The following is a 115,343-nucleotide window of genomic DNA, read 5'->3' on the forward strand; positions in this document are numbered from 1 at the left end:
ACCTTTCACCTTTCACCTTTCACCTTTCACCTTTCACCTTTCACCTTTCACCTTTCACCTTTCACCTTTCACCTTTCACCTTTCACCTTTCACCTTTACTCCACTCCCCAACTTTTGTTTGGTTTATCTCCCATGGTTAGCTCAAGCGTTCCGCCTGCGGCTATATCTTTGTAATCCAGGTAGCATTTGTTGTAAGTTTTACCGTTAAGCTTTGCGCTTTGGATATAAACATTTGCTGCAGAGTTATTTGCCGCTGTAATGGTAAATGCAGTTCCTTTGGCATATTTAGGATCCAGCCGCATAACTACTTTATTAAATACCGGACTGGTAATTTCCTGCCTTGTATCGCCGGGGCAAACCGGGTGGATCCCGCTGGCTGCCAGCACATACCAGGCCGACATCTGACCAACATCTTCATTACCCACCAGGCCCTCTACAGCATTAAAATAAGCACGACTGCAAATTGCCCTGCTCCATTCCTGGGTAAGCCAGGGCGCACCGGCACGATTAAACAAGAAGGGAACATGATGTACAGGCTCATTGGCGTGGTTGTAGTAATCGTTCCAGGTCATGTTTTTGGGTGTTTTTTCAAACAGGTTGCTGAGGTCGGCAATTACTTTGTCTTTACCGCCCATAACCTCAATCATCCCCTTAACATCCTGTGGTACAAACCATCCCTGTTGATAAGGGTTGCTTTCTATAGTACCGTACCACTGTTTGGTACGTGCCGAATCTGGCCAGGCCTGCCAGTTACCGTTATCATCCTTGGGTCTGAACCAGCCTTTTTCCGCATCAAATATATTTCTGTATGCCTGGCCGCGTTTGGTGTATTTATCCGCGTCGGCAGTTTTACCCAGCCATTTAGCCAATTGGCCTACGCACCAATCAGTATAAGCATACTCCAGGGTGTACGATATGCTTAGGCTGCCACCTGTAAAACCTTTGTCGCCGTTGCCAAATTTTTCAACAGAACCTACAGATAATGCATAAGCCTTGGATACATCAAAATTCCTGATTCCTTTGGCGTAGGCATCTGTTATTACAGATACCGCCGGATTACCGATCATACAACCGCTGTAGGCATTCATAAGTTCCCAGCGTTCCAGGTAATCTTTTTTCTTTTCGCCCGCCAGCGTAACCAGCGAGTTTACCATATCATTCACCAGTGAGGGGTTGATAATGGTTTGCAGCGGCATCTGGCTCCGGAATACATCCCAGCCGCTAAATATAGTGCGCTTATTAAAGCTGGTAGTTTGATGCGCCACACCATCACCGCCGGGATATTTGCCATCTACATCGCTGATGATGCGCGGATCAATCATGGTATGGTACAGGGCAGTGTAGAATACTGTATTTTGCTCTTTGCTGCCACCTTCAACGCTTATTTTAGACAGCGCCTTATTCCATGAAGCTACCGCCTTTTGGTGGATGCTGTCAAAATTCCAATCCTTAATTTCGGCATTGAGGTTACTTTTTGCTCCCGCGATGCTCACAAAAGAGATGCCTGTTTTAAGCAAAACCTGTTCATTGTGATGCGTGGCAAATTGGGTATAAAAACCAAGGTGTTTGCCTTGTTTCTCCTTAATGCCTTGCATTATTTCGGCACCGGCAATCTTATCCTGGTATTTGGCGCTTGCTACATCATCAAGTTTACGGCTCCAATCGGCAGGGATATCGGCGCTCCAAACGCCATAGTCTTTCAGGGGCTTGCTAAATTGCGCGTAAAAATAAACGGTATAATCGGCCTGGCCATCGCCGTTGCCCCATCCTCCCCCATCCGGAGTACATTTCATATAACCCTGGATGGTATAGTCGTCCACAACTTTTACATATTGCAGTGTTGATGTACCGCCAACCCGTCGGGCCAGATCTATCTGGATGCGTGATTGCGCATTTTGCTGGAAGGTAAACCGGAGTATGCCGCTGCGCTGGGTTGCCGTCATTTCGGCTTTGATGTTATTGTCTGTAAGCAAAACACTATAATAACCGGCCGATGCCTTTTCGCTCTTTTTGTCGTATTTAGACCGGTAACCATCAACCGAACCATCTGCCTTACCGGCAATTGTTTTCAGCTTACCAGCTGTAGGCATCACCAAAAAGTTACCCAGATCACCATACCAGCCTATACCGCTCATCTGCGTCATAGCGAAACCTTCAATACTGGTATGCTCATAGCTGTAACCAGAACCATTATCGCCGCCTGTTATAGTATTTGGACTAACCTGCACCATGCCGTAAGGCGTAGTTGCGCCCGGAAATGTTTTACCCAAGCCGTGATAAGCACCGGCTGCAACCTCATTACTGCTTGCACCTATAAGTGGATTTACGTAACTTGCGTAGCTTTGTGCCTTTACCAATAGCGTACCCGCAGATAACGCCATAGTTAACAACACGGTAAAACATTTTTTACCCGGTAAAGCCATAAAAGCAAGCTGTTTATTAATAGTCATTTTATAATACTGATGGTTATAGAAAGATCTGGTTTTGCAACTGGATTATTAACGTCCAAATTAGGTATTAAAATCGATTTAGCAAATTTTAGTTTAATTTTTTTAAGAGCGGTTTTCCGTCTGAATATGCTGCTTATTTCACGTTGCTGAGCCTTATGGTACGGATTCCAAACCGGGGAATAGCAATATTTACCGCGTTTTGTTTTGAAGAGGCTTTGTTTAGCTGTAATGCCTGCCTTTCCCTCCCATCCAATTCTATCAGCGTAGCCTTATCTGCATTGAAATTGAAAGCAACGTTGATACTTTTGGACGCACCCGCGTTAAACAGCCGCACTTGCATATCGTCACCTTCAAGCTGTACAGATGTAATCTCTACATTACTATCCGAAACTTTTATTAACGACCCGCCAGGTTTTGAGGCGACTTTGCCAGTGTTTACAATGAGCGGTTCATTCCATTTAGTACCCGCGGCCCAGATGCCGGCTTTATCCCATTTGCCGCTGTGCGGTATCAGGGCGTAGTGAATTTCGGTCGGCCCATCGATAGTATAATTTTTGCCCCATAAACCCATGCCAGAATACTGAATATCCAGTCCAAGCGGGTAATTTTCGCCGTGGGTATAACTGGTGGTATGGTCGGTAAATAAAGTCATGCCGTATTTATCGTTATCGCCGGTAACATCTACCCAAGTATGGATCACATTGTTTTTAATACTGTCCCAACGGGTAAAAAAGGTATTGCCGAGTTTACTTTCGGTTACATCAAAAGGAGCGTTCTTGTAAACTTTTTGATGTTTGAGATTTAGCGGGAACAGCGCCAACAGCTTATTACGATCGTCATAAAACGGTTTATGCGTAAGTTCCCATTTGTAGGTTCCGGGCTTGGTATCTTCCCCTATGCCGGGATTGCCTTTCCAATCGATATTCAATTTTATGTCGATACGGGGCTGGCCTTCATTTAGCGTAAGTGTTTGGGTATAATTATTTCCGCCAATCAATCCGCTAACAGCCACCTTAATACAAAGCGGACCATTTTCTATAATGTCGATTTTAGCAGGCTGATCTTTGCTCGATTTAAAACCGCCATCATTATAAAAGTTACCTCTTAATTCGTTAAAGCCCCGGGGATCATTTTTATCTACAAATTCCCTGTTGCCTATCGTTTTCGCTATCAGACTTTTAATTATACCACCATGTGCTGGGTCAATTATTACATTATACAGGTCTGTTTCGAGCCGGTAATTCCCATTGGGTAGTTTGCTGATATGCGCACCTTTAACCCTGGTTTGTTGTATTGTTTTAAGCTGATAAACCGAATATCCCATTGCCGGAACCGCTGCTTTGAAAGTTATTTGATTACTGTTAATTGCCTGTACGATAATCTGCTTTCCATTACTGTTAAAAACGCCGGTTGTGGCCGGATTGTATCTGGCTGGCAGATCGTAAACAACCGCCTCGGAACGGCTAACGCTTAGGGTATTGTACACGGTAATATAATCGTCGTTATTGCTTTTTGTTGCTACGCGGATAATGCTGTCGCTTTTATGATTTGTAAACGCCGTCCAGCTGTTAACTTTGTCGGCCCAGGTATCGCCGGGTTTACCGTTGTAGGGTACAATCCAGCAATCGTGGTGCTGCGATAGTAAAAGCGTACGCCATGCGGCATCAAAATCGGCCTGCGGGTAGGTTTTGTTATTGCAGACCTTAGCTATCGCGGCCATTTTCTCGGCGCTCACTATCTTATTTTCGGCCTCCCGTACCCTTTGCGCAATCCGCTGGGTAACTTGGGAACCCCATACCAAACTCACCTGGATATCCTCCTGTGATACTTTCCAATCCTGCCGGGCATCGCCTTTGGCTACATTGGCAAAGTAGTTGCGCCAGGTGGTATAAATGCTATGGATACCATCTTTATCGCCATTGCCAATAAATGGGCCACCTTTCCAGCCGGCATCCTGCAGCGTCATGCCTATGGGATGTTTAATGCCATCGGCATAGGCGGCTTTAATATAATCTGCAGAATTTTGCCAGGCTATGGTTTGCCATGTTGATTTGGGCGCCAGTTGCTCAACCGCGTAACGCGGCGAAGTAATGATTGCCGTTCCATCGGGCCCTATCCAGTTTACCAATTCGCCGCTATGCCCGCGGGTGTACCCACCAAAACAGGTATTAGGATTTTTTAGCGAGGCGTATTTAAAACCAAACGAGGTAAGTACCTGCGGCAAGGCACTGGTAAAACATGGCTCTTCAGACGAATAGGAGGTAAAAGCAGCCTCCGGAAAATGTTCTTTTATCTTTTTAATCCCATAACTAAACTGGCGAATGATACTCTCGCCCGAGATATTGTACATATAACTTTGGGCGTAAGCCGGGTTCACATATTCAATTCTTCCGTTAAGGGATTGATCAGCAAACAGAGCTTTCAGATCGGCATATGCGGTTGGGTCAACTACCTGGGCCCTGTCCCAGGTTTCGGGTTCCAGTTCGATGTTTATCTTCCAGTCGGGATGTTTTTTGAGCATATCTACCATAAAACGGGTATTCCAGTCAGGATAATGCCCCCAAATTCCGCCATGGTAACCATCAATATACCAGGCATTTTGTGCTTGGGTATTTAGCGTGCAAAACGTTAGCACTAAAACAGTCAGCAGGCAGTGGAAAACACGGATGCGGGTAAGAAGTGTCATTAATTTATTTGGATTGGGTTATTTCAATACGGTGCGTTACCGGCTTGTTTATGGCATAAAGCTGATTGGTGAGCAAAACAATTTCCTGAGCCCAGGCATCGCGCACGCTTTTGAACCGGGCTTTTTGATAGGTAGGAACGGTAACCGCTACAAAAAAATCTTTCCGCGCATATTTCTGTAACGAATCTACAGTTGCGTCGCCATCATTGAACAGCAAGCCTTTGGGTTTAAGGATGGAGTAATGAATCCAGTAATACTCGCGCAGTCGGCGCTCAATTTCCCAGCGCTCCTCATTAATGTGCATAATGGCCAGTGCCTGCTGATACTGCGGCGTGTTTTTCAACAGCGCCATATTAATACCGGCGGCATATTCATCTGCCGACCAGTTGCCTATTACTTTACCATCAATTTTCAATGTGTAATTGCCAGCAGTTAAGCCTTTAACAAGCAGCAGTTCCTGGTTAAACTCATCTGTAAAAGATATCAGCTTTAAAGCATCAGCCTGTGACCTGGCCGGCTTGCCGAAACCACCGGGTATCGTATCTGTAGGATAAGGCAATGAGTTGGCCAGGTAATTAAACTTCACTGCGTTTTTTGTAACGCTCAATAAGGATATTTTGCAATTATCTGCAATTAAGGGCTGCTTACTGTTTACCGCTAAAGCTACCTCGCTTACTTTTTTACCGGCCAAACCCTGTGCCTTTAAAAACAAGTAGGCCATTACCATTTGCCCATCGTTTGTGGGATGAATCCGGTCGTTACCCTCCATGGTAAAGGTAGAATCCTTTTGTTGCTGGCTTTGATTGATGGCCGTCATAGGGGTATTCAAATCAATGAAGTTCCAACCGTTGCTTATAGCCGTGCTTTTTTGTTCGACAACTATACGCAGCATGGCAGCATTTTTCCCCATCAGCGGAGTGGTTTTTATTTTGGACGTTTCATCATAAGGCGATGAACCTATCATGATTTTCCTAATTTCCGGATGCTGTTTCAGCTTCCCCGTTATCAAACCAAAACTTTTCAAAGCTTCGTTCACCTTAGCTTTATATGCCGAATCGGCCTGCGGGCCTTTGAGGTTTTGATAGCCGGTATCATTCATACCAAAGGTAAGCGTCATAACGGTGGGCTTTTTTGCAAATGCATCGCCATCAAGGCGTTCATACATTTGCCGGGCTATGTCGCCGCCAATGCCGGCGTTAAAAACCTCCATTCGCCGGTTGGGAAAGTGTGTGATATAATACAGCCAGATATAGGAATGGTAATGCCCGCCATCGGTAATGCTGTTACCCATAAATACTACCCTATCGCCCTGTTTAAACGGTTGGATGCTTTGCGCACCCGCATTGCAGGCAAATACACCACTCATGAGCAAAGCACAAAAAAACTTTTTCATTAAACCGGAAGTAAAAATTGAATTTACGCTAAATTGATTTAGCAAATAAATGCGAAATAAATTGTTTTAACAAATTATTGGAGATAAAAATTATTATAGCACTTTGGTTTGCTAAATCGATAATAGTTCCTGGCTATCAATTGCCCTGAAAGAGCGATATATATTTTTCCTGGTTTGCGGTCCGGCATTATCCAACCGGGCTTACAATGCATTTTTTTTATAATTTGCGTCAGTTTTAATTTATAGTTTGTATATCCAATTTTATTAATGAACAATAACGAACTGGCCACCAAGCCACACTATCCTATATTAGACGGTCTCCGCGGTGTTGCGGCCATAATTGTTGTAACCTTCCACCTGTGCGAGCCATTATCAACAAGTAATTTAGATAAACTCGTCAATCATGGTTACCTGGCTGTAGACTTTTTCTTTTTATTATCTGGCTTTGTGATTGGTTATGCGTATGACGACCGCTGGCAAAAAATGACCGTTGGCAATTTTTTTAAACGCCGTATCGAACGTCTTCAGCCAATGGTGGTTTTGGGGATGACCCTTGGTGCTATCGGATTCTATTTTACGGATTCTACGTTATGGCCCCTCATTCATACTGTTCCTGTTTGGAAGATGCTGCTGGTGATGCTGATCGGTTATACTATCCTGCCCGTTCCATTGTCGCTTGATATACGTGGCTGGGAAGAGATGCACCCCCTGAATAGTGTGGGATGGTCATTGTTTTTTGAATACATTGCCAATATTCTTTATGCCGTCTGGATCAGGAAATTTTCTAAAACGGCATTAGCTATACTGGTAGGTATAGCTGCTATCGCGCTGGCACACCTTGCAATCACAAACGGCGATGTTAGTGGCGGCTGGACACTTAATGTACAACAGGTACGCATTGGGTTTACCCGTACCATGTACCCTTTCTTTGCCGGCCTGTTACTCTCGCGTATAGCAAAACCAACCCAAATTAAAAATGCCTTTTTATGGTGTAGTCTTTTAGTAGCTATTGTACTTTACATGCCGCGCATTGGCGGCGCTGAGCATGTTTGGATGAACGGCATCTATGAGTCTGTTTGTATCATCATCGTTTTCCCACTTATAGTATATATTGGCGCCAGCGGCCTAATGAAAACTCAAAGAGAGAACAGGATATGCAAATTTTTAGGTGATATATCCTATCCGCTTTACCTGGTACATTACCCGCTGGTATATTTTTACGTTGCCTGGATCAGTAATAATAAAGGCGTAACCATTGTACAAGCCTGGCCCTATGCCTTGCTTATTTTAACAGGTGCCATAGTTTTGGCCTATGCCGCATTGAAATGGTACGATGAACCAGTTCGCAAATGGTTGCGGAAAAAGCTTGCGTAGTATCTCAAATCCTTTCGGACATCGAACCTTATTTTAACCAAGATAGGCAGTGATTTATAAGTTTTGGGAATGATAAACTTTTTATGGCCTTTTGCAGATAACAAAAAAGCCTTTCTGATATCTCAGAAAGGCTTCAATTATAGGTGATCCCATCTGGATTCGAACCAGAGACCTACAGATTAGAAATCTGTTGCTCTATCCAGCTGAGCTATAGGACCAACGCGTTTTTCGCGGTGCAAATATGCAAATTTATACCGAAATAATCAATCTAAAATTGTTATTTGATTATGGTTTAGCGCACAAATATTAAAATCATCGCCGTTTAGTTACTTAATCTTCCTCTTCAGCAACGCTTTCCAGGTATTTGGATGGGATGCTGTTGAATTCGGCTTTAAAGGTGCGTACAAAGTATTTCTGGCTTTTGAAGCCTACTTTGTGGCAAATTTGGGATATGGTAAGGTGTCCGGTTTCCAGCAGTTGCGCGGCCCGTTTAAGGCGCATGGAGCGCACCAGTTCATTCGGAGTTTTACCGGTCATCTGCAGTATTTTTTTGTAGAGGGTGTAGCGGCTCACATACATGTCGCTGCTTAGTTCTTCAACCGAAAAATTGGGGTTTGAGATATTGTTATCTATCAGCAGCAGCACCTTTTTAATAAACAGTTCCTCCGGCGAATCGATATGCTCGTCGGTTGGTTTCACATCAACCTGTTTTTGGTAGGTTTTGCGCATATCCTCCTGCTGGTTGAGGATATTTTTGATCTTTGATAGCAGGATCTCGAAATTAAATGGCTTGGTCATGTAATCCGTAGCGCCGGTTTCAAGGCCTTTAAGCTGTTGCTCTTCGCCGGTAAGTGCTGTTAACAATATCACTGGGATATGTGATGTACGAGAATCATTCCTGATCTTGAGGCATAGGTCTATCCCATTCATTTCTGGCATGCTTATATCGCTTACTATTAAATTGGGGTGTTGAGCCAATGCCTTCTGCCATCCTTTTTTACCATTCTCGGCCTCAATAATATTAAAGGCATCCTTCAGGTTATCCTTAATATAAAATCGAAAATCTTCATTATCCTCAACTAATAAAATGGTAGCTTTTTTGCCGTCGCGGTTTTCTTTAGGCTGATTGTTTTTTGCGGGTTCGGTATCGTTCAAAAACTCATCGTCATGATCTAACAGCAAAGGTGCATCGGTAAACAGTTCTGCTGTTAACTCCTGCAATGGCAGCAGCACGGTAAAACAGCTGCCCATGTCGGGCTCGCTTTCAAGGGTTATTTCACCATCATGCAAGCGCACAAACTCTTTGGTTATTGATAAACCTATGCCACTCCCCTGGTTAAGCATAGAGCCGGGAATATCGTGCTGAAAAAACGGTTCAAACACCTTGTCTTGCTTATCGGCAGGAATACCGATGCCACTATCCATCACCCTAATCTCCAAAAGCCTGCCGCCTGCACCGGCTTGGTTTTTAAGGCTCAGTAACACACTCACCTGCCCGCCCTCGTGCGTAAATTTATAGGCGTTGGAAAGCAGGTTGAACATGATGCGCTCAATTTTATCATGATCAAATGAGGTATTGAAATTTTTAACGTCGGTATCAAATACAAACCTGATGCCCTTTTGATCGGCCACATCGGTAAACGACATAGACAGGTCACGGATAAAATTGATGATATCGCCCGGACGTTTGTGCAACTTCAATTCCTGGTATTCCATTTTCCGAAAATCCATCAGTTGGTTTACCAGGTTGAGCAACCGGCGGGCATTGCGGTTGATCATGAGCATTTGCCGGCGCGAATCTGAATCGGTCATTTGTTTCAGGATCTTATCAACCGGTGCCAAAATAAGCGACAGCGGTGTACGGAACTCATGGCTTACATTGGTAAAGAATTTGATCTTCATCAAATCCAGATCATGCATGCGCTGGGCTTCTTCACGTTCTTTTTCAATAGAGAATTGAGCCCGTATCTTTTGAATACCACGGCGGCGGATGTAAAGCAACGCCCCTATAAAGACAACCGCGTACAGCAAATACGCCCATATCGTTTTCCAAAACGGCGGCAGGATAGTTACATGCAGCGTAATTTCCTTGCTGTTCCAAAACTCATTATTCAAGGGTCGTACTTTAAATGTGTAGTCGCCGGCATCAAGGTTAGTATAGGTGGCCTTGCGTATTTTATTATCGGCAGTTATCCAGCCTTTGTCAAAGCCCTGCATGGTGTATTGCAGTTTAATTTTATCGGGATTAAAATAGTTAAGCGCCGCAAACTCTATCGAAAACACGTTGTCATTATGCCTCAATTCTACCGCCTGCGTTTCTGTAATTGATTTCGGGAGAATCACCTTACCATTTACAGTATCACCTGCGCGAACACTTTGGTTAAACACTTCAAAATCGGTAAATACAAGCTTGGGCACCGTTTTGTTCGACCGGATATCTGCCGGTCTGAACATATTAAACCCATTACCGCCGCCAAAGATCAGCTGGCCCGAGCGGGTTTTGTACGACGAGTTTTCGGTAAACTCCCAGCCCTGTAAACCCTCTGTTTCGGTATAATTCACAAAGCCGAACTTTAAATTACCCGCCGCGCCCGATACGATGATGTTCGACAAACCATTCGGGGTGCTTACCCACATATTGTGCTGCTCATCCTCCTGGATGTCTATCACCGTATTATCGGGCAGGCCATCCTGTTTTACAATACTGCTAAACTTGCCGGTTGCCGGGTTAAAAATGCTGATACCATCGCGGGTGCTTACCCATATAAGCCCGCGGCTATCTTGTAGTATGTTGTTGGTGTTGTTATTTACAATACTTCTTGGATCTTTATCATTGTGTACATAATGTACAAAGCGATGAGTTTTGTACATCAGCACATCGATACCAAAGGAGGTTACTACCCAAAGGTTCTTATCCTTATCACACATGAGGGCGCTCACGTAGTTGGAGCGAACGGTATTCTCGGCATTATTACCGTTAGATTTATAATTGATGAACTGCTGGGTTTTGCGGTTAAACATATTTAGCCCGCCCGAGAGCGTGCCCACCCATAAATTATGATCAGCATCCTCGCGTATGGCGCAGATCCTGTCTTCGGAGATGCTCCCCGGCAGGGCATCATTATGGCGGTAATGGGTAAATGTTTTACCATCATAACAGTCCAGCCCGCCAAAATAGGTACCTATCCAAAGCTTTTGCTCATGGTCGATATACATACATACCACCACATTATTGGTAAGGCTGTTGGTGTTGGTAGTACTATGCAGGTATTGTTTAAACGTGCCGTTCTTTGGGTTAAACAGCACCAGCCCTCCCCCATTTGTACCCAGCCATATGTTACCGGCCTTGTCCTCGGCAAAATTATTTATATCGCTAAAAGGCAAACTCAACGGATCGGAAGCATGATGGGTATACAACGGAAACTTGATGATGCTTTCGTGGTAATAGCTTAAACCGCGTTTATAGGTACCTAACCATATAATCCCAGTATCGTCCTTATAAAGCACGGTAATGCTGTTTTGGCCTACGGTTTTAACATCGTCCTCACGGTTAAGCAGGTAGCGGATGGTGAAGTTTTGCTTGTTCAGCAGGTTGATGCCGCCATGGTCTGTTGCTATCCACATGCGGTTCTTATCGTCCTGTATCAGGCTGGCTACCACATTAGTATTCAAATGGGTGGTGCCATTTCCTTTATCGATATGATTTAAAACCTTTGTTTGGGCATTAAAATAGTACACACCCGATGAATACGACGGCACATAGCTCCAAACATCGTCCTGCTTATCAATATAAACCTTGTACGAGCTGTTTAAACCCAGGGGTAATTTTTCCAGCTGCAGATGGTAGTTAACTTTATTGGTTACCGGATTAAGCTGTTCCAACACCCCATTGCTATACACCAGCCAAATGTTTCCTTTGGAATCAACAGAAAGATCAGACACCTTGTTGCTGTAGATGGATGCGCTATCGGCATAAACACGAATCACATGCGTTGTTTTATGCTGTGCAGCATTGTATTTATACACCCCCTTTGTGGCATGCAGAAACCAAAAGTTGCCAAAACTATCTTTTTTTAATGCCGAGATCTTTGAACCGGGAATATCGATACTATTGAGATAACCGGTAATATTATGGCTGAATTTTTCGGTAGCGGGGTCGTAAATATTGAAGCCGTTGCGGGTTTCTACCCAAATTTTATTGCCGGGGCCTTCGGTAAGGTTAATGATATAATCGTCATTTAAAGTGGTGGTATCGTTAAAAGAATGTTTGTATACTTTAAACTTATAGCCGTCATATTTATTTAATCCCGAGAGTGTGCCAAACCACATAAACCCCTTGCTATCCTTCAATATAGCGTTTACCTGGTTATGCGAAAGCCCGTTGTTTATATCCAGGTGCGAAAATTGAAACTGATCGTTTTGTGCCCTTAAAATGAGGCTTGTAAAAAGCATCAAAAAGCAGGCTATCAAAATTTTACACTTCATTAACTATATATTTTGGGGCGCAATTGTGGTAAATAAATTATAACACTTAGGTTTGCACGCAATTGAGTTTTAAACTTTTAACCAAAACGGTCAAAAACTTTAAATTCAATAAACTGTTTGTTAACATCAGTGCTACGGAAGCGGGTATCTTTGTGGTTTAAATTGGTTGTATCAAATGTACCTGCAATACGAGGTAAGATATAATACTTTTTTGACTTTTTTTAATTTGATATTAACTAAAAAGCTATTAATCACTATAAAATCATAATAAAATAGTTAACGCTTATAATACTTTTATTTCAGCCAAAACAAATAGACGGCCTGCCCGAATAGGTAAGATTTATTAAGAACGGGTAAAAATAACGCTATAATATCTTCGCCGGCAAACAATCAACGCCGGGTTATTGTATTTAGCAGCATTACACACTATAACACAATACTATATCTGTTTAATGGATACAGCAGAAAACACAACCGTAGCTATACGCAAAAAAAATTCAAAGCTTAAACAAAGTGTGCTGGATTTTTTTGTATCGTTGTACAACATAAATCAGTTCATCCTCCGCTTTTTTAAGGAAGCCTTTGTGCCGCCTTTTGAACTTAAAGAAGTAATGCGCCAGTGCTACGAGGTAGGCGTACGTTCCTTCACGCTGATATCTGTAACGGGTTTTATTGTGGGGCTCATATTCACCAAGCAATCCCGGCCTTCCCTATCCCAGTTTGGTGCCGAATCTTGGTTGCCGTCATTGGTATCCATTGCTATTATGCGGGCTTTGGCCCCGTTGGTTACAGCGCTTATTGCATCGGGCAAGGTGGGTTCAAGTATTGGTGCCGAGCTGGGTTCCATGCGCGTAACTGAACAGATTGACGCTATGGAGGTATCGGGCACCAAACCCTTTAAATACCTGGTGTGCACACGGGTACTTGCAACCACCATCACTATACCCATTTTAGCAACTTATACCGGCTTTGTAGGCCTTGTTGGGGGATATTTAAATGTAAGTATGAACGAAGGCACCAGTTGGACGGCCTTTATGGAGCAGGTATTTGAGCCGCTGGCTTTTACAGATTTTGTGGCATCGCTTGTTAAATCAATAGTGTTTGGTTTTACTATAGGTATTGTGGGCTGCTACCAGGGCTATAACTCAAACAAAGGTACCGAGGGCGTGGGTAAAGCGGCTAACGGCGCAGTGGTTACCGCTATGTTCCTGGTGTTTATTGAAGAAATTATTATTGTGCAGATGACCGGCTGGTTCCGATAATCGAAGTATATGGAGAAGGCAAAAGTAAAGGTAGATCATACAAACCCGGTTATCAGCATCAGGGGTCTCGAAAAATCTTTTGAGGATTATGCCGTGCTACGCGGTATCGACCTTGATTTGTACCAGGGCGAAAACCTGGTAGTACTTGGTCGCTCGGGTACGGGTAAATCTGTACTGATCAAGATCATCTCGGGCCTGTTACGGCCGGATAAAGGTGAGATAACCGTACTGGGCAAAAACATAGCGCATATTACCGATAGGGAATTGCAGGAACTGCGCATCCGGATAGGATTTTCTTTTCAGAACAGTGCTTTGTATGATAGTATGACCGTACGTAAAAACCTTGAGTTTCCGCTGGTGCGCAACCGTAAGGGTATTACCCGTAAGGAGATTGATACCAATGTAGAAACTGTATTGGATGCTGTTGGCCTTTCGCAAACTATTAACCAGATGCCGTCTGAACTTTCGGGCGGGCAGCGCAAGCGTATCGGCATAGCACGTACCCTGATCCTTAACCCCGAAATTATGCTGTATGATGAACCCACTGCGGGCCTTGATCCGATAACCTGCATCGAGATCAATGACCTTATAAATGAGGTTCAGCAACGTTTTAATACCTCATCCATCATTATTACGCATGACCTTACCTGCGCCAAACAAACCGGCGACAGGATAGCCATGCTGCTGGAAGGGCAGTTTCAGCGCACCGGCACTTTCGACGAGGTGTTTGATACCAACGACAGCCGGGTTAAACCATTTTTTGATTATAATTTTATAAAATAAAAGACATTACACCATTATCATGGATACTTCAGAAAATAGAAAAGCAATCATAGTAGGGATATTTCTGGCGCTTGGCCTGGTAATATTTATACTGGGCGTATTCACGCTTGGCGGCCAGCAAAAAAGCTTTGTAAAAAACATCCACATCAGCTCGGTTTTTGACGATGTTGCCGGGTTAAAAAAGGGCAACAACGTTTGGTTCTCGGGCGTAAAGGTGGGCACCATCAGCAATGTAAAGTTCATTGGTTCATCGCAAGTACGGGTGTATATGAATATTGACGAGGCTACGCAGCAGTACATCCACCGCAATGCAGGTGCAAAGATCAGTTCTGACGGATTGATAGGAAACAAGATAATTGTAATTGATGGCGGTAGTCCGCAGGCACCCGTGGTACAGGATGGTGATGTTTTGCAGGCCGAAAAAATGCTATCAACAGATGATATGCTAAAAACCTTGCAGGCGAATAACAAAAACCTGCTATCTATCACCACTGATTTTAAGGAGTTAAGTCACCAGATTTTAGCGGGCAAAGGAACAGTAGGCGCATTAATGGCTGATAGTAACATGGCCCTGCAACTAAAAAGCGCGATGCGCAACCTGCAGGCCACCACCCAAAGTGCAGCCCGCATGGCCATACAGCTTGATAATTTTAGCAGTAAAATGAATACCAAAGGCGGCTTTGCCGATAAGCTGCTCACCGATACAACTAACTTTAACCGTATAAGCCAGGCAGTGGCGCAGCTGCAAAAAGCGGCCAGCAACGCGTCGACTTTAACAGACAATCTTAACAAGGCCAGCAACAAACTAAACACAACAGATAACGCTATCGGTGTTTTGCTAAACGACCCTAAAGGCGCGGTGCAGGTGCAAAGCACACTTAACCTGCTGCAGCAAAGTTCTGTTAAACTAAACGACGATTTAGAAGCCGTGCAACATAACTTTTTCCTCCGCGGATTTTTCAAGAAAAAGGAAAAAGCCAAGGCCGATAGTTTGAAAGGGAAACAATAAATAGTAGAGCGGGGCCTGTCACCCTGAGCTTGTCGAAGGGTTGCGCGGACAGGCCTTTGCCCACAATGCTTCGACAAGCTCAGCACGACATCTTTTTTTATAATTCGTTATATGCGGCTAAAGACTTACGAGATTTTTAAAACTTCGTAAGTCTGGAATCTAAACGGTTAAAACAAAAAAATGTCATTCTGAGCGATAGCGAAGAATCTATTATGCGGCTTGCATGTCGGCGATTAGATTCTTCGCTATCGCTCAGAATGACAAAGTTTATTTTTTCATTATGAATAACAACCTGCCTGCCCTATTTCCCCCACCATACCGAAGCCTGGTGCGTATCTCTTGAATTGGTGCCAATTTGTACAATAAAGCCGCCGGGTTCCCAATCGTATTTTAGCTGGGTGTTATAAAACTTCAAATCTTCTGTAGTTATAGCGAAGGATACTTCCTTTTGCTCACCGGGTTGCAGGCTGATCTTTTTAAAGTTTTTCAGCTCCTTAACCGAACGGCTAATGCTCGCCACCGGATCGCTGATATAAAGTTGTACCACCTCTTCGCCCGCATATTTACCGGTGTTGCTTACGGTAACCGTAGCAGTAAGGGTTTCGTTGCCTTTAAGTTTGGTTTTGCTCAATTTAACATCGCCATAACTAAAAGTAGTATAACTTAAACCATAGCCGAACGGATATAACGGATCATTTGAAATATCAAGATAGTTTGATTTAAACTTTGTTGGGCCACTGGTATATGGTCTGCCCGTGTTTTTGTGGTTGTAGTAGATGGGAATTTGCCCAACACTGCGCGGGAAGGTAGCCGTGATCTTTCCGGCCGGGTTATAATCGCCAAACAGTACATCGGCAATGGCGTTGCCCGCTTCGGTGCCGGGAGCCCAAACATCCAATATGGCGCTGGCATGTGCATCTTCCCAGGTAAGCGTAAGCGGCCTGCCGTTGAACAGTACAATAACCAGCGGTTTACCTAATTTGGCCAGCGCCTTCAGCATATTTTTCTGGCTTTCTGGAATATCGATATCCGAACGGCTTGACGACTCGCCCGACATACTTTGCGACTCACCTACAACAGCCACAATTACATCTGATTTTTTGGCGGCGTCTACCGCATCCTCAATCAGCTCGTCAACCGGTTTTTTATCAAGCGTAACCAATTGCTGGCCAAAGTAATTAAGGCGTTCCATAAAGGCTGCATCGTCGGTAATGTTTGCTCCTTTGGCGTAGTTTATCTTTACGTTATCGCCTACCAAATTTTTGATACCCTGCATTACGCTGATGGATTTTTGCCATTCGCCGGCAACTACCCAGGTACCCAGCATATCGCGCTGATTATCGGCCAGCGGACCAACCAATGCTATACTGCCCCCCTTTTTAAGCGGCAGGGTTTGCGCATCGTTCTTCAACAATACAAATGAATGCTTGCTGATATTACGTGCCGCAGTACGGTTTTCGGCAGATAAAACTTCTTTTGACTCTTTGGCTTCATCCATTGATTTATATGGATTATCAAACAAGCCTAATTTATATTTAGCCTCCAGTACCCTACGGCAGGCCAAGTCAATTTCGGCCCTGGTTACCTTTCCTTGCGCCAGTGATTTTTTAAGGGTAAGTAAAAAGCCCTCGCCAACCATATCCATATCCAACCCGGCCTTTAACGCCAATGCCGATACCGTTTGCAGATCGCCCAATCCGTGCGATTCCATTTCATTTACGGCTGTATAATCAGATACCACGAAGCCTTTAAAGCCCCATTGTTTGCGTAATACATCGGTCAGTAACCATTGGTTACCTGTTGCGGGGATGCCATCAACCGTATTAAACGAGCTCATAAAGCTGCCTGCACCGGCATCAACTGCAGCCTTGTAGGGTGGCAGGTAATCCTGGTACATTTTAATGCGGCTCATATCAACGGTATTGTACTCCCGGCCTGCTTCGGCACCACCGTATAGCGCAAAGTGTTTTACGCAGGCCATAACGGCATCATTGCTTTTCATGCTGCTGCCCTGGTAGCCGTGTATCATAGCCTTGGCAACCTGTCCGCCATACCAGGGATCTTCGCCCGATCCTTCAGAGATCCGGCCCCAGCGTGGGTCGCGGGCAATATCAACCATTGGCGAGTACACCCAGTTAAGTCCTTCGGCAGTGGCTTCCTTAGCGGCAATTTGTGCCGATTGCTTGATCAGCCCCAGATCCCAGGTTGCTGACATCCCCAGCGGAATAGGGAAAATAGTATGCTGACCATGGATCACATCCAATCCAAAAATAAGCGGGATGTGCAGCCTTGTATTTTTAACGGCAATATCCTGAATTTCGCGGGTATTTTTAACACCCCAAATGCCGAACACACCGCCAATGGCACCCTGTTTCATTTTTTCTTCAACTCCCTTATTTACTACCGAGCCGGTTGTTGCCGCGCCAATGGTTACCAGGTTAAGCTGCCCTATTTTTTCGTCAAGGGTCATCTTAACCATAAGGCCGCTAACAAAGGTGTTCATTTTGGCATCTTCGCTTTTGATTTGAGCCGATGCTTTTTCAAAGGGGACCAGCACTACGCAAAGCGCAACAGCCCCGGCAATAAACTGGATTGAAAAAAACTTGTTCATCTTTTTAATTTAGATTGAAGGAATAAAAATACTTTCAGGAATTTCCTGTTTAATAATTGGTTATCATGCGCCACAAAAAATCATGGTGTATAAAGTACACAATTGTAATTATTAAAATCAAATAATCAAAGCACTATTAAAAATAGTATCAGGAAGTGTCAAAAGCGTATTACCTATCGCTTTAAATTGAGGAAAGTTATTGGCGTTGTTTAAGGCGGGGGAAAGCGATTACTCGGCTTCGTATTCCAGTTTTACCTGTATATGCAGGTCTTCATTCATTTTGGCAAACTGGCGCGGGTTGCGGGTAAAATCGGGATCTGTATCCATATACATATTGGTTATCCTAACCACTTCGGGGTGTTTGTCGGTACCAATATTGTAGGTAAGGCCGCTGCCGCTTTCCAGGCTTTGTTTCAGTTCAAGGTATTGCTTGCCTGTAATCATGATCATTTTTTCTGCAGTCATCGCGTTATGTTATAATTGGTATACAATACAGGTTAAAGATGGTTTTACAGGGCGACAAAATATGTCAAAATCACCAATTGGCTATGCACATCTGGTTTTGCCTGCTGTTTATTATATTTACGTCAAATATAACTGATATAATTTCGCTTAATGAGCAACATTAAAAAATTACTGCCCCTGGTTTTACTGTTGGGCAGCATTATGGCATCGGCACAAACCACCTTACCCATAGCCGTAAACCTACAAAATACATACAAAAAAGGTACACGCAGCACCAGCGGCGCACCGGGCAAAAACTACTGGCAAAACACAGCCAATTACACCATAAAAATAAATTTCGACCCTAAAACACGTAACCTAACCGGTACTGTGGGTATCGATTATACCAATAACAGTCCGGATACGCTTAAGCAGATCCTCTTTAAGCTTTACCCCAATTTTTACCAAAAAGGAGCTATTCGCGATATGCCCGTTAAAGCGCAGGACCTTACCGACGGCGTAAATATCAAATCCATCAGCATGGATAACAAGTTGCAGGACACCACCAACCGCCGTATCGACAATACCAATATGAACCTTAAAGTTGAACCTGTTAACCCAAAACAAACGGTACATTTTGATATTGCCTATAATTACACGCTCAACAAAACATCACACGTACGCACGGGGCAGGTTGATTCGGGCGCATTCTTTATTGCCTACTTTTTTCCGCGGATAGCTGTTTATGATGATATTGACGGATGGAACCAGTTCCCTTATATTGGCTCGCAGGAGTTTTACAACGATTTTTGTCATTTTAATGCAGAGATCACCGTTCCCGGCGATTACCAGGTATGGGCAACCGGCAACCTTAAAAATGCCGATGCTGTTTACAATGATAAATACGTTAAGCTGATAAACCAGGCTGGCCAAAGTAACGAGGTAACGGATATTGTTAACGAAGCTGACTTAAAAGCCGGCGATATCACCAAAAAGAATGCCACCAACACCTGGAAATTTGAGGCCGACAGCGTTACCGACATTGCCCTGGCTACCAGCAATCATTATATATGGAAAGCATCCAGCCTGGTGGTTGATCCAAAAACCGGCCGACGTACGCGTGTTGACGCGGTGTTTAACCCGGCGCATAAAGATTATTTTTCGGTGATCAACTACGCCCGTAAAACGGTGGAGGCGATGAGCTACCAGTTTCCTAAATGGCCTTATCCTTATCCGCATGAAACGGTATTTGACGGACTGGACCAAATGGAATACCCAATGATGGTGAACGACAACCCGGTTGAAAGAGTAGAGGACGCTATTGAACTTACTGACCATGAGATCTTTCATACCATGTTTCCGTTTTATATGGGCATCAACGAAACCAAATATGCCTTTATGGACGAGGGCTGGGCAACCATTGGCGAATGGCTGATAAGCCCGATCATTGACCCAACTATTTTAGACCCCTATGGTGTCGACGCGGTTAACATCTCTGCCGGTACCGAGCAGGATGCTCCCATCATGACGCTCACACCCGGGCTTACCGGTATTGCAAAGTTTACGGATAACTACCCCAAACCGGGTCTGGGTTATCTTTACTTAAAAGACCTGCTGGGCGATGAACTGTTTACCAAAGCGCTGCATAACTACATTAGCCTATGGCATGGCAAACATCCTATGCCTTATGATTTTTTCAATTGTATAAACACTGGCGCGGGCATGAACCTTAATTGGTTTTGGAAAAGCTGGTTCTTTGATACCGGCATCCCCAATTTAGCGATAAGCAAAGTGGCCCATGTGCAGCAAAAATATACTGTTACTGTTACCATTACCAGCATCGGCAACAAACCGGTACCTGTTCACCTGAATGTATATTATACCGATGGCAGCAAACAACTGGTAAACCAAACCATGGCCTGCTGGGCAAAGGGCAACAAAACAACAACGGTAACATTCACCGCCAAAAAGCCCATCAAACAACTTGTCCTCGGTACTTTTTATGATGCCGATACCGACAAAACGGATAACGTTTGGAAGCCGTAAGTTTGGGGACTTTTAGAGCAAGGATATTGGGAGCAAGGACAAAGGAAAGGACTTTTAGAGCAAGGACATTGGGAGCAAGGACAAAGGACTTTTGGATAAAGGAACAATAAAAAGTTAACTTTTTATTGTTCCCTGGCGTTTATTCCTTAATTGTATACCACGTTTTTTTCTTTTTCAAAACCATTTTCCTACATTTATAAAATGATATTGTATGTACATAAGCACATAGCTATCAGTAACCAATTATAAATTTTCTTGAATATGGATTTTTTAAAAGAGCTGCTTAACCAGATCACCGGTTTTTTCAATTACGGCAATTTATTAAGCATCATAAAATCTGGCGATTACAGCAAACTGCTTACCTATGATGGTTTTGTAGCCCTATTGATACCGCTATTTCCGCTGTTCGTGGTAATAGAAATTATAAGGGCAGCTTTTTTCAGGCGTTTTAAGGTTATCCACTATAAACTCCCCTTCTTTTCTTATGTCCTTAACGCTGTTATCGGCAGGATGATCTCCTTTGCTATGATTGGCATTTGTATAGGTTTGTTTGAAAAACATGCTATTTTCCATACTACCTTTACCTGGTACTGGTTTATTTATGGTTATGTGGTTTGGGAGTTCGGACACTTTTTATACCATTACTGGGGGCATAAGGTAAGGCTGTTCTGGTGCCTGCACTCTACCCATCACGCGCCCGAAACCATGAACCTTTCCGTTAGCTACGCGCATTTCTTCTTGGAAGGCCCTTATGCAGATACCATCCGCACCACGGTTTGTATTTTGCTGGGTGTAAACCCGGCTATGCTATTCGTTATTATGTTTATTGATGGTTTCTGGGGAAGCTTTATCCATATTGGCGAAAACCTGATCAAGGATGCGCGACTGGGATTTTTAAACAATATACTGCTAACGCCATCGCACCATAGGGTACACCATGCCCGCAATCCCAATTACATGGATACCAATTTTTGTAACCTGCTGCCGATATGGGATAGGGCTTTCGGGACCTATTACGCCGAGGACCGCAGCATCCCGATTGAATACGGTATTAGTCGCCCGATGATAAAGAACAGCTTTCTGGATGCTTATTTTGGCGAAATTGTAGCCCTGGCTAAAGATGTTTACCGCGCACCCGGCATCGTCAACAAATTTATGTACGTGGTTATGCCTCCCGGCTGGAGCCATACCGGCGACCATAAAATGACCAGCGTTGTTAAAAAGAAATATTACGAAGACCTGGCCAGCAAAGAAAACCAGTTAACCAATACCGCGAAAGGTGCTAACGAAAACCAGGTATTAACCACATAAATTATCAATATATACCACCGGCTGTATTACTTTTGTTTTAATCAACTTTCAATACAGTATGAGCAAGCCAGTATTTAAACTTAACGGCCGGGTTTGGATAGAAACCAATAACGAAAAGATACTGGGTCACGGTCGTGTTGAACTGTTGGAACGCATCCAGGCTTCGGGTTCAATAAGGCAGGCTGCCTTACAAATGAAAATGTCATACAAGCAGGCCTGGGATCTGGTTAACCACATGAATGATATGTTTGAAACACCGGTAGTTACCTCCCAACGGGGCGGCAAAGGCGGCGGCAGCGCAGTGGTTACCGGGCATGGCGTAAAAGTTATTGAGCAATTTCATGCACTTCAAAAGAAATTACAGGAGTTTTTGGACGATAATCTCCACCTTATCCAGCTTTAGCAGCCGTTTCTAAGAAGCTGTCTAAATTTGATTTAAACTATTTGAGTATGCTATAAAATTCATTGCCGTTGACTAAAGTCAACGGAATAATGAGCAGAAAACGAGGGCTTTAGCCCAAATGTCGCTTGGATAATTGGGCTAAAGCCCATAATAATTCCTTTCAATACCGTTGACTAAAGTCAACGGCAATGAATAACTTTCGTTTTTAGACAGTCTCCAACATCTAAATAAATAATTAGTTGATTTTAAGTCTTTTTTACGCGTAAAAATTGCAGCTTTGCGTTATATAAATAAAAACATAACGAATTATTATATGAAGAAAACCTTACTTTCATTTATCGCGATTTCCACAACCTTAATTTTATCATCATCACTACTAAAAGCACAGGAAACCGATACCTCAAAACGTGTCTTTAAACTCGGACAGGTGAATATCCTGGGTACAAAGGATAGCTTGCGGGCAAATAAGCTTAATTCAGCTACCATAAACCGTTATAATCGCCTCACGGTTTCAAACGCGCTTAACTTACTGCCAGGCGTTTTTATGACAGCCGTTGGCCCCCGCAATGAGTCGGCGGTGAGTGTACGTGGTTTTGATGTACGCTCGGTTCCAATTTATTTGGATGGTGTGCCTTTATATGTGCCCTACGATGGCTATGTTGATCTGGCAAGATTCAACACCTTCAACCTGTCGGAAATTCAGGTGGCAAAAGGTTATTCCTCCGTATTGTACGGTCCGAATGCCGAGGGAGGTGCTATCAACCTCATTAGCCGCAAACCCGTAAAACCTTTTGAACTAAGCGCCGTTGCCGGTTATTTAAGCGGCGGTTACCGGCTCAATACCAATATAGGTTCAAACCTGGGTAAATTTTATTATGAGGTTTCGGCATCACAGTTAAAACGCAACTACTATCCCCTATCGTCAAAATTCACCCCAACAAAAAACGAAGATGGTGGGCACAGGGATAATTCCTACAACAACGATGTAGCAGTAAGCGGTAAAGTTGGCTTTACCCCAACAGCTTCACAAGAGTACGCCGTGGGGTATAGCTATCAGCATGGCACAAAAGGCACACCTGTTTACGCGGGCGACGATGCGGCAAACTCCCTGTTTAAAAGCCCCCGCTATTGGAAATGGCCAAACTGGGATACCCAAAGCATTTACCTGTTGAGCAACAACCGTATTAACAGCACCAACAGCATTAAAACCCGCTGGTATTATGATCAGTTTAAGAACAACCTGGCCAGCTATGATAATGCTTTGTACAATACCCAAACCAAGCCTTACGCCTTCACCAGCATTTATAACGATTACACTTTAGGCAGCAGCGTTATATTTGAAAACACATCAATAAAAGACAACAGCTTTAGCCTTGCCGGTCATTTTAAACAGGATGTACACCGCGAGCATAATGTTGGCGAACCTGTTCGCCGGGATGCTGACAACAACTTTACCGTTGGTGCCGAAGATACCTATCATTTCACTTCAGCATTTAAATTTAATGCCGGTTTAAGTTACATGAACAGGAAAAGTGTAGATGCTCAGCAATATACCAATGGCGCTATTACCAATTTGCCTGCAAACAGCAACAGCGCCTGGAACCTGCAGGGTTTGCTACAATATGATTTGGATAGCACCAATGCCGTTACCTTATCTGTAGCCCGTAAAACCAGGTTTGCAACTATTAAGGACAGATACTCTTACAAGTTTGGTACAGCTATCCCCAACCCTAACCTTAAAGCCGAGGATGCTTTGAATTATGATTTAAGCTACCATACATCTATAGCAGGCAAATTGTCATTACAGGCGTCTTTATTTTACAGCAAAATTAACAACAGTATCCAAACGGTTAACAATGTAGCTGTTGATCCTGTTACCCATGCCAACCAGGCCCAGGTACAAAACGTTGGCAAGGCCGAGTATTATGGTGCCGAATTTTCTGCGGGTTACGCCATTTTAGCGCAATTGCGGGTAGATGCCAATTACACCTATTTAAAACGCAAAAATATATCCAGTCCCAATATATTTTTAACAGATGTGCCGCAGAATAAAGTGTTTGGATCGGTACAATACAGCCCTATAAACAAATTGTACATTCTGGCATCTGAGGAGTATAATTCAAAAAGATACAGCACCAGCTACGGAACGGTATCGGGCGCATTTTATTTAAGCAATGTTAAGGCGCATTTAACCCTGGTTAAAGGTTTCGCTATTGAGGGCGGTGTAAATAACTTGTTCGACAGGAATTATACCCTTGTAGAGGGTTTCCCTGAAGAAGGCCGCAATTACTTTGCAAACGTAATTTTCAGCTACTAAAAAGCTGGCTATCCATGAATGGGTTACGAATTATAAAAGCTGTTGTCAAAGCAAATTCGTAACCCATTCTTCATGTGCAGCATTTTAAAACTCAATTTGCTATCCGGATAACAAATTGAGTTTTAACACATTTTATAAAATATCATTCTATTGATTAAATTTGTTGATGCTTAAGCGTACAAGGCAATATAAACCCCTAAAAAAATTACCTGTCGGCAAAGGTCGGATTGTGCTTGTACTGTTGTTTTTTGCTGTAGCCTTATCCGGCTGGGGCTACCTTAGCAACGGAGTTGAAACCGGCACCTACAATTTAGCTTATCCCGCTAACTTTGGTAATCGCATTAATATCCCGGCAGATAACCCAACCACAAAACAAGGGGTTTATTTAGGACGAATGTTGTTTTACGAACCTAAATTATCGGCCACAAATACCGTATCGTGCGCCAATTGCCACAAACAGGAAAAGGCTTTTACCGATGGTCTGCCGTTTAGTAAAGGCATTGATGAGGTGCTGACTACCCGCAGCTCCATGTCACTGGCCAACTTACTTTGGGCGCGCAAATTCTTTTGGGACGGGCGCGCCACCGGACTGGAGGTACAGGCAATGGTGCCACTCACCAATCCGCACGAGATGGGGCAATCGCTGGAAATTTCGGCCAAAAAGCTCAGTAAGGCACCGGGTTATCCAGCCCTTTTTAAATTAGTTTATGGCGATAAAAAAATTACTGGAGATAGGATAGTTAAGGCGATAAGCCAGTTTGAGCGTACGCTTATCTCATCCAATTCGCGCTATGATAAGTATTTAAACAATACCTATAAACCCACCGCCGAAGAAATGGACGGTATGCTTTTATTCAACAGCGATCCGCAGCCCGAGATTGGCATCCGCGGTGCTAATTGCGCGCATTGCCACGGCGGGGTTAAAAACTATATGGAGCTTTTTCATAACAACGGGCTCGATAGCATCCCTAAAGATGCAGGCATTGCCGAATTTACAGGTTTGGCTACAGATGAAGGTCGATTTAAAGTACCTACCCTGCGCAACATTGCTTTAACTGCCCCTTACATGCACGATGGCCGTTTTAAAACACTGGATGAGGTGCTGGATCATTACAGCGAACATATCCAGGAATCGGCAGGTTTGAGTACATTTTTGCGTAATGAATCAAATGAGCCCGGCGGCACATCCTTAAAACTTGAATATTACGAGAAAAAGGAGATCATCGCTTTCCTGAACATGCTTACCGACTCTACTTTTATAACTGACCCTGCCTTTGCCGATCCGCGTTTGCGACCTGCTCAGCATAGAAAAAGTTAATACCACCATCCCTATGAAAAAACAGTTTATCGTGGCTTTTATAGCCTTAATAAGTTTTACCACACCATTTATAACCCGGGCGCAAACTGCCGAAAAGCAGGCCACCATTAAAGTAAGCGGCGAGGTAACAACGCCCCTTACCATAGATGCTGCCTATCTTCAAAAATTTACCCCAACCACCGTTGTACGTAAAGACAGGGATGGTAACGACCATACTTACACCGGCGTAACCGTAGCCGAAATTTTAAAAAGCGCAGGCGTAACCCTTGGCCCCGAATTGAAAGGCGAAAACCTCACCAAATATCTTGCTGTTGAAGCCAGCGATGGCTACCAGGTGATTTTTGCCCTGGCCGAGTTAGATAAAGCTTTTACTGATCGTGCCATTATATTGGCCACAACGGTTGACGGTAAATCCTTAGCCCCCGGCGATGGCCCCTACCGCATAATAGTTCAGGATGAAAAGAAACCGGCACGCTGCATAAAACAGGTTACTGCCATGAGTGTACATTTTATAAAGTAACACTCATTTTCCATTGTTGATAGGCTTGTTTCATACAGTGGCCGCATGGACGATAGCCTGTTTCAAAAGCCTCGGTTTCTGATGCAAAAAATACCCTGTTTTCGGTTTTTAGCCTTTTGCCGGATGCGCAGCTTAAACGACCGCATATTTTTAGCTTAACGTTCCCGGCAAGTTGAATTTCGCCGGCATCAATCAATTGCTTTAGTTTTTTACTGCGCCCAAAAGCTGTATTGCCCAAGGCTGTATGCCTTATCATTTGGCATCATGAAAAATGATCCCCATGCTGCGGCGCCGGCCTTCTGTAATTTCGCTGATGCCATGTTTCATATTAACCCTATGGTGGCCTTTCCTGCCCTTGGCCGGCCTAAAACTGGTGGTAAACAACACCATATCGCCCTTGCCGGGCTTTAACACAATAGCGCGTGATTGTTCCCTTGGCTTTTGCTCCATCAGTATAAACTCACCGCCCTCATAGTCTGTACCCGGTTCATCTAAAATAAAAACCAGCTGTATGGGAAAAAACACTTCGCCGTACAGGTCCTGGTGCATGGAGTTGTAGCCACCTTTTGCGTATTGCAGTATCAGCGGTGTTGGCTTTAATTGTTCATGCTCATGGCAATGCTGCAGTAATTCGGTTAATGTGGCTGCAAAACGCGTTTCTTTATTCAGCAGTTCCATCCAGTTATTGGCAATGGGGGCCAGTTGCGGGTAAACGCTTTCGCGTAATTGCTGTACCAGCAGGGGCAGTGGATATTTTAAATATTTGTATTCGCCGCGACCATAATTATGGCGTTCCATTACAACGGTTTTACGATACAAGTCATCATTATCATATTGGGCAGTAAGCTGGTCACACTCACCGGCAGTTAAAACGTTTTTAACAAGTGCATAGCCTTTGCTGTCCATATCGGTTTTAATTGTGTCCCAATCCAAACCATTAATTCTTGCTGTGATCTCCATAAAATTATAATGAAACTGGTTGATTTAATAATGCCGCCTCCCAGCCAATCATGGCCGTTTTGCGGGTTGGCCCCCAATGGTATTGCCCAAATTCGCCGGTAGATTTTATCACTCTGTGACACGGGATCAAAAACGCAACCGGGTTAGCTCCTATAGCGCTGCCTACCGCCCTGCTTGCCTTGGGCAATGCTATCTTCTGCGAAATATCTGCATAGCTGCACAAGCCTCCCATTGGTATTTTAAGCAATGCCTCCCATACTTTTAACTGAAAGCTGCTGCCTTTAAGGTGTAGCTTTATGGCAGGCAGTTCTGTCCAGTCTTTTTTAAAGATGTGCAGGGCATCCTGCTGGACCATATCAACCACTTGGGTATAGGCCGCATTAGGGAACTGTTCTTTTAACTGACTTAAAGCGTCCTCCATGTCATCGGCGAAAGCCATATAACAAATTCCCTTGGGCGTTGATGCCACTATGATATTCCCAAACGGTGTTTCGGCAAAGCTATAGTTAATGCTTAATTCTCTGCCACCGTTCTTGTACTCGGCCGGGGTCATGCCTTCAATGTTAATGAACAGGTCATGCAGTCGTCCCGTGCCGGATAAGCCTGTTTCAAAGGCGGTATCAAATAAGGTAGCTTGTTTATCTTTGAGGATACCTTTGGCATATTCCAAGCTTAGGTACTGTAAAAACTTCTTAGGACTGATACCCGCCCAATCGGTAAATAAACGCTGAAAATGGAAAGGGCTCATATTCACCTTTTCGGCTACCTCATCTAAATTTGGCTGGCTTTTAAAATTGACTTTAATATAGTTTATAGCCTCGGCAATTCGTTCGTAATTGATAATTTCCTGTGTGCTCATGATCTTATTATTTATACAACAAATTTAAGCCGGTGTGCCACGCCGTAAAACCCGGAACTTGCTAAATATGCTATAGCCTACACATCGCCAAACTCCTGGTTTTTCCTTGCACCCTGCCTGCGGGTAACCAGTAAACCCAAACTTAATATAATACTGGTACCCAACACCACCACAAACAATAAACCGGTACCAACCTGCGGAATTTTTAAATTATCGGGCAGGTTATAATATAGTAAAACACTGATAAGCCCACGGGGGATAATCACCAGTTCGGGCATGAGGGCGGTTTTGGATACCAGTTTGATGTACAAAAACCGCACAAAATAAATAGAAAATAAGATAGCCCCGCCCGTTAACAGCAAAGTAGGATTTTGCAGTTGGTAAACATTCATGCTGTAGCCAAATACGATGAAAAAGAAGGTACGCATCAGGAAAGCACTCTCTGCCGAAAGCTGGAATAATTGCTTAATATCATGCTGAAAGGTTGGGTAGATAAACAATTTCCTGAACCATGGAAAGCTGATCTGGTTGGCATTATTTAAGAACAGCCCCAAAGCCAATACAATGATCAAGGCCGATAAATGATAGGACTGCCCTATCGAATAAACCAATATCAGCAGTGATATAATTAAAAACGACTTAATGTGGTGCTTTAGCCTGCCAATTAAATACAGCAACAGCAAACAGGATATAACGGCAACAAGTAGTATGCCTGTCAGTTCGCCGCCTAATTTGGCAAACGATACCACATCTATATGCGGGTTACGTACAATAAAATTAAACAGTACTACGGTAAGGATATCTGAAAAGGACGATTCATAAATGATAAATTCCTTTTTTGCCTTATGCAGATTAGATGCCGAAGGAATTGCCACTGCCGAACTTACCACACAATACGGTATGGCATTTACAAAACATAGGTAAAAGCTTTGCCCCGTTAAATAACGAATGATGAAAGTAATGACAACCGCACTTAACAGCAATATGCTAAGGGCCGAGAAGAAAGCTTTTTTTATGACAACATTTTTATCGCTGCTATACCTTAATTCAAGCGCACCTTCAAATACAATAAGTATCAGCCCCAATGTGCCCAGGGTAGGCAGGATAACCTTGAGGTTGAACATTGGTATGCCCCAATAATCAACAGCCTGCCTTATACCCATACCAAGCAGCAGCAACAGGATAACAGATGGAATTTTGGTTTTACCGGCAATAAGATCAAATAGATATGAAAAAATAACCAGTCCGCTGAGTATAATGAGAGTTGTATATGTAGTCAAATTAAGCGTAGTTTAAGTGGGCCATTGTAAGAGGCCTAACAATTTAAATTTAACCATTGTTTACTGTAAGGTAGCTAAAACCGCAATAGCATGCGCCATCACAGCGCTTGCTCTAAAAAAGACAACAGTATAGCCGGTTGCATATTGATAAATATCCACTGCAAAGCAAGTTTACAAAACAGTGAGGATACATCGGTTGTTACTGAGCATATTTGTACAAACAACAATAATAATATGCCACATCTGTTTTCGCCTCTGAAAATAAAAAATATCGAACTAAAAAACCGCATTGTGGTATCGCCAATGTGTGAGTACTCCAGTGTTGACGGTTTCGCTAACGACTGGCACCTGGTGCACCTGGGCAGCTTTGCTACCGGCGGCGCGGCCCTAATCATAACCGAAGCAGCGGCAGTATCGCCAGAAGGTCGCATTACTGATAATGATCTTGGAATTTATAAAGATGAACACATAGCCAGGCTAAAGCAGATAACTGATTTTATACATGCGCATGGTTCAATAGCAGGTATTCAACTGGCGCACGCAGGCCGTAAGGCAAGTCATCAGCAACCCTGGCTTGGCGGCAAGCAAATCCCTTCAGATCAAGAACATGGCTGGGTGGCGGTAGCTCCAAGCTCCATCGCTTTTACCGATGCGGAAGAAGCACCAATTGCTTTAGACAAGGCAGGCATAGCCAAAGTAATTGCTGATTTTAAAGCGGCTACTGTTAGGGCTATTGCCGCAGGCTTTAAAGTGATTGAATTACATGGCGCACATGGTTACCTTATTAACCAGTTCCTTTCGCCGGCAAGCAACAAACGTACCGACGAGTACGGCGGGGCATTTGACAACCGTGTACGTTTATTAATTGAGATAATTGAAGCGGTACAGGAAGTTTGGCCGAAAGAAAACCCGCTGTTCGTTCGCCTGTCAACCACTGAATGGACTGAGGGTGCGTGGACGGCTGATGATTCTGTAACGTTGGCCAAACTGCTAAAAGATCATGGTGTAGACCTCATAGACTGCTCAACCGGCGGCAACATTGCCGGTGTTAAGATTGCGTTAAAGCCAGGTTATCAAGTTGAATTTGCTGAAAAAATAAGGAAAGAAAGCGGTATACTTACAGGAGCAGTAGGCTTAATAACAAAACCACACCAGGCCGACGAAATTATACAGGAAGGTGAAGCCGATGTTGTATTTTTAGCCCGCGAAATGCTGCGCGACCCTCATTTTGCACTGCGTGCAGCACATGAGCTTGGTCATGAAACAGCCTGGCCGGTACAATACGAACGCGCGAAGTGGTAATGTTTGGTTCATGGTTCATAGTTAATAGATCATGGTATATTTTTATTGCGATCAACAACCTATCAACCATGAACAATGATCTATTAACTATGAACAATTAAAAAAACAAATAACCAAAAACTATGAAACGTACAGCAAACGCCCATTGGAATGGCACATTACAGGCAGGTCAGGGAGAAATTACTACCCAAAGCACCGTGCTTAACAAAACCCAGTATTCATTTAAAACCCGTTTTGCCGATGGAGTTGGCACCAACCCCGAAGAGTTAATAGCTGCCGCTCATGCAGGTTGCTTTACTATGGCTGTTGGTGCTGCATTGTCACAAGCAGGTATTACCCCTGGTGATCTTACTACCGATGCTATCCTTGATCTGGATATGCAGGCGCTAAGCATTACCGGTATACATTTAGAGCTTAAAGCATCTGTAATTGATGGTGTTGATGAAGCAAAATTCAAAGAAATTGCTGAAGGCGCAAAAGCCGGATGTATTGTATCAAAAGCACTAAATGTGCCGATAACGTTGAGCGTTACTTACGCTTAAGTTTTAGCATTTATACTTAAATAAGAAAGAGCAAGCCATGCGGCTTGCTCTTTCTTATTTAAATGGCCTGTCATTCTGAGCGGAGCGAAGAACTATTTCTTGAACGAAGTGAAAAATCTGTTCTGCGAAATACAAGCCGGCGAGCAGATCCTTCGCTACGCTCAGGATGACAATATTATTTTTTATCTACTTACTTTGCACCCACCTCAGCAAATCCTGCGGTGTTTGATAAACTGTTCCTTTGTAGCTGAGCATTTTTACGCCTACGCACACGGTATCTGTTTTATTATCGGTGTGGGTTATAAATATTTTGCCGCGCACATCGGGTTTGTAGCCTTGCTCAACACCCTGTAGGTCTTTTAAGGCAAGCATGAGGCTGTCAATTGCTTTTTTGTCGGTTACCTGTTTTTCTTTTACCTCCGGAAAAAAGCTGTCGAACTTATCGCAATCAATGCTCATAATGGTTTCGCGGCCAAGTTCGGTAAACTTAATAGCCACACTTTTAACGGCTTCGGAGGTATTGGGTTTGCTATTGTTGCAGGCTACAAATGCGCAAGCAACAAGTGATATAATCAACAGATTAAACTTTTTCATATTCGTTGGTACGTTATTAATAAGCTATTCAAAACACTTCCCCTTTAGGGGATGGAGGGTCTTCCTACTTCAACACATTCAGCACCCTGAACATTTTTTCCTTTATCCCTTTACTTGACCCATTGAAGTTGTTAACCATTATAGAGAAACAAAGCTCGCGGCCGTTGTGGGTTTGGTAGCCGGCATAGCAAAGCACACTGTTAATGCTGCCGCTTTTCATTTTCATATCGTTATAAACGGGCAGGCTTTCGTAAAAATCACTGAACCAGGTTTCCTTTTTTGCCGATTGCAGGATGCGGGCCAGCGTGCTGGTGGTTACCCTGTCGCCGGGCGAAAGACCGCTGCCATCGTAAGTATTGATGCTGTTTGGGTCGATGCCTTTTGCCTGCCAGAATTTTTGCACGGCCTCTACCCCATTTGTGGTGGTTGGCTTTTTGCCTTGTTTCCAGGCAATGGTTTTAAGCAACTGCTCGGCATAAAGGTTAATGCTTTTTTGATTGAGCCAGTAAACTATTTTACTCAGCGGCGGCGATTGTATAGTAGTTAAATTCTTGGCGATCTGCGGCAGCGGTAAACCTTTGACAGTTAACGTGGCCGCAGATTCGGGGTTATCAGATACAGCTATACCCAGTTTTTTAAGCGTATCGGCCAGCCGCAGGGCGGCATCGTATGCTGCATCGGGCAGCGCCGCCGATATGCTTTTCTTTTCCTGATCTATAGCATAGCTGCCGCGCAGGTACATCATAGTACCACCGACGGGCAAAAAGGCATAGGCATTATCGCCGCTCCCGGCCGCACCATTGAGTAGTTCGCTTTTAAAAGTAAGATATGGAATATTGGGCACCGTACGCAATACGCCAACCGCGTTGCCTACCACGCCGATACGCAGCTTAATATCAAACTGATTTTCGCGCCAGCAAAGGCCAGATGTACCGGCACCGTAATAGTTCCCTATATCCTGCCAGATCCACCCCTCGGGGATAGATTGTGCACCGAAGATGCTGTCATCGCCAATAACGCGACCGTTGATCTTTTTAATGCCTGCGGTTTTAAGCGCGTCGGCCATTAAGGCCAACACATGGGCCTCTTTGGTTTGCTCGTAGCGCCAGCTGCCCAGGGTTGGGTCGCCGGCACCTTTTATAATTACATCGCCGTTCAGGGTGCCATCGGCAGTAATTTCGCCGCTGTAACCCAATTGGGTCTGGTACCTGAAATCAGCACCAAGCACATTAAAGGCGGTAATGCTGGTAATGGTTTTTAAAGTAGACGCCGTAGCCAACCCCATATTTGGATTGGCCGCGAAAACCTGTTCGCCGGTTTTCGCATCCAGCACGGTTAACGATATAGATGCATAACTGCACTGGCTATCGGCCTGTAGTCGACCAAAAGCTGTTGCTATTTTTTGCTGCAGATCCTGGGCATAAACCTGCCCCGTAATTAAAAATAAACTAACTGTTAATAACCGCTTCATCATCCTCTTCTTCCCGGTTCATAATTTTACTTTGCGATATATAATAGATCGGCACACCTATCAACACGATTATTAATCCCGGCCAGGTAAATTGTGGCTTATATATGATAAGCAATACACAAAATGCCAAACCCATTATAATATAAACTATTGGCAATACAGGGTAGCCAAATGCTTTGTAAGGACGCTCGGCATTAGGGTGTTTTGCTCTCAAAATAAAGATGCCAACAATAGTCAGCACATAAAATATTACTACCACAAATGATATCATATCCAACAGATCGCCATAACGACCGCTTAAGCAAAGTACAGATGCTACCAGTGCCTGTATCCATAAACCAAATTGCGGCACGCCGTATTTATTTAATGTGCCGGTTTTCTTAAAAAACAAACCATCCTTAGCCATAGTGTAATACACCCTCGCACCGGATAATATCAATCCATTATTACAGCCAAAGGTTGATATCATGATCATCACCGCAATTACATAAGTACCCACGTTGCCAAATATCACATGCGAAGCAGCCACTGCTACCCTGTCCTTTTCGGCAGTGGCAATTTCATGTAATGGTAAAACCCCGGTGTAAACCACATTGGCCGATACATAAATTATAGTTACTATAAGCGTTCCGAAAGCCAGGCTCAAGGCCACATCGCGCTTCGGGTTTTTCATTTCGCCGGCAATAAAGGTTACGTTATTCCAGGCATCACTGCTGAATATAGAACCTACCATTGAGGCCGCAATAGCGCCCAATGCAGCAGCTAAAGTTAACCCGGTAACTGTACCATCAGGTTTAAGGTTGTGAATATCCCAGGCATTAGTCCAGTTGGCATGCCATATTTCGCCCTTAAATGCTAAAAAACCGAAGCCTATCAGTCCAAATAAACTCAATAGCTTGGTTAAAGTAAAGGTAGTTTGAATAAGCTTGCCGCCTTTTACACCACGGGTGTTGATATACGTAAGCAGAACAATAATAAGGATAGATACCACCTGCGCGGCACTGATCTTTATAAAACCTAAGTTTAAAAGGATATTATCTTCACTGAAAGCCGGTATAAGGTAAGCAGTAAATTTACTGAATGCCACGCCTACCGCAGCTATAGTTCCGGTTTGAATTACCGCGAAAAAACTCCATCCGTATAAAAAAGCGATGAGTTTGTTGTAAGCTTCTTTAAGATAAACGTACTGGCCGCCCGCTTTTGGGTACATGCCACTCAGCTCGCCATAACTTAAGGCTGCTGTTAGGGTCATGAAGCCTGTTATTACCCAAATTGCAATAAGCCAACCCGCCGAGCCCACATTACGTACAATATCTGCACTAACTATAAATATGCCCGAGCCTATCATGGAGCCTGCTACCAGCATGGTGCCATCAAGCAGGCCCAGCTCATGTTTCATTTTTGGTTGTCCGGAATCTTTTGCCATAAATTGTGTGAGGGTTTAAAGCTCTAAACTATTCAAAAAACTTTAATATTGACATTCTATTGTAAAGAAAATAAATTTACTATTTTGCATCCACCAATTATACCCTGTTACCGCTTGTACTAACAGAATTTACTTTTATAAACCAAATTTGTGACTATGGATTTTTTGAACACTTACTTAATCTATTTAATTCCGTTTTTCGGGCTCATCGGCATAGCCGTAATGGCGGTTAAAGCTGCCTGGGTCACCAAACAAGATGCCGGCGACGGCGACATGGCTCAACTATCTGGCTATATTGCAGATGGTGCTATGGCTTTTTTACGTGCCGAGTGGAAGGTACTGGGCTACTTTGTAGTAGTTGCAGGTTTATTGCTGGCATGGAGCGGTACTACGGTTGCTACCTCCAGTCCGGTTATTGCCATATCTTTTGTAGCCGGGGCATTTTTATCGGCATTTGCCGGTTTCCTGGGGATGCGTATCGCCACCAAGGCTAACGTGCGTACCACGCAGGCTGCACGTACCAGTTTGGCGCAGGCTTTAAAAGTATCATTCACCGGCGGCACCGTGATGGGCCTTGGCGTTGCTGGTTTAGCTATTATTGGCTTAGGATCGTTATTTATTGTGTTTTATACTATATACGTTAAAAATGTGGCCGGCAGCACTGTTAACGGCGAAGATATGGCTAAAGCGCTTGACGTTTTAGCAGGGTTTTCCCTTGGTGCCGAATCCATTGCACTGTTTGCACGTGTAGGCGGTGGTATTTACACCAAAGCTGCCGACGTAGGTGCCGACCTTGTGGGTAAGGTTGAAGCAGGTATCCCCGAAGATGATGTACGTAACCCTGCAACCATTGCCGATAACGTAGGTGATAACGTAGGCGACGTAGCGGGTATGGGTGCCGATCTGTTCGGATCATACGTAGCTACCATGCTGGCAACAATGGTGCTGGGAAGGGAGTTAGTTGGGCCGGACGGAAAAGCTTTACATGATAGCTTTGGCGGCATTGGGGCTGTTTTATTACCTATGGTAATTGCGGGTTTAGGATTAATATTTTCTATTATCGGTGCATCATTGGTAAAAATCAAAAACGAAACCGATAGTGTACAAAAAGCTTTAAATATAGGTAACTGGGCTTCAATAATCTTAACGGCTATTGCTACCTATTTTGTAGTACAATGGATGTTACCAGAAGGTGAGTTTCGCATGGTACGTGATCTTGACGCAAGCGGCGCGTTGAAAGCAGGAGCAATGGTTATTACCAAAAATGGTGTTTTCATGTCGATAGTAGTAGGCCTTATCGTGGGTACTTTAATGTCTATCATTACGGAATATTATACGGCTATGGGCAAACGCCCGGTACTGAGCATTATCCGCCAGTCGTCAACCGGGCATGCTACCAATATCATCGGTGGTTTATCGGTAGGTATGGAATCAACCGTATTACCTATCCTGGTTTTGGCATCGGGTATTTACGGCTCGTACCATTTTGCAGGTTTATACGGTGTGGCCATTGCCGCTGCCGGTATGATGGCAACCACGGCCATGCAGCTGGCAATTGATGCCTTCGGACCAATAGCTGATAACGCAGGTGGTATTGCTGAAATGAGCAGACTACCTGAGGAAGTACGTCACCGTACAGACAATTTAGATGCCGTAGGTAACACTACCGCAGCAACAGGTAAAGGTTTTGCCATTGCATCGGCAGCATTAACCTCACTGGCCTTATTCGCGGCCTTTGTGGGCGTGGCCGGTATCGAACATATTGATATTTACAAAGCCGATGTTTTGGCGGGCTTATTTGTGGGCGGGATGATCCCTTTCATCTTCTCGGCATTATGTATCTCGGCTGTTGGTCGTGCTGCTATGGCCATGGTTGAGGAAGTGCGCCGCCAGTTCCGCGAAATCCCGGGTATCATGACCTATGAAGCCAAGCCCGAGTATGAAAAATGCGTGGCCATATCAACTAAGGCCTCTATCCGCGAAATGGTTGCCCCAGGTTTAATAGCGCTCATTACGCCAATTATAATAGGCTTCGCATTCGGCCCAGAAGTTTTGGGCGGGTTATTGGCCGGTGTTACCGTATCGGGCGTATTGATGGGAATTTTCCAGAGCAACGCCGGTGGCGCATGGGATAATGCTAAAAAATCGTTCGAAAAAGGCTGTATGATCAATGGCGAAATGCACTACAAAAAATCAGAGCCACACAAGGCATCAGTAACAGGTGATACCGTTGGAGATCCGTTCAAGGATACCTCTGGCCCGTCAATGAATATCCTTATCAAGTTAATGTCTATCGTTTCATTGGTTATTGCACCGCATTTAAACGCTAATCACGCTGCAAAACCAATAGCAATGAAATGTGAAGTTAAAAAACAAGTTATTGTGCAAGCCTACAGCTCAGCCATAACTAAAATTGATAAAAAAGCTTAAAAACATTTATATTTGAGAAAAGCCGCCCTCACCGGGCGGCTTTCTGTTTTTATAAGTACCTCAAATAACGCAATGCAATTTTGCAAAAAAGCCCCCTGTTTATATGAACAACCTTGTGTGTAAATAGCACCCTGCCCCGTAACTATTTTGCTACCATATGAGCAGGCAGAATTACACGTTATTCAGCATTCCGTTATTACAAATGAGATAGTTATCCATCTTTAGCAATATTTTACCCTCTTTATAAATAACCGCCTTTTCAAACTATAATTTGGGCATTTTCTCTGCTCCCGTTGTTACATTCTGCCCTTTACGTTTTAAATAAATTTAAGTATGTTTGGGCAGACTGATTTTATTAAATATTTAATTAAAACTATGCGATTTAAGAAACCTCTTGATTTATTATTAAAAGAAGCTGCTCAAACCGGTGAAGGTACGCTAAAACGCACCTTAGGTCCGGGGAATCTGATTGCACTGGGCATAGGTGCTATAATTGGTGCAGGTTTGTTTGTAAGAACTGCCGCCGCCGCTGCCGATCATGCCGGACCATCTGTTACACTGGCATTTATACTTGCCGCTATAGGTTGCGGTTTGGCCGGTTTATGCTATGCGGAATTTGCATCAATGATACCTATTGCAGGTAGTGCTTACACCTATTCTTATGCCACCATGGGCGAAGTTGTTGCCTGGGTAATAGGATGGGATCTTGTACTTGAATACGCTGTAGGAGCAGCAACTGTATCAATAGCATGGTCTGAATATTTGAATAAACTCATAGAAAATTTCGGGGTATCCATTCCCTATGAATATTGCCACTCTCCGTTTCAATCATTAAACGGCGTTCATGGTATCATTAATTTACCTGCCCTGTTTATCATAGTAGTATTATCATTAGTTTTAATACGCGGTACGCAGGAGTCAGCAGCTTTAAACGGCATTATTGTTATTGTAAAAGTAGCTATTGTAGTACTTTTTATAGGTATTGGCTGGGGCTTTATGAAACCCATAAACCATACGCCTTACATACCTGTAAACGCAGGCGAAATGGACTTTTTTAAAGGCCATAAAAGCTTTCTGGATTACTTCACGCATGATTTCGGGCATTTCGGATGGTCAGGTATTGTGAGTGCTGCCGGTGTAGTTTTCTTTGCATTTATTGGTTTTGATGCGGTATCAACAGCAGCCCAGGAAGCTAAAAACCCGAAAAAAGATATGCCGATAGGTATATTGGTTTCACTTGCTATTTGTACAGTATTATACGTTTTATTTGGCCATGTATTAACAGGTGTAGCCAACTATAAAGAATTTGAAGCGGCCGGTAAAGAAGCCTCTGTTGCTTATACAATTGAAACCTATATGCATAGCTACCACTGGTTATCTTTACTGGTAACTGTTGCTATTTTGTTTGGATTTTCATCGGTAATATTGGTGATGCTGTTAGGACAATCAAGGGTATTTTTCTCCATGTCTAAAGATGGATTGGTTCCTCCTGTATTTTCGGCGGTACACCCTAAGTTTAAAACACCTTATAAATCAAACCTTGTTTTCCTTGGATTTGTGGGCGTTTTTGCGGCATTTGTGCCAGGGGATGTGGTTGGAGATATGACGAGTATTGGCACCTTATTTGCCTTTATGCTGGTTTGTATCGGTGTAATGATATTAAGAAAATCTGACCCTAACACACCACGTCCTTTCCGTACGCCATGGGTACCATTTGTACCTATTTTAGGCGCTTCTGTTTGTTTACTAATGATGCTTGGCCTTGGTAAAGACAACTGGTTACGTTTAATTATATGGATGGCTATTGGCTTTGTTGTTTATTTTGCCTACAGTAAAAAACACTCACTGATTCGCAAGGGTATCGTGAATGTTCCTAAAGATCCGTTGAACCCGCACTTATAGGGTTCTTAATTTATCATATTTAAAAAAGGTTCTGATTTTTCAGAACCTTTTTTGTTACCTTATCTTTTTAATACCCGAGTGGCAAGAGTTGTATGTTAAAAACCGATAAAAATCTTTGGGTATTAGTATTTGTTTGCGTTATCAATTCGCTGGGCTTCGGCATTATTGTGCCGGTGCTATACACCTACGGCAAAAAGTTTGGCGTAACCGGCGAAACCCTGGGAATCCTCACCGCATCATTTTCCATAGCGCAGTTTTTTGCCACCCCAATACTCGGTTCCCTATCTGACACATGGGGACGCAAACCTTTACTGGCCATAAGTCTTGCAGGTACCTGCCTTTCCTTCCTGCTATTTGCCTGGGCTGGCAATATCTTTATGCTTTTTGCCGCCCGTATTTTAGATGGGATAACCGGTGGCAATGTGTCTGTAGCGCAGGCCATGGTATCAGATACCGCCACGCCGCAGAACAGGGCAAAAAAGTTCGGCATCATTGGCTCGGCGTTTGGTTTTGGCTTTGTGATAGGGCCTGCAATTGGCGGTTTGCTCAACAGGTTTGGCCCACAGGTGCCTTTCTTTTTTGCTGCAGGAATTTCGCTGATCGGTACTTTATGTACAATTTTTATCCTCAAAGAAACCAATCCACCGGATGCAAAAAAGAAGAAGGACGTTAAAACCGATTTCAAGCTTTCGGCATTAATAACCACCTTAAAGCGACCGGTAATTGGCATAGCCGTATTTACGGGTTTTATGCTCACGATGGCGCAGTTCACCATGATCATCGGTTTTCAAACCTTTAGTGTAGATATCCTGAAACTTACCCCAACCCAAATAGGTTTATTATATGCCGGTTTTGGGATCAGCGGAATCATTATGCAGCTCTCCGTTCCCTTGCTTACCAAATGGCTTTCGTCCAAGTCAATGATCCTGCTGCTGTCTACCGCGCTTTGTATGGCCGCCATGTTTGTAACGGGCCTCACCAACGCATTTATAACCTTTATTACTTGTATATGTATCTACGGTTTATTCAACGGATTACGCAACCCAATGATCAACGCCATTATTGCCGACCATATTGATCACAATGAACAAGGCAAAATACTGGGTATAAATCAGTCATACGCTTCTATAGGGCAAACATTGGGCCCGGTAACCGCAGGATTTGCTGCTTTGATTTCGGTACATAGCGTTTTCTTTTTATCTTCATGTTATATTTTAATCGCACTTTTGTTGAGTTTTCGCCTAAAGCGTAGAGAGTAAAACCCTAAAGCCATGCATCAATTAGTTTTCCGGGAGATCCTGTCCGTTACCATGATCCTTTTTGCCATTATTGATATTTTGGGCGCCATCCCTGTAATTATACAGGTAAGGCAGCGCGTTGGGCATATCGAATCGGAAAAGGCAAGCATAGCGGTACTGATTTTAATGGTGGTTTTCTTGTTTGTAGGCGATGAACTGTTGGCCATTATTGGGCTTGATGTAGCTTCGTTTGCTATAGCCGGTTCGCTGGTTATATTTATTATAGCTATGGAAATGATCTTAGGCGTCGACTTTTTTAAGGAAGAAGTACCGCTCTCTGCATCCATTGTCCCCCTGGCTTTCCCGCTGATTGCAGGTGCTGGGACCATGACTACACTCCTCTCCCTGAAATCCCAATATCAAACCCAGAATATCCTGGTAGGTATAGTACTGAATACCATCGTTGTTTACTTTGTATTAAAGAATGTGAAGTGGATAGAAAAACTGCTGGGCCCTGTGGGGTTAAGTATCCTGCGTAAATCGTTCGGGATAATTTTGCTGGCGATAGCGATAAAGCTGTTCAGGAGTAATACGCATTTGTAGATTTAATTTGAAAATTTGGAGATTTGAAAATTTGAAAATCCATTTTTCATGACAAGAACGCCGCATTAATCCTTTGTCCTTGCTCCAATAATCCTTACTCCCAAACTCCTAATAAAAATTTAGAATAATCATTTTTTTATGATTACTTTGAAGGTTAAATTTTTGCAAGGATACAACACAATAAATGCAGCTTACCCGCTTAGAAATCAAGGGCTTTAAGAGTTTTGGCGATAAGATCACCATTAATTTTAATGAGGGTGTAACTGCTATTGTAGGCCCCAACGGCTGTGGAAAATCAAATGTGGTTGATGCTATACGCTGGGTGTTGGGCGAACAAAGCACCCGTATGCTTCGGTCGGAGAAAATGGATAACGTTATTTTTAACGGAACCAAGAGCCGTAAATCTGCCAACCTTGCCGAGGTTTCCCTTACTTTTGACAATACCAAAAACGTACTGCCTACTGATTACTCGCAGGTTACCCTTACCCGCAAGCTTTACCGCACCGGCGAAAGTGAGTACCGCCTTAACGATGTACAATGCCGCCTGAAAGATATTACTGATCTTTTCCTGGATACCGGCATCGGCTCCGACTCCTACTCTATCATCGAACTGCGGATGATCGACGAGATTATCACCAACAAAGAGGGCTCGCGCCGTAATTTGTTTGAGGAAGCGTCGGGCATATCAAAGTACAAGCTGCGTAAAAAGCAAACATTCAACAAGCTAAAAGATACCGAAGCCGACCTGGAACGCGTAGAGGATCTGCTTTTCGAGATAGAAAAGAACCTGAAAACGCTGGAAAACCAAGCCAAAAAAACAGAGCGTTACTATCGCATAAAAGAACAATACAAAACGCTCAGCATTATGCTGGCCTCGTTCCGCATAGTTTCGTTCAGTGAATCGCTTAAAAAAATTGAGGCCCAGGAACTACTTCAAAAGGCTGATAAAGGGGGCATTGTAGCCCTGATAGATACCCTGGAAGCAGCCCTGCAGCAGCAAAAACTGGATAGCATAACCAAAGAGAAAAATCTATCGGTACAGCAAAAAACAACTAACGAGTTTGTAGGGAAGATCCGCGCTTACGAAAGTGAGAAAAAGATCAAGAATGAGCAGCTGAAATTTCAACAGGATAAAGAGTCGAGGTTAACCGAAGAACTTGATAAAGATAAAAACCAGCTTAACCACGTATTTTATAATATCAAACGGCTAAGCGAAGAAAAAGCGCTGGAAGATGAAGCTTTGCAAACTATCCAAAGTCGCGTTGCTGAGCTTAAAGAAGCGGTAGACGAGCTGAGGTTACAGCAATCATCGGCCCGTAACGAACTTACGGAGATTACGGGCATCAACACCCGTTTGCAAAACCAGGCTTATAAAGCCGAAAAAGATTTGGATATCCTCCAAATTCAACAGCAGGCTTTGGAACAGGAAAGCCAGCGCAATATGGAAGATACCACCAATAAAGAAGTGGAACTTTCGCACTTTAACCAGGTGGTTGCCGAACTGGAAAGCCGTAAAGAATCATTGGACTATGATTACCAATCGGCACTTGAAGCGGAGAACAAGCTGAAGGAACAGATTGCCGAAACCGATACCGAACTTAACCTGGTTAAGGATACCGTTATTAAAGAAAGCCGCAAGCTGGACGCTAAGCAAAACGAATACAACCTTACCAAAAGTATGGTTGATAACCTGGAAGGCTTCCCGGAATCTATCCGCTTTTTAAAGAAAAATACCGACTGGGCCAAGAACGCGCCGCTGTTTAGCGACGTGCTGTTTTGTAAGGAAGAGTTTCGTGTAGCCATTGAAAACTACCTTGAACCACTAATGAACTATTATGTGGTTGAAAATTATGATGAGGCCATAAAAGCCATCCAGCTGCTGAGCAATTCGGCACGTGGAAGGGCACACTTTTTCATCCTGGAAAACTATGCGGAGATAAGCCCCGTTAACCCTGTTTTTGAAAATGCAGGTGCGGTTTCGGCATTGCAGGTTATTGAGGTTGATAAAAAATATACGCGGCTATGTAACCACCTGCTTAAAGATGTTTACCTGATAGACGATGACAAGGACCAGCAAATAAACAACGCCGCCCTACCAGATGGTGTTGTGCTGATAGGTAAAAGCGGTAAGTTCAATAAATCCCGCCATACCATGGCCGGTGGGTCGGTTGGGTTGTTTGAGGGTAAGCGGATCGGTCGGGCTAAAAACCTGGAGAACCTTGCACGGGAAATAAAGGTCATCGAGAACCTGGTTAATGCGCAAAAAAGCAAATCGGATGAATTGCAGAGCCGATTGACAGCGCTAAGATCATCCACCAAAAGCGCGGAGATCAACGAGCAACAGATGATCATTAACCGGCTAAACACCGAACTGATCACCGTTAAAACCCGGCAGGAGCAATATCAAACCTTTATTGAAAACAGCCTTAATCGTAAAGACGATATCGCCCGCAAAATAGCAGGCATTAAGGACGAAATGACGGTGCTGCACCCTCAATTGGCCGAACTGAAAACCCAAAAGGAAATTCAAAACGATTTGCTGATTGAAAAGCAGGCTGCCTTTAATGAGCTGAACGAGTACGTATCGGTACAGTCGAATGCGTTTAACCAGGAAAACATCCGTTTTCATCAGCAGCAAAATAAGGTTTCGGGACTGATTAAAGATCTGGATTACCGCGATACACAGCAGGAAAGCCTGGAAAGCCGCATTAAACAAAACAGCAGTGAGTTAGAGAAGGTAAAAATTGCCATACAGGATAACCTGAAACAAGCCGATAACTCCGACGATAGCCTGCTGGAGATGTACGAACAAAAGGAAAACCTGGAAAAAGCCACCCAACAGGCCGAACAGGAATATTACCAATGGCGCGGCATCATCACCGAAAACGAGAATGAAATAACTGCCCTGCGGCGTAAAAAGGATAACAGCGAACTTGTTGAAAATGAGCTGCGCGAGGAACGAAACAACCTTAAACTGGAATTGAACGCCCTGAAAGAACGGCTTTCTGTTGAGTTTAATGTTGATATTGAAGAACTGCCTGAAAATGAAACCCCGGTTGACGAAAGCGAACACGACTTGCGCGAAAAAGCCGAAAAACTAAAAAAACAACTGGATGATTTTGGCGCCATAAACCCAATGGCGGTTGAGGCTTATAACGAAATGAATGAGCGCTATACCTTTATCCAGGCGCAAAAGAAAGATCTGAGCGAAGCCAAAGCATCACTGCTGGCTACCATTCAGGAGATTGACGATACGGCTAAAGAAAAGTTCATGCACGCCTTTATCATGGTGCGCGAAAACTTTATCAAGGTGTTCCGTTCGTTGTTTAATGACGAAGACTCCTGCGATTTGATCCTGACAGACCCTGACCATCCGCTGGAATCGGATATTGATATCATAGCCAAGCCTAAAGGCAAACGCCCATTGTCTATCAATCAATTATCGGGCGGCGAAAAAACGTTAACGGCGACGGCCATTCTGTTTTCGCTGTACCTGCTTAAACCCGCACCATTTTGTATTTTTGACGAGGTTGACGCACCGTTGGATGACAGCAATATTGATAAATTCAATAACATCATCCGTACCTTCTCTAAAGATTCGCAGTTCATCATCGTATCGCACAACAAACGCACCATTGCAAGCACCGATGTAATTTATGGTGTAACTATGGTTGAGCAAGGTATCTCCCGCGTTGTGCCCGTGGATTTACGCGAACTGACCGATTAATTAGCTTATTTTATTACCCATAAAAAGATAATAACCCATGAAAAGGCAATGCCGTTAGTTTCGCCGCTGTTCTTCCCTCCTTGGGGAGGGGCGAGTAGGATTGTGTAGTGGCAGGGAGGGGTTTGTTCGCTTTGCTTATGCTGAAACCCCTCCCTCCACCCTCCCAAACGAGGGAATCGCACAAGCCCCTGCACTTCTATGCTTAATCTGTTTACTAATGGGCTACCCTGCATAAAAAAGGGCAAAAGATGATGAAATCTTTTGCCCTTTGCTTTATCGCAACAACGTTTTTATTTACGCGGAAGCTCTTTAAGTACTAAGTTCTTTTTACCCACCATGCCTTTAAACAGGTGTTCATCCAGTTTTAGGGTCATCTGTCTTTTTTGGTCTGCGGTCATAGTTGTCGACTTTGATAGGCTCTGCACTTTAGGACCTGCAACGTCATAAACACCGCGTTTAATATAGTTTATAGCGTGATTAAGCAATACTTCTGTTGTATCGCCAAAATCTTTGGTTACATCATCATCGTCAATTTTACCCGGGTAGTCTGTTGTTCCCGGAGTCATACCTGCATAATAGCCACCCACACCAGCCGAATTTTTAGTTTCGAACTCCGGAACGTATAATTGAAACTGACCAATGTCTATAGCAAAGAAACCTACCGGCTTACCATAACTTGTACTGCCAATATACCTAACATCCATATGCGGGCGCAGGTTATTGATGGTTAACTCACTTGCAGATGCTGTTGAACCAGTGATGATGAAAAATACACGACTGATATCCAAAGTACCAACTTTTGCAAAATTTGCACGGTTATTTGCCGGCGCAAAATCTCCTTTGTCAATTTTATACTTTTTGCTCAACATAGGATAGATATCGTTCTGCAGCTTATCGTTATAATATTCTGTAAACATTTCGGTACCGTTTTTTGCAGTCGGCACTATCAAATCATCAAGATATTGCGCAGTAGCTACCGAACCACCACCGTTGTAACGCAGATCTACAACAAGGTCGGTAATTTTATCCGTGGTGAATTGATTGAAGGCCTTAAGCAATTGAGGGCCTGCATTATCAGGAACAGTAAAAGTGTTAAACACAATATAGCCTACTTTTTTATCATTGCCCAGATCAATGGTTTTATAAGTTAAAACAGGGTTAATGGTATAGTTACCGGCATTCAAACTAACATCAAATGTAGTGTTATCTGGCCTGCGTAACGTTAAGTTAACAGCTTTACTGTTAAAGATGGCATTCACAACATAAGTTAAATTTGGCCCGTTGCTATTATCATAGTCGATATCTGTGCGGGAATTTATTTTAGTGATCTGATACCCCCTTTTTACACCTGCTTTATCAGCAGCCGAACCTGGATATACATATTTTATACGCAGGTCTGTTTTTTCCTGGTATAAAACCGAAAAACCATAATCACCATTTGTACCACCCAATTCGCCCGATACCGTGCCATCATCAATAAACGAATACTTGGCTGTACCCGGGTCGCTTGGATAATACTCATACGGCTTACTTGTAGCCGGGTTTATTTTATACTGCGATAGCGCGTCAACCTCGCTGGTAAGTTCACCAACATCTGTAGATGCTGCAAACGAATGCGGATTGAATGTAGCCATATCAGGTATGGCATCGTACCATAAATAGGCTTCTTTAGTGAATAGATAAACCGAATCTTTTATCCGGTTAAGCTCATCATGATTAATCCTTGTAGGCAATGTATCAACCGGCGTTTTGCTGCTTTTTTTACAGGCAGCTAAAAACCCTGCAGTTACTATTATAGTTAAGTAAAGAATTTTTTTCATTTGATATAAATTATAAATAAGATAACGATTTATAAATAAGTATGTTACACCAGATATTATAAAAACTTGTCAACACCTAAATAGTCAAGTCCAACGGCTTCGGCACATAAACTATCGGTTTCTGAATTTCCGATCATTAAAATATCGCGCCTTTGCAAATTATGCTCCTGCATTAATAGCGTTACAACATCAGGCTCGGGTTTGGCAGCGGTTTCCTCGGCAAAATAGCAGATAAGGTATTTTTCAAGGCCGTGCCATTCTACCTGTTTAATTTTATTCATTTGCTGCTGCACATTACCATTCGTCACAATAAATAATTTCTTACGGTCAACAACCACTTCCTGTAACAGGCTCAGCATATTCTGGTACAACAGCAGCTTTAACGGCAGCTTAGCAGTTATCAGCAAGTTATCAAAATTTTCACGGTATTTTGCCGCTACGGGAAACTTTTCTGCAACTTTATTAAAAACCTCGCCCGCTCCGTATTCCATATACGTAGCCGTCATTAAATTGGTTGTTTCTTTGGCATCAAGCTGGTCTACATATTCCAGCATATTGGCAAAAAGGTAATAGGCCTGGTATAGGTAATCCTTTTCGGGATAAAGCACGTTATCCAGCTCTAAAATAAAAGCGATTTTACGCTTATCAATATCTTTATATTTCATTTACCCCGGCCACAATTTTTATTTGGTACTCATTAAATAATATTTCAGATTGCTTTATCAACTCCATTTCCTGCGGGCGCAACAGGTATAAGGCCTCCACACCCAGATCCAGGCATAAAGTTAACATTTCATGCGTATAACTTACCGATTTAGGATCTGGAAGGCGTACCATTTTGCCGGGTTTCAACATAAAATCGGGCAGGTCCATATAATCGCCCATGATAATATTATTGTCGCTTAGTTGATTTTTGAGGCGATAGGCAGATGCAGAATTTGCCGCGGTTATCAGTATATTCAATATTATAGTTGCTATTTAAACTATTAAACCATCTTTCATTACCACGGTACGGTCAGACAGGTTGGCCAGATCTTCGTTGTGGGTCACAATTACAAATGTTTGGTTAAAATCTTTCCGCAACTTAATAAAAAGCTCGTGCAGTTCCAACGCGTTCACCGAATCGAGGTTACCCGATGGCTCATCGGCAAATATAAGTGAGGGGCTATTGATAAGAGCACGTGCCACGGCAACCCGCTGCTGCTCGCCGCCCGATAGTTCATTGGGTTTGTGGCTTATCCTGTCTTTTAATCCCAGTAAGTCAAGCAGTTCCTTTGCTTTCTTAGCAGCTTCGGAACGGGATACACCGGCAATAAAAGCGGGGATACAAACATTTTCAAGCGCGGTAAATTCGGCCAGCAAATGATGAAACTGGAAGATAAAACCAATTTTACGGTTCCTGAAATCGCTGAGGTGCTTATTGCTCAGCTTGCTCAATTCTATGTCATTAATAAACAGCTGACCGGAGTCGGGCCTGTCTAAAGTACCCATAATATTAAGCAGGGAGCTTTTACCCGCGCCGGATGCGCCAACAATGGTCACGATCTCGCCTTTTTGTACCTCAAGGTCAACACCTTTTAATATTTGCAGCTGCCCGTATGATTTATGGATAGATTTGGCTTTAAGCATACGCAAAGTTAGCTTTTTTTGGATTAAATGTTGGTGGTGATTTAGGTGCGGGGAGCGAGGTTCGAGGAGCGAGGAACAAGTTGCGCGGTTCGGGTTTCGAGGTTCGGGTGGTGGCAATTGCGATTTGGTATGAAGACGGAGTTTATAAACTAATTGAATATACTTTAAGAGCGTTAAAATATATTACGGAAACTCATCCCTCGATCCTCGCAACCCGAGCCTCGATCCATTACCCTCTCCACTGCCCCCCCGCTCCCCGCTCCTCGCACCTAATTGTAAAGACATTGTTAATTATTCTTGCTAAACCAAATAAAGTAGGCTGCGGTCCCTTACCTTTCAAACAAAATTGTAGATTTACCGCAAATTCTTCAAAAAGCATGAATATTCACGAATATCAGGGCAAAGCGATATTAAAGAGCTTTGGCGTAAGAGTACAGGAAGGCATAGTTGCAGATACACCCGAAGAGGCTGTTACAGCTGCCCAAAAATTGAAAGAAGACCTCGGATCGAGCTGGGTAGTTATAAAAGCACAGATCCACGCTGGTGGCCGTGGTAAAGGCGGTGGCGTAAAGCTGGCCAAAAACCACGATCAGGTTAAAGAGATTGCCGGTAACATTATTGGCATGCAACTGGTTACCCCACAAACCGGCCCAGAGGGTAAAAAGGTAAAGAAGGTTTTAGTAGCACAGGATGTTTACTATCCTGGCGAAAGCGAAACCAAAGAGTTTTACATGAGCGTTTTGCTTGACAGGGCAAAAGGCCGTAACATTATCATGTACAGCACCGAAGGTGGTATGGACATTGAAGAGGTTGCACACTCAACTCCCGAGCTCATATTTAAAGAAGAAATTGACCCTAAAGTTGGTTTACAAGGTTTCCAAACCCGTAAAATAGCTTTTAACCTTGGCCTGTCTGGCGAAGCGTTTAAGGATATGACCAAATTCATCGCCGCCTTATACAAGGCTTACGATGCTACAGATTCTTCGCAATTTGAAATTAACCCGGTATTAAAAACATCTGATAACAAAATTTTAGCTGTTGATGCCAAGGTTAATATTGATGATAACGCATTATACCGTCACCCGGATTACGCTGCAATGCGCGATACGGATGAAGAAGACCCAACCGAAGTTGAAGCAAGCAAATCAAACCTTAACTATGTAAAGCTCGACGGTAACGTGGGCTGTATGGTTAATGGTGCCGGTTTAGCTATGGCAACTATGGATATCATTAAAATTGCCGGTGGCGAACCTGCCAACTTCCTTGACGTTGGCGGTACTGCAAATGCCGAAACTGTTAAAGCCGGTTTCAACATCATCCTTTCAGACCCGAACGTGAAAGCTATCCTGATCAATATTTTTGGTGGTATAGTTCGTTGCGATCGTGTTGCCCAGGGTGTAATTGATGCCTACAAAGAGATCGGTAATATCCCGGTTCCAATTATCGTTCGTTTGCAGGGCACAAATGCTGCCGAAGCAAAAGCACTGATCGATAACTCAGGCTTAAAAGTTTACTCAGCTATATTATTAAAAGAAGCTGCTGAACGCGTAAAAGAAGTATTGGCTTTGTAAGCTGAAACTATATTTGATACTGAAAAAGGGGGGCTTGTGCCCCCTTTTTTGTTTCTATCGCAAAAATATTTGTCATGCTGAACGTAGTGAAGCATCTATTCGCCGGCAAGCAAAGTTTACGAATAGATTCTTCGTACCTCAGAATGACAAAATGGAGAATAATCAGCAAATAACTTGTGACAAGCTGGGTTAATACGAACTTATATTCGAATAATCAACCGTTGTTACCTTAGTATAATCGGGCACAAAGGTATTTTCGCTACTGATAGCCATATCCAGTTCAAAGTGCGACGGATAAGGTGTATTCAGTAAACTACCTTTAGGGATGTAGGGAAACAGTTCGCCATAAGTCTGGATCTGGCTATGGTTTATGCGGCGATAGATGAACAAGCGATGCAGATCGCAGGGTTTGGTAAGGCCAGCCGCCCCGATCATCTGAATGGCACTACCTACCGTGGCTTTGTGAAAGTTGGCTACACGAACTTTTTTATCATCAACCACCAGGCCACGCATCAGGTCTTTATCCTGGGTGGCTACGCCGGTTGGACAGGTATTCGTATTACACTCCAACGCCTGAATACAACCCAACGCGAACATCATTCCGCGGGCGCTGTTGCACATATCGGCACCCAAAGCAAAATTCTTCACCAGGTCGAAACCCGTAGCCACCTTGCCCGATGCTATCAGTTTTATTTTACGTTTGATATTGAAACCGGTTAAAGCATCATATACAAAGGCTAAAGCCTCACGTAACGGCATACCTACAGAATTGGAAAACTCCAGCGGGGCTGCGCCTGTGCCCCCTTCGCCGCCATCTACGGTAATAAAATCGGGGTAGATGTTGGTTTTCACCATTGCCTTGCAAATAGCCAGGAACTCGCTCTTGTGGCCCACGCAAAGCTTAAAACCAATTGGTTTACCGCCAGAAAGCTCACGTAGTTTTTTAATGAATGTGGTAAGCTCTATGGGGTTAGTGAACGCAGTATGGTATGGCGGCGATATTACATCTTCCCCCATATCTACAAGCCTTATCCTTGCAATCTCCGGCGTTACCTTAGCCGCCGGCAGAATACCTCCGTGGCCGGGCTTGGCGCCTTGGGATAGCTTTATCTCTATCATTTTTACCTGTGGTAATACAGCACGTTCAGCAAAAGCGTCAAAATCAATGGTGCCATCTTTTTTACGGCAGCTAAAGTAGCCCGTACCTATCTGCCATATAATATCGCCGCCCGGTTGCAGGTGATAATCGCTCAAGCCACCCTCACCGGTATTGTGGGCAAAATTGTCAAGCTTAGCACCACCATTGAGCGCCAGGATTGCGTTCTGACTAAGTGAGCCAAAGCTCATGGCCGAGATATTGAATACGCTGGCCATATAAGGTTGTGTACAATCCGGTCCGCCAACCTTTACCCGTGGCGACATATCCAGTTTATGATGATCTATAGCTGCTATGCTGTGGTTAAGCCATTCGTAGCCGTTTTCATAAACATCCAGCTCGGTACCAAACGGGCGCGTATCATCAACCATTTTGGCTCGCTGATAAACTACGCTACGGTTTTGCCTGTTAAATGGCGTGCCGTTGGTATCGCTCTCCACAAAATACTGATAGATCTTGGGTCTTAAATCTTCCATTAAAAAGCGCAGGTGACCAAAAACCGGAAAATTGCGAACGATGCTGTGCTTCTTTTGCACCAGGTCATAAAAACCAACGGCATATATAGGCACCAGGATAATGAACGACCATGCAGCTGGCTTCCAAATGATTGTCCACCCGGCTACTGCTGTAAAAAGAATAATGAACGATACTATGAAGAGCTTTCTCATAAGCTGTTAAATTTATATGAACTGGTTATTATTTTTTGCATAAAAATAGATTTATAATTAAACAATCAAGCAATTGTATGGTTAAACTCATACCTTCAATGTCTACCAAATGTAATTAATTAAAATTAGATGTTTAAACATCTAATTTGTTCTTATATTTGTATCAACAAATAAAAATAAACAAAATCATGGCAACAGAAACAGCAACAAAATGGGTTATCGACCCAATGCACTCAGAAGTACAATTTAAAGTAAAACACCTTGTTATTTCAACCGTTAGCGGCTTTTTCAAAAGCTTTGCTGGTGAATTATTAACAGATGGCGACGATTTTGAAAATGCAGAAATTGATTTCACACTTGATATCGACAGCATTGACACCAACCAAAGCCAACGCGATGAGCACTTAAAATCGGCAGAGTTTTTTGACGCAGCTACCTATCCAAAAATCAGCTTTAAATCTACCTCGTTTACCAAAACAGGTGATGATGAATTTGCTTTAAAAGGCGATTTAACTATTAAAGATGTAACTAAACCGGTAAGTCTTGACGTTGAATTTGGCGGTTCGGCAGCTGATTTTTATGGCAATACCAAAGCAGGTTTCGAGATCAGCGGCAAAATTAACCGTAAAGATTTTGGCTTAACCTGGGATGGCGTTACCGAAGCCGGCTCAATTGTAGTAGGCGAAGACATAAAACTGTTAATTAACGTACAGTTTGCTAAACAAGCTTAATTGTTTCTATGCTGTTGCTGTGTTTTGACAATTAAAATGCCGCTGTTGTTAAGTATACGTAACGGCACGGCATTATTGAAAACACAATAAAACAGACTGAAATATTACCCAAAAAAGGTGCTCCGAATACCGGAGCACCTTTTTTTATTTACTTTAATTATTTAAATCTAAGCCACCTCGTTATGCACACCCGAATAATATTTAAGTTCGATGAGGTCATGCGGGAGCGCTTTGGCGTTCCACGATTGGTGTATGGCAAGCGCTGTGCCCACCGCAGTAGCCTGCGCCATTGATGCGGCGTAAACTTCCAGCTGAGGGAATGCAAGCGCCAGCAGGTGCATAAACACACTGTTTTTACTAAAACCCCCATCAACAAAAATCCGTTGTACTTTGCAGCCTGCAAGTACGTAATTGGTTGATATGGTTTGCTGCTGCACAATATCAATCATTAGTTGGTGGTATGCTTCTACATCATCACTAAAATCATTCAGATCACGCTGCTCAAAAACCGATCGCTGTAGCTCTCCCTCCTGCTTGCTGCTTTTAAGGGACGATTGCTGGTTTAACACGGCAACTATTCCCGCATCATAATTTATAGTCCGGTACCTGATAACGTCTTGTTGAAAATGCGTGGCGATGCGTTTTATCTGCTGCTCATATTCGTACCCGGTAAAAAGGCGCGATGCTTTAACCGTACTACCTTTATATTGCAGATAATTAAGGCAATCGTTCTTCAATTCATCGGCAGTAAGCGGTGTTTGGTTAAACGGATTTAAACTGATAGACCACGTACCTGTAGAAATAAGCACAAAAGGCATATTAAAGCTCACCAGGTAAGGGATCAGCGCAGCCGAACTATCATGTAACCCAATACCCACCTTATACTCACCACCCGGAAACACCGGAGGTGATACCTCATCGGCCGGTTTCAGGGGCGCCATTTTAGGCAGGATATTTTCCTTTTGCAGCCAGTTATGATACGTGTTTTTTCCAAAATCCCACAAGGCGGTATGGCAGCCTATGCTGGTTAGGTCACTTACCATTTGCCCGGTGAGCAGGTAGCTCATATACTGAGGCAAATGCAGCGCGTATTTTAGCTTCTTGAAAACTTCGGGCTGCTGGTATTTAAGGCGATAAATCTGCAAGCCCGAATTTAAGTTACCCAAAACCGGCGATGCCGTTTCGCGGGCAAATGTGGCTTCATCGCCATAAGCCTCATAAAACTGCTTGCCTAAATCTTCGGGATAGGGTTTGAGATAATTGTATAGCGGGGTTAAGGGCACGCCCTCCTCATCAACATAAACAAAGCTTGCGCCGTAGGTTGAAAAGTTAACGGCTTTTAATTCAAATTCTTTATGTTTAAAAATCTCGCGCAGCGAATCAAATACCGATAAGCGCAGGCTATCCAGATTTTCGCAGGGGTCGCCATCTTCATCGTGGGTTTCGGTAAAGCGGGCCGTCCTTTCAAAAACTATTTTGTAGTTCTCATCAAAAAGGAACAGCTTCTTATTGGTTTTACCCACATCAAAAACAGCTATAACAGGTATTGGCGCCATATTATAATCCTGTTGAAACGGCCTTAGCCCCACGTTCTGCTATAAGTTGATTACGTACCGCCTGCTTCCTGTACAATGCCAGCGGGTCAAGCGCCCCTCCTGCCCTCAAACGTGCCTCGGCCAGTAACGGCCTCACATCTGTACGGTAGGCATGCTGTAAAATTTCCTGTGCCTGCACCACATCGTTATTTTGCTGTGCCTGCACCAACGCAGGTGTATCAACCAATAAAGCCTGCGCGTAGGCAATTTTAATAGCTTCTACAGATTGGATCAGGTCTTCAATAGGGTCTTTTACGTTGTGTGATGCATCTATCATCCAGCCGATGGCGGTAGCATGGTTCATGCCGCGGGCATCCATACCTTCAACCAGTTCATTAAATATCAGGAACAATTGGTATGGGTTGATACTGCCGACTGTTAAATCGTCATCGCCATATTTTGAATCATTAAAGTGGAAACCGGCCAATTTACCTTCCATTAGTAATAATGATACTATCTGCTCAATATTAGCACCCTGCAAATGGTGACCAAGATCAACCAGCGTTTGTGCTTTGTTACCTAATTTTGATGATAAAAGGTATGATTGTCCCCAATCGCCTATGGTGGTTGAGTAAAAGTTTGGCTCGTATGGTTTGTATTCAACCCAAACTTTCCAATCGGCAGGCAGGGCCTCGTAAATTTCCTGCAGACTTTCCAGCGTACGCTCAAATGCGCCGCGCATGTTTAGCTGACCAGGAAAGTTTGATCCATCTGATAACCAAACCGACAAAGCTTTTGAATCCAGCTCTACGCCGTATTTTATAACTTCGATATTATGGGCAACGGCCTGTTTGCGCACCGCCTTATCAACATGGTGAAGCGAACCGAATTTATAGCTCAGTTCCTGCGATGCCTGATCCTGGAAAGTATTTGAATTAACGGCATCAAAATGCAAGCCCAGTTGAGCAGCATGAGCTTTAACAGCCGCTGCATTTGAAGGGATATCCCATGGAATATGCAGTGATATAGAATTACTGCTCCTGTTTAAAGCATGAATTAAGCCTACATCTTCTATTTTCTCTTCTAAACTGCGTGGCTCACCTCCGCCAGAAAACCTGCCGAAACGTGTGCCACCTGTGCCTAATGCCCAGCTTGGTATAGCAATGTTAAAATCTTCTAATTTTTTCAGGATAGTATCTAATCCGTTGATGTCCTCAGCAACAAAATCAAACTTACGCTGGTGCGCTGCTTGCTGCTGATGATTGGTTTCTTCAATTATGCTCTTCTCTAATTGCATTATTTTCGGTTTATAATTTTCTATTCAATAAGTAAACAAAACCATGTCATTGCGAGGTACGAAGCAAACTCGTCATACAAGTTGGCAGCAAAGTGTGCTTCCTATCCTGTGAGATTGCCACGCTGCGCTCGCAATGACATATTTTATTTCCTGTCCTTTATCTTTATTCCTTTGTCCAAAAGTCCTAATGTCCAAAAGTCTAATGTCCAAGGGTCCCAAAGTCCCAACCCCTACCTCACAAACGCCATTGCCACTCCCCCATCAACATTCAACACGTTGCCGGTTGATTTGTTGAGCAGGCCGCCGGTGAAGGCAAAGCAGGCATCGGCAATATCGGCAGGTAAAATGATCTGGTTTAGTAAGGTACGTTTTGCGTAATAAGCAGGCAGTTCGGCTACAGTAACGCCATAAGCTTTGGCACGGCCTTCGGCCCATCCGCCGGCCCAAATGTTACTATCGCTGATAACCGCGTCCGGGTTAACTACGTTTACACGGATACTATCGGCACCAAGTTCGGCTGCATTCAAGCGGCTCAAGTGTAACTGAGCAGCTTTAGCCGAGCCATAACCCGCGTTGTTTGGACCACTAACCAGGGCATTTTTGCTTACAATGTTAATGATATCGCCACCAATCGCTTGTTTTTTCATGGTTGCTACGGCAGCCTGGGTAACAAAGAACTGGCCTTTCACCAATACATCATATAACAAATCCCAATCCTTTTCGGTATGGTCGCCAATGGATTTAGAGATGGATAGGCCTGCATTGTTCACCACAATATCTATCCCCCCGAACGCTAAAGCGGCGGTTTCTAATGCTGCATTTATTTGCTGTTCGTTGGTAACATCAAGTACTGCAGTGGTATATGAGTCTTTACCGTATTGTTTTTTAAACTCTTCGCCGGCGGCATCTAAGCGCTCGGTATTCATGTCGTTAAGGATCACTACGGCACCTTCGTCAACAAATTTTTTGGCGATGGCTTTGCCTATACCGCCGGCACTGCCGGTTATAAGTGCTATTTTACCAGATAATGCTTTTGGTTTTGGCATACGCTGCAGTTTTGCTTCTTCAAGTAACCAATACTCAATATCAAATGCTTCCTGGCGTGGTAATGAGGTATATTCAGATATTGCCTCGGCACCCTTCATTACATTGATGGCGTTGGTGTAAAACTCGGCAGCAACGCGGGCTGTTTGTTTATCTTTTGAAAAAGAGAACAGACCTACACCCGGGTACAAAATTATTACCGGGTTGGTATCACGTATTGCCGGGCTGTTGTCATGCTTGCAAGTGTTGTAATAGTCGGTATACATTTGGCGATAAGCCTCAAAAGCGGGCGCTAAACGTTCCTGCAGGGCTTTTACATCGCTCAGATCTTCACCGGGTTTTAGATCAAGCACCAGCGGACTTATTTTCGTCCTTAAAAAGTGATCCGGGCAACTGGTACCCAATGGTGCCAGGCGGTCAAGATCGTTAGAGTTGATGAACTCGAGTACACGCGCATCATCAGTAAAATGACCTATCATGTGGCGCTCGCTTGAGCAAAAACCACGCAATATAGGTGCAATAGCGGCAGCCTGTTTTTTACGACCGGCTTCGTCCAGGCTATCAATTTTTTGTCCGCCGAAAACAGAGCCCTTCTTGCCATAGTTTGCTTCCAGGTATTCGGCACATTTTTCAATTACCTCTAAGGTGTTTATGTAGCTTTCGTAAGCGGTATCGCCCCAGGTAAATAACCCGTGCGAACCTAACATGATACCACGGATGCCTGGGTTTTCATCCAAACATTGTTTTAGTTGCAAGCCTAACTCAAAGCCGGGTTTCTTCCATTCAACCCAGCCAATGGTTCCGTTAAACAGTTCCTGGGTTATTTTTTTGCCATCTTTTGCTGCCGCGATAGCAATAGCCGCATCGGGGTGCAAGTGGTCGATATGTTTGAAAGGTAAAAACCCGTGAAGCGGAGTATCAATTGACGGTGCTTTTGATGCCAGGTCATAAATGCAATGATTAAAAAGCTCAACCATTTCGTCCTCATACTGCACACCGCGGTAAACGTTTTTAAGGCTGCGTAAACGATCAACATAAAGTGCAGCAAGGCCGCTTTTTTTAAGTGTGCCGATGTCGCCGCCAGAGCCTTTGATCCACATTACTTCAACCTCGCTGCCTGTAAGCGGGTCTTTTGAAATTACTTTGCAAGAGGTATTTCCCCCGCCGTAATTGGTAAGCCGAAGATCGGCACCCAACAGGTTTGAACGGTATATTAACAATGCTACTTCGTCGCCGGCAAGCTCGGCAGCTTTTGCATCGTCCCACAGGTAGCTTACATGCTTAAATTGTGACATATTTTAATTATTGAATTACTGAATTATTGAGTTATTGAATTGTTTTAATTTTTGATTTACTGAATTATGTTTTTATTGAATAGGTATTTATGAATTACTGAGTTTTATAGATTAAAAGCCCAAATCAATAATTCATTAATTCAATAATTATTTTATTGAATTACCGTAGCCTACCACCAGTACCGACAGTATAATTACCGCAATACCCGCTATAACTGTGGCAAATGCTTTTTTACTTACACCTTTCCATTCCTTTAACACCAGGCCCCACATATTAGCTATCAGGATAATGAAGGCCATGTGTAAGATCCACGAGCTGGCGCCGTTGCCCATTTTGCTTTCGCCCATACCGTAAAAAAAGAACTGTAAAAACCAAGTTGTACCGGCCAACGCTGCAAACAGGTAGTTTTTGAGCAACGGTGTTTTTTTATCAGTATAATTACCAAAGGTTTTATTGCGGGCATTTAATATCATACACCATATAAAGTTGGTGGTTAGTCCACCCCACAGTATAATGATGTAGGTTACATTATTCGAGAACAGGAAATTACCCTGGCCCGGATGCGCGGCCTGCCAGATCTGGTTAGCCGTATCGGCCATTGATTTACCGGCTTCGATACCGAAATTGAAACAGGCACTTAATACACCCGATACAACAGCTACTAAAATCCCCAGCCCAAAGCGATAGTCTTTATTTTCCTGGGCTATGGTTTTATCGGCAGAGAGTTCTTTTTCCTTCATCATACCCGCTTTACCGCAAATAACTATACCTGCAACGCAAAGCAGTACGCCTAATAGTACCATTTGCCCCCAGGGGGTATGCAACAGCATACTGAACGTGTCTTTCCCCTCTTTGGGAACAAAATCATAATATACTGATGGGATCAACGCTCCAAAAACCGAGCATAATCCTAATATAATAGTACTGCCTAATGATACACCGAGGTATCGCACCCCGAGGCCATAAGTTAATCCGCCTATTCCCCATAACAGGCCCATAACGTATGTCCAAAATAAAACCGAACCACTGGTATGGCTTATAATATCGGCAAAACCCGGAATGGTTAAGTACGCGGCCACCGGCGGTACAATAAACCATGAAAAAATCCCCCCTACTATCCAGTAACTTTCCCAGGCCCACCCTTTAACTTTTTTGTAGGGGATGTAAAAACTCCCCGAGGCAAAGCCTCCGATAAAATGGAAGAAAACTCCAAAAATTATTTGCATACGCTTTATTGGTTTATATTGGTAGTGCTAATTTAGGTATTAATAATATGGAACTGTCATGTACTGTCATGGGTAGCCCCACCTAAATACCCTTAAAGGGGAGGATTTTGAGCTGTATATCTTTTACTTTCTCTACTTTGAAAGGTCGGGCTGCGGCCATATTATCAAAGCTTTTCCATATTTAATTACAATATTTGCTTATCATGAATTATACTGAACCGCAACTCAGAACCATTAATGTGATCAGGTATGTAACGCCCTTGCGCGAGGGCGGTTCTTTACCTGCCATTGCCGAGGGGGATGATGAGTTTTTATATGTGCTAAAATTTCGCGGTGCCGGGCAGGGCGTAAAGGCCCTTATTGCCGAGCTTATTGGCGGGGAAATTGCCCGTTTACTTGGCTTAAAGGTTCCGGAGTTGGTGTTTGCCAACCTCGATGCAGCATTTGGCCGCTCGGAGGCTGATGAGGAAATACAGGACCTGCTTAAATTTAGTGTGGGCTTAAACCTGGCATTACATTACCTTTCGGGCGCTATTACTTTTGATCCGGCTGTTACGGCACTTGATGCTAAGCTGGCCTCTCAAATTGTATGGCTGGATTGTTTGCTAACCAATGTCGACCGTACACCGCGAAATACCAATATGCTTATGTGGCATAAAGAACTATGGCTTATAGATCATGGCGCGGCATTATACTTCCACCACTCCTGGCATAACTGGGAAGAACAAGCCAAACGCCCCTTCATGCAGGTGAAGGACCACGTGCTCCTACACCGCGCAACCATGCTTGATGAAGTTGACACCGAGTTTAAGGCGATATTAACACCGGAGCGTATAAAAGCGATAGTAAACTTAATTCCTGACGACTGGCTCACTGATGAATCGGGCAATGGCACGCCCGATGAACGCCGGAACGTTTATACCCAATTTTTAGTAACCCGCATAGCATCATCTGCTGTATTTGTAACGGAGGCGCAAAATGCACGATCACTTGTTTGAGTACGCCGTTGTACGCGTTGTACCCAGGGTGGAGCGCGAGGAGTTTATAAACGTGGGTGTTATCATTTACTGCCCCAAACAAAAGTTTTTAAAGGTGATGTTCCTGCTGAATGAAGCACGCATAGGTGCACTATCGCCCGAGCTGGATATCGACTGCCTGAAACAAAACATCAGCTCATTTGAGAAAATTTGCCATGGCGATAAACAAGCCGGCCCTATTGCACAATTAGATCTCGCGTCGCGGTTTCGGTGGCTTACAGCTACCCGCAGTACGGTGGTACAATCATCAAAAGTGCACCCGGGCTTATGCATTGATGCCGAAACAACGCTGGTAAAACTGTTTAAGCAACTGGTGGGTTAATGGATGTAGTATTTAAAACTTCAACATCATTAATATCTATTTTACTAATTATCTTTTTAATAGTATCATCAAGCTTGTTTATGGCCTGTTCCATAAATTTAAAATACATTGGCTGGGTGGTATAATCTTCTTCCCGTATGAGGTTCATGAGGCCCATGATAGTAGTAAGCGGCCCGCGAAATTCATGCGCCTGTATATGGGCAATGCTTGCCAATGATTGATTTTGATCAATTATATACTGTTCCCTCAACTTACGCTCGGTAACGTTACGAATAATATAGGAAATGCCGATGATCTCATTATATTTATCACGTGCTGGTTCAAAGGTAGCTTCCCACCATATAATACCCAGTTTGCCATAGTCGGTTGAACCTTCTTCACGTATTGGTTCGCCTTTCATGGCCATATAATATCCGTCGGCAAATTTATCGGCAAATGAGGGTGCAATGTATTTCTGCAGCAAGTCGCCCCTTTTCATATCGGTACTATGGGCGGCCTTTATAAAGTTAAACGCGGTTTTATTAAAATCTATAACCTCACCGTTTTTACCCAGCAATACCTGGAAATTAGTAGAGCTTTCAAAAAACGACCTGAGCCTTATTCCCGCCTCATCAATAAACTCACGTTGTAGTTCAACCTCCTTCTGGTTTCGTTTCAATATTTTTAGCCCTATCTTCAGTTCCATGATCTTCATTACCTGCCTGGCCAAAATTTTAAGCACCAATTGCTGTTGTTTACTCAATTTATGAGGCTTGGTATCCAGTACGCAAATGGTGCCCAATTTTTGTCCGCCGCTGGTAATAAGTGGCACACCGGCATAGAAACGCACACCTTGTTCGCCCCTAACCATGGGGTTGTTTATAAAACGTTTATCCTTCAACGCATCGGGCACAATCATTATATCGTCTTGCTGAAGTGTATGCGTACAAAAGGTTATTTCACGGGGTTTAGTGGTTTCAATACTGCCTTTTCTTAGTTTAAGGTATTGGGTGTGTTCATTTAATAAAGTGATAAAAGCTATAGGGGTTTTACAAACTTCGGCCATGGTTTCAATCACTTCCTGCAACTCATGGTCTGTTTCCAGGTCAAGCTCAAAAAAATTTGCAACCGTTTGTAAATCTCCAACCATTATTAAATAACCAAAGTGCATTAGGGATAAAACACTCATCCAAGGTAATATTATTGCCCGAAAAAAAATCGACTTACTTCGATATTTTTAAATTATTAAATTTTAATGATAATTTATTAATCATTGTTTACTGGTCACAGATTAAATTCAATCCCGTTTTTGGTTGGCTCGCCTCTAAATAAAATATATTTTTCAAAAGCAAACCCTGCTGACATAGGGCTGTCACTGCCCGTTTGTTCCTTTGAATTATAAAATAATTCAACAACTAAAAACAAAAGCTATGTCAACCATCCCAATGTTATTAAAAGAAATGGAGCAGGAAGCTCAAACAACCCGTAAAATGCTTAGCATCGTGCCCAATGATAAATACGACTGGCAACCGCACAAAAAAAGTATGACTGTGCAAAAACTGGCAACCCATATTGCGGAATTACCAAACTGGGTAACTATGGCTATTCACACAGACGGACTTGATTTTGGCGAGCACCCTTATGAACCCTCAACTATAAATAATACGGCAGATCTATTAAAGTTTTTTGAGGAATCGTACGAAAACGGCAGATCGAATTTAGCGCAAGCCAATGAAGAAGATTTTGATAAAAAGTGGGTATTGCGCAATGGCGATCAAGTACTTCTTGAGAGTACCAAAGGCGAAATTATAAGAGTGGCTTATTCACAAACGGTACATCACCGCGCGCAATTGGGGGTATTTTTACGCTTGCTTGATATTCCCATTCCGGGGAGTTACGGCCCGAGTGCCGATGAACTTGGATTGTAATTTGTTTTAAAATGGCGTCAGCAACTGTATATTGTAGTATACAGTTGCTGGCGCTTACTGTATTAGTGTTTGTTTTTATACAGTTTGCTTTCGTTAATCTCTTCCAAAAATCCATTCTCATTTATCGCATACCTTGCGTATTCGGTATCGGTATCAATCTTGTACTTAGGAGCGCGTTTTGGTTGTGTCCTGATCTTTTTACGCAGTAAAAGCAGCGGCAAAACAATTACAGCAAGCAGGGCGGTAATTTCAAATAAAATAGTTTGCATAACATTTAAAAATAAAATAATTGTGATGGCACGTTGATAAAGGGGAAAATTCTTGTCCGGTTTATAATTTAGCGGCTATCGTTACAAATGTATAGCTAAATATGTGCCAACTATTTATTGACGTTAAACATCCTATGTTTGTTACAATAACATGATAATTAGTGTGGTTATTAACACTATACCAAATCCTCCCGGTAAAAAATCCAATTTCAACCCCACGAAATCCAATACAAAACCTTGCTTTTTTATTAATGCCAAAAAAGCTGAACGTTTTGATGATTTTTAAATAACTATTTACCTTCAAACTTTATTTCTTTGTATTACCATTATAATGCTATTTAAAATCTACCTATGGCTAACAGATACTGTTTAACACTTGATTTGGTTGATGACGCGGGTTTAATTGCCGAGTATGAAAAATACCACGAAGCAATATGGCCAGAGATCCGGCAGAGCATAGTGGGTTCGGGCATCACCAACATGGAGATCTATAGGTTTGATGTGCGTTTGTTTATGATAATGGAAACTAATGACAGCTTTAGTTTCGAAGCCAAAGCCGCCGCCGATACCGCCAACGCCAAAGTACAGGAATGGGAAACGCTGATGTGGAAATACCAGCAACCCGTTAAAGGCGCCCTTAAAGGCGAAAAATGGGTACTCATGGATAAAATATTTGCTTTGTAAATAACCTGCTAATTATAATTAACCCTATAAAAATGCTTAAAAAACTACACCTGTTAACCCTTGTAGTGTTGGTAACCGTATCCTCGGTATCGGCACAAAAAATGATCGGGAACGAAACCGACGCGCAAAAAGATAAACGCATGGAATGGTGGAAAAACGACCGTTTCGGCATGTTCATTCACTGGGGATTATACTCAGGCGCGGCAAGGCATGAGTGGGTAAAGCATAACGAAAAAATTGATAACGCCGGGTACCAAAAATACTTCGACCAGTTTAACCCCGATCTTTTTCAGCCCCAAAAATGGGCGGCAGAAGCTAAGGCGGCCGGTATGAAATACGCGGTGCTTACCACAAAGCACCACGAAGGTTTTTGCCTTTTCGATTCAAAATATACCGATTATAAAGCGCCGAATACCAAAGCCAAACGCGATCTGGTACGTGAGTACGTAAACGCTTTCAGGGCGCAGGGCTTAAAAGTGGGTTTTTACTATTCCCTGCTTGATTGGCATCACCCCGATTATACTATTGATGAAATTCATCCACAATCACCTGCTGATCAAAGCGATGCATCATACGCAAAGCTTAACAAAGGCCGCGACATGGCTAAATATCGCCAGTACATGCGCAACCAGATCACCGAACTGTTAACCAATTATGGCAAAATAGATATCCTTTGGCTTGATTTTTCATTCCCCAATAAAAATGGTCACGGTAAAGGTAAGGACGATTGGGGATCTGTTGAATTACTTAAACTGATCAGGAAACTACAGCCAGGCATTATTGTAGATAACCGCTTAAACCTGGAAGAATATAAAGATGGTGCAGATTTTGAAACACCAGAACAGGTAAGCACTGCCGAGCTATTGAAATATCGTGGTAAAACCTGGGAAACCTGCCAAACCTTTTCTGGCTCGTGGGGATATTACCGCGACGAGAACACCTGGAAAACCCACCGCCAGTTGCTCGATCTTTTAATTACTTCTACAAGCAATGGCGGCAACCTGATACTAAACGTTGGCCCTACCGCCCGCGGCGAGTTTGATTACCGTGCAAATAACGCGCTGGATAGCCTTGCCCACTGGATGCACGCCAACAGCAACTCGATATATAATTGCACCTATGCGCCCGAAAGCTATAAAGTACCCGAGGGCACAAAGCTTACTTACAATAAAGCTACGGGTCGTTTATATGTGCAACTATTTACCTATCCCAAGGGAAAGCTGCTATTACCCGGCTATAACGGAAAAATCAAATACGCTCAGTTTTTAAACGATCATTCGGAGTTGCTTTATAAAACATCGGGCGATGATATTGAAGTAACCCTTCCCGAGAAAAAACCCGATTATGAAATACCGGTAATTGAATTAACACTCAATAACTAAGTATAACTAACATACGATGCCACAAAAAGAAATATTTTTAAGAATCCATCCGCATGATAATGTGTTGGTAGCCCTGCAAAACCTGGAGCAAGGTACAATGATCAGCTTCGAGGGTACTACCTTCGCCCTGGCCAATAACATTGCTGCCAAGCATAAATTTGCTATAAACGAATTAAAAACCGGACAGGAAATTTATATGTACGGTGTGCTGGTAGGCAAAACAACCAGCACGATACCGCAGGGTGGTTTGCTATCTACAGAAAATGTTCATCATGCCGCAGAGGGTTTTCATTTGGGCGAGCGCAAATTACAATGGCATCAGCCCGATATTTCGCATTTTGAAGGTAAAACTTTCAACGGCTATCACCGTACCGATGGTTCGGTAGGGACAGCCAATTATTGGATAGTAGTACCGCTTGTGTTTTGCGAAAACCGTAATATCCAGGTGTTAAAAGAGGCCTTGGTTGATAAACTGGGCTATAAGAAAGCTAAAAGTTACGAGGGCGATGTAGAACAATTGATGGAACTTTACCAAGCCGGTAAATCTGTTGAGGAAATTCTGAATGCCGATATCCAGGCCAGTACAGACAAGCCTAATTCTAAAAGATTATTTAAAAATATCGACGGTATAAAATTCCTGAACCACAGCATGGGCTGCGGCGGTACCAAGGATGATTCTGACGCGTTATGCGGATTGATTGCAGGGTACATCACCCATCCTAACGTGGCCGGTGCAACCGTTTTAAGCTTAGGATGCCAGCACGCGCAGGTAAGTATATTACAGGCCGAAATTGCCAAGCGCGATCCTGCTTTCAATAAACCAATGGTGGTATTGGAACAGCAAAAGGTAGGAACAGAAAGCGAGCTTTTACAGCAAGCCTTAAAACAAACCTTTGCAGGTTTGGTACAGGCCAACCAAAACCAGCGCCAGCCGGCACCATTATCAAAACTGTGTATAGGCCTGGAATGCGGCGGCTCGGATGGATTTTCGGGGATCTCGGCAAACCCGGCATTGGGTTATGTGTCAGACATGCTGGTGACTATGGGAGGCTCGGTGATCCTTGCCGAATTTCCGGAACTTTGCGGCGTAGAACAGGAACTAAGTGATCGCTGTACCGATGTGGAAACTGCCAATCGCTTTATGCAACTCATGACCACCTACAACGCGCGCGCCGAGGCTGATGGTTCTGGCTTTTATGCCAATCCTTCGCCGGGAAACATCCGCGACGGTTTGATAACTGATGCCATTAAATCTGCCGGAGCAGCTAAAAAAGGCGGCACATCGCCCGTAACCGCAGTGTTGGATTATCCGGAGAAAGTAACAAAACCAGGCTTAAACTTGCTTTGCACCCCCGGCAGCGATGTAGAAAGCACCACTGCAGAAGTAGCAGCCGGCGCCAACATTGTATTGTTTACCACAGGTTTAGGCACCCCTACGGGCAACCCGGTTACTCCGGTAGTTAAACTATCAACCAATACGGTGATGTACGAGCGCATGCCAGATATTATAGACATAAACTGCGGCACCATCATTGAAGGCGCAGAAACCATACAACAAGCAGGCGAGCGCATCCTTAACTATGTGATACAGGTAGCAAACGGCGAAGCCGAACCAAAATCTGTAAAGCTGGGCCAGGATGATTTTATTCCCTGGAAAAGGGGCGTGTCGTTATAATATAAATAACAAAAACATTGTCATGCTGAACGTAGTGAAGCATCTATTCGCCACTTTGTATTTTACCTGCATAGTCGCCATTAGATCCGTCACTACGTTCAGGATAACAAGTTATAATTACAAAAACATTCTTCAATATGTTCAAATTAACAAACAAATCGGTAGTTATTACAGGCGGCGGCAGCGGCATAGGTAAGGCTATGTCTATCCTTTTTGCACAGCAAGGGGCCATAGTGCACATCATCGAACTGAATGATAAAGCAGCGGCCGATACCGTAAACGAAATTGAAACCAACGGAGGCAAAGCTACCGGCTATGCCTGCGACGTGAGCAGTCAGCAGCAGGTAGTTGATACTTTTAATAAAATTGGCAGCATTGACATTCTGATAAACAATGCAGGCATTGCCCACATCGGTCGCGCCGATACTACCAGTACCGAAGATTTTGAAAGGGTATTTAACGTGAATGTTAAAGGCGCTTACAATTGCCTTTACGCCGTTATTCCACTGCTAAAAGCCAATGGTGGCGGTGTAATATTAAATACAGCTTCAATTGCGGCCAGTGTGGGTATAACCGACAGGTTTGCCTACTCCATGAGCAAGGGGGCTATCCACGCCATGACGCTTTCCGTAGCGCGCGATTTCCTGCGCGATAACATCCGCTGTAACTGTATCTCTCCGGCACGTATACATACGCCCTTTGTTGATGGCTTTATTGCCAAAAACTACGCGGGGCAAGAGGCCGAGATCTTTGAAAAACTTTCCAAAAGTCAGCCTATTGGCCGCATGGGAAAATCAGAGGAAGTTGCCGCCTTAGCGCTATATTTATGCTCAGATGAGGCCGGTTTCATCACCGGTACCGACTATCCTATCGATGGCGGATTCATCACCCTAAATAATTAAACCCAAAACAACTAATTACACTACCATATGAAGCTTATTCGATTTGGCGAAAGCGGCAAAGAAAAAACAGGCGTAATCCTGAACGACAAAAAATACGATACATCAGCATTTGGCGAAGATTATACCGAAGCCTTTTTTGAAACCGACGGCTTAAATCGTTTGGCGGCATTCATCGAAGGTAAAAACCTACCGGAAATTGCCGATGGTACCCGTTTAGGCAGTCCCATTGCTCGTCCGTCGAAAATTGTGTGCATTGGCTTAAACTATGCCGATCATGCCAGGGAAACCAATGCTCCACTGCCGCCTGAACCCGTGATATTTATGAAGGCCACAACAGCTATTGTTGGCCCCAATGATGATATTGTTATTCCTAAAAACTCTGTAAAAACAGATTGGGAAGTGGAACTGGCTGTAGTTATCGGCAAAAAAGCATCGTATGTAGATGAAGCCAACGCGATGGATTATGTTGCAGGTTATATGCTGCACAATGATGTATCTGAACGCGAATTTCAACTGGAACGTAACGGCACCTGGGATAAGGGCAAAGGCTGCGATACTTTTGCACCGCTTGGCCCCTTCTTAGCTACACCAGATGAAATTGCCGATCCGCATAACCTGCGCCTATGGCTTACAGTAAACGGTAAAATCGTGCAGGATGGTACCACCGCTAACTTCATTTTTAACCTGCCCCACCTTATCGCCTACACCAGCCAGTTTATGACGCTGTTACCCGGCGATATTATTTCGACAGGTACACCGGCGGGTGTTGGTTTGGGTATGAAACCGCCATTTTACTTAAAACCCGGCGATGTGGTTGAATTAGGTATTGATGGTCTGGGCGAATCAAAACAACAAGTTATAGCTTATGCCTAAGATAGACGCGCACCAGCATTTCTGGATCTTCGACCCGGTTAAAGATAGCTGGATCAACGATGATATGCTGGTGATAAAACGCGATTTTCTACCGGCCGATCTGCTCCCCGTTTTAAAACAAAACGGCGTAGATGGTTGCGTAGCTGTACAAGCCAGCCAAACTGAACAGGAAACAACCTTTTTATTAGCTCTCGCCGCCGAAAATGATTTTATCAAAGGCGTTGTTGGCTGGGTTGATCTGAAAGCTGACAACCTGGAAGAAAAGCTACAGGACTATAAGCAGAACCGCGTGCTTAAAGGTTTCAGGCATATTTTACAATCAGAACCCGATAAAAAACACATGCTACAGCCGGAATTTAAAAAGGGCATAGCAGCCTTACAAAAGCACGGTTATACCTATGATATCCTCATCTATCCCGAGCATTTGCCTTATGCCGCGCAACTGGCAGGCGAATTCCCTGATCAGCAATTTGTGGTTGACCATTTGGCCAAACCCAACATTAAAGATCAACAAATAACGGAGTGGAAAAAGGGTATACAAGCGTTGGCTGAATACCAAAATGTGCATTGCAAAATTTCGGGCATGCTTACCGAGGCCGACTGGCATTCCTGGAAAACAGAGGATTTCACTCCATATCTTGATGTGATATTCAACGCATTTGGGATAAACCGCATAATGTTTGGCTCAGACTGGCCGGTTTGCCTGCTGGCCGGCGGCTATAAACGAACTGTTGAAATTATGCAGATGTACTGCGCCCAGCTATCCAAAAACGAACAAAGCCTGTTCTGGGGAGAAAACGCGATTGCTTTTTACAATCTATAGAAGAATTTTATATTGAGCAAGGAACAAGGATTAAGGACAGAAAATGACAATGTCTTTAATCCTTATTCCTTCAATCCTTAATCCCAAAAGTCCTTTGTCCTTGTTCTCCCAGTCCTTTCTCCCGCTAAGGGTTTTTCGTAAACTCTTTTTGGTATATCAGCGGGCTTTTGCCGGTTACTTGTTTAAAGTGTTTGTGAAAAGTTGAGAAATTATTGAATCCGCTATCGTAACAAAGTTGCTTGATGTTCAGCTTATTTTCTATCAGCAATTTACAGGCGTAGCCCACCTTAATTTCAATAATAAACTGCGAGTAAGTTTTACGGGTTTTTGATTTAAAGTACCTACAAAATGAATTTGCGCTTACACCTGCTATCTCAGCAATCTCTTCCAGGTAAATCTTTTTCCTGAAATTTTGTACAGAATACTCGTAAATGTTGTTTATCCGGTCGTTTTCCGATTCGTTATGATCGTATTTAAAACCTATAGATGCTACATAATTTAAAGGCACACTTGTAGCAATAGTGTTCAGTGCTTTCAGCAGCATAATTATACGTTCGGCGCCATCGGTGTCAAGCATTGCTTCCAGTAATCCGGCTACCTTTTCTTTTACATCAGCGGTAATTTGCAGGCCCCGTTTTGATTTTTCGAGCAGTACTTTTATCAGTTTATTTTCGGGCAGGTTCAAAAACTGATCGCCCCAAAAGTTTTCACAAAAATGCACTACAATCACTTCAACATTTACGTCCTCCACATGGTTAAAGTAAACATCATCAAAACGCCAGTAGTGCGGCAGGTTTGATCCTACCAAAACCATATCGCCGGCATTAAGTTGCTTAATACTATCACCAATAAATTGCGTGCCGCCGCCCTTTTTAAAATATATGAGTTCCAGTTCGGGGTGGCAATGCCATCGGTTATTAATATCGGGCAGCACATCGTGCCTTACACTAAATGAATGTGCCGGGCCCGAGGAAACTTTTAGCAAAAGAGGTTTCATTCAGCTTAATTTACAATTGATAGCGTAAACATAATCAATAACTGTAAAAATAGCACATTTTTCAAAAAAATACCACCATAAAAATGATGTTATTCTGAATTTTATATACCCATAAAATCAACACCATAGATTACTTTTGTATATCTCAATTGAGGAAGGTTAACCGAACATCATTTTTAAACCTCCCTTAACTATTAAATAATAATAGCTAATTTTATTTCATGCAAACGGTAACTGTATCCTGGCTTAAATCCCTTGAAGTTTTAGAAAATGTACCTGACGATCAGTTACAGTGGTTTATTGATGTAAGTGAAAACCGGATATTTGAGGACGGCGCCATGCTTAACGAACCCGGCCTGCCCATGACGGGGCCACATGTTATAGTTGAAGGCGGTATGCGTTTTTACATGCTGCAAGGCGGCGGTCGCCGGGATTTTGTGAACGTAGGGCCTGGTAATGTCACCGGTTATATGCCTTTTTCGCGCGGATTAATATCAAAAGGGTATGCACAGGCCATAGGCGATCTGCAGGTACTAAGCTTCCCTACCGATAAGATAAACGAGATGATCAAAAGTCATTTTGAACTAACCCAGGCATTGGTACACATCATGACCACCCGCGTGCGCGATTTTACGGCCCTGCAACAGCAAAACGAAAAAATGATGGCGCTAGGTAAGCTCTCCGCCGGATTGGCGCACGAGTTGAATAACCCGGCATCGGCCATAGTTCGCGATTCTACTTCATTAAGCAAGCACCTGCGCTTGGTGCCCGAAAGTTTAAAAAGCATGTTCGCCATTAAAATGGACGAAGAACAGGTGAACGCCATTACCGATGAACTTTTTAAAGTACTGGACGGCAGGGACGAAACGCGTTTAAGCCTTAAACAGCGCACCATGCTGGAAGATGAAATAACTGAATGGCTTGACGAAAACGAGATAGAAAACAGCTACGATATTGCCGAAAGCTTTGTTGATTTTAAGTTTTTAACCAAAAATCTGGAAGCGCTTAAAAAGCACATTCCGCCGGCTCACCTTTCAACCATTTTAAACTGGATGAGCAATAAACTGGTGGCCGAAAAAATGATAGAGGATATCCAGGAATCGTCAAAACGTATTGCCGACCTTGTTAGCTCTGTAAAAACCTTTACCCATATGGACAGAGGTCAGGATAAACAATATGCTGATATTCACATCGGTATCCGCAATACGCTTACCATGCTTGGCTATAAAATGCGCAAAGGCAACATCAACATTATTGAAGATTTTGATGAAACCCTGCCCGAAGTTAAGGCCCTTATTGGCGAACTTAACCAGGTTTGGACCAACCTTATTGACAATGCCATTGATGCCATGGAACCCGCCGGTAAAGGCACTCTTACTATTAAAACCCGCCGTGACCGTGAGTTTGTGGAGGTGTTTATAATTGACGATGGCCCGGGCATTCCCCCGGAGATCCAAAGCCAGGTGTTCGACCCGTTTTTTACAACCAAGGAAATGGGCAAAGGTACCGGTATGGGGCTTGAGGTAGTACAGCGCATTGTAAAGCAGCATCGCGGCTCTATTAAGGTAAAATCGCAGCCGGGACATACCGAATTTAGTGTTTGCTTCCTGATTGATGGATAGCTAAACGCACTGTTTATTAAATAAATACATTACCCCTACAAAGAAAAATGAGCAGACCAATTATATTTTCCATTGATGACGATCCGCAGGTATTACGGTCAATAAGCCGCGATCTGCGTTCGCAATATGGCAAGGAGTACAAAATTTTAAGCACCACATCGGCAAACGAAGCCCTGGAAAGCCTTACCGAATTAAAAAACAGTTCGGACGTGATAGCGCTATTCCTTTGTGATCAGCGCATGCCCGAAATGGAGGGCGTTAAGTTTTTGGAGAAAGCCAAGAAAATTTACCCGGATGCAAAACGGGTGTTACTAACCGCTTACTCTGATACCGAAGCCGCTATAAAAGCCATTAACGATGTACAGCTTGATTATTACCTGATGAAGCCCTGGGACCCACCCGAGGAAAAACTGTATCCCGTACTTAACGATTTACTGGAAGACTGGCATAACAACTATGTGCCCGAATTTGTAGGTATTAAGTTGGTGGGTTACCAGTTTTCGCCCCAATCGCACGTGGTGAAGGATTACCTGGCGGGCAACCTTATCCCCTACCGCTGGATGGATATTGAAAAGAACATTGATGGCGGCAGCCTACTGGCGCTTAATAACTTAACTACAGATTGCCTGCCGCTTGTTGTTTTTGAAGATGGCAGCTACCTGCAAAAACCTACTATACAGGCCATTGCAGCCAAACTCGATAAAACCCCGCAAATCCTTACCGATGTTTATGATGTGGTGATAATAGGTGCGGGCCCTGCGGGATTAGCCGCTGCAGTTTACGGTGCATCGGAAGGGCTAAAAACCTTATTGATAGAGCGTAAGGCACCGGGTGGACAAGCAGGCACCAGCTCCCGCATTGAGAATTACCTCGGCTTTCCGGCTGGTTTAAGCGGGGCCGATCTAACCCGTCGTGCTATTAGCCAGGCGATGCGTTTAGGGGCCGAATTTTTGTCGCCGCAATCTGTTAGTGATATCAAGCAAAAAGATGGCTACAAAACCATCATATTGGATGATGGACCCGAGATCATAAGCCGTACCGTGGTGATTACCACCGGGGTAGACTACCGCAAGCTTGAGGTAAAAGGCGTTGACAACTTCACTGGTGCAGGTATTTATTATGGCGCCGCCACTACCGAAGCCAGTGCCTGCATAGGTAAAGATGTGTACGTTATTGGCGGTGGTAATTCGGCCGGGCAGGCAGCTATGCACCTTTCCAAATATGCTGATAAGGTGCATATCATCATCCGCAGAGAAGATCTGGTGGCTACCATGTCGGCATATTTGATTACGCAGATAAGCGAAACACCTAATATTGAGGTACTTCCGAATACAGAAATAGCCGAAGCACATGGCGGTAACTGCCTGGAAAATTTAACGTTGCGCAACTGTAAAACACAGGAAACAGTTACCAACAAGGCCGCCGCACTATACATTTTCATAGGTGCCAAACCTTATACCGACTGGATAAAGCTCGACATTATAAAAAATGCTAAAGACTTTATTGAAACCGGCCGAGAACTGCGCAGCTACGATAATTTCAATAAGATATGGAAGCTAAAGCGCGACCCTTATTTATTGGAAACCAGCTGCTCGGGTATATTTGCCGCCGGCGATGTACGTGCCGGGGCCATGAACCGTGTGGCATCTGCCGTAGGCGAAGGATCAATGGCTATTAGCTTTGTACACAAGTATTTAGCAGAAGTTTAAACTTTACTTTATGCAACAAGAACCAGAAATTTGCCAGCATCTTACTGCTGTAACCGATATAAAACAACCACAGGATTACGTTTGCGAGGAGTGTATTAAAACACATTCCTCGTGGATGCACCTACGTACCTGCCAAACCTGCGGTGTAACGTTGTGCTGCGACAGCTCGCCGAATACCCACATGACCAGGCATTTTGAGGCCACCGCCCATCCGGTAGTTATCTCTGCCGAACCCGGTGAACGCTGGTTGTGGTGCTATGCCGATCAACAGATAATTGGCTATTAACGCCAATTGCCTATTTATCTAAACAACAATCACTTACGAATTTAAACACATTTCGTCAGCTTCCGTCAGTAGGTTATCAGTGAGCCTCAGTGGTTCGTCAGCGGGCGTCAGTGTGGTGTTGGCTGTCGTCAGTGCGGGATTTATTCTGACAGGTATTTGTCAAGCGAGATCGGACCAGAGCCGAGGACGGTAAACACCACCAATAATATCAGCGCGGTTACCGATGGCCAGGCCATAGTGTTGATGGGCTCCTGGAAAATACCGGTTAAAAACACTGCTCCCAAGACAATCGGGATCTGAATTATGGATGCAAGCCGCGTGAGGATGCCCAGCGCGATAAGTACCCCGCCAACAAGGTGCGCAAAGGTTACATAATACACCAGCACTATCAGTACATCGGGCGATAGGTCAATTATATTCTGGTCATCAATGAGGTGTTTGAGGTAGGTGGTATTTTCCATAAAGGCCACGCCCTTTAATAACAAAAATACACCAAGCGCAATGCGGATCAGATCCAACGCTTTTGGGTGATGGGTATCGCCCCAATTTTCAATCTTATGAACTAAGTTCATCACGGCCTCCTTTTTTAAAGGTTAAATTGGTTATTCGCTAAACCGCTTTGAGGGATCAAAAACTATTTATTTAGCGTTATATAAATATAGTAACAAACTTGCTATAATACAAGTGGTGTATTTTGAAATTATTTTGCGGGGTTGGCATGGTTGCGATTACTCACCCCGCCGGCCCTCCGTGCGGCGCCCCTTTCTTCGCCGTCGGCGGATAGAGGGACGAAGACGCTTCAACTGCATATCGGCTAAGATTTTCAACTCTTTTTCTTAAGAAATGACAACCATTAATTAGTTCGAACATCTTTGGGTGATATCAGTTTGTCATCCTGAGGAACGAAGGATCTGATGGCGAGTAAGCATAGTCGCAGAATAGATTCTTCGTTCCTCAGAATGACAAGCTTTTTAGTTTTTCCGGAATCTTGAACGATAGTAAAAGGCGAATAATCACAAGGCTCATACCACGTCATTAAGAGGAGAAACGACGAAGCAATCTCTACGAAAGCAAGTCGGATATGCGCGTGGCCTCTGCAAAGTTTAGAGATTGCTTCGTACCTCGCAATGACGTGCTTTTGGGAAACCTTTTCGACTCTCCCTCCTTATCAATCAAATCCTAAATACTCCTTTTGTTTAACCTCAACCGAGCCGATGGCGTTGTTGCGATTAATGAGCATGGTAATATGAAAAAAGTCGTTATCAAAAAGATAGATGTTGTTTATGGAGTCGGCACCTTGAAACTTCATGCTGAGGCCGAGGCTTTTTGCCTGGGTAATAAGGTTAAAAATGTGCTTTGTAGTAAGTGAGGTATAGGTAACAGTGCGTAATACGGTACCACTGCTTAGTTTGGTGCCCACGCCTACTACTACGGTTTCTTCCATTTTGTCGCCGGTTTCTTTGTTTTGGCCGGTTTTGTGCATGTGTTCAACGGTATTGCCGTCAACATCCTGCAGATATTGCCTTTTAAAACCTTTGCCCAGTACCAGGTAATTATGCGCATCGGCATTGGAGAGGTTGGAGATGCTGGTAAGATCATTAACCGTTATGCTTTGGGCAGATACACCGGCGGCACACAATAGCAATAAGGCTACAAAAAGGTATTTTTTCATTTTTATTATTTCAAATATACTTTTTTACTAAGCAATTCAATCACCGGGGTGATAGGTTTTTTGGGCGTGCTTCAACACATCGGCTTTATAAAATAAAACATCCTTAAACTTACCATCAATAAAGCCCTGCGCCTGATCGGTAAAGTTGCCGGATGCCGGATTAAACGACTGACCGCCGGTAATAATACTTTTTGCCTTCACCCTCGGCCCAAATTCAACTGCGGCTACAAAGCTATTACCCGAATAACCATAGCGTTTTTGCGTATTATACAAAACACGACTCTGGAACGATGGTAGTTGCCCAAATCCGGAACCTGTTGCCCCAACGGGAATGCTCGGCAGGTTATCATCAAAAGTAATGCCATCTGCCGGGCGCTGGTAGCGGTTCATATCTCCCCATTGCACTTTCCAGGTACCAAAACGTTTTTTTAAATCCTTCATTACGGCCGACAGTAAAGCCAATTGCTGCAACCCTGGCGTTTGCTGGGCCACGGCCTTCATGCGCTGGGTTATAAAGGTACTTTCCTGGTCGGTAGCAGGTGGCGGCATCAGCTTCACCATCAGCGTGCCCCATTCTATGGCAATCGAGCTGGCTACGGAGTTGGCAGCAGTACGCTTGTCCCATTGCTGCAACAGCTTAATGGGCTCATTTAAAGCCGATTTTAAAGAATCGGGTGCATTTTCATACGCCTTAAACAGTGGCGGGAGCAGGTCGTCAAACGCGGCCAAATAGTGATCATACCCTTTGGCTATCAATCCGTCGAGCGTTAAATTATGGGCATCCTGCAATAGTTTTATGGCGGTAAGGGCGCGGTAATTTTCGCCGTCGGGCGCCATGTAAATGGGGTATTTATCCTTATCGGGACTGCTTTTCCCCGACGCGGTGTACGGGGTTGAATTACAATTTTGGATATACCCTGTAGCTGGATTTTTTATTGTAACAATTTCTTTAAGCGGATGCACACCTTGCCATTCGGTAGCGGGGGTTGTACCGTCAACGGGTAAACTAAAGTCGTATTTGGGGTTGCGTTTGGGGATATAATTACCATACCAGAAAATAGTATTGCCCCTATCATCGGCATAAACGGTACTGTTGGTAGCGTTTGATACCAGCGCCATTGCCTTTTGGTACTGGGCAAGGTTATTGGCTTTGGTGATGAGCCATGACTCCAGCAGGGCGTTGTACGAGCGGTTATTGGCTTTCAGCGCCAGCCATTTACCATCGCGGGCACCCAGTATTGGCCCATGATGAGTATAGTAAGCGGTAATAGTTTTCTGCTCTATCCAGTCATCTCCTGTTTTTACTTTTAGCAGCAGCTTGCGGGTAGTTACGGGCTTTAGCGCGCCGTTGTACTCGTAATACCATTTACCCTCTTTTTTGATCACTTTTTCGGCATACAGATCGGCAACATCAGCATAGCTGCTGGTGTGCATCCAGCCGCAATGCCGGTTAAATCCCTGGTAAATAAAAAACTGTCCCCAGGTGACCGCGCCGTAGGCATTAAGCCCTTCCTGGCTTACCAACCCTACCTCACTGCGAAAATAGAATGGCACATGCGGATTGATATACAACAAAGCATGCCCAGATGCTGACCTTGACGGCGCTATCGCAAAACCGTTTGATCCGGTTTCCTTAACGTTGGCCAGGTCATAAATCCCGGAAGGACTATTTATTACGGCGCCCATCTTCTGGCCACCATCGCCATAAAATGCCCGCGTTTCTTCCAGTTTGATGCCCCCTGTTTCGGTAGCTGCCACGCTGCCATCGGTAAACATGAGCGCATACCAGGGTTTAAAATGTTTAAATACCAGGGGCTTTACTTCGGGATGTTTGTACAGGTAATAGTTAATGCCATCGGCAAAGGCATCCATCAGTTTTTTAAAGGATGGCGCGGCAGTTTTATAATCACGGATGGCATCGGCACTATCGGCAATCAGCTGCAGTTGGATATCGATAGGCACGCTGGCCTCGCCGTCGATTTCGGTTTGCTTACCCAGTTGGTAAAGATAATTACGTTCGATGCCCTTGAAATTATCCTCGCACTGCGTGTACATCAACCCAAAAACAACATTGGCATCTGTTTTTCCGTAAATGTGCGGCACTCCCCAGTTATCCCTGATAATGGTAACCGCCTTAGCCTGCGCTTCGGCACGCTTAACATCCTGCCGGCTAAATGCCTGCGCAAATAAAAGCGATGGAAAACAAAGCAGAGCGGCGGTTATATAGCATTTCATAATGCCACCAATTTACCAAACGTTTAATTAATGGCATAATCTGCGTGGGGAATTGTCTGGGTGGGGATTACGATTTTTGTCTGAACCGGGATTAAACAGATTAAGGGATTATGATCTGCGCTTTGTTAAAAAAGCGAGGCGACGTGCGATTCCCCTCTTGAGAGGGGGTGGAGGGGTGTGTTTCTTGCCGCAGAACACACCCCTGCTATCGCGCATTCCCTTCGCGCGCCCTCTCAAGAGTAATAGCCCATGAAAAGACAGATGGGTAACCCCTTAGGGGCATAATCGACTTGATGTTTTTTCTACAAACAGTTAGTCCCTCCGGGACATAAAAACCTGCTGTCCGCTATCAATATTGCAAATTCTTTTATGTCCCGGAGGGACTAACTGTTTGTAGCCTAATAGAAAAAAAGTGCATTTGTCCCCAGCGGGGACTACCCATCTTCTTTAATATTCAGAATGTCTATTGATGGGCGATTACTCTCTCAAGAGGGGAATTATTTGAACCTGAACGGATTATTAGGATTTTGATCTGCTTAATAGCGTCTTGTGCTGGTTTGACCAGGAATTTACCGATGAATTTCAATAAAACACTAACAATGAATACCTAAAATATTTACGGCAACAAATACAAATATCATCCACAGAATTATTGGAGAAATAATAGCAATTAAAACCCTGCCTGATGCTGATAGTATGAATGTTCGAAAAGATGAATCAGGAAGCAGGCTAAATAAAAAGATTATTCCTTTATAGATACCCCAAATAAGAAGAATAGCACCAATTAAAGTACCTACCGAAGAAGCCATAGTGAAATAACGAGCAATTTTTAATTGCAAGCTACAAAAAATTCATTGAATTACATTCTCAAAAAAGAGGTCTTCGTTCTTCCTGCGTTCGTTACAAACGAGCGCAAGTGGGGGGAGGTACAAACGAGCGCAAGTGAAATACAAAGCGTCAATTGCATATTATATAAGATTTCTCCTTGTACCTCGTCGAAATGACACTTTTTTATTTCCTTATCGCACAAATCAAAATCCAAAAATCAAATAAATCTGCTTAATCCCGGTTCAGACAAACAACCAATACCTAATGAACCCAATGTTTCCTTGACCATGCCATTACCAGCAGTACCATGCGGTTGTAAGTTTCGAGGCCCTGGGGTTGGTTATTGGCTTTTAAAAAACCGTCATAAAATATACTGCTGATGGCGCTTAACTTGTTTTCGTAGGTTAGCCAGTATTCGTGCTCGGTTACGTAATCCTGGTGCACATCTTTGGAGATGGTTTTCTTCAGTTCCTTAAATGCCAGGGTATCGCGCCTGCCAAGCGAGTGCATGAACTCCTGCACGGCCAGGTGATAGGCCGAATACCGTAGCAGCCTGTCTTTCGACCGCACTGCCACTATAAACCCGGCAAAATCGGCCTCGTCCTCGGCACCGTAACCCATCTGGTGCGACATTTCATGGCAGGCTACAAAGGGGCGGTTAAACACCGGCATCTGGTAATTGATCTGCGCTTCGGATGTGAACGGATTATAATAGCCCGAGGTACCAATATAGTTAAGCAGGGGCGTTAACATGGATGGCTTGATACCCGGATGAAAAGCCCTGAAATCGATTGAATCTTTTGACAATGAGCTAACCGCGTTAACGGCTGTTTGGTAAATAGCGCTGTTGCCCTGGGCCATATCGGCTGGGGTAACACGGGCGCGGGTGGCATTGGCACTATCGATAAGCAGCCTGGTAACCGCCTTAAGATCGGCGGTGGTAAAGGCGGTATCGCGCAGGTTTAGCCGCTGGGCAGCCGAGGGGCGAAAATAATTCATCCCCCAAAACAAATAAAATGCCAGCACCCCTACCTGCACCCCTATTACACAACCCAGAAACAGCTTCCCTGCGATTTTAAATTGCTTTTTAAACAGCAGTTTAATAAGCCGCACAAGCGCATACAGCAGGTAAATAACCACCGCGGTATACAACACATCGCCTAAGCTAAACGGAAACAGGTTTAAAACCGGGTGAAACACCCAGCCTAAAAAAACATAAAAACCACGGGAATAATAGCGTTCAATAACGGCGGGATGATTGGCCAGTAGCATCAGCATAAAAATAGCCAGGGCCAGTAACACAATGGCGATGATCCTTTTTAATAACGGGTTATTGCTGATGTAACGATGCTTCAATAGTAAAAATGTGCTTATGCCGGCATGTTAAATCCGGCTGGTGAATATGGTATAAAGTAATGAAAATTAAGGCAACAAAAAAAGCCCCTTAAAAGGGGCTTTAATGTGTGAAAAGGTTAACCTTAATTCTGCTTATTTAACAGCTACAGGAACTTCAAAAGTATCCCATATCAGGCTAAAGCCTTTAGCGCCTATTTTGTAAACAAGTCTTTCGGTTTTAGCCACTTTTTTCTCCTTTACTTCAACACGCAGGGCATCCTTGGTTTTGTTGTAAGTATAAGCGCCCCATTGTTTGGCAACGGTGTTAAAAATAACTGTCCATTTACCGTCTTTATGCGGAATCACGAAAAATCCATACGTACCGGCAGCAAGCGCTTTACCTTCTACCTTAATAGCTTTGGTGGTAGTAAAAGTGGTTGCCTCGTTAGCGCCAGCGCGCCAAACCGAATCAATTTTTTCGAGTTTACCTATTATCTCGCGGCCTTTTAAAGATGGGCTGCCATAATTAATGGTAAGCGTTGAACCTGCAACAGTAGCACTCACGCTATCGCGCGGACTTGCCAAGGGTTTTTTATCCTGTGCCCAGGTAATGGTTGATACCAACAGCGCAAACGCAAAAAGCACTGACGCTTTAATTTGATAAGATCTTTTCATAATGTTTTCATGATTATTTGGTATAAATATATGACGAAATTTGTTTGGTTATCAAACCCCTGCGTAATTAACTTAATTCCCAGGGGTTTTATAAATGTTATACTATTTTAAAACAGTTGATAACCAGTGGTGTTATCTACTTAGAACAACCGCATTGCAGTTAGGAATAGACCTGGGAGGTTCATAGCTCACGGGTTAAACAATTGTTGTGGTTTTTTTAACCCCTGCCTTACGGCAGGGGTTTTTTGTACCCAGTTTTTACGCGCATGCCTGCTAAATTTGGATATAACTATATATTTGCCTGTACTTGGTGCCCAAAGCCTGGCAAGTAAATGAAGGATAACTACAAACCGCTTTATATTTTACTGTTCGCGTTAGCGCTGCTGGTTAACTTTGCCGGTATAAACGTTAACTTTTTTACCGATGACCCAGGTCTGTATGCTTCCCTTTCCAAAAACATGGTTTATCGTCATGAGTTTTGGGAACTTTTCACCTACAACCAAGACTGGCTGGACAAACCCCATTTTCCGTTTTGGATGGTACTGGGCAGCTTTAAATTGTTCGGGATAAGCGTTTGGGCTTACCGCTTGCCCGCGCTGCTGTTTTTCCTGCTCAGCTTATTATATACCTGGCTATTTGCCCGCAAACATTATGGCGACATAGTTGCCGCAACCGCTGTGCTGATACTCATGACCGCCCAGCACCTCATTATGTTTAATACCGATGTACGTGCCGAGCCTTATTTAATGGGCCTCATCATAGGTGCCATTTACCATATAGACAGGCTGAATGACAGGTTTACTTTCGGTCAGCTGCTTATGGCCGCGCTGCTTACCGCCTGCGCTGTAATGACAAAGGGTATTTTTGTGGTTGGTGCTATTTATGGCGCTTTAATTGGCCAGCTATTGTTTACCAAAAAACTTAAACAACTGTTTAGCTTTAAGTGGATAGCATTGCTCCTGCTTACCTTTATATTCACCCTGCCCGAGCTTTACGCCCTCTATATCCAGTTTGATGCACATCCCGAAAAGGTGGTATTTGGCAGGCAGCAGGTATCGGGTATTAAATGGTTTTTGTGGGATAGTCAGTTTGGCCGCTTCATCAATAAAGGACCAATTACCAAGCCTGCCAATGGCAACATCTTCTTTTTTGTACATACACTGCTTTGGGCTTTTGCACCCTGGTGCCTGTTGTTTTACTTCGCGCTTTATAAAAACATAAAGGCAATATGGCAAAAAGTAAAACTGCCAGAGTATTTTACGCTTGGCGGGGCCTTACCCCTGCTGGCTTTGTTTTCGCTATCAAAATTTCAGCTGCCGTTTTATACCAATATCTTATTCCCCTTGTTTGCCATTATTACCGCGCCGCTGTGTGTTGCCGTATTAACTAAGGTGGATGATAAATTACGATCGGCTTTTCAATGGATCTATATCCTGGTGTTTCCTGTGGCGGTACTGGTTATCCATTATTTTTTACAGCCGGGCAGCAGCGTGCTGCTATGGATTGATATTGTAGTTTTTGGGATAATGGTCTATCTCATTAGCAGCAAGGCAGGGCAAAACAACCGAAAAATATTCCTACTTAATTGCCTGGCGGTGCTGTTTGCCAACTTTTATGTGAATACGGTGCTGTATCCAACCATTGCATCCTATAACGGGCAGATTACTGCGGCCGCATTTGTGAACGAGCCACAATTTGCAAATTCGCCGGTGTATGCGTTAAAAAGCGAGAATAATGTTTTCCAGTTTTATTGCGATAAACCGGTGAGCACTATACTACTTGAGGATTTTAAAAAGTTTAATGCCCCAGGCAATGCGGTATTTTTCGTCGGCAAATGGGATGTTGATTACTTAACCAAAAACAAAGCAGGTTTTATAATAATACGTTCTTTTGAAAATTATCCGCAGGAAGCCATATTGCCAAATTTCATCAACAAGGCAACAAGGCCGCAGGTATTGGATAGGGTGTACCTCATCAGCAAAAATTAGCTGGCCTTTTGGGGTTCGTCCTTCATCTCTTCCCAGTAAACAGTTTCTATATAAATACCGTTTTGGATGGCTACACGGGCTTGTATATCGTGCAGTTGGTGTTTAATATCCTCTACGGATAAATCACTGCCTACTGAATGGTAATAAATTACATAACCAGTTCTACTGTTTATAAATTTATAATGTTTATCAGCGGGTTTCATGGTATTGTGCTTATACAAATACAATATGCAGTACAGGCATTTTGTTTTATATAACGCAAAATGTTACATTAAATTTTAATAGAGCCGTGTGTTGTTACCTGGCAGGCCTGAAAAGCAGGGCGGCACTGGCAAGCTCGCTATCGGTAATGGAAGTTGGATCCTGGTGCTGCTTGTTAATAATACCTACCGGAAAAGTGATATTACCTGCCGATGTACGCACAATAACGCCTGTATCAAACATACTGTGGTTTTTATAATCGCCAATTTCGCTGTTGTATTGGGTTAGTCTTATCAGTAATTCAACAATTGCGTAAGTGGGTAAACTTTGCTTGGGCATGTAATAAAAGTATTCACCAAATTACTAAAATTTAAATTAACATTTCGTTAACAATAGGGTAACATTTTGCAACAAATTAATCTATACATTTAACCATAAAATAATTAAGCGGCGGCGCAAGCTAATCAACTAAAAAACAAGCCCTTAATATTGATACTTTAAAAAAGATCATAAAAGATATACCCAATGTCGATACTCCCTAATTCAAATAAAGTGTTTTATGATCTGTTTAACCGGGCCGCAGCTAACGTTGCCGAGATGGCTAAATTGCTTAACATAGCCGTAAACTCAACCGATCAGTACGAGCAAAAGTTCAACTTTACCCATATTGATAAGCTAAAAACCAAAAGCTACGAGATCACCCACCAGGTTTTTACCGAATCGGGCAAAATGCTCATCTCACCTTTCGGTCGCAAGGATATGTGTGATCTGGCTGCCGCTATTGACGATGTTGCCGATAGCATTGCCATGGCATCGCGCAGGATAAACCTGTACGATGTGCCTAAAATTACCCTGCCCATGATAAACCTGGCCAGCCTTATAGGCAAAACCAGCGATGGTTTGCAGGAGGCAGTAAAAGCCATGAGCAACCTCAACAATTCGGCACATATATTTGAACTTTGCAACAACATTAAAAAGCTGGAATACGCTGCCGATACCGTTTATAACGAAGCCTTTGCCGATTTGCTGGCTAACGAAACCGATGCCATACAGCTTATCAAATACACAGATGTGCTCATGGCCATGGAAACCGCTACCGACAGCTGCGAAGATGTCACCCTCGTTATAGAAAGCATCCTGATCAAAAACGGATAGTTCTTTTTAGGCGAAAGGATAAAGGTAAAAGGCGAAAGGTTAGGAAGCAGACTTATACTAACTAACGCCAACTATCATCAACCTATTACAATTTATATGCCCCATAGGGGCTTCGTGTTTATAGCATAAATAGTATTTATTGGCTCCGTAGGTGCCTCCTTATTTAACGGGGAGCCTCTGCGGAGCTTTTTATGTCACCCTCGTTATAGAAAGCATCTTGATCAAAAACGGATAGTTCTTTTTAGGCGAAAGGATAAAGGTAAAAGGCGAAAGGTTAGGAAGCAGACTTATACTAACTAACGCCAACTATCATCAACCTATTACAATTTATATGCCCCATAGGGGCTTCGTGTTTATAGCATAAATATAGTATTTATTGGCTCCGTAGGTGCCTCCTTATTTAACGGGGAGCCTCTGCGGAGCTTTTTATTTTAGCCCTCGCTTCTTTCGCACAAATCCAAACTGGATTCCACCACAATTTCATTTTATTAAACTACTTTAATTTTATTGCCGCTGCAAGGAGCGTCCTTTGCTGTACACTAAAATTAAATATTATGATACCATCAGTTGAAGAAATGATCGAAAAATATGTGGCAGCCTGGAACGGGAAATCATTAGCCGAATTTAAAACTGCCTTTGCCGAATGCTGGGCTGCAGATGCCACTTATACCGATCCTAATTATGAAAACATAACTGGTGTAGACGGTATTGCCGAGTTGGCGAATGGCTCTTTAGAAAAAATTCCTGTCCGCACGTTTAATGTTTTAAAGTCGCCGGATTATCACCACAATGTAGGCCGCTATACCTGGAACGTAGTTTTACCGGAGGAAACAAAAGAAGGGTTTGATTACTTTGAGTTTAATGAACAAAACCAGATCACCCGCCTGGTGAGTTTCTTTGGGCCGTTAAAATAATGTGAATTTTAACCGGAGGGCACTCCTGCTCTTAAACCGGCATAGGATATATGGCTGGTACATTTTATCTTTAACAAAAAATAAAATGTACCAGCTTATCCTTCGCAACTTTGCTATGCACATTAAGCTTGATGCTGCGGAAGCCGAACTTATTACCGCTAAACTGCAGCATAAAACTGTAAAAAAGAAAACTGTGTTGCTAAGCGCCGGTACCATATGCCGCAACATTTATTTTGTAAACAAGGGCTGCCTGCGCATCTTCAATACCGACAACGAAGGCCAGGAACACAATATTTTATTTAATCCGCCAAACTGGTGGGCGGTTGATATAGCCAGTTTTTCGGGCCAAACGCCTGCCTTTTATAACATTGGCGCGCTGGAAGATACCGATGTATTTTATCTGAGCTACAGCATACTGGAAGAACTTTATACCCAGGTACCCAAACTGGAAAGGTTTTTCCGCATCATGACTCAAAACGGATTTTATTTGTACCAGCAGCGCATCACCTCCAACCTATCCAAAACTGCAGAAGAACGTTATGAACTGTTCCAAAAACAATATCCCCGGTTAGAACAACGGATAGCCCAGAAACACATCGCCTCTTACCTGGGCATTACCCCTGTTTTTCTGAGTATGATCAGGAAGAGAAACAGTTGAGATAAATGACGGTTTTTTAATGCACAAAAAAGGAACGCAAGTCAAAGTCCTCTTCTTTGGAGAGGATTATTACGTGAGGGCTTCGCCGTTTAGGTGAGGCTAACCTACCTCCCCTTATCTGCCGGGGCACTTTCTTCGCGGTTGCCGGGTTCTTTGTCGTCTTTTTCGTTATCCTTTTTAAAGTCGAGCTTGCCGAATTTGTAGCTCAGGCTGATACCGAATGATTGTACCGGAATATTCCTGATGTTAACCTGGTTAAAGTTGCTGCCGAAAGTGGTTGAACGCTGACCAACATATTTGCTGAACGGGTTTGAAGCCGTAAGCCCGAAGCTGGCTTTTTTGTTCAGGAACTGCTTGCGCATGGCAAAATTGTAAAACACAAATTTAGGGTTAACACCCTGTATGCCTTTTTGCGACGAGTTATAGTTGCCAAAAAACTCGGCACTTAAATCGTGGCCGAAGCTGTACTGCGCGTTAAGGTTTAAACGGTATGCAAAGCCGCTTACACTTGGGCTGCCGGGATTGTTGCTTATCCTGTCAGAAAATATCATGTTGCTGCGCAGGTTAAATTCCTTGGTTACCGGTACCGAACCGTACAGGTTTACGCCCGTGCGCACTTCCGAACCTAAGTTATATCGCTGGTTTAATGATACATCGGTGTAAGTGGTACCGTTTATATCCAGTTGCGAATAGAATGTGGTGAACGATTGTATATCATCGGTATTACGGCGATAAAACGCAGCTATATTAATGTTGGCGCCTTTATCGTATGATTTATTGTAGCCCAGTTCAAAGTTATCGCCAAGTTCGGGCTTTAATTGCGGGTTACCGGTGCTGATATTATGCGGATCGCTGATGTTAAGAAAAGGATTCAGATCGCCATATTCGGGGCGCTCAATACGGCGGGTATAACTCAGCTTAATAGATTGCGAAGCATCCAGTTTATGCTGAAACACCAGCGATGGGGCCAATGTATTATAACCCGGAATGGTTACACCCTGAAAATCGGCATTGGTGCTTGTATACTCATCCCGCAAACCGGCCTTTACATCCAAAAATTTATTAAATAACGAGGTACTGGCAGACAGGTAATAGGCATAAATTTTACGATCGTAAGTAAAGCCATAGGTTTGGCCCGCGTTGGGCACAAACGTGCTGCCTGCCAAACTATCGGTAATTACATTGTTGTTAATATGGTCGAAAACAAGTTTGCCGCCTGTTTCTATGGTGAAGTCTTTGCTCAGCGGCTGGGTGTAATCAACAGAAATATTGGTTTCATGATCCTTACCCGGGTTGTTATTCCTGATGCCCGTCGATGGTATACCGGCGGTAAAATAATTCTGCTGCTGAAATGAGCTGAAACTGTTATTGCCGAAGCTGGATGAGTAAAGGATATTTAGCTCCTGCCCTTCGGTATCAAATGTCTTTTTGTAATTAAGGTTTACATCGGTTGCTGTACCATTAAATTTACTGCTGGAGTTACGGATGCTTTGCAGATTGGACAGTTGCTGACCGGCTACGTTAAACACGCTTTGATCCTGGTTGGTTACACCCTCGCCGTGGTTGCCAAAATGGTTAAATCCCACACCGGCGGTAAGATCGTCATGTTTAGATATGTTCCAGGTAAAGTTTATGCCCGATTCATAACCGTTACGTTTAAAGTTATTGCTACCATCCTGCAACAGGGTAGTCCGGTTCAATGCCGAATCTGTTGAGTTACGGGTACGGCTGTTTGGCGAGTTGGTATTTATTTGCGCATTGCCGCTAAAAAAAGCGTTAACACCAAAGTTGCCCTTACGCACGTTAAGGTTAAACGAACCGTTTTCGCGGCGGGTACCTGCCGATAGGTTGATACTCCCGTTAACACCTTCTACCCTGCTATCTTTTAATATAATGTTGATGATACCACCCGTACCCGCTGCATCATATTTAGCACCGGGACTCGTTACTACTTCTATACTTTTTATCTGGCTGGCCGGGATACTTGCAAGCGCATCGGCAAGGCTTGCCCCAAATATGCTTGATGGTTTTCCGTTTATTAAAAAGCGGATGTTGGCATTACCCTGCAACTCTACATTGCCATCAATATCAACGGTTATCTGCGGTACTTTTTTCAAAATATCAATAGCTACACCGCCCTGCGCGCTCAGGTCGTTCTGGGGGTTGTACACCATTTTGTCTATCTTATTTTCAACAGTTGGCGTGGTGGCGGTAATGGTTACACCTTTTAACTGATGTGGTACGGGTGCCAGCAAAATATCGTTCAGGGTGGTGTTACCGCCGTCTTTAACAAGTACATGCTCAATGGTGGTACGCTGGTAACCCAAAAAATCTACCGTGATCTTGTACTCCCCGGCAGGAATTTTATCCAGGATAAAACCACCTTTAGGGTCGGTACTTATACCGTTGAAGGGGGCGGCAACACCTTGTTTGTAAATTGCCACTGTGGCATAGTCAACCGGCTGTTTAGTAGCAGCATCGGTAACCTTGCCGGTTATTTTGCCCTTGCCGCCGGTACCTTGTGCATGTACATTTACCGAAAAAATAACAGAAAGAAATAGTATATAAATAAGCTTCATTACGCGTTGAAAAAATTAATCAGGCCGCGAATTTGTGAAGAAACATTGGATAAATATTGAATTTTATGCTTTGTGGTGTGTTTGTTACAATAAGGTTAACCACGTATGACAATGCCCCCGCATCCCATTAAAATATGAGTACCAGCGTGCCCGCTATGATCAGTGCGGCGCCCGAAGCCGTTTTTAAAGTAAGCGGTTCGCCCAGGAACAAAACAGATAGCGCTATGGCTATTGCCACACTCAATTTATCAACCGGAGCCACCTGCGATACCTTGCCCAGCTGCAATGCCCGGAAATAACAGATCCATGAAAGCCCTGTGGCGCAGCCGGATAGAATGAGGAACGTCCAGTTGGTCTTGGTTAAATCGGCAATGCCGCTTCCGCTGCCTTTGAACAGTACAATTGCCCAGGCCAGTATCAGGATGATCACTGTACGTATACCAGTCGCCAAATCGGTATCAACCCCTTTAATGCCTATTTTAGCAAATATTGCGGTAAGCGCGGCAAACAATGCCGATAGTAATGCGTAGATCCACCACATGATTTTAAGTTTTAGTTATATGCTAATTTAAGGGTTATTGTCTGAACCACGATTAAGCGGATTTATTTGATTTTTTGGATTTTAAAATCTACTTGCGCCCGTTTGTAACGAGCGCTTAAAATGTTCTTGCGTCTGCGACGCTTTTTCGCGATGCAATCGCGTAACCGTATTAAGCACTCGTTACAAACGGGCGCAAGTAGGACAATCTGTTCAATCCCGGTTCAGACAATCCCAGGCAAGCAGCAACCCAATTGCTAATTTGATTCATTAATCTGTAGTAAATCTGTTCATATCCAGAATGTGTACAAATTGATTGCTTAGTTTTGTTTATATGAAACTGCTGATCATCGAAGACGAGGAAGGCCTGCGCGAGAGCATAGAGGAGTATTTTACCGAGGCGGGCAATATATGCGAAACCGCAGCCACCTACTCCGCTGCCGTCACCAAAATTGAGCTTTACCGTTATGATTGTATCCTGCTTGATATTACACTGCCGGGCGGCAACGGCATCAGCATACTTAAAAAACTTAAAGCAAGCAATTATACCGATGGCGTGCTCATTATATCAGCCAAAAACTCTCTTGACGATCGCCTGGAAGGTCTTGATCTTGGTGCCGATGATTACCTGGTAAAACCCTTTCACCTGTCGGAGCTTAAAGCGCGGGTATCGGCCATCATCAGGCGTAAAATGTACAATGGCAGCAATTTGCTGGTGTTTAAGGAGATCAGCATCGATCTGCAGGCCCGCACCCTAAAAGTGCATGACAAACCTGTTAAATTTACCCGTAAGGAATTTGATTTGCTGATTTATTTTATAGCCAACAAGGGAAAGGTAATTTCAAAAAATGCCATTGCCGAACACCTTTGGGGCGACGGGATAGACATTGCCGATAACTTCGATTTTATTTACTCGCACATTAAAAACGTGCGCAAAAAGCTCATGGAGGCCGGCGCTAATGATTATATACAGGCGGCTTATGGTATGGGCTACAAATTTACCGATCAATAATGAAACTGCTTACCTTATACAACCGCGTAAATATTATTACCACCGTTGTGGTCATGCTCATAACGGGTATTATTTACTACCAGGCCATTAGCTGGATCCTGAACGACCAAAACGATAAAGCCCTTAAAGTTGAGGAAGATGAGGTATTTGATTATGTAAAGCTTAACAGGCAGTTGCCGCAGGTTTTTGAATCAAAGGATCAGCAGATCAGCTTTGCCGAAGCGCCCGCGAACTCGGTAAAGCGTGAGTTTATTAATACCCAATATCAAAAGGAAAAAAACGAATATGAATCAGGCCGGGGACTTGTTAGCTCGGTAACGGTTAACGGCAAGTATTACAAGGTGCTCATCGTAGAATCGAAAGTAGAAACCGAGGACCTTATCCAGATTATTTTTGCCATTACCATTGGTGTAATATTATTGCTGCTGCTGGTGCTGCTGGTAGCCAACCGCTTAATTTTAAACCGCTTATGGCAACCTTTTTATTCCATACTGCGCGAGCTGCAGCTATTTAACGTTACCGAAAACCGCGAGATTGCTAAAACCGATACCCGTATTGAAGAATTTAACCAGCTTAACCAGGCCGTAACCCTCACCACCGAAAAAGCCAAACTCGATTATAAAGACCTGAAAGCCTTTACCGAAAACGCATCGCACGAATTGCTTACGCCCATAGCGGTTATAAACTCCAAGCTGGATACGCTGATACAAACAGATAATTTTAGCGAGCGGCAAAGCAAATTGCTTAATGACCTTTATGGCGCGGTATCAAGGCTGAGCAGGCTCAATCAATCATTATTGCTGCTGGTTAAAATAGAGAACCGCCTGCTACATGATCAGCAAAGCATCAACCTTAAAACGCTTATTGAAGAGCTGCTGGCACAACTGGAAGACATTTTTCATGATAAACAAATAACTGTAAGTACTACGCTTGATAACAAAGAGGTAACCGCCAGCCGTTATTTAATGGAGATATTGCTGAACAACTTAATCATTAACGCGGTACGGCATAACCACCCCGGCGGCGAAATTATTATCGACCTGAATACCGATAGCTTTACCATAAAAAACACCGGCGATGCCCATGCATTACCCGATGATAAAATATTTACCCGTTTCCATAAATCATCCGGATCTGACGGCAGCGGCCTCGGGCTCACCATCAGCAAGCAGATCTGCGAGAACTTTAACTTTTCGCTCAACTATCAATACCTGCTGCCTCATCATACCTTCATTATCAAATTTTAAATTTGATGGATAGCTATCCAAATTTTGTACAGATTTATACAATAGTTTCGCTATGTTTAAATAGCATTTATACCTCCTGTTAATGAAGTGGTTTTTCGGTTTTATACTTTTTACGCTTAGCTATACTGTTTCCATTGCGCAAACAAATTCGCTCAATCATTATATTGAGCTGGCCAAAAGCAATAGTCCGCTTTTAAAAGATCTTAAAACCCAGGTAGCATTAAACCAACTGGATAGTATGCGCATCCGTGCCGGTTATAAGCCGCAGGTAAATGCTACCAGCACCGGCCTTTACGCCCCCGTTGTTGGCGGCTACGGTTATGCCGCCGCCATTACCAACGAGCATACACTTAACGCTTTGATGGGCATAAACCAGTCATTAGATAGCAAAAAAAATATTTCCGCACAGGTTGATGCTATAACACTGCTATCGCAATCGGTAAATAACACGGCAAAAATATCTGAGCAGGATTTAACGAAAGCCGTTACCGCCCAGTACATTACGGCTTACGGCAGCCTGCAACAGCTAAAATTTAACCAGGAAGTTATAGAACTGCTTAACAAAGAAGAGGACCTGCTCAAAAAGCTCACCCGCAGCAACGTTTACAAGCAAAGCGATTACCTTACCTTTTTGGTTACGCTTAAACAGCAGCAACTGCAGCTATCGCAATGGCGTATGCAGTATAAAAACGATTATGCCACCCTCAACTATTTAACCGGCATTGCCGATACCAGCTATATGGAGTTGCAGGAACCCGGCATTCAGAAAACCATGCGGGCCGATATCAGCAACAGTATATTTTTTAACCAGTACAAGGTTGATAGCTTAAAACTGGTGAACAGCCGCGCCCTTATTGATTTTACCTATCGCCCCAAAATAAACCTGCTGGCCGATGGCGGTTATAATTCAGATTTTGCAAGTCAGCCTTATAAAAACTTTGGCTTAAGCGTTGGTTTTAGCTTTACGCTGCCTTTGTATGATGGCGGTCAGCGTAAGATACAGTACCAGAAACTTTCATTGCAGGAGCAAACGCGCAAAACGTACAAAGCCTTTTTTGATACCCAGTACCACCAGCAGATAGCCCAGCTAAACCAGCAGATAGCCGGTAACGAAACCCTGCTTGCCCAGATAGACGAGCAGATGAAATTTACCGAAAGCCTGATAAAAGTAGATACCAAGCTGCTGCAAACCGGCGATGTACGCGTGGCCGATCTGATATTGGCCATTAACAATTATCTGAGTATTAAAAATCTTAAAACGCAAACCAATATCACCAATTTACAGCTCATTAATCAGCTAAATTACTGGAACCGATAACATGAAATTTAAAAACATATATATAGCAGCCTGCCTGCTGCTTGTGCTGTTTTCCTGCAAAAGCAAGGATAGTGCCGCCGGTGGCGAAGATGCCGCGGTAGCATCGCAAACACCGGTTACAGTTACCACGGTTACCGATAGCTCAATGACCGATTATGCCGATCTGAGCGCCACCTCTATTTTTTTGCAGAAGAATTTTGTAAAGGCTAATGCCAACGGTTACATACAAAATGTAAATACCCAATTGGGGCACTTTGTAAATAAGGGTGCCACTATTTTCACCATAAAAACCAAGGAGGCCCAAAGCATTGGCAACAGTATTAATATATTGGATACCACGTTCAGGTTTTCGGGCGTAAACCGTATTAAGGCACCCGGCAACGGTTACATTACCCAACTGGCTCACCAGCAAGGCGATTATGTGGCCGATGGCGAGCAACTGGCCGTTATAAGCGACAGATCAAGCTTTGTATTTGTGATGCAGCTGCCGTATGAAATGCGTCAGTATGTACAAAACAACCAAAACGTGCAGCTGATATTGCCCGGCGGTGAAAAACTTACCGGTACGGTAGCTTCATCCATGCCTTCGGTTGATACATTGTCGCAAACTCAGGGAATAGTTATAAAGGCGAGCAGCAATAACCCCATCCCCGAAAACCTGGTGGCAAAGGCCAGGATCATCCGCTCGTCAAGACCACATACGGCTTCGCTGCCAAAATCGGCCGTGTTAACTAACGAAACACAAACAGAATTTTGGGTAATGAAACTCATTAACCCCACAACCGCCGTAAAAACCCCTATCACCAAAGGCCTCGAAACCGGCGACCGCGTAGAGATCCTATCGCCAAAATTCAACCCTAAAGATATGATCGTGGTAACGGGCAACTACGGGTTAACGGATACCGCAAAAGTTAAAATTGTGCAATGAAGACGACTCACCCCGACATCGCTGCGCTTGTCATCCTTCTCTACGCTTCGCGTATAGAGGGGGTTGTAAGGTTTAGCCTTTTTTCAGAACAAAATAATCTTCTCAACCCTCTTTCCGCCGCAGGCGAAGAGAGGGTCGGCCAGCGAAGCGCAGCCGGGGTGAGTCAAATAGCCACAACACATAAACCTATTTTAAAATGAGCGCCGGTAAAAACTTCTTCATATCGCACCGCAAGCCATTGGGTTTGGTATTGGCACTGATAATCATGGGCGGCTTGTTTGCGTATTCAAAACTGCAAACGTCGCTTTTCCCCGAGATCACTTTTCCTAAAATAAAGATCATTGCCGATGAGGGTTTACAGCCGGTAAATAAAATGATGGTTACGGTTACCAAACCGCTGGAAGATGCCATTAAACAAGTGCCCGATCTGCATTTGGTGCGCAGTACTACCAGTCGCGGCAGCTGCGAAATTTCGGCGCTCCTTAACTGGAATGCCGATATCGACCTGAGCCAGCAACGCATCCAATCAAGCATAGACCAGATCAAGAATGACCTGCCCGCCGATGTAAATATCACCGTTGAAAAAATGAACCCTTCCATACTGCCTGTAAGCGGGTACACACTGGAGAGTCATAATAAATCACCGATAGAACTGCGGCAAATAGCGGCATACACGGTAAAACCATTCCTGTCGCAGGTTGATGGTGTATCTGAAATAAGGGTGATCGGCGGTAAGCTTAAGGAGTACTGGCTTACGCTTGATCCGCAGAAGATGAGCTCACTCGGCCTTACGCCTGATGTGGTAAGCAATACGCTTACGCAAACCAACTTTGTAAAATCGGGCGGTTATCTGTCTGATTATAAAATGCTGTATCTCACCGTAACCGATGCCACCATCAACAGTAAGGAGCAGCTGGAAAACCTGGTGATCAGCAACAACCGCAAACGTGTGGTAAGGCTTTCAGATTTTGCTACCATACAAATAAACGAGGGAATTGAATACACCCGCATCAACGCCAACGGGCACGATGGTGTGCTTATCGCGGTTATCAAGCAACCCAATGCCAACCTCATTTCGCTCTCAAATGATATGGCGGCCAAAATTCAGGATCTGCAAAAGATCCTGCCTGCCGGCGTTACCATAAAACCTTACTATGTACAGGCCGATTTTGTGAACGATTCGGTTAAAAGCGTAAGCGATAGTTTGTGGATAGGTTTGCTGCTGGCTATTATTGTGGCGGTTATTTTTCTGCGGTCGGTTAAGGCAAGTGCTACTATTCTTATTACCATCCCGGTTACGCTGGGGCTTACGCTGCTGGTACTTTACGGGCTGGGCTATACCTTCAACATCATGACGCTGGGCGCAATTGCTGCCTCCATTGGTTTAATTATTGATGATGCCATTGTAGTGGTTGAGCAAATTCACCGTACCCATGAGGAACATCCTAATGAACTGAGCAGGCATTTGGTACAAAAGGCTATCGACTATCTTTTCCCGGCGATGGTGGGTTCATCTATAAGTACCATTGTAATATTTATCCCCTTTGTGCTGATGAGCGGCGTGGCCGGTGCGTACTTTAAGGTACTTACCGATACCATGATCATTACCCTCGTGTGTTCGTTTTTTGTAACGTGGATAGGTTTGCCGGTAATTTACCTGCTGCTTACGCCTAAGCCTAAATTTAATACCACGGCGAAGGTTAAGGAGGCAACAATCCATCCTGTTAAAAAGCTCCGCTGGGTATCGTTCTTGATATTGAGGCCTTATGTGGCCATAGTTATTATGGTGGCATTGGGCATTGCTATTGCCCTGATCCCCCCGCTGCTGCAAACCGGTTTTCTGCCAGAGATGGACGAGGGCAGCATTGTACTGGATTATAACTCCCCGCCGGGAACTTCCCTTGAAGAAACTGACCGGATGCTGCGCGAGGTAGAAAAGATCATCATTAAACAACCCGAAGTGGCCGCCTACTCGCGCCGAACCGGTACACAGATGGGCTTTTTTATTACCGAACCCAACCGCGGCGATTACCTTATCCAGCTAAAAAAAGTACGCGATAAAACCACCGAAGAAGTAACCAGCGAACTGCGCAAAAAAATTGCCGAAACGCAGCCTGCACTTGTTGTTGAATTTGGCCAGGTAATAACCGATATGCTGGGTGATCTTACCACATCGGCCGAGCCTATTGAGATAAAAGTATTTGGTAACGACCCTGTAAAGCTGCAATCCCTCTCCACGCAAATAGCCGCCCAGGTTGAAAAAGTAAAGGGCACCGCCGATGTATTGCCGGGCATTATAATAGCCGGTCCGTCGGTAAGTATCGATCCGCATTATAGCAAGCTGGCACAGTACAATATTACGCCAGCCAACCTGCAGCAACAGGTACAAGCCGCCTTACAGGGCAACATTATTGGTAATCTGCTGGAGAAGGAACAGCTCTCCCCCATCCGCATGGTTTACCCCGGTAACAGGGTGCTGAATGTAGCGGGTATTAAAAACCTCAACATATTTTTAACCAACGGCAAACTGGTACCCATCCATGAACTGGCCGATGTAAACCTAAAATCGGGCGATGCCGAAATAAATCGCGAAAACCTGCAAAACCTCAACATCATAACCGCACGTTTAGAAAACAGCGATCTGGGTACAGTAATGCCGGCCATTAAAAAAGCCGTAGAAGGCATCAGTTTACCGCAAGGTTACCATGTTGAATACGGCGGTGCTTATGCCGAGCAGCAGCAATCATTTAAGGAACTGCTTACCATTTTGGTTATTGCAAGTCTGCTGGTTTTCGGGGTGATCTTATTTTTATTTAAGCAGTTCAGGATAGCCATACTTATATTGGTTGTGGGCGTACTGGGTATAGGCGGCAGCCTGCTGGCCTTATTTATTACCGGCACTCCGCTTAACGTGGGCAGCTATACCGGCCTCATCATGATTGTGGGTATCATTGGCGAAAACGCCATTTTTACCTTTTTACAGTTTAAAGAAAATGCACTGCTTAACCCTGTTGATGATGCCGTAAGCTACGCTATAAGCACCCGCCTTCGCCCCAAATTAATGACGGCGCTGGGGGCCATTATAGCCCTTATGCCGCTTGCACTGGGTATTGGTGCGGGTGCGCAATTGCACCAGCCTTTGGCTATTGCCGTTATCGGCGGCTTTTTAGCAGCACTGCCCTTGCTGCTGATTGTTTTGCCCGCTATGCTACGCATTTTATACAGGAACGGCTTTGCAGCGCACATAGCCGAACAACAGGAAAATCATATTCAATAACACAACTTTTCTACAGATTCGGCATGTACTTTCATAGCAAAAAATCATCATCAAAATGAAAAAGCAACTGCTTGTTATTGCCTTACTGGCAATTGGTTCAATCCCGCTTAAATTAAAGGCACAAACTTATGTAGCCGATAAAACCATATCCCTGCCAGGCGATGGTGGGTATGATTACCTGGCTATTGATAAGGTGAATAACCGCCTTTACGTATCGCATGGTACGCAGGTAAATGTGATAGACCTGGCTACCGAAACGCCTGCAGGTTCTATAGATAATATGAAAGGCGTGCACGGTATTGCCATAGATAATAAGCTAAATCGTGGTTTTATAAGCGATGGTAAGGCAAATGCCGTGGTAGCTTTTGATCTTAAAACACTTAAAACAATTGCCACCATTCCGCTTACCAATGCAAATGGCCCGGATGCAATAATGTATGATCCTTACTCCGATAAGGTTTTCAGCTTTAATGGCGAAAGTGAGAATTCATCTGTTATCGACCCAAAAACGCTTAAACAAGTAGGTACAGTTGCCCTTGGCGGCGGACCGGAATTTGCCGTGGCCGATGGCAAAGGAAAAATTTATAATAACCTGGAAGATAAAAGCAGCCTCAACGTTATCGACAGTAAAAACCTTAAGGTGATAAAAAACTTCCCACTGGCACCCTGTGGCGGTCCTACCGGCTTAGCCTTAGATGCCGTAAACCAGCGCTTATTTACCGTTTGCCGCGAAAATAAAGGCGTGAGCGTGATTGACATTAACACCGGCAAAGTTGTAAATACCCTGCCCATAGGCGCCGGCGTAGATGCCGTAGCTTATGACCCCGAAACCAAACTTATTTTTTGCTCATGCGGCGATGGTACAACCACTATTATCAAACAACAATCTGCCGATAAGTATGCCGTTATACAGGTGCTAAAAACTGCCGAACGCGCCAAAACTTTAGCCCTTGATACCCGCACACATAAAATTTACCTAAGCGTGGCACAGTTTGAACCGGGTACCCGCAAGGCATTACCAAACACCTTTAAAGTATTGGTATTCAAGCAACAGTAAACAGCTGTTTATATAAAATAAACATGAAATCTTCGTGAAGTTTTTAATTTAAAATCACAAAAGTTTACCACAAAATGATATTTTTGACACGTTATTGCTATCTTTAACGTTTATACTTTATATGGCCAAAAGAACTGATTTTGTTTATTCCCAGGAGTCTGAACCACATCGTATTCGCACAAAAAAAATTTTAAAACAGTTTCCGCAGTTGCGTAAACTGATAGGTAAAAACCCGAACACCATTTTTGCTATTATTGGCTTAGTGGCCATACAGGTAGTTTTAGCCTGGTTTTTGCGCGATCAATCATGGTGGTGGGTATTTGGTGCCGCCTATTTAATAGGTGCCTTTGCAGATCATGCCCTGTTTGTGATGATACACGAATGCACACACCAATTGCTGTTTAAAAACCGTAATGCCAATCGCTGGGCATCTATGTTTGCCAATTTACCGCAGATATTGCCAAGCGCCATATCATTCGAAAAATACCATATCAAACACCACTCTTTTCAGGGTGTGCATGAGCTGGACGCCGATTTGCCTAACAAATGGGAAGCAAAACTTATCAGTAATTCGTTTTTTGGTAAAGCATTGTGGTTGCTGTTTTTCCCGGTATTCCAGCTTTTCCGTTTATCGCGTTTAAGAGAAATTCACCCTATTGATGGTTGGATAATTACTAACTTTTTGTTACAGGTGGTTTTCACCACGGCTATTGCTTACTTTATGGGCTGGCATTCTGTAGCGTTTTTGCTGCTTAGCTTCTCGTTTTCGGTTGGCTTGCACCCGCTTGGTGCCCGTTGGATCCAGGAACATTACCTTACCCACAGTGTGGAGCAGGAAACTTACAGCTACTACGGTAACTTTAACGCGGTAGCCTTCAACGTAGGTTTCCACAACGAACACCACGATTTTCCTTCTATCCCCTGGAACAAACTCCCGGAGATCAAGAAAACCGCTCCTGAGTATTACGATACCCTGTACTACCATACCTCATGGACCAAGCTGTTCTTCCAGTTTTTGTTTGACAGGGAGATCTCCCTGTTCAACCGCATATTGCGTAAGGATCGCGGTCGTGTAGCGCTCACAGATGTTTCCAAACCCGATGCGGAATTGGAAATAAGCAAATAAGAATTTATAAAAAAGGGCCTTGAAAAGGGCCCTTTTTTGTTGGGGGATAATTTAAGTTAATGCCTGGAGCCGAGCGACGGTAAAAAGCGTTGGAATTCATAAAAAGTTTGTCATTTCGAACGAGGTACGAGGAGAAATCTTCTACAGTTTCTAAACCACTTTGCTTATTTTTCAATCCCCAATCTTATCATTCAAGAAAACCCAATCAGGATTTGTCGATGCAATTAAAGCATCTTTCTTTTCTCTACGCCATTTTTTAATTTCTTTCTCTCTTTCAATCGCATGTTCAATATGTGAAAAGTGTTCGTAATAAACCAGATTGTAGCAATAGTACAGACCCGTGAAAGACTTAGTCTTCCCTTTATTTTCTTTGTGCTGACGTAACCTAACGCTTATATCATTTGTAACACCAATATATAATACTGTCTTAGTATGATTAGTTGTTATATAAACGTAGTAATTGTGGTTTCACATAGTTTAAACTAGAAAATTTGGATTACTTCAATATCATAACGCAGAAGATTTCTCCTCGTACCTCGTTCGAAATGACAATTTCTTATCCTTACCCCTTAATCAACCTTGCTACAAACATGGTATCAGCTTTATGCTCATAGCCTTTTAACACCTTACTTTCTTCCAGTTTTAAGCCGAGCTCTTTTACGAGATAATCAACCACATCCTCGTTCTCGCCTTTGAAGGCCGAGCAGGTGATGTAGATGAGGGGTTTGCCTGGTTTGAGGTATTTAACTACGTTTTGGGCGATGCTTTTTTGTAGTTTCTGGAAAAATTCAATTTTGGCGGGCATAAACTGGGTGATCATTTCGGGTGTACGTCCCCAGGTACCCGAGCCGCTGCAGGGCGCATCGAGAATGATCCCGTCGAAAGCGTAATCATGCAGGGTTTGATCTACATTGGTAGTAAGATCGAGTACCTTTTTTTGGTATTTGGTGAGGCCCGATAACTGAAAACGCTCATCGAGGTTGGCCAGTACCGATTCGCGGATATCTGACACCACGAGCTTTATATTGGGCTCGTCCTCATGCAGCAGCAGCGATTTACCGCCCGATGCCGCACAGGCATCCCACCAGCTGTCCCATTTTTGAGGTTTAAAGAATGACCCCGTTTGCTGCGATGACAGATCCTGCACCTCAAACCAATGCTGTTTAGGGAAAATGGTTTCTAACCGGGTACCATTGGGCAGCGAAAAGCAGTTATTACCCTCATCCTTGTAAGCAATTTCGGCCTTATTCAGTTCGGCTTTAACCAAATGATCGTAGCCATTACGTACGCGGATAAACAGATCGGGCTGGCAAAAAAACGATTTCAGGAAGGCTTCGCTGTCAATCCCTGCCGAGATCTGATTTGTCCACGGAAAAACATCTTCCAATTTAAATGCGGGATAGGCGGTTTTTATGAGCGCCAGTTTATCATCTACGCTAAAATTTATGCAGGCAGCCCAATCGGGCTTAAAGTTTTGGATGAAGGAATTGGTTTGCGTATTGCATAAAAACTCGGCTATTACCAGGCGATCTTCGGTTGCCAGATTGGGCAGTGCCAAACCTATGCGGAAGTAATTGTACACCAGCCGGTTGGCTACCCGCCTATCGGTAGAACCCATTTGTTTGTTCTGCCTGTAAAATCCGGGTAAAAATTTACTTAATGGCGTATCAACCGGGTACTCACCTATTATTCGCTGAAACGTTTTAAGCTGATTTATGGCCTTCATTCTACCTGTTTTAACTCAAAGTTAGTGTACATTAATATATTTACGTGTGTATTTACCCAACCCAATCCCGGTTTTTTTATAAAATGGAACTCGTTGTGCAAACCCGTATAATCTGATTTTTCGATGGATGTAAGCGTGCCATCAAGCATTTGCCTGCCAAAATACAAACCCTCATCAAAGCCCTTAATGGCAAAATCGGTAGGTTCAACGTGATATGCCTTGCGATAGTTACGTAAAAATACAATTGTATTTTCCGCCTTGTAATTTACCTTATCGGTTGAGGTGATGTGGGTTTTAAGGCGCTGCAAAACATCAGCTTTTAAAAAGGTGAACTTTTCCCAGCTTGGATGACCGAACAGTACAATAGGGTAGTGTTTATTCAGCGTATCCAAGGAGCGTAAGGTAACGCCCAAAAAAGCCTGATCTGTTGCCGGTACCACAAACACATTACGATCTGTTTTGGAAAGTTGTGGTAACAAGACAGCCAGCTGACCACGGGTAATAATAGTGGCAATCACCTTTACCTTTTTATTGCTGAGGCTGTCCATCGCCTTTTTAAAGCTGAGCACATAATCATACTCCTGGCTAAAGCCCGACCGCAGGATAAACACCTTTTTAGGCTTTATTTTATTGTAGATAAACTCCGCCGCACCCCAGGCATGGTACTCCAGCGGGGGTATAACGGTAATAAGATTATTGCTGTTGATATTGGCCGGTGCAGCCGGTGATAACGGCGACAGGATAGGCGCTTTGGGGTTGGTAAGCACAGCGGCAAACATCTTCATCCCATCCGGAAAAACCGGACCAACAATTAAATCGCTGCTTTGTATTTTGGGGTTAAAGCCCAGGCTGTGCGATGTAGCGGCCTCGTCCTTTGAATCATAAAGCTGAAGTTTAAAATTGGCACCACTTGCAGCCAGCGAATCTAAAGCGAGCTTAAATCCCTGGTAATACTCCACACTCATGTTGGCCTTGGTTAAGCCCGCGCTGGTGTAGGTTGATTTGGGCTTAAGGTGCTCCAAACCCATTGGCAAAATAAGGGAGATTACCGAGGCTTTTGCCTCCGGCTTTTTGGCGGGTGCTTTTTCGGCAGGCTTTTCAACCGGTTTATCAGCATTTTTTACCGGTGCCGATACCGGGTGCAGCTTTGGAGAGCAAGCACCCAGTATCAATACCGTTATAAAAAACAATAACCATTTATTCCCACTCAATTGTAGCAGGTGGTTTTGAGCTGATATCATATACTACCCGGTTAATTCCTTTTACGTTGTTGATGATCTCGTTACTGATCTTAGCCAGCAAATCGTAAGGTAAGTGGCACCAGTCGGCTGTCATACCATCCAGTGATTCCACGGCACGCAGGCAAATTACGTTCTCGTAAGTACGCTCATCGCCCATTACCCCTACAGATTGTACCGGCAAAAATATAGCGCCGGCCTGCCAAACTTTATCGTAAACACCGTATGACCGTAAATTGTTGATATAAATTGCATCGGCTTCCTGCAATATAGCTACTTTTTGTGGTGTAACATCACCTAATATCCTGATTGCCAGACCCGGACCCGGGAAAGGATGGCGTCCTAAAATATTAGGATCGATACCTAAAGCCTTGCCTACACGCCTTACTTCATCCTTAAACAAGGTATTTAGCGGTTCAACAACTTTAAGTTTCATAAAATCGGGCAAACCACCAACGTTGTGGTGCGATTTGATGGTAGCCGACGGCCCTTTAACCGAAACAGATTCAATAATATCCGGGTAAATAGTACCCTGACCAAGCCATTTTACATCCTGAACCTCGTGTGCAGCATCGTCAAAAACTTCGATAAACACCCGGCCAATGGCCTTACGTTTTTTCTCGGGATCAGACAAACCGGCCAGCGCATCGTAAAAACGATTTTTGGCGTCGATGCCTTTTATATTTAAACCCATGTGCTTATAGGAATCAAGTACTTGTTCGTACTCGTCCTTACGCAAAAGGCCGTTATCAACAAAAATACAATGCAGGTTTGCACCTATGGCATGATGCAGCAATACCGCAGCAACAGATGAATCAACACCACCAGAAAGGCCTAAAACTACCTTATCATCGCCTACCTTTTCTTTAAGGGCGGCAATGGTAGTTTCGATGAATGAATCGGGTGTCCAATCCTGCTGGCAACCGCAAATGTCAACCAAAAAGTTTTCAAGCAATTGCTTGCCATCAATACTATGGGTTACTTCGGGGTGAAACTGGATGCCATAAGTTTGGGTGCCGGTTACCTGGTAAGCTGCTACTTTTACGGTGTCGGTACTGGCAATTACTTCGAAGTTATCGCCAATGCTGGCAATGGTATCGCCATGCGACATCCACACTTGTGAGCTTTCGGGTATATTTTTAAACAGCGGATTTTCGCGGTTGATGTAATCTAAATTAGCACGACCATACTCGCGGGTGCTTGAAGCCAATACCTCGCCGCCGTGAAAATGCGCTACATACTGTGCTCCGTAACAAACGCCCAAAATAGGCCGGGTGGTATGAAACTGCTCAAAATCAAACCGTGGTGCATCTTCCTGCCTTACAGAATAAGGACTGCCGGAAAGGATGATACCTTTTACAGTGCTGTCAATTTCGGGATAATGATTAAACGGGTGGATCTCACAGTAAATATTGAGCTCCCTGACGCGGCGCGCTATAAGTTGGGTAAATTGCGAGCCAAAGTCAAGAATGAGGATTTTTTCTTGCATGGGCAAAGATAAAAATTAGATGTGAGATGTGAGATATGAGATTTGAGATTTTGGCTGGTGATTTATCGAAACCTGCGCTTTAGAAACAAGAGAATTAAGCATAAAACGGTTAAACCACCTGTTACATACGTAAATGACTGGTCGGTTGCTGCCGGAATTTTGTGACCACTCCCATGGTATAAGAACCAAAAGAAAATACTCAGAAAAAGCAGAATATAGGAAATGAACAAAAGCACTCTTATAATCAGGCCCATATGCTATTGGTTAATATTGTTTAAGTTCCTGATTTATATCTATTAAAACTTGCTCAGGTTCCAGGACTATACCTTTTCCGTTAGGGATATAAAATATGCCTGGAAAAGCATTATCTTTTATCATTCCCGGAAGCCAAGTTTCCATGAATTGTGTGAGATTAATAGCCTTAGCTTCGTAACTACTCAGAATATTCTCGGCGCATAAAACCGCAAATTGTTTTTCCGGCCAAAAAAGAACAATTTGTTGATTTTCTTCATTGGTAGCAGTAGCCCAACCTTCATTATATAATCCCCAAACCTCTTCAAAATCGGTGATTTTTCTAATAAAATATAAATATCTATCCTCTGGATTCATATTTATAATATTTTCAATACCTTTCATTCTTATGTTCTAATAATGCAAGTCCCGATCTCGACATTTTGAATCTTTTTAGCAACTCTAATTTAGCCTTTTGCATGAGTAAAAACTTTTCCTGCTTCTAAGAATTTGCACATTGGAAGACGAAATTATGCGTCTATACAATTTCACACGAACCTCGCACCCCGATCCCCGCAACTCTCTCCTACGGAGTTGACACCGCCACCGGCAAGATCTTTCCATTAAAAAACTTATGCCCGGTTAGCGCGAAATCAGCAATGTACTTGCCCATTTCAAAGGCCAGTACCGGCGATTCATAGCCGGGAAAGGCTTTTTCCAGCATCTCTGTTTGGGCCGAACCTAAGGCAAGGCAGTTTACTTTTATTTGCTGCCCGGTAAGTTCCTGGGCCAGGCATTCGGTTAGGGTGTGCAGGGCAGCTTTACTGGCCGAATACGCCGCCATTCCGGGAAATTTGGCACTTCCCTGGAAACCGCCCATGCTGCCGATATTTACAATGTGCCCGCCGGCAGGTATAAGCGGCAGCAATGACTGTATGATACGCACATGGCCTATAAAGTTGCTTTGCAGCATTTCTACAAAATCGGTTTCCTGCAGTTGGGTAAAGGGCTTATTGATGAGTACGCCGGCGTTGTTTATCAAAACATCAACCCGGTTATCAAAATTGGTGGCTATAAACTGCAGCATGCCCTCATAATCATCATGAACAATATCAAAGGCAAGGGCAAACAGCTCACAGTCGGGATTGAGGCCGTGGGCAATTTCCAGCAGGCGCTCCAGTTTATCCTGCGAGCGGGCAAGGGCAATCACCTTATGGTTGCCAGATAGTATCAGTTCTATTACAGCTTCAAATCCTACGCCGCTGCTGGCGCCTGTTATAATAATGTTCATGCCCTAAAGGGTAATGTTATTAGTTGTTATAATTATGTTATTGCGAGGTACAAAGCAATCTTAGAGGACAGGTGATAACCTTAATGATGAGATTGCTTAGTACCTCGCAATGACAAATGCCGGTGACTAAAATACCAAATTTTGTTCAACCGGGTGCGCAATCAGATAAAAACCATCGGCTATCAGTTTTTTTAGGTCGGGCTGGTCAATGGCCTTTTGTTCAAGAAACCGGCGGATCTCGGCAGACAGGCGCGGCTCTATATCTTCATGTTCCAGCATTTCCAGGATTTCGAGGGCGCAAAGCCAATCGTCATGATGGTCTTTTTGCAGTTTGAGCCACACGTTACCTAAAAAACCATAGTCGCCTTGCTTTAGTCGGCAGTTACGCACCTGCTGATACAGCTTGTGCAGCTCCTTACTTTTAAAATCATAATCAACGTGATGGGTGGCGGTCTTTGACTTGTAAACGATCTCCTCAAAAGCCTCCTTATCAGCTGCACCGCAAAAAACAGACGTTATTTTTTCGCCAACGGCCATATCATAAACACCCCATGCGGGATCGAACAAAACAGCGCCCTTTTTATCAGTAACGGTACAATTAGTAAAAGTTATCAACTGATTTTTGCCATTTTCTGATAGAATTGCTTTTACCTTCCCTTTAACTGTGATGCCACTTTCAAAATGCAGAACCCCGTCATTACCCACTGCAATGCCAATGTTATTTAATTCATCGGCAGTTAGGTTTTCCAGCGGCAGTACATTTTTCAGTTTACCTACCGGCGAGCTGAAGCCATCCTTATGGTAATTTTTGCCATGCCCTTTCAACTGTTTATTATTGACAGATAAAGCGGTGGGCCCGGTGGTTTTTATAAAATACGGATTTTCTTTAGCCGCCTTAAAATCGGTAATGATACCCGATACCTGCAAGCCCGAACTATAAACCGCCGTACAGGTATTTTTACTTTCGAAAGCTTTGCTTAAGCCATAAGCCCCTCCTCTGCGAAACGACATCGTATTGGCAAAATCTTCCAGCACATCAATAAGGTTTTGGAAGGTTGGAGTTACAAACAACTGCGGCTGAGTTTTGGTAATATCATAGCTGTAATTTACTGCGCCTGCCGTGTACCAAAGCTTTTCTACATCGGGGTTCATGCAGCTGGCACTTTCACCAATGGATGAGAGCAAACCTGCACCGTAGATCTTTGGATTTTCAAGTGTTCCTATCAGGCCATATTCCACCGTCCACCAGTGCAGGCGACTAAGCAGCGCCATTTCGGATGGTTCGCCCATGTTAGCCTGGCGCTGGGCTACCAATTCTTCAGCCTTTTTTATTTCGGCCTCATCGGCATCGGGCATTTCCTTTAATATAGATAGTTCGCGGATGGCCTCATACAATTCAAAATCCTGTGCCGAAAACATGGCCTTTGCCCCTATCGAACCAAAATAACTCAGGTATTCGTGGTAATCCTTATCGGCAATAATTGGCGCATGGCCCGCCGACTCATGGATAATATCCGGCGCGGGCGTATACTCTATATGCCGGGATTGGCGGATATCCGCAGCTATTACCAAAACCCGATAGGCCTGGTATTCCATAAAGGCGGCAGGTGGTATAAAGCCATCAACAGTAACAGCGCCCCAGTCAATTTTAGCAAGGGCATCATTCATTTCCTGAAGATTTGGGATGCGCTCAATGGTGAGGCCCGCCTTGGTTAAGCCGGGAATGTATGGGTAGTAGGCAACATCTTTAAGGTAACTGTAATTCTGGCGCATTACATAGCGCCACACAGCGTGATCAATGGGCGTATAATGCTCGTAGTGCTGGTCTACTATAAATTGTTTTAAATGACCGGGCAATGCCGCAACCTGCGGATTATTAAAATCATTAAAATGGCTCATTAAAATAAATTGGTTTATATACAGAACGCCAATTTAAGTAAATGGTTGTGGCACTTGCAAAATTCAGAATATGATTCTAATACAGGTTTTTAATCAGAATATTATTCTAATTAACTACTCATTTTCCGAAGTAAATTCCGATGGCTTTTGCAATCCTTTCTCAAGTCGGCTTGGACGTAGCACGTAGTAGATACCAATTAAGGCAACAAAAATAGAAATAAGATAAAATCCAAAGCTTAGGTAAACAGCCATGCCTGGGTCAAGATTGAATTGACCGGCCAGGGTTAAAAAAAGCGCATCCCTGATACCGCCACCGCCTAAACTAAACGGAATAATTGCTGCTAATGACGAGAAGAGAAACGATAACAAATAAGGCGCAAACTTGCCGTTAAAATCCTGCGCAAGCAGTAAGCATATAATAGTAAGCAATTGCATGCTTTGCACGCCGATGGCCTTTAAGTGTCCGGAGAAAAAGTTATGGGTATAATCCCTGAAAAATTTACGTGCAACAAAATAATAGATAACAGAACCTACCGAAACTATACTCAGCGGAATAGCCAAATGATACGGAAAACTGGGTATTAAAATAATAAGGCCAACCACAATAGCGCCAATAGCCCAAAAGCCGCTTAACCTATCAAACAAAATAGCCCAGAAAACTTTTTTTGTGGGGAGTTTATAGGTTTTGTGCAGTAAGTAAATTTTATAACCATCGCCGCCTATACCGCCCGGCAATAACACATTATAGCACAAGCCTAAAAAATACAGGCGCAGGTTAAAGCGCCAGTCCAGCTTAAGGCCGATAGATTTAAAGAAACTAAGTAAACGCCATGAGGAAAACAGCATGGAGCCAACGTAGCAAAGAATAGCTGCCGTAAGCCAGGCACGGTTGGCATGCGCAAGGCGAAATTTTATTTTAGCAAAAGGAACTTTGCTAAAAACCCAATAAAGCAGACCGCCGGTAACTACTATAATTAAAATAACCTTAACTACATTCCAAAGCTTGCCTTTCCAGGTTTTATGCTCGGTGCCTTCGTCAACTATGTCTTCTATTTCTGTCATTCGGGCGCAAAGATAGTTATTTAGTAATTAGTTGAATTTTAACAACTCATAAATTCACTGTTTGTTCACAAATTATGAATTATTCATCTTTAATCTGATGGTCAAAATTCCAACTAATCTTTAATGAATTAATCACTAATCTTTAAAAAGAACTATTTTTGCGCAAATTTTAAATGGTATGAGTAAAGTAAAAGTGGGCATTGTGCAAATGAGCTGCACTGCTGATAAGCAGCAAAACTTGCAAAAGGCTATTGTTAAGGTAAAAGAAGCAGCCGCAAAGGGCGCGCAAATAGTTTGTTTACAGGAACTGTTTACGTCGCTTTATTTTTGCGATGTAGAGGATTACGACAACTTTAAACTGGCCGAAGCTATCCCCGGTCCGTCAACTGATGAACTGAGTAAAGTAGCCGCCGAGCTTGGCGTAGTGATCATAGCATCGTTATTTGAAAAACGCGCGCAGGGGCTTTACCACAATACTACCGCTGTTTTAGATGCCGATGGCAGCTATTTAGGCAAATACCGTAAAATGCACATCCCGGACGATCCAGGCTTTTACGAAAAATTTTACTTTACACCCGGCGATTTGGGTTACAAGGTTTTTAAAACCAAATACGGCAAACTGGGCGTACTTATTTGCTGGGACCAATGGTACCCCGAAGCTGCCCGTATTACCGCATTAATGGGTGCCGATATATTATTTTACCCAACCGCTATAGGCTGGGCCACCACACAGGACGAAGCCACCAACGTTGAGCAATACAATGCCTGGCAAACCATACAGCGCTCGCACGCGGTTGCCAACGGCATACACGTAGTAAGCGTTAACCGTGTTGGCGAAGAAGCCGGTGTTAAATTCTGGGGAGGATCATTCTTTGCCAATCCGTTTGGAACTATCATTCACCAAACATCACATGATGACGAAGAAGTAATAGTACAGGAGCTTGATCTGGATAAATCTGACTATTACCGCAGCCACTGGCCGTTTTTAAGGGACAGGAGGATTGATTCATACCAACCGATAACTAAAAGACTTTTAGACGAGGATTAAATTAGTCCGAAAGTCGGGAAAGTCCGGAAGTCCGAAAGAAAAAATACAGGGATGAGTTAATATGAGTTTCAAATTTGAAAAATTAATTGTGTGGCAAAAATCAGTTGATCTGTCTTCTGCCGTACATGATCTTACCAAAACTTTCCCGAAAGATGAATTATTTGTTTTAACCGCCCAAATAAAAAGGGCAGCAGATTCAGTTTCTTTAAACATAGCAGAAGGATCAACAGGGCAATCAAATTTGGAGTTCAACAGATTTTTAGGCTACGCTTTACGTTCTAATATTGAAGTAGTTGGTTGCTTGTATTTGGCTCAAAAAAGAAGCTTAATATCACAACCAGACTTTGCAAAACTTTATCAGCAATGCGAGGAAATACTTGTTATGTTAAATGCCTTGCGTGTTTCCCTTAAATAAAACCAATGTCAACTAAAAATAAAGCAAATCAAATACTCCCGGACTTCCGGACTTCCGGACTTTCGGACTTCCCAGCAAAGCTGGGCTTCTCTTTCCCTGCCGAGTGGGCAAAGCATACAGCTACCTGGTTAAGCTGGCCGCACAAAGAGGCTTCGTGGCCGGGGAAACTGGATACGGTTTATACCTCATACATCGAGTTTATAAAGGTTTTAACCAAGGGCGAACTTGTGCGTATTAACGTTGCCGATGAAAGTATGCGGGCCTCTGTTACTTTTCAGCTGCAAAATGCCGGGGTTGATATGAACCGGGTTGAACTGTTTGAATTTGCCACCAATGATGCCTGGTGCCGGGATCATGGCCCTGCATTCCTCATAAATCCGGATACGAAACAAAAAGCCATTGTTGACTGGGGCTACAATGCTTGGGGCGGCAAATACCCCCCCTTTGACCTGGATGATGTGATCCCGACCAAAATTGGCGAACATTTTAATTTACCGGTGTTTCATCCGGGAATTGTAATGGAGGGCGGTTCTGTTGATTTTAACGGCAAGGGTACTATTCTTACTACTACTGCCTGTTTGCTCAATAAAAACCGCAACCCGCATTTAAACCAGGAGCAAATTGAAGGTTACCTGCGTAATTATTACGGCGCCGAACAAATTCTCTGGCTCGGTGATGGTATAATTGGCGACGATACCGACGGCCATATTGATGATATTACCCGCTTTGTAAACGAAGATACTGTTGTAACCGTTGTTGAAGAAAACCCTGCCGACGAGAACTACCACATACTCCAGGAAAACCTGGAAACCCTTAAAACCATGCGCCTCATCAACGGCAAGCAGCTTAACATTGTAGAACTGCCTATGCCCGATGCGGTTATCCATGAAGATACACGCTTGCCGGCTTCGTATGCTAATTTCTACATTGGCAACTCGGCTGTTGTGGTACCAACTTACCGCTCAAAAAATGATGACAAGGCACTGCAGATCATCCAGCAATGTTTCCCGGATCGTGAAGTAGTGGGCATTGATTCTACCGATATTATATGGGGATTGGGCAGCTTCCATTGCCTGAGCCAGCAGGAGCCGGAGTAAGGGGGATATGCGCCGGGGCTACAACTCACCCCGGCTACGCTTCGCTGGCCGCCCCTCTCTTCAGCTTCGCTGGAAAGAGGGTGAAGAGGTTTTTTTCTATAATTGATATTTCCCGCAGTCACTTGGTTCCTGCCCACAGCTGGGAAGACTGATTTTATAAAAAGTTTGTCATTTCGAGAGAGCCCCGGCGGGTAAAAGCGTGGCGCGAAGGAGAAACCTTCTACGGAATGCAAAGCTCCAATAGCATAGCGCATAAGATTTCTCACTCGTTCCTCGTATCGAAATGACAACATTTTACCAACATTAAGCACTCGTTTGTAACGAGTGCTTAATGTGTTCCTGCGTCTGCGACGCTTCTTCGCGATGCAATCGCATAACCGTGTTAAGCACCCTTTACAAACGACCGCAAGTACAGGCGGATCAGGCTGATTGAAATCCTGAAAATCTTTTAATCCCCTTAATCAAGGTTCAGACAATACCCCCGGCCAAAATCCCCTTTCTTTTTTCACCGATTTAATTCCTGCCTTTACCGGGTTGTTTGCTTATATGGCCAGTTATTGCTTGTTGTGCGCATAATACAGCTGTACTTTTAGGGTATAATTTAATACTTACAACAATGAACAACGATATAGAAACCAGCCTTAACCCCAACAACGGCAAAGCTGCAGCAGGCGTAATTTTATTAGTGATAGGCAGTGTTTTACTTATCAGGCAATTTGACTTTTTCGAGGTTCCTGATTGGTTGTTTAGCTGGCCTATGTGGATGATTTCATGGGGTTTATACATGGGCGCCAAATACAATTTCCGTAAACCATCATGGATACTTATTACGCTGATAGGCGTTGCCTGTTTGCTTGATAATAACATTGACAATGCCGACCGTATAGTTTGGCCGGTGGCCATTATGGGCTTTGGCGTATGGCTTGTGCTTAAACCCAAAAAACAAAAAGAGGAATACTATTTCGGCAACAAAAAGGAAACTTTTCATTTCGACAAGGCTGCCGAGCCAGAAGCTTAAAAATTACCACATCAACATATATTTCAAAGGGAGCAGCTGTAAAGGTGCTCCCTTTTTTGTTGTGGTTGGCCGGTATTTGCAGCAATAGGGATTGAAACGGATACCGGCCCTGGAGCGTAAGGCCTGCAGGCGTATAAGTGTAAAGCCCGGGCCGCAGGCATTGCCTTAAATGCACAATTGCGGCTAATTATAGATTGCAACACCGGTGTTATTTTACCGGCAAATAATTTACGGTAGATCATTTTTGTACATTTAGCATTGAATGCAAATTTGGCACCAGACTTTTTCACCGACAAAACTCACCATCCCACCGATTTCTTTAAATATATCGCCAGTTTTTGTTTGGCTCAACTATAATGTTACCTTAGTTTTGGATATGATTTAAAATGCACACAAATGAACAACGATATAGAACGTCCACAAAACCCCAACAAAAGCAAAGCAATGGCCGGAGTTATTTTACTCGCCATTGGGGGTATACTACTGCTCAAGCAGTTCACTTTCTTTTTTGTGCCCGGCTGGCTGTTCAGCTGGCCAATGATTCTTATAGCCTGGGGACTTTTTATAGGTGCAAAACACAACTACAAAAACTCATCGTCATGGATCATCATGCTGGCTTTAGGAGTCATATTTTTACTAAATGAAAATGTTGATAATGCCGACCGCATAGTTTGGCCAATAGGTATTATTGGTTTTGGTATGTGGCTCATATTACGCAAAGGCAAACATGGCCAGTCATGGGATAAAAACGCCCCTTATGATAAAGGCAAATTTAACTTTGATACCGTGAACAACCCCACTGTTGATTACACTGTTAAGGATGGTGACGAAGTACCACCAAAAGAACAATACTACTCTCCTTACGGCCATGGCGATGATTTTTTAGATACCGTATCTGTTTTTGGCGGGGTTAACAAAACCGTACTTTCCAAAAACTTTAAGGGTGGCGATATAGTGAATATTTTTGGCGGTGCCGAACTTGATTTTACCCAGGCCGATATACAGGGCAGGGTGATTATTGATATCACCCAGATTTTTGGGGGCACCAAAATAATTGTGCCATCAAACTGGCAGGTAGTATCTGACCTTGCCGCCGTGTTTGCCGGGGTAGATGATAAGAGGATCAGAAGCACCGCATCTTTAAACAACGATAAAATACTGGTGCTTAAAGGGGTATCTATTTTTGCAGGTGTTGATATCCGCAGTTATTAATTATTAAAATCATTAAAGATGAACTGGTACGTAGCAAAATTAGTTTTCAGGGTGATAAGCGGCGATGGCGATCATCAGGCGCAGTTTGATGAGCAATTGCGATTGATTAGTGCCGATACTGAGCTCAATGCCTTTGAAAAAGCAAACAAAATTGGCCATGCCAATCAGGATAGCTTTAAAAACATAGAAAAACAAACGGTTAAATGGCAGTTTATTGATGTGGCCGAACTAAACCAGATCAATGAACTGGCCGACGGTACCGAGCTATATTACAATATACATGAAACCGCCGATGCCGACCTGTATATCGCCTGGGCGCACCATAAATCGGCCTTGCTTAATAGTATCAGGTAGTTAGTATCAAGTATCACGACAAAATTGAGCTTGGTAGCCAATACTATTACTTGATACCTGATACTAACTACTTGATACTAAAAGACTACTTGATACTAACATAAAATATAAATTTTGGCTCTACCTACATTATCAGCTTCTAAATTATACGGTGCATTTGTTGTATGCGGTTTGTTATGGGCCGCATTGCAAACATATGTGATCCATAGTTTTGGCTTTTTATGGTTCACAGCCTCGGTAGATGGTTTGCTTAGTTCGGTTTTATTATCGGGCGCCTGCTGGCTCATTAACAATAACCTGCGCTACTACCAGCCGGGTAAAGGCAGCTACATTAACCTGTTTATATGGGTGGTAGCACTTGCCAGTATTTGCGGCGCAGGCTGTCGTTACCTGCTGCCGCTTATAAATACCGATAAAGTGTTTATTAACTTTGTTGTGCAATCATTAACTGTTAGGTTTTTTATTGATTTTTTGGCCATAGGCTGGATGGCCATGATCAGCTTACTATGGTATTCGCAGCTTGATCAAAAGGAAACACAACACCGCAAGGCCGAAGCCGAACAACTGGCCCGCGATGCCGAGCTTTATAACCTTCGCCAGCAATTACAGCCCCACTTTTTATTCAATAGCCTAAACTCCATTAACGCGCTTATTGGCTTTAAGCCCGATGAGGCCCGCAAAATGATTCACCAGCTGTCGGACTTTTTGCGTGGTACCCTTAAAAAGGACGACCAGCAGCAGGTACCCCTTTGTGACGAGCTTACGCATCTTAACCTGTACCTGGATATTGAAAAGGTACGCTTTGGTCACCGTTTGCAAACCGAAATAAGCTGTGATGATAAATGCGCCCAGGCCCTGTTACCATCCATGCTGCTGCAGCCATTGGTTGAAAACGCCATTAAATTTGGTCTGTATGATACTACCGGCGAAGTAACCGTAAGCATCCGCGGCGAAATTGAGGAGCATTACCTGATAATTATGGTGCAAAACCCTTATGATCCGCAAACCTCACGCCCCAACAAGGGAACAGGTTTTGGTTTACGGGGTGTACAGCGCCGCCTTTATTTGCTTTTTGCCCGTAACGATTTGATGGAAACTCATGCAAATGATAATATATTTACAACCATTATAAAAATACCACAGTTATGAGGCGAGCCCTGATTATAGACGATGAACCGTTAGCACGCATGGTTGTAATGGAATACCTGCTTGATTTTAAAGACGAAATTGAACTGATACAAGAATGCAATGACGGTTTTGAAGGGCTTAAAGCCATACAGCAATACCAGCCCGATCTTGTTTTTCTGGATATACAAATGCCCAAAATAACCGGCTTCGAGATGCTTGAATTGGTGGAGCAGCCGCCTGCCGTAATATTTGCCACCGCTTTTGATGAGTATGCCATAAAGGCTTTTGAAGCCCACGCGGTTGATTACCTGCTTAAACCTTTCAGTAAAGACAGGTTTAACAAAGCAGTTGAAAAATTCCTGGCATCAAGCTCACAAAAGCCTGCCGCCAAACAAACCGAAGAACTGCTGGAAACTGCCGCCGCGCATTCGCCGTCACAAAACGAGCGCATAGTGGTAAAAACCGGCACCAAGGTAAAGATCATTCCCGTTGCCGATGTTGAGTACCTGCAAGCCGACGATGACTATGTAAGCGTCATCACCAAAGAAGGCTCGTATCTTAAAAACAAAACCATGAGCTTTTTTGAGCAAACGCTCGATCCCCGGTATTTTGTACGTGTGCACCGCTCCTACATTATAGCCATACAGCAAATTACCCGTATAGATCCTTACGAGAAAGACGCGCACCTGGCTATCCTTAAATCGGGAGCTAAAATACCGGTAAGTAAAACCGGGTATGTTAAATTAAAACAGGTATTAGGTATATAAATAAACCACCGGCAAACCATATGGGTATTATATTTTACATTGTTTACTGCATATGGTTTGCTACCGAAATTGTTATTAACCGCGCACTACGATCAAACAGCGCCGATAAACAAAATGCAGACAAGGGCTCGCTGATTATCATCTGGCTTACCATTTCCTTATCCATCACCGCCGCTATACTTGTTTCTTCAAATTACTACCTGCCCATTTACCCAAATGTTTTGGTACAATATATTGGAATGGCAATCATTTTAACAGGCGTTGTTTTAAGGATCATAGCCGTCAGGATGTTAGGCAAATTCTTTACTGCCGATGTAACCATCAGGCAGGGCCATCAGCTTATTAAAACGGGGTTTTATAAATACTTCAGGCATCCATCTTATACTGCTTCGCTTTTAAGCTTTATTGGGTTTGGTGTGGCGCTTAATAACTGGTGCAGCCTTTTGATTGTAGCCGTGGCTATAACAATTGCGTTCACCATCCGTATTAAAATTGAAGAAAAAGCTTTAATAACCCAATTTGGCAACGATTACATAACCTACAAAAAAGAAGCTTACGGATTAATTCCTTTTGTGCACTAATAAAAAAATTTCACGGCCCTTGCAATAATCAACTAATAAATTAGTTATATTGTAAATCCTAACTAAATGCCTAAATTATTAGTTGTAATGGCCCTATTATTTCTGATGGTAACCGGCCACAAAACAAACCTGCCCGATAGTAAACGGGCGAGCGATGCCCGTGCCAAAGTTTGGCCGCAATTACAAAAAGAGCTTACCGGCAAGGGTTTCAATACCTACGGTTCCATATACATTCGCGTATTTAAAGATATTGAACAAATGGAGATCTGGGTAAAATTGGGCAGTAAGTACAAGCTGTTTAAAACCTATGATGTTTGTTATTATTCAGGCGGTTTGGGCCCCAAAACCAAGACAGGCGACGGCAAAAGTCCCGAAGGTTTTTATACCATCGAACCTAAACAATTAAACCCCGTAAGTAATTATTACCTGGCCATTAACGTGGGCTATCCTAATAAGGTAGAACAATTAAAAGGTTATACCGGCGATGCTATTATGGTTCATGGCCATTGCGCATCTATAGGCTGTTACGCCATGACCAATCCTAAAATAGAGGAGATATATACCCTTGTTTACCAGTCGCTTGCCGCCGGACAGCAAAAGATCCACCTGGATATTTTCCCGTTTAAGATGGATGAAGATCACCTGAAATTTTACGCAGCCTACAAGCAGGATGCCTTTTGGCGAACCATGAAACCAGGCTATGAACTGTTTGAAAAGAAACATATCCCGGCTGATTATGAGGTAAAAGGTAAGGAATATGCATTTAAGAGATAAATATTAAATACAAAACCAACCATCCATTGCAGCCACTCGGCTTCAGCTCATAAGTGTTGGAAA

General features: G+C 43.6%; 93 protein-coding genes, 1 tRNA gene and 1 pseudogene. 52 read left to right on the plus strand and 43 right to left on the minus strand.

Going from position 1 to position 115,343, the window contains the following annotated elements:
* Nucleotides 1-95: 95 nt before the first annotated feature.
* From BLS59_RS23920 to BLS59_RS23930, 3 genes are all read right to left on the minus strand, one after another.
* The gene (locus BLS59_RS23920) at nt 96-2,450 is read right to left on the minus strand and encodes a GH92 family glycosyl hydrolase (RefSeq protein WP_240315328.1); all 2,355 of its coding nucleotides are present in this window, start codon (nt 2,448-2,450) and stop codon (nt 96-98) included.
* Between the two features lie 133 nt (nt 2,451-2,583).
* On the minus strand, nt 2,584-5,136 hold the full coding sequence (locus BLS59_RS23925; protein ID WP_091153438.1) for a glycoside hydrolase family 38 C-terminal domain-containing protein: 2,553 nt from the start codon (nt 5,134-5,136) through the stop codon (nt 2,584-2,586).
* 4 nt (nt 5,137-5,140) lie between these two features.
* Nucleotides 5,141-6,529 (minus strand): SGNH/GDSL hydrolase family protein, encoded by a 1,389-nt coding sequence (locus BLS59_RS23930; protein WP_091153443.1) that lies wholly within the window; start codon nt 6,527-6,529, stop codon nt 5,141-5,143.
* A gap of 267 nt (nt 6,530-6,796) precedes the next feature.
* On the opposite strand from BLS59_RS23930, the gene BLS59_RS23935 reads away from it, so the two are divergent.
* Entirely contained in the window at nt 6,797-7,903 is a 1,107-nt protein-coding gene (locus tag BLS59_RS23935; protein WP_091153446.1) for an acyltransferase family protein, read from the plus strand.
* A gap of 144 nt (nt 7,904-8,047) precedes the next feature.
* Here BLS59_RS23935 and BLS59_RS23940 read toward each other — a convergent pair.
* Together BLS59_RS23940 and BLS59_RS23945 are read right to left on the minus strand one after the other, a co-directional pair.
* A tRNA-Arg gene (locus BLS59_RS23940) sits at nt 8,048-8,121 on the minus strand.
* Between the two features lie 112 nt (nt 8,122-8,233).
* Complete coding sequence (locus tag BLS59_RS23945) at nt 8,234-12,388, minus strand: two-component regulator propeller domain-containing protein (protein ID WP_091153449.1); 4,155 nt, start codon at nt 12,386-12,388, stop codon at nt 8,234-8,236.
* A gap of 452 nt (nt 12,389-12,840) precedes the next feature.
* Here BLS59_RS23945 and BLS59_RS23950 point away from each other — a divergent pair, with 452 nt between their 5' ends.
* Genes BLS59_RS23950 through BLS59_RS23960 form a run of 3 tightly spaced genes read left to right on the plus strand, consistent with a single transcriptional unit; the run spans nt 12,841 to nt 15,442 of the window.
* Nucleotides 12,841-13,650, plus strand: a complete 810-nt coding sequence (locus tag BLS59_RS23950) for an MlaE family ABC transporter permease (protein WP_091153453.1) — start codon at nt 12,841-12,843, stop codon at nt 13,648-13,650.
* Between the two features lie 9 nt (nt 13,651-13,659).
* Nucleotides 13,660-14,433 carry an ABC transporter ATP-binding protein gene (locus tag BLS59_RS23955; RefSeq protein ID WP_091153456.1) on the plus strand — a complete coding sequence of 258 codons (774 nt, stop codon included), beginning with the start codon at nt 13,660-13,662 and terminating at the stop codon, nt 14,431-14,433.
* A gap of 19 nt (nt 14,434-14,452) precedes the next feature.
* Nucleotides 14,453-15,442: an MlaD family protein gene (locus tag BLS59_RS23960; RefSeq protein ID WP_091153460.1), complete on the plus strand. Its 990-nt coding sequence runs from the start codon at nt 14,453-14,455 to the stop codon at nt 15,440-15,442.
* Nucleotides 15,443-15,743: 301 nt separating this feature from the next.
* On the opposite strand, the gene bglX is transcribed toward BLS59_RS23960, so the two are convergent.
* A complete protein-coding gene (gene bglX / locus BLS59_RS23965) occupies nt 15,744-18,053 on the minus strand; it encodes a beta-glucosidase BglX (protein WP_091153463.1) in 2,310 nt (769 codons plus the stop codon).
* Between the two features lie 228 nt (nt 18,054-18,281).
* Complete coding sequence (locus tag BLS59_RS23970) at nt 18,282-18,518, minus strand: hypothetical protein (protein WP_091153467.1); 237 nt, start codon at nt 18,516-18,518, stop codon at nt 18,282-18,284.
* A gap of 150 nt (nt 18,519-18,668) precedes the next feature.
* Here BLS59_RS23970 and BLS59_RS23975 point away from each other — a divergent pair, with 150 nt between their 5' ends.
* The 6 genes from BLS59_RS23975 to BLS59_RS24000 all read left to right on the plus strand — a co-directional run bounded on the left by BLS59_RS23975 (nt 18,669) and on the right by BLS59_RS24000 (nt 26,412).
* Entirely contained in the window at nt 18,669-20,543 is a 1,875-nt protein-coding gene (locus BLS59_RS23975; RefSeq protein WP_091153470.1) for a M1 family metallopeptidase, read from the plus strand.
* Nucleotides 20,544-20,804: 261 nt separating this feature from the next.
* Complete coding sequence (locus tag BLS59_RS23980; protein WP_091153473.1) at nt 20,805-21,854, plus strand: sterol desaturase family protein; 1,050 nt, start codon at nt 20,805-20,807, stop codon at nt 21,852-21,854.
* A 58-nt stretch (nt 21,855-21,912) separates the two neighbouring features.
* On the plus strand, nt 21,913-22,257 hold the full coding sequence (locus BLS59_RS23985; protein WP_091153479.1) for a winged helix-turn-helix domain-containing protein: 345 nt from the start codon (nt 21,913-21,915) through the stop codon (nt 22,255-22,257).
* 313 nt (nt 22,258-22,570) lie between these two features.
* On the plus strand, nt 22,571-24,574 hold the full coding sequence (locus tag BLS59_RS23990; RefSeq protein WP_091153481.1) for a TonB-dependent receptor plug domain-containing protein: 2,004 nt from the start codon (nt 22,571-22,573) through the stop codon (nt 24,572-24,574).
* A 166-nt stretch (nt 24,575-24,740) separates the two neighbouring features.
* Nucleotides 24,741-25,892, plus strand: a complete 1,152-nt coding sequence (locus BLS59_RS23995; protein WP_091153486.1) for a cytochrome-c peroxidase — start codon at nt 24,741-24,743, stop codon at nt 25,890-25,892.
* Between the two features lie 13 nt (nt 25,893-25,905).
* Nucleotides 25,906-26,412, plus strand: a complete 507-nt coding sequence (locus tag BLS59_RS24000; protein WP_091153906.1) for a molybdopterin-dependent oxidoreductase — start codon at nt 25,906-25,908, stop codon at nt 26,410-26,412.
* Here the strand turns inward: BLS59_RS24000 and BLS59_RS24005 are convergent.
* The 4 genes from BLS59_RS24005 to BLS59_RS24020 form a co-directional block, all read right to left on the minus strand.
* On the minus strand, nt 26,402-26,668 hold the full coding sequence (locus tag BLS59_RS24005; protein ID WP_091153491.1) for an Ada metal-binding domain-containing protein: 267 nt from the start codon (nt 26,666-26,668) through the stop codon (nt 26,402-26,404). The genes BLS59_RS24000 and BLS59_RS24005 overlap by 11 nt on opposite strands.
* A complete protein-coding gene (locus tag BLS59_RS24010) occupies nt 26,665-27,372 on the minus strand; it encodes a 2OG-Fe(II) oxygenase (RefSeq protein WP_091153496.1) in 708 nt (235 codons plus the stop codon). The genes BLS59_RS24005 and BLS59_RS24010 overlap by 4 nt, the downstream gene beginning before the upstream one ends.
* A gap of 4 nt (nt 27,373-27,376) precedes the next feature.
* Nucleotides 27,377-28,231, minus strand: coding sequence for a bifunctional helix-turn-helix domain-containing protein/methylated-DNA--[protein]-cysteine S-methyltransferase (locus tag BLS59_RS24015; protein ID WP_091153500.1), 855 nt, complete (start codon nt 28,229-28,231; stop codon nt 27,377-27,379).
* A gap of 77 nt (nt 28,232-28,308) precedes the next feature.
* Nucleotides 28,309-29,511 carry a cation:proton antiporter gene (locus tag BLS59_RS24020; RefSeq protein ID WP_091153504.1) on the minus strand — a complete coding sequence of 401 codons (1,203 nt, stop codon included), beginning with the start codon at nt 29,509-29,511 and terminating at the stop codon, nt 28,309-28,311.
* A gap of 234 nt (nt 29,512-29,745) precedes the next feature.
* Here BLS59_RS24020 and BLS59_RS24025 point away from each other — a divergent pair, with 234 nt between their 5' ends.
* Together BLS59_RS24025 and BLS59_RS24030 are read left to right on the plus strand one after the other, a co-directional pair.
* On the plus strand, nt 29,746-30,813 hold the full coding sequence (locus BLS59_RS24025; RefSeq protein ID WP_091153910.1) for an NADH:flavin oxidoreductase/NADH oxidase: 1,068 nt from the start codon (nt 29,746-29,748) through the stop codon (nt 30,811-30,813).
* Between the two features lie 122 nt (nt 30,814-30,935).
* Complete coding sequence (locus BLS59_RS24030) at nt 30,936-31,355, plus strand: OsmC family protein (protein ID WP_091153508.1); 420 nt, start codon at nt 30,936-30,938, stop codon at nt 31,353-31,355.
* 186 nt (nt 31,356-31,541) lie between these two features.
* On the opposite strand, the gene BLS59_RS24035 is transcribed toward BLS59_RS24030, so the two are convergent.
* The 3 genes from BLS59_RS24035 to BLS59_RS24045 all read right to left on the minus strand — a co-directional run bounded on the left by BLS59_RS24035 (nt 31,542) and on the right by BLS59_RS24045 (nt 34,846).
* The gene (locus BLS59_RS24035; protein ID WP_091153512.1) at nt 31,542-31,949 is read right to left on the minus strand and encodes a hypothetical protein; all 408 of its coding nucleotides are present in this window, start codon (nt 31,947-31,949) and stop codon (nt 31,542-31,544) included.
* 64 nt (nt 31,950-32,013) lie between these two features.
* Nucleotides 32,014-33,420, minus strand: a complete 1,407-nt coding sequence (dacB, locus tag BLS59_RS24040) for a D-alanyl-D-alanine carboxypeptidase/D-alanyl-D-alanine endopeptidase (RefSeq protein ID WP_091153518.1) — start codon at nt 33,418-33,420, stop codon at nt 32,014-32,016.
* Nucleotides 33,398-34,846: an APC family permease gene (locus BLS59_RS24045; protein ID WP_091153520.1), complete on the minus strand. Its 1,449-nt coding sequence runs from the start codon at nt 34,844-34,846 to the stop codon at nt 33,398-33,400. Before BLS59_RS24045 ends, dacB begins: the two co-directional genes overlap by 23 nt.
* Nucleotides 34,847-35,002: 156 nt before the next feature.
* Between BLS59_RS24045 and BLS59_RS24050 the strand changes: the two genes are divergently transcribed.
* From BLS59_RS24050 to smc, 5 genes are all read left to right on the plus strand, one after another.
* Entirely contained in the window at nt 35,003-37,276 is a 2,274-nt protein-coding gene (locus BLS59_RS24050; RefSeq protein WP_091153523.1) for a sodium-translocating pyrophosphatase, read from the plus strand.
* 375 nt (nt 37,277-37,651) lie between these two features.
* Nucleotides 37,652-39,178 (plus strand): amino acid permease, encoded by a 1,527-nt coding sequence (locus BLS59_RS24055; protein ID WP_091153914.1) that lies wholly within the window; start codon nt 37,652-37,654, stop codon nt 39,176-39,178.
* A gap of 92 nt (nt 39,179-39,270) precedes the next feature.
* Entirely contained in the window at nt 39,271-40,437 is a 1,167-nt protein-coding gene (locus tag BLS59_RS24060) for an MFS transporter (RefSeq protein WP_091153527.1), read from the plus strand.
* 12 nt (nt 40,438-40,449) lie between these two features.
* Complete coding sequence (locus BLS59_RS24065; RefSeq protein WP_091153531.1) at nt 40,450-41,019, plus strand: MarC family protein; 570 nt, start codon at nt 40,450-40,452, stop codon at nt 41,017-41,019.
* A 184-nt stretch (nt 41,020-41,203) separates the two neighbouring features.
* Nucleotides 41,204-44,746: a chromosome segregation protein SMC gene (gene smc / locus BLS59_RS24070; RefSeq protein WP_091153535.1), complete on the plus strand. Its 3,543-nt coding sequence runs from the start codon at nt 41,204-41,206 to the stop codon at nt 44,744-44,746.
* A gap of 290 nt (nt 44,747-45,036) precedes the next feature.
* Here smc and BLS59_RS24080 read toward each other — a convergent pair whose 3' ends face one another.
* The 4 genes from BLS59_RS24080 to BLS59_RS24095 are packed head-to-tail and all read right to left on the minus strand — an operon-like array spanning nt 45,037 to nt 48,195.
* Nucleotides 45,037-46,566 (minus strand): S41 family peptidase, encoded by a 1,530-nt coding sequence (locus tag BLS59_RS24080; protein WP_091153542.1) that lies wholly within the window; start codon nt 46,564-46,566, stop codon nt 45,037-45,039.
* 56 nt (nt 46,567-46,622) lie between these two features.
* The gene (locus BLS59_RS24085) at nt 46,623-47,231 is read right to left on the minus strand and encodes an HAD family hydrolase (protein WP_091153546.1); all 609 of its coding nucleotides are present in this window, start codon (nt 47,229-47,231) and stop codon (nt 46,623-46,625) included.
* Nucleotides 47,221-47,529, minus strand: a complete 309-nt coding sequence (locus BLS59_RS24090; protein WP_091153549.1) for a hypothetical protein — start codon at nt 47,527-47,529, stop codon at nt 47,221-47,223. The genes BLS59_RS24085 and BLS59_RS24090 overlap by 11 nt, the downstream gene beginning before the upstream one ends.
* Before the next feature lie 15 nt (nt 47,530-47,544).
* Complete coding sequence (locus tag BLS59_RS24095; protein ID WP_091153553.1) at nt 47,545-48,195, minus strand: ABC transporter ATP-binding protein; 651 nt, start codon at nt 48,193-48,195, stop codon at nt 47,545-47,547.
* Between the two features lie 110 nt (nt 48,196-48,305).
* Here BLS59_RS24095 and sucC point away from each other — a divergent pair, with 110 nt between their 5' ends.
* The gene (sucC, locus tag BLS59_RS24100; RefSeq protein WP_394330854.1) at nt 48,306-49,766 is read left to right on the plus strand and encodes an ADP-forming succinate--CoA ligase subunit beta; all 1,461 of its coding nucleotides are present in this window, start codon (nt 48,306-48,308) and stop codon (nt 49,764-49,766) included.
* 189 nt (nt 49,767-49,955) lie between these two features.
* Here the strand turns inward: sucC and BLS59_RS24105 are convergent, their stop codons facing one another.
* Nucleotides 49,956-51,590: an FMN-binding glutamate synthase family protein gene (locus tag BLS59_RS24105; RefSeq protein WP_091153559.1), complete on the minus strand. Its 1,635-nt coding sequence runs from the start codon at nt 51,588-51,590 to the stop codon at nt 49,956-49,958.
* Between the two features lie 188 nt (nt 51,591-51,778).
* Between BLS59_RS24105 and BLS59_RS24110 the strand changes: the two genes are divergently transcribed.
* Entirely contained in the window at nt 51,779-52,321 is a 543-nt protein-coding gene (locus BLS59_RS24110) for a YceI family protein (RefSeq protein WP_091153563.1), read from the plus strand.
* A gap of 167 nt (nt 52,322-52,488) precedes the next feature.
* Here the strand turns inward: BLS59_RS24110 and BLS59_RS24115 are convergent, their stop codons facing one another.
* From BLS59_RS24115 to rhaT, 4 genes are all read right to left on the minus strand, one after another.
* The gene (locus BLS59_RS24115) at nt 52,489-53,877 is read right to left on the minus strand and encodes an FGGY-family carbohydrate kinase (RefSeq protein WP_091153567.1); all 1,389 of its coding nucleotides are present in this window, start codon (nt 53,875-53,877) and stop codon (nt 52,489-52,491) included.
* 1 nt (nt 53,878) lies between these two features.
* A complete protein-coding gene (locus BLS59_RS24120) occupies nt 53,879-55,153 on the minus strand; it encodes a sugar isomerase (protein ID WP_091153571.1) in 1,275 nt (424 codons plus the stop codon).
* Between the two features lie 230 nt (nt 55,154-55,383).
* Nucleotides 55,384-57,492 carry a bifunctional aldolase/short-chain dehydrogenase gene (locus tag BLS59_RS24125; protein WP_091153575.1) on the minus strand — a complete coding sequence of 703 codons (2,109 nt, stop codon included), beginning with the start codon at nt 57,490-57,492 and terminating at the stop codon, nt 55,384-55,386.
* Nucleotides 57,493-57,639: 147 nt separating this feature from the next.
* On the minus strand, nt 57,640-58,719 hold the full coding sequence (rhaT, locus tag BLS59_RS24130) for an L-rhamnose/proton symporter RhaT (protein ID WP_091153579.1): 1,080 nt from the start codon (nt 58,717-58,719) through the stop codon (nt 57,640-57,642).
* 203 nt (nt 58,720-58,922) lie between these two features.
* Between rhaT and BLS59_RS24135 the strand changes: the two genes are divergently transcribed.
* Together BLS59_RS24135 and BLS59_RS24140 are read left to right on the plus strand one after the other, a co-directional pair.
* Nucleotides 58,923-59,717 carry a HipA family kinase gene (locus BLS59_RS24135; RefSeq protein ID WP_091153582.1) on the plus strand — a complete coding sequence of 265 codons (795 nt, stop codon included), beginning with the start codon at nt 58,923-58,925 and terminating at the stop codon, nt 59,715-59,717.
* A complete protein-coding gene (locus BLS59_RS24140) occupies nt 59,698-60,078 on the plus strand; it encodes a DUF3037 domain-containing protein (protein WP_091153585.1) in 381 nt (126 codons plus the stop codon). Before BLS59_RS24135 ends, BLS59_RS24140 begins: the two co-directional genes overlap by 20 nt.
* Here BLS59_RS24140 and BLS59_RS24145 read toward each other — a convergent pair.
* Nucleotides 60,059-61,207 (minus strand): GAF domain-containing protein, encoded by a 1,149-nt coding sequence (locus BLS59_RS24145; protein WP_162842766.1) that lies wholly within the window; start codon nt 61,205-61,207, stop codon nt 60,059-60,061. The genes BLS59_RS24140 and BLS59_RS24145 overlap by 20 nt on opposite strands.
* A gap of 280 nt (nt 61,208-61,487) precedes the next feature.
* On the opposite strand from BLS59_RS24145, the gene BLS59_RS24150 reads away from it, so the two are divergent.
* On the plus strand, nt 61,488-61,985 hold the full coding sequence (locus BLS59_RS24150) for a DinB family protein (protein WP_091153592.1): 498 nt from the start codon (nt 61,488-61,490) through the stop codon (nt 61,983-61,985).
* A 62-nt stretch (nt 61,986-62,047) separates the two neighbouring features.
* On the opposite strand, the gene BLS59_RS24155 is transcribed toward BLS59_RS24150, so the two are convergent.
* Nucleotides 62,048-62,254 carry a hypothetical protein gene (locus BLS59_RS24155; protein WP_091153596.1) on the minus strand — a complete coding sequence of 69 codons (207 nt, stop codon included), beginning with the start codon at nt 62,252-62,254 and terminating at the stop codon, nt 62,048-62,050.
* 351 nt (nt 62,255-62,605) lie between these two features.
* Here BLS59_RS24155 and BLS59_RS24160 point away from each other — a divergent pair, with 351 nt between their 5' ends.
* From BLS59_RS24160 to BLS59_RS24185, 6 genes are all read left to right on the plus strand, one after another.
* On the plus strand, nt 62,606-62,938 hold the full coding sequence (locus BLS59_RS24160) for an L-rhamnose mutarotase (RefSeq protein ID WP_091153599.1): 333 nt from the start codon (nt 62,606-62,608) through the stop codon (nt 62,936-62,938).
* Nucleotides 62,939-62,970: 32 nt separating this feature from the next.
* A complete protein-coding gene (locus BLS59_RS24165) occupies nt 62,971-64,320 on the plus strand; it encodes an alpha-L-fucosidase (protein ID WP_091153603.1) in 1,350 nt (449 codons plus the stop codon).
* Between the two features lie 16 nt (nt 64,321-64,336).
* A complete protein-coding gene (locus BLS59_RS24170) occupies nt 64,337-65,995 on the plus strand; it encodes a UxaA family hydrolase (protein ID WP_091153611.1) in 1,659 nt (552 codons plus the stop codon).
* A gap of 137 nt (nt 65,996-66,132) precedes the next feature.
* The gene (locus BLS59_RS24175; RefSeq protein ID WP_091153615.1) at nt 66,133-66,897 is read left to right on the plus strand and encodes an SDR family NAD(P)-dependent oxidoreductase; all 765 of its coding nucleotides are present in this window, start codon (nt 66,133-66,135) and stop codon (nt 66,895-66,897) included.
* Nucleotides 66,898-66,924: 27 nt separating this feature from the next.
* Nucleotides 66,925-67,770, plus strand: coding sequence for a fumarylacetoacetate hydrolase family protein (locus BLS59_RS24180; RefSeq protein WP_091153618.1), 846 nt, complete (start codon nt 66,925-66,927; stop codon nt 67,768-67,770).
* Nucleotides 67,763-68,593: an amidohydrolase family protein gene (locus BLS59_RS24185; protein ID WP_091153621.1), complete on the plus strand. Its 831-nt coding sequence runs from the start codon at nt 67,763-67,765 to the stop codon at nt 68,591-68,593. Before BLS59_RS24180 ends, BLS59_RS24185 begins: the two co-directional genes overlap by 8 nt.
* Before the next feature lie 124 nt (nt 68,594-68,717).
* On the opposite strand, the gene BLS59_RS24190 is transcribed toward BLS59_RS24185, so the two are convergent.
* The gene (locus BLS59_RS24190; protein ID WP_091153624.1) at nt 68,718-69,590 is read right to left on the minus strand and encodes an AraC family transcriptional regulator; all 873 of its coding nucleotides are present in this window, start codon (nt 69,588-69,590) and stop codon (nt 68,718-68,720) included.
* A gap of 221 nt (nt 69,591-69,811) precedes the next feature.
* On the opposite strand from BLS59_RS24190, the gene BLS59_RS24195 reads away from it, so the two are divergent.
* Genes BLS59_RS24195 through BLS59_RS24205 form a run of 3 tightly spaced genes read left to right on the plus strand, consistent with a single transcriptional unit; the run spans nt 69,812 to nt 73,207 of the window.
* The gene (locus BLS59_RS24195; RefSeq protein ID WP_091153628.1) at nt 69,812-71,212 is read left to right on the plus strand and encodes an ATP-binding protein; all 1,401 of its coding nucleotides are present in this window, start codon (nt 69,812-69,814) and stop codon (nt 71,210-71,212) included.
* Between the two features lie 47 nt (nt 71,213-71,259).
* Nucleotides 71,260-72,921, plus strand: coding sequence for a response regulator (locus tag BLS59_RS24200; RefSeq protein ID WP_091153632.1), 1,662 nt, complete (start codon nt 71,260-71,262; stop codon nt 72,919-72,921).
* 10 nt (nt 72,922-72,931) lie between these two features.
* Nucleotides 72,932-73,207, plus strand: a complete 276-nt coding sequence (locus BLS59_RS24205; RefSeq protein WP_091153636.1) for a UBP-type zinc finger domain-containing protein — start codon at nt 72,932-72,934, stop codon at nt 73,205-73,207.
* Between the two features lie 140 nt (nt 73,208-73,347).
* On the opposite strand, the gene BLS59_RS24210 is transcribed toward BLS59_RS24205, so the two are convergent.
* The 5 genes from BLS59_RS24210 to BLS59_RS24235 all read right to left on the minus strand — a co-directional run bounded on the left by BLS59_RS24210 (nt 73,348) and on the right by BLS59_RS24235 (nt 79,952).
* Nucleotides 73,348-73,779: a DoxX family protein gene (locus BLS59_RS24210; RefSeq protein WP_091153639.1), complete on the minus strand. Its 432-nt coding sequence runs from the start codon at nt 73,777-73,779 to the stop codon at nt 73,348-73,350.
* A gap of 596 nt (nt 73,780-74,375) precedes the next feature.
* Complete coding sequence (locus tag BLS59_RS24215) at nt 74,376-74,879, minus strand: hypothetical protein (protein ID WP_091153642.1); 504 nt, start codon at nt 74,877-74,879, stop codon at nt 74,376-74,378.
* A 36-nt stretch (nt 74,880-74,915) separates the two neighbouring features.
* Entirely contained in the window at nt 74,916-77,114 is a 2,199-nt protein-coding gene (locus BLS59_RS24220; protein ID WP_091153645.1) for a penicillin acylase family protein, read from the minus strand.
* A 1,089-nt stretch (nt 77,115-78,203) separates the two neighbouring features.
* Nucleotides 78,204-79,298 (minus strand): DUF3810 domain-containing protein, encoded by a 1,095-nt coding sequence (locus tag BLS59_RS24230; RefSeq protein ID WP_091153649.1) that lies wholly within the window; start codon nt 79,296-79,298, stop codon nt 78,204-78,206.
* A 132-nt stretch (nt 79,299-79,430) separates the two neighbouring features.
* Nucleotides 79,431-79,952, minus strand: coding sequence for a DUF2911 domain-containing protein (locus BLS59_RS24235; RefSeq protein WP_091153653.1), 522 nt, complete (start codon nt 79,950-79,952; stop codon nt 79,431-79,433).
* A 332-nt stretch (nt 79,953-80,284) separates the two neighbouring features.
* On the opposite strand from BLS59_RS24235, the gene BLS59_RS24240 reads away from it, so the two are divergent.
* Nucleotides 80,285-81,940 (plus strand): ArnT family glycosyltransferase, encoded by a 1,656-nt coding sequence (locus BLS59_RS24240; RefSeq protein WP_091153656.1) that lies wholly within the window; start codon nt 80,285-80,287, stop codon nt 81,938-81,940.
* On the opposite strand, the gene BLS59_RS24245 is transcribed toward BLS59_RS24240, so the two are convergent.
* Entirely contained in the window at nt 81,937-82,143 is a 207-nt protein-coding gene (locus tag BLS59_RS24245) for a hypothetical protein (RefSeq protein ID WP_091153659.1), read from the minus strand. The genes BLS59_RS24240 and BLS59_RS24245 overlap by 4 nt on opposite strands.
* Nucleotides 82,144-82,237: 94 nt before the next feature.
* Nucleotides 82,238-82,480, minus strand: coding sequence for a hypothetical protein (locus tag BLS59_RS24250; protein ID WP_091153663.1), 243 nt, complete (start codon nt 82,478-82,480; stop codon nt 82,238-82,240).
* 186 nt (nt 82,481-82,666) lie between these two features.
* On the opposite strand from BLS59_RS24250, the gene BLS59_RS24255 reads away from it, so the two are divergent.
* The 3 genes from BLS59_RS24255 (at nt 82,667) to BLS59_RS24265 (ending at nt 84,868) form a co-directional block, all read left to right on the plus strand.
* Entirely contained in the window at nt 82,667-83,296 is a 630-nt protein-coding gene (locus BLS59_RS24255) for a DUF47 domain-containing protein (RefSeq protein WP_091153666.1), read from the plus strand.
* Between the two features lie 554 nt (nt 83,297-83,850).
* Complete coding sequence (locus tag BLS59_RS24260; RefSeq protein ID WP_091153670.1) at nt 83,851-84,210, plus strand: nuclear transport factor 2 family protein; 360 nt, start codon at nt 83,851-83,853, stop codon at nt 84,208-84,210.
* 85 nt (nt 84,211-84,295) lie between these two features.
* Nucleotides 84,296-84,868, plus strand: a complete 573-nt coding sequence (locus BLS59_RS24265; RefSeq protein ID WP_091153918.1) for a Crp/Fnr family transcriptional regulator — start codon at nt 84,296-84,298, stop codon at nt 84,866-84,868.
* A gap of 104 nt (nt 84,869-84,972) precedes the next feature.
* On the opposite strand, the gene BLS59_RS24270 is transcribed toward BLS59_RS24265, so the two are convergent.
* The gene (locus BLS59_RS24270; RefSeq protein WP_091153673.1) at nt 84,973-87,447 is read right to left on the minus strand and encodes a TonB-dependent receptor; all 2,475 of its coding nucleotides are present in this window, start codon (nt 87,445-87,447) and stop codon (nt 84,973-84,975) included.
* A 127-nt stretch (nt 87,448-87,574) separates the two neighbouring features.
* Complete coding sequence (locus BLS59_RS24275; protein WP_091153677.1) at nt 87,575-87,988, minus strand: EamA family transporter; 414 nt, start codon at nt 87,986-87,988, stop codon at nt 87,575-87,577.
* Between the two features lie 331 nt (nt 87,989-88,319).
* On the opposite strand from BLS59_RS24275, the gene BLS59_RS24280 reads away from it, so the two are divergent.
* From BLS59_RS24280 to BLS59_RS24315, 7 genes are all read left to right on the plus strand, one after another.
* Nucleotides 88,320-88,997: a response regulator transcription factor gene (locus tag BLS59_RS24280; protein ID WP_091153681.1), complete on the plus strand. Its 678-nt coding sequence runs from the start codon at nt 88,320-88,322 to the stop codon at nt 88,995-88,997.
* Nucleotides 88,997-90,244: a sensor histidine kinase gene (locus tag BLS59_RS24285; RefSeq protein ID WP_091153685.1), complete on the plus strand. Its 1,248-nt coding sequence runs from the start codon at nt 88,997-88,999 to the stop codon at nt 90,242-90,244. The genes BLS59_RS24280 and BLS59_RS24285 overlap by 1 nt, the downstream gene beginning before the upstream one ends.
* 82 nt (nt 90,245-90,326) lie before the next feature.
* Nucleotides 90,327-91,562: a TolC family protein gene (locus BLS59_RS24290; RefSeq protein ID WP_091153688.1), complete on the plus strand. Its 1,236-nt coding sequence runs from the start codon at nt 90,327-90,329 to the stop codon at nt 91,560-91,562.
* A 1-nt stretch (nt 91,563) separates the two neighbouring features.
* Nucleotides 91,564-92,490, plus strand: a complete 927-nt coding sequence (locus BLS59_RS24295; RefSeq protein ID WP_091153690.1) for an efflux RND transporter periplasmic adaptor subunit — start codon at nt 91,564-91,566, stop codon at nt 92,488-92,490.
* Nucleotides 92,491-92,686: 196 nt separating this feature from the next.
* Nucleotides 92,687-95,767: an efflux RND transporter permease subunit gene (locus BLS59_RS24305; protein WP_091153696.1), complete on the plus strand. Its 3,081-nt coding sequence runs from the start codon at nt 92,687-92,689 to the stop codon at nt 95,765-95,767.
* 55 nt (nt 95,768-95,822) lie between these two features.
* Nucleotides 95,823-96,824, plus strand: coding sequence for a YncE family protein (locus BLS59_RS24310; RefSeq protein ID WP_091153700.1), 1,002 nt, complete (start codon nt 95,823-95,825; stop codon nt 96,822-96,824).
* A gap of 121 nt (nt 96,825-96,945) precedes the next feature.
* Nucleotides 96,946-97,950: a fatty acid desaturase gene (locus BLS59_RS24315; protein WP_091153703.1), complete on the plus strand. Its 1,005-nt coding sequence runs from the start codon at nt 96,946-96,948 to the stop codon at nt 97,948-97,950.
* Nucleotides 97,951-98,121: 171 nt separating this feature from the next.
* On the opposite strand, the pseudogene BLS59_RS24320 reads toward BLS59_RS24315, so the two are convergent.
* From BLS59_RS24320 to BLS59_RS24355, 8 genes and pseudogenes are all read right to left on the minus strand, one after another.
* A pseudogene (locus tag BLS59_RS24320) lies at nt 98,122-98,400 on the minus strand (GIY-YIG nuclease family protein); the annotation flags it as partial.
* Nucleotides 98,401-98,512: 112 nt separating this feature from the next.
* Entirely contained in the window at nt 98,513-99,676 is a 1,164-nt protein-coding gene (locus BLS59_RS24325; RefSeq protein WP_091153706.1) for an RsmB/NOP family class I SAM-dependent RNA methyltransferase, read from the minus strand.
* Nucleotides 99,673-100,917 carry an ABC transporter substrate-binding protein gene (locus BLS59_RS24330; protein WP_091153708.1) on the minus strand — a complete coding sequence of 415 codons (1,245 nt, stop codon included), beginning with the start codon at nt 100,915-100,917 and terminating at the stop codon, nt 99,673-99,675. Before BLS59_RS24330 ends, BLS59_RS24325 begins: the two co-directional genes overlap by 4 nt.
* A complete protein-coding gene (guaA, locus tag BLS59_RS24335) occupies nt 100,874-102,403 on the minus strand; it encodes a glutamine-hydrolyzing GMP synthase (protein WP_091153711.1) in 1,530 nt (509 codons plus the stop codon). The genes BLS59_RS24330 and guaA overlap by 44 nt, the downstream gene beginning before the upstream one ends.
* Nucleotides 102,404-102,667: 264 nt before the next feature.
* Nucleotides 102,668-103,039 carry a DUF2750 domain-containing protein gene (locus BLS59_RS24340; RefSeq protein ID WP_091153713.1) on the minus strand — a complete coding sequence of 124 codons (372 nt, stop codon included), beginning with the start codon at nt 103,037-103,039 and terminating at the stop codon, nt 102,668-102,670.
* A gap of 181 nt (nt 103,040-103,220) precedes the next feature.
* Complete coding sequence (locus BLS59_RS24345; RefSeq protein WP_091153715.1) at nt 103,221-103,925, minus strand: SDR family NAD(P)-dependent oxidoreductase; 705 nt, start codon at nt 103,923-103,925, stop codon at nt 103,221-103,223.
* Between the two features lie 126 nt (nt 103,926-104,051).
* Complete coding sequence (locus BLS59_RS24350; protein ID WP_091153719.1) at nt 104,052-105,824, minus strand: aromatic amino acid hydroxylase; 1,773 nt, start codon at nt 105,822-105,824, stop codon at nt 104,052-104,054.
* A 114-nt stretch (nt 105,825-105,938) separates the two neighbouring features.
* Nucleotides 105,939-106,886, minus strand: coding sequence for a lysylphosphatidylglycerol synthase transmembrane domain-containing protein (locus BLS59_RS24355; protein ID WP_091153723.1), 948 nt, complete (start codon nt 106,884-106,886; stop codon nt 105,939-105,941).
* A 178-nt stretch (nt 106,887-107,064) separates the two neighbouring features.
* On the opposite strand from BLS59_RS24355, the gene BLS59_RS24360 reads away from it, so the two are divergent.
* From BLS59_RS24360 to BLS59_RS24410, 10 genes are all read left to right on the plus strand, one after another.
* Entirely contained in the window at nt 107,065-107,934 is an 870-nt protein-coding gene (locus tag BLS59_RS24360) for a carbon-nitrogen hydrolase (protein WP_091153726.1), read from the plus strand.
* Nucleotides 107,935-107,995: 61 nt separating this feature from the next.
* Nucleotides 107,996-108,349, plus strand: a complete 354-nt coding sequence (locus BLS59_RS24365) for a four helix bundle protein (protein ID WP_091153729.1) — start codon at nt 107,996-107,998, stop codon at nt 108,347-108,349.
* A 5-nt stretch (nt 108,350-108,354) separates the two neighbouring features.
* Nucleotides 108,355-109,446 (plus strand): agmatine deiminase family protein, encoded by a 1,092-nt coding sequence (locus BLS59_RS24370; protein WP_091153731.1) that lies wholly within the window; start codon nt 108,355-108,357, stop codon nt 109,444-109,446.
* 616 nt (nt 109,447-110,062) lie between these two features.
* A complete protein-coding gene (locus tag BLS59_RS24375) occupies nt 110,063-110,464 on the plus strand; it encodes a LiaF transmembrane domain-containing protein (RefSeq protein WP_091153735.1) in 402 nt (133 codons plus the stop codon).
* 396 nt (nt 110,465-110,860) lie between these two features.
* Nucleotides 110,861-111,676 carry a LiaF transmembrane domain-containing protein gene (locus tag BLS59_RS24385; protein ID WP_091153741.1) on the plus strand — a complete coding sequence of 272 codons (816 nt, stop codon included), beginning with the start codon at nt 110,861-110,863 and terminating at the stop codon, nt 111,674-111,676.
* Between the two features lie 18 nt (nt 111,677-111,694).
* Nucleotides 111,695-112,030, plus strand: a complete 336-nt coding sequence (locus tag BLS59_RS24390; protein ID WP_091153745.1) for a DUF4288 domain-containing protein — start codon at nt 111,695-111,697, stop codon at nt 112,028-112,030.
* 114 nt (nt 112,031-112,144) lie between these two features.
* A complete protein-coding gene (locus BLS59_RS24395; RefSeq protein ID WP_091153749.1) occupies nt 112,145-113,179 on the plus strand; it encodes a sensor histidine kinase in 1,035 nt (344 codons plus the stop codon).
* Nucleotides 113,176-113,925: a LytR/AlgR family response regulator transcription factor gene (locus BLS59_RS24400; protein ID WP_091153753.1), complete on the plus strand. Its 750-nt coding sequence runs from the start codon at nt 113,176-113,178 to the stop codon at nt 113,923-113,925. The genes BLS59_RS24395 and BLS59_RS24400 overlap by 4 nt, the downstream gene beginning before the upstream one ends.
* A gap of 20 nt (nt 113,926-113,945) precedes the next feature.
* Nucleotides 113,946-114,506 carry a methyltransferase family protein gene (locus tag BLS59_RS24405; RefSeq protein WP_091153757.1) on the plus strand — a complete coding sequence of 187 codons (561 nt, stop codon included), beginning with the start codon at nt 113,946-113,948 and terminating at the stop codon, nt 114,504-114,506.
* 66 nt (nt 114,507-114,572) lie between these two features.
* Nucleotides 114,573-115,280: a L,D-transpeptidase family protein gene (locus tag BLS59_RS24410; protein WP_091153760.1), complete on the plus strand. Its 708-nt coding sequence runs from the start codon at nt 114,573-114,575 to the stop codon at nt 115,278-115,280.
* Nucleotides 115,281-115,343 lie beyond the last annotated feature (63 nt).

This window comes from Mucilaginibacter pineti (assembly GCF_900101875.1).
Lineage (GTDB): Bacteria > Bacteroidota > Bacteroidia > Sphingobacteriales > Sphingobacteriaceae > Mucilaginibacter > Mucilaginibacter pineti.

What these genes read in the sequence shown, in the direction of transcription:
- BLS59_RS24030 (WP_091153508.1), top strand. Translation starts at nt 30,936, where the DNA reads ATGAAACGTACAGCAAACGCCCATTGGAATGGCACATTACAGGCAGGT.
- BLS59_RS24155 (WP_091153596.1), bottom strand. Translation starts at nt 62,254, where the DNA reads ATGCAAACTATTTTATTTGAAATTACCGCCCTGCTTGCTGTAATTGTT.
- BLS59_RS24045 (WP_091153520.1), bottom strand. Translation starts at nt 34,846, where the DNA reads ATGGCAAAAGATTCCGGACAACCAAAAATGAAACATGAGCTGGGCCTG.
- BLS59_RS24265 (WP_091153918.1), top strand. Translation starts at nt 84,296, where the DNA reads ATGTACCAGCTTATCCTTCGCAACTTTGCTATGCACATTAAGCTTGAT.
- BLS59_RS24250 (WP_091153663.1), bottom strand. Translation starts at nt 82,480, where the DNA reads ATGCCCAAGCAAAGTTTACCCACTTACGCAATTGTTGAATTACTGATA.
- BLS59_RS24110 (WP_091153563.1), top strand. Translation starts at nt 51,779, where the DNA reads ATGGCAACAGAAACAGCAACAAAATGGGTTATCGACCCAATGCACTCA.
- BLS59_RS24095 (WP_091153553.1), bottom strand. Translation starts at nt 48,195, where the DNA reads ATGCTTAAAGCCAAATCTATCCATAAATCATACGGGCAGCTGCAAATA.
- rhaT (WP_091153579.1), bottom strand. Translation starts at nt 58,719, where the DNA reads ATGCAAATAATTTTTGGAGTTTTCTTCCATTTTATCGGAGGCTTTGCC.
- BLS59_RS24235 (WP_091153653.1), bottom strand. Translation starts at nt 79,952, where the DNA reads ATGAAAAGATCTTATCAAATTAAAGCGTCAGTGCTTTTTGCGTTTGCG.
- BLS59_RS24185 (WP_091153621.1), top strand. Translation starts at nt 67,763, where the DNA reads ATGCCTAAGATAGACGCGCACCAGCATTTCTGGATCTTCGACCCGGTT.
- BLS59_RS24285 (WP_091153685.1), top strand. Translation starts at nt 88,997, where the DNA reads ATGAAACTGCTTACCTTATACAACCGCGTAAATATTATTACCACCGTT.
- BLS59_RS24080 (WP_091153542.1), bottom strand. Translation starts at nt 46,566, where the DNA reads ATGAAAAAAATTCTTTACTTAACTATAATAGTAACTGCAGGGTTTTTA.
- BLS59_RS24150 (WP_091153592.1), top strand. Translation starts at nt 61,488, where the DNA reads ATGTCAACCATCCCAATGTTATTAAAAGAAATGGAGCAGGAAGCTCAA.
- BLS59_RS24125 (WP_091153575.1), bottom strand. Translation starts at nt 57,492, where the DNA reads ATGTCACAATTTAAGCATGTAAGCTACCTGTGGGACGATGCAAAAGCT.
- guaA (WP_091153711.1), bottom strand. Translation starts at nt 102,403, where the DNA reads ATGCAAGAAAAAATCCTCATTCTTGACTTTGGCTCGCAATTTACCCAA.
- BLS59_RS24410 (WP_091153760.1), top strand. Translation starts at nt 114,573, where the DNA reads ATGCCTAAATTATTAGTTGTAATGGCCCTATTATTTCTGATGGTAACC.
- BLS59_RS24330 (WP_091153708.1), bottom strand. Translation starts at nt 100,917, where the DNA reads ATGATATCAGCTCAAAACCACCTGCTACAATTGAGTGGGAATAAATGG.
- BLS59_RS23945 (WP_091153449.1), bottom strand. Translation starts at nt 12,388, where the DNA reads ATGAAGTGTAAAATTTTGATAGCCTGCTTTTTGATGCTTTTTACAAGC.
- BLS59_RS24010 (WP_091153496.1), bottom strand. Translation starts at nt 27,372, where the DNA reads ATGGAGATCACAGCAAGAATTAATGGTTTGGATTGGGACACAATTAAA.
- BLS59_RS24050 (WP_091153523.1), top strand. Translation starts at nt 35,003, where the DNA reads ATGGATTTTTTGAACACTTACTTAATCTATTTAATTCCGTTTTTCGGG.
- BLS59_RS24210 (WP_091153639.1), bottom strand. Translation starts at nt 73,779, where the DNA reads ATGAACTTAGTTCATAAGATTGAAAATTGGGGCGATACCCATCACCCA.
- BLS59_RS24355 (WP_091153723.1), bottom strand. Translation starts at nt 106,886, where the DNA reads ATGACAGAAATAGAAGACATAGTTGACGAAGGCACCGAGCATAAAACC.
- BLS59_RS24310 (WP_091153700.1), top strand. Translation starts at nt 95,823, where the DNA reads ATGAAAAAGCAACTGCTTGTTATTGCCTTACTGGCAATTGGTTCAATC.
- BLS59_RS24315 (WP_091153703.1), top strand. Translation starts at nt 96,946, where the DNA reads ATGGCCAAAAGAACTGATTTTGTTTATTCCCAGGAGTCTGAACCACAT.
- BLS59_RS23985 (WP_091153479.1), top strand. Translation starts at nt 21,913, where the DNA reads ATGAGCAAGCCAGTATTTAAACTTAACGGCCGGGTTTGGATAGAAACC.
- BLS59_RS24305 (WP_091153696.1), top strand. Translation starts at nt 92,687, where the DNA reads ATGAGCGCCGGTAAAAACTTCTTCATATCGCACCGCAAGCCATTGGGT.
- bglX (WP_091153463.1), bottom strand. Translation starts at nt 18,053, where the DNA reads ATGAACAAGTTTTTTTCAATCCAGTTTATTGCCGGGGCTGTTGCGCTT.
- BLS59_RS23995 (WP_091153486.1), top strand. Translation starts at nt 24,741, where the DNA reads ATGCTTAAGCGTACAAGGCAATATAAACCCCTAAAAAAATTACCTGTC.
- BLS59_RS24370 (WP_091153731.1), top strand. Translation starts at nt 108,355, where the DNA reads ATGTCAACTAAAAATAAAGCAAATCAAATACTCCCGGACTTCCGGACT.
- BLS59_RS24120 (WP_091153571.1), bottom strand. Translation starts at nt 55,153, where the DNA reads ATGCAATTAGAGAAGAGCATAATTGAAGAAACCAATCATCAGCAGCAA.
- BLS59_RS24060 (WP_091153527.1), top strand. Translation starts at nt 39,271, where the DNA reads ATGTTAAAAACCGATAAAAATCTTTGGGTATTAGTATTTGTTTGCGTT.
- BLS59_RS24145 (WP_162842766.1), bottom strand. Translation starts at nt 61,207, where the DNA reads ATGGTTGGAGATTTACAAACGGTTGCAAATTTTTTTGAGCTTGACCTG.
- BLS59_RS24085 (WP_091153546.1), bottom strand. Translation starts at nt 47,231, where the DNA reads ATGAAATATAAAGATATTGATAAGCGTAAAATCGCTTTTATTTTAGAG.
- BLS59_RS24245 (WP_091153659.1), bottom strand. Translation starts at nt 82,143, where the DNA reads ATGAAACCCGCTGATAAACATTATAAATTTATAAACAGTAGAACTGGT.
- BLS59_RS23955 (WP_091153456.1), top strand. Translation starts at nt 13,660, where the DNA reads ATGGAGAAGGCAAAAGTAAAGGTAGATCATACAAACCCGGTTATCAGC.
- BLS59_RS24240 (WP_091153656.1), top strand. Translation starts at nt 80,285, where the DNA reads ATGAAGGATAACTACAAACCGCTTTATATTTTACTGTTCGCGTTAGCG.
- BLS59_RS24025 (WP_091153910.1), top strand. Translation starts at nt 29,746, where the DNA reads ATGCCACATCTGTTTTCGCCTCTGAAAATAAAAAATATCGAACTAAAA.
- BLS59_RS24385 (WP_091153741.1), top strand. Translation starts at nt 110,861, where the DNA reads ATGAACAACGATATAGAACGTCCACAAAACCCCAACAAAAGCAAAGCA.
- BLS59_RS24345 (WP_091153715.1), bottom strand. Translation starts at nt 103,925, where the DNA reads ATGAACATTATTATAACAGGCGCCAGCAGCGGCGTAGGATTTGAAGCT.
- BLS59_RS23980 (WP_091153473.1), top strand. Translation starts at nt 20,805, where the DNA reads ATGGATTTTTTAAAAGAGCTGCTTAACCAGATCACCGGTTTTTTCAAT.
- BLS59_RS24140 (WP_091153585.1), top strand. Translation starts at nt 59,698, where the DNA reads ATGCACGATCACTTGTTTGAGTACGCCGTTGTACGCGTTGTACCCAGG.
- BLS59_RS24290 (WP_091153688.1), top strand. Translation starts at nt 90,327, where the DNA reads ATGAAGTGGTTTTTCGGTTTTATACTTTTTACGCTTAGCTATACTGTT.
- BLS59_RS24275 (WP_091153677.1), bottom strand. Translation starts at nt 87,988, where the DNA reads ATGTGGTGGATCTACGCATTACTATCGGCATTGTTTGCCGCGCTTACC.
- BLS59_RS23935 (WP_091153446.1), top strand. Translation starts at nt 6,797, where the DNA reads ATGAACAATAACGAACTGGCCACCAAGCCACACTATCCTATATTAGAC.
- BLS59_RS24200 (WP_091153632.1), top strand. Translation starts at nt 71,260, where the DNA reads ATGAGCAGACCAATTATATTTTCCATTGATGACGATCCGCAGGTATTA.
- BLS59_RS23990 (WP_091153481.1), top strand. Translation starts at nt 22,571, where the DNA reads ATGAAGAAAACCTTACTTTCATTTATCGCGATTTCCACAACCTTAATT.
- BLS59_RS24170 (WP_091153611.1), top strand. Translation starts at nt 64,337, where the DNA reads ATGCCACAAAAAGAAATATTTTTAAGAATCCATCCGCATGATAATGTG.
- BLS59_RS24000 (WP_091153906.1), top strand. Translation starts at nt 25,906, where the DNA reads ATGAAAAAACAGTTTATCGTGGCTTTTATAGCCTTAATAAGTTTTACC.
- BLS59_RS23930 (WP_091153443.1), bottom strand. Translation starts at nt 6,529, where the DNA reads ATGAAAAAGTTTTTTTGTGCTTTGCTCATGAGTGGTGTATTTGCCTGC.
- BLS59_RS24015 (WP_091153500.1), bottom strand. Translation starts at nt 28,231, where the DNA reads ATGAGCACACAGGAAATTATCAATTACGAACGAATTGCCGAGGCTATA.
- BLS59_RS24260 (WP_091153670.1), top strand. Translation starts at nt 83,851, where the DNA reads ATGATACCATCAGTTGAAGAAATGATCGAAAAATATGTGGCAGCCTGG.
- BLS59_RS23920 (WP_240315328.1), bottom strand. Translation starts at nt 2,450, where the DNA reads ATGACTATTAATAAACAGCTTGCTTTTATGGCTTTACCGGGTAAAAAA.
- BLS59_RS24180 (WP_091153618.1), top strand. Translation starts at nt 66,925, where the DNA reads ATGAAGCTTATTCGATTTGGCGAAAGCGGCAAAGAAAAAACAGGCGTA.
- BLS59_RS24065 (WP_091153531.1), top strand. Translation starts at nt 40,450, where the DNA reads ATGCATCAATTAGTTTTCCGGGAGATCCTGTCCGTTACCATGATCCTT.
- BLS59_RS24280 (WP_091153681.1), top strand. Translation starts at nt 88,320, where the DNA reads ATGAAACTGCTGATCATCGAAGACGAGGAAGGCCTGCGCGAGAGCATA.
- BLS59_RS24350 (WP_091153719.1), bottom strand. Translation starts at nt 105,824, where the DNA reads ATGAGCCATTTTAATGATTTTAATAATCCGCAGGTTGCGGCATTGCCC.
- BLS59_RS24400 (WP_091153753.1), top strand. Translation starts at nt 113,176, where the DNA reads ATGAGGCGAGCCCTGATTATAGACGATGAACCGTTAGCACGCATGGTT.
- BLS59_RS24205 (WP_091153636.1), top strand. Translation starts at nt 72,932, where the DNA reads ATGCAACAAGAACCAGAAATTTGCCAGCATCTTACTGCTGTAACCGAT.
- BLS59_RS24105 (WP_091153559.1), bottom strand. Translation starts at nt 51,590, where the DNA reads ATGAGAAAGCTCTTCATAGTATCGTTCATTATTCTTTTTACAGCAGTA.
- BLS59_RS24360 (WP_091153726.1), top strand. Translation starts at nt 107,065, where the DNA reads ATGAGTAAAGTAAAAGTGGGCATTGTGCAAATGAGCTGCACTGCTGAT.
- BLS59_RS23975 (WP_091153470.1), top strand. Translation starts at nt 18,669, where the DNA reads ATGAGCAACATTAAAAAATTACTGCCCCTGGTTTTACTGTTGGGCAGC.
- BLS59_RS24005 (WP_091153491.1), bottom strand. Translation starts at nt 26,668, where the DNA reads ATGATAAGGCATACAGCCTTGGGCAATACAGCTTTTGGGCGCAGTAAA.
- BLS59_RS24195 (WP_091153628.1), top strand. Translation starts at nt 69,812, where the DNA reads ATGCAAACGGTAACTGTATCCTGGCTTAAATCCCTTGAAGTTTTAGAA.
- BLS59_RS24215 (WP_091153642.1), bottom strand. Translation starts at nt 74,879, where the DNA reads ATGAAAAAATACCTTTTTGTAGCCTTATTGCTATTGTGTGCCGCCGGT.
- BLS59_RS24165 (WP_091153603.1), top strand. Translation starts at nt 62,971, where the DNA reads ATGCTTAAAAAACTACACCTGTTAACCCTTGTAGTGTTGGTAACCGTA.
- BLS59_RS23925 (WP_091153438.1), bottom strand. Translation starts at nt 5,136, where the DNA reads ATGACACTTCTTACCCGCATCCGTGTTTTCCACTGCCTGCTGACTGTT.
- BLS59_RS24255 (WP_091153666.1), top strand. Translation starts at nt 82,667, where the DNA reads ATGTCGATACTCCCTAATTCAAATAAAGTGTTTTATGATCTGTTTAAC.
- BLS59_RS24375 (WP_091153735.1), top strand. Translation starts at nt 110,063, where the DNA reads ATGAACAACGATATAGAAACCAGCCTTAACCCCAACAACGGCAAAGCT.
- BLS59_RS24270 (WP_091153673.1), bottom strand. Translation starts at nt 87,447, where the DNA reads ATGAAGCTTATTTATATACTATTTCTTTCTGTTATTTTTTCGGTAAAT.
- BLS59_RS23970 (WP_091153467.1), bottom strand. Translation starts at nt 18,518, where the DNA reads ATGACTGCAGAAAAAATGATCATGATTACAGGCAAGCAATACCTTGAA.
- smc (WP_091153535.1), top strand. Translation starts at nt 41,204, where the DNA reads ATGCAGCTTACCCGCTTAGAAATCAAGGGCTTTAAGAGTTTTGGCGAT.
- BLS59_RS24175 (WP_091153615.1), top strand. Translation starts at nt 66,133, where the DNA reads ATGTTCAAATTAACAAACAAATCGGTAGTTATTACAGGCGGCGGCAGC.
- BLS59_RS24325 (WP_091153706.1), bottom strand. Translation starts at nt 99,676, where the DNA reads ATGAAGGCCATAAATCAGCTTAAAACGTTTCAGCGAATAATAGGTGAG.
- BLS59_RS24295 (WP_091153690.1), top strand. Translation starts at nt 91,564, where the DNA reads ATGAAATTTAAAAACATATATATAGCAGCCTGCCTGCTGCTTGTGCTG.
- BLS59_RS24340 (WP_091153713.1), bottom strand. Translation starts at nt 103,039, where the DNA reads ATGAAAGGTATTGAAAATATTATAAATATGAATCCAGAGGATAGATAT.
- BLS59_RS24115 (WP_091153567.1), bottom strand. Translation starts at nt 53,877, where the DNA reads ATGGCGCCAATACCTGTTATAGCTGTTTTTGATGTGGGTAAAACCAAT.
- BLS59_RS24160 (WP_091153599.1), top strand. Translation starts at nt 62,606, where the DNA reads ATGGCTAACAGATACTGTTTAACACTTGATTTGGTTGATGACGCGGGT.
- BLS59_RS24135 (WP_091153582.1), top strand. Translation starts at nt 58,923, where the DNA reads ATGAATTATACTGAACCGCAACTCAGAACCATTAATGTGATCAGGTAT.
- BLS59_RS23960 (WP_091153460.1), top strand. Translation starts at nt 14,453, where the DNA reads ATGGATACTTCAGAAAATAGAAAAGCAATCATAGTAGGGATATTTCTG.
- BLS59_RS24405 (WP_091153757.1), top strand. Translation starts at nt 113,946, where the DNA reads ATGGGTATTATATTTTACATTGTTTACTGCATATGGTTTGCTACCGAA.
- BLS59_RS24035 (WP_091153512.1), bottom strand. Translation starts at nt 31,949, where the DNA reads ATGAAAAAGTTTAATCTGTTGATTATATCACTTGTTGCTTGCGCATTT.
- BLS59_RS24055 (WP_091153914.1), top strand. Translation starts at nt 37,652, where the DNA reads ATGCGATTTAAGAAACCTCTTGATTTATTATTAAAAGAAGCTGCTCAA.
- dacB (WP_091153518.1), bottom strand. Translation starts at nt 33,420, where the DNA reads ATGAAGCGGTTATTAACAGTTAGTTTATTTTTAATTACGGGGCAGGTT.
- BLS59_RS24220 (WP_091153645.1), bottom strand. Translation starts at nt 77,114, where the DNA reads ATGAAATGCTATATAACCGCCGCTCTGCTTTGTTTTCCATCGCTTTTA.
- BLS59_RS24190 (WP_091153624.1), bottom strand. Translation starts at nt 69,590, where the DNA reads ATGAAACCTCTTTTGCTAAAAGTTTCCTCGGGCCCGGCACATTCATTT.
- BLS59_RS24390 (WP_091153745.1), top strand. Translation starts at nt 111,695, where the DNA reads ATGAACTGGTACGTAGCAAAATTAGTTTTCAGGGTGATAAGCGGCGAT.
- BLS59_RS24365 (WP_091153729.1), top strand. Translation starts at nt 107,996, where the DNA reads ATGAGTTTCAAATTTGAAAAATTAATTGTGTGGCAAAAATCAGTTGAT.
- BLS59_RS23950 (WP_091153453.1), top strand. Translation starts at nt 12,841, where the DNA reads ATGGATACAGCAGAAAACACAACCGTAGCTATACGCAAAAAAAATTCA.